Below are 110,656 nucleotides of genomic sequence, written 5' to 3'. Positions count from 1 at the left end.
TCACTGCGCAAATAAGCCTTGCCATCACATAATAACCAGCCCTCCGGCAAAACTTGCATCCCAAAAATCCCTATCGTCCCTGCAGGATAAACGGGGAGAATCGGCTCTGGTGGTAAAGAAACCGGCGTAGGATTTAAGACATGCCAAGCATCTGCTCTATAGACCAAGCTATAAATGCACCCCTTTTGAAATTCCCCTCCCGATAAAGGACTGATGCCTAATTCCGTCGCCTTGTAAACGGGCTTGGCGGATAAATCATTCAAAGCAATCGTGGTCGCCCCTACATTCTTGCTCTTCGCTTTAAAACAAAGCGATATCCCATTCTTATATTTCAAAAAACGCGATTGGCTTTGAAGTCTTATCAACGTTGTCTGCTGTTCAGCATCAACCGTAAACGTGCTTTCAATCACACCACTCGTATCCGATAAATACTCACGCACCCTTTGCATCATAAAACGAGCACTATTATTCACGCTACTAGGGCGCTGTCCCTCTGACCAATTAATCAACCCATCACAATACGCATTCTCAGAGGCTCTCAAAGACCAATCATAAATCGTCGACATCTTAAACCTCATGTCTTAATCGCAAACAGAACACTCACATTGACTGGACGCGTTTCGCCTTCTCCAGTGCTTTCCAAAATAACTTCTTGAGTCTCATCAAAGGAATAGGGGGTTGCAACGTGACTCCCTAAATTATCACGCTCTATGCCCATAAAATTTGCTAGAGCCCCTCCTCCAAACAAGCCTAGACGATAACCTAATACCTCCGTCGTATTCCCATCCCAAAAGTTTTCGTTGCTGGTAAAATGAGGCATCGAAAGGGCTTGACCTTCATGTTGGTGAGACTGGATTAAATCTGTCTGAATACTTCCAAATCGACGATTGGGGTCTCGATTACTGCCACCATCAACTCCCCGTAAAAACATTCCTCGAAAATCCGGAACATTAAATGTCGTTACACTATCTCCTTCTCCCCAAACCGTTCCTATCGTCTCAAATAAATCGCGATAGTCACGACGCAAATAAGCCTTCCCATCGCAAATTAACCAATCTTTTGGAACATCACGCATACCAAACGTGCCTATAAATCCAGTAGGATAAAGACTGCTTTCTTCTTCTCTTGGCATAGGGGTAGGATTAACAAGATGCCAATAATCTTCACAAGACACCACTGTATAAACACACCCTTCTTGGAGTTCCCCTCCCAATAAAGGACCAACCCCTAATTCTGTTGCTTTATAAACCGGCTTGCCATCTAAAGCATTAAGGAACATCGTGCTTGCCCCAACATTCCTGCCCGTTGCCATAAAGCGCAAAACAATCCCATTCTTATACTCTAAAAATTGCGATTGGCTTTGAAGACGTATCGTGCTCGTTTGTTGAACATGGTCATTGGTAACAATGCCTTCAAGCGCTCCACCCGTATCGGATAAATATTCCTTTACGCGTTGCATCATCACACGGGCGCTCTTGTTTACACTGCTAGGATGCTGTCCCTCTGACCAATCAATTGAAGCATCACAACGCGTATTATCCGCCGCTCTAAGCGACCAATCATAAATCGTTGACATCTCTCATGAATCCTAATTTCGGTAAAATGGTCCGTAAAATGCCCGCATGAATGGCGTCATCAAAAGATTATCATCTTCATCACTCTCTTCTTCTAAAGTTTCTTCTTGTGATGCTAATAATGCCCTCAAAACCTCTAACAAGTTGGCTCTATTGCCAAAGCCCCCCCTTGCTATAGGACTTGCCCTATAAGGCTGCCCTCCGTACATCTGTAACACACGGTTAACAAAATCACTTGCACGCATGCCGCTGTTGCCACCATTCAAACCAACCGCATTGCTGCCAACAATTTGCGCTGCATTGGCATGGGGATTTTGCAAAAGACGTGCGGCTCCACCTGCCCCTTGTTGATGGGCTAAATACAATTCCGCATCAGTAGGCGCTCTTCCCAATACACGGCTTAAATGATTGCGATTATCAAGGGTCAACCGCCCCATGGCATCGGCTGCCTGCATGGGGTCAAAACGGTCTTGCAAACCATATTGTTTGGCGGTGCTGTCTATAAATTGGTACAACCCACCCGCAGATGAACGTGGATTCCTTGCATTGGGATTGCCGCCACTTTCAACTTGCGCAACACGGTATAAATAGCTTTCGGGCAAACCATATCGCGCTGCTGCTTGACGGATTGCTTGATCGACTGAAGGATTATAACGAGGCATAGCTTAAATCTCTTCCCTTATTCAAATGCACTCAGTACATTCAATTCCTCTGTTAAGGCTTTCCCTCCACCTCCAAACAAAGCAGCAGATAGTTTTTTCACCCATTCTTTTGTAGCGTATCCCTTTTCTTGCGCTTTAATCATATCTTGAATGAGCTTTGCAATTTTATCATTCGGAATCTGTGTCCCCCCTGTTAACAATTTGACAACATCTTTTTCAATCCGTTGACGCTCTCTAGATGCTGCTTGTTTGAAAGGAATCCAAGAGGCTTTCACCGCTGCTCTTCCTGTTTGAAAGGCGGCATCACGGGTACTCGTTGGTATACTGACATTATGGGTAAAAGATATATCTTTATCTGCTATACGATTTGGTATTCTGTTATAAATATCTGCATAATTAGCTTCTCTATCAACAACCTTCTTAACAGCAGAAGCTTTATCTGCTCCATAAATCTTTGCAAATCGTTCATACAGATCATTCGTACCAAAAATCTCCTTTGCCTTGGAAACTTGATCTCCTGCTTGCCCCATACCTTGTAAAAGTTTTGCTCTTGATCCCTTTTTAAAGTATTCTTGTTCTCCCTCTGATAATTCATCAAAAGTTTTACTGAATTTATCCTTATTAACTGACTTTCTAAGAATTTTGGAACCTTCATCCATAGCATCTACATCTGAACTATATTGATGATATAATGCCCGTCCCTTCTTATATTCAGACGAGATATCATCCATAAGCTCTAATAACTTTTTCTGAATGCCTACTAAACTACGAACTTGGCTATTATCTCCTTGTTTCTTTTCCGTCCTTATCATTAAATCGACAACCTCCTTAGTCTTATGAAGAGCCCCCATGTTTGGTTTCTCCTTAAGGAGACTAAATTTTTGAGAAGAAAACGGACTAACGTTGTTGCCATCCGTAATAAACCGCTTTAGTCCTTCATCATAAGCTTGTTTGAAGTATGGACGCTTCATTAATTCATTAAGAGCACCATAATATTTTTCTCCTATCGGCGTTTTCTTGGCTATTTCGTAAAGAGTATGTGATTCTGCTTCTCTACTCGCGATAAGATCATCTTTTAAACCTGTGACATTTTGACGAGGAACAAAGTGTTCATCTGCTGCCTGATGAATACGCTCCCCTCCTCCCAGCGCTCTCTGCCCAGCTCTTTTAGTCAAATCAAGATAAGCTCCTTGGTTTCTTTTCGCGATATCAAAAACAAGATCTTGTAAAAAAGGACTATGATCAGCTACATAATCGGTAGAGACCGCATTCTTAAAAGATTTTCCTAGATCTTCAGAAGCTTCATTGCCTAAATGTTTACTGATTGCTCTTAACGTATCTGTTGCAACACCTTCCTTATGAGAAGGAGAAAAAAGTCTTCCTATTCCACCAACAGTAGAACCAGCCAAATGACCTAAAGCACTTCCAACGGCTGTCCCTGCCGCTCCTAAACCTGCACCAGTTGCTGTACTTGTAAGTGTATTCCCAAGCCCTTCCCCTTCTCCTGCACCGTGTAATGCACCAGATGCTGCACCTACTTTAAGTAAATGAGGCAACGTTGTTTTATGCGTGATGCCTAAAAAAGGACTTGCAAATCGACTTGGTGGTAACTGACCTGCTTTTAAGAACAATTGACCTAACTTTGACCCTGCAAGACTATTTGTGAGTCTAGGCGCTACAAAGCGTGCTCCTGAGGCTAACGCTCCTGTCCCTAAAGTTGCAAGTGAAGGAATTGCCGCCCCTAAAGCATTTCCGGCAAAAGAAGTCCAATAATGTTGATCATTCATCCTACGATAATAATCACGTATTCTATTGGCTTCTTTCTCATATTTCTCTCTGGCTTGCTTATCTCTAGAGAACCAATATTTTCCAAACCCCTTCAAAAAAGCCAATATTGCCAAATCATCATCAGAATCACGTCCTGCCGCTGTGAGCCCTGCAATCTCATCATCTAAATTAAAACTCAAACCATGCTTTAAAGAGTTCAAAAAAGCTTCACTTTGCGTGATTTCGGGATGTTCTGCTTCTTCCTCATAAGAATTATTATATAAAGGATAGTCGGCTACATAAACATCATCACCAAGTTCAAGAACTCGATCTCCTGGTCGATAACGTTTACCTGAATTGCTGGGATTAAGAGGATAATCGGCTACGTAAACATCATCACCAAGTTCAAGAATTCGATCTCCTGGTCGATAACGTTTATTGTTTATCATCTTTTTGCTCCCTTATATACTGGATGACCATTATAATTAACTATTGTTCCAGGAGGATAACGATCTAGCTCTTCTCTGCTGCTTATAATTGGCAAGCTTGCACTACCTCCTTGTGACATCGGTGAATCTACAAAATATTTTTCAGAGATTTCTTGGGGGGTATCTATAGGTTGACCTGTTAATGCATTGTACAGTTGAAGATCATTATGCCTATTGAAAAAATCAAATGCTGTTTTAATTATTTCGAAAGTATTCTCTAATTCCTTTTTATTACGCCCAACATCCAAAGAACCAAACATTGATGATAGCGCTTTACTTTCAAAATCTGATATAGCACCAGCTCCTACTGTTCCGCTAGAACTCATTGATTTTAGGTTCTCAAATACCGTCTTTAGAACACTTCCTCTAATGCCCTCCAATAATTTTTTTAATCTGTACCCTTCACCTCCTCCAACTCCTTGCGTGAGCCACCGCACAAACGCGTTAGATTTACCTTCATGAATGAGTTCAAAAGCAGCTTTCAGATCATTTAAACCAGCTCTCAACTGCTGCTTGGTGGTGAACATATTTTTTATCCTTCTACCCTCCCATTCTTTCTGTGCTTGTAGCTTCTGCTTATATTCAAGTTCCTGCATAGACCCCTTAACCGGTCTATATTCAAGTTCACCTGTCTCTGGATTGGTATACGATTGAAAGCCTTCTGGGGCCTTACCACCTGTTAGCAAAGCACTAAGCATTTGGGGGTTGCGTGCCATAACCCGCGCTTCTTCTTCACTGTACCCTTTGGACTTTAGATACTCGACGGTCTGATTAACCTGTCCTCTTTGTTTATCGCCTTCATTAAGACGCTTCACACCACTTGCAAGCGCATCCCATCCTGAACCGTCTGATGAAGATGCTGCCATACCTGCAAAAAGATCTTGAAGCTTCTGATATGCATCTGATTGAAAAAACTTATAAGTATTAGACTGTAAAAATTTCTCTGCATCTGTCGGTTCACGAGGAGGTGTTTGAGAAGCAGGCGCTAATGGCTGTGCTTGGGGGACATCAACTTTAGGTTTAAGATCTTCTGGGGCTTCCTCCAGTGCATTTAGCAAAGGTGGATGTTGATCAACTCCAAGAGGCATCTCTGCTCCAGGAGCCGTATAAGGAGGGAATTGTTTTTGTGGCAACTGTAAATAGGGGTTAGATGGTGTATGTGCTGTCTCTGGCATCATCAGACCTTCGATGGCTGATCCCCCAACAGTAAATGCAGCGGTTTTTGGGTACTTTGTTACGAATTTTCCCACGGGGCTCTTTGTTATTAATTGTCCCAACCTGTTCGCCCCTGTAACCGCTTTGGGAGCAATATATCTAAAAATATGAGGCGCAGCTCTCGCTGCCATAGAACCTGTAAATAATAATGGAAATAATAATGGAAATGCCATCACATTCTCCTACAAAACTATTCTTTAATGATTATACAGCTATTGTTTCTCATTCATGTACTTTAAAAAAGCATAGGGGGCTCCTGCTGCTAAAGCTGCTCCCATTGGACCACCTGCCATGTAACCAAAAGCCATAGGGGCTGCCTGAAGTGCCAGAGAACCTATAACTCCTGCATTTTTCCACGGGCTATTACCTTGCATCTTAGAGCCTGACATATTATTCGTTGTCGTACCGTAATTTCTTGCAAAACCATGACCGGCGTTCATAAGCATATTCAACCTATTCCAGCCGCTATTGTCTTGTTCCATCCAACGTTCACGATTGGCATCAACAACTCTCTGATTGTGGGCATCAAGTACACCTCCCCCCTGTATGGCATTGGAATAGGCATTCCCATAACCTTGTAAGAAGTTATTGGAGGCTCCCAATTGATTTTGATTGGCTTGGTCTATCATGGCATTGGCTTGCATCATATTCTGAACATCTTGATTATATTGGTTCGCTGTCGCACTTGTCGACAAAGCACCAAGTTCATTTGCCAATACCCCTGTATGTGCACCGGAGCCATAACGACCTGCACCGGCAAAAGAGCTGTTAATCGTATCTCTTACACGGTCTAAGCTATTTTGTAAGGCGGCATTAAAAGCGGGATTCTGTCCAACCATAGCACCCGAAGCCATGCTTCCAAGATTATTGGCTGCCGACGTTGGATTGTAGACCGTATTCATCAAAGAACGGTTTTGATAATGCTGAGGTATGCTGCCAAGACCACCAATTCCATAGCGCGTTTGATCACTTAATGGGGCTACACGAGGTCCCCCATAAACATTACCACCCGCCCCTATATTATATAGATTATACGCATCCCTGCCACCACGCTTAAATACATCTGCCATCCAAGAAGGAGGTGCACTTGTCTGCACCTGCTTCTGTTCTGTCGTTGCTGGTGTTTTGCTCCCCATGTTATAATTCCTTCCTATAATAAAGCATCGTTATGCCATAACCTTGTTTGTTTAATGCGCGCTTCCAACCTAAGCGTCCTAAAATCTCTATCTCGAAAGCGCCATTCTCACGCGCCCAATCCTCTACAAATGTCAAATTGTCAACTTGATCAAGAACACCCTTCCCACTACATTCACAAATCAGTGCGCGCTTCTTTCCTAAAACTGTCTGCTGTATCTGTGTTGTAACCGCCGCTAAAAAGCGCGCGTCATCGTCCAAAACAAGCCATAACTGTTTCTTGCCACTGCAAATCGCTTCAATAAGATCTTGCAACGTGATTTCATGTTTAAAACGTTCCACATATGCTCTAAAGGATGCAATGATGTCTTCCAGATAAGGCGCTATACGCTCCATATCCCAAGACGTGGTCAAATAGACTTTTGCCATTACCCTCTGCCTAAAGGACGTAAATCAACATCAAACCCCGTAATTGCCGTCCAAGGTTCATTTTTAGGAATGCGTAATTTAAAGCGGTGATAACGATTGCGCGAACGTCCGTGATAAGCACCCGTAGCATAGGAACATTCTCTCTCCTTGTGCCATGTGATCGGCGTCTGATGATTGCGAAGACGACGTTCTCCGATACTTAAAAGACCTTGCGTCGTATCAACTTCGGCAAACATTTTTGTGATAAAGTTAAAACTTCCATCCGGTGCCCCCATCTCTTGCGAAACAACCGTTGCCTCCATCGGTGCGCCCGTAAACATAACAAGACAATTGTTTTCATCAAAAGCACCAAGCATGGGTGCGCCACTTTGCCAACGGGGGCTGTCTAAAGAAGCAGGCAAGGACTCAAGATTGATCGAGATCTCATCTAACTGTTCTAAAGTATAACCTGTCGTAAATACGGGAAACAATGTGAAAGGCTTTCCCTGTATCGTCGACCATTTCTGCAAGCCCCAATCATAAACAAAGGTCGTTTGCTCGTTATTACCTCTCTTTAAAGACCAGTAAATCCGATTATCAACGGGGTCTATCACTCCTTGCATATTATCAAGAGCAAATTTATCAAAGGTTTTAAAAACCGTTCTATCAACTTTCTCAAAGCCTATTGGCAAAAGTTGACCATCAGCACTCATCTGATAAAAGCCACCATCACCAGCAAAAAAAGCATCACTGCCTCGACAAGCTATAGAAGCTGCACTGCGCGCTCCGCGCTTATCTTGGATCTTTTGAAAAGCAAATACAATTTTAGAACCCGGAACAAAAGTTCCTGCATAAATCGCAGAACGCATAAAAATGAGTGGATTGCTCGATTCCGTTGCCCCTTGAACGTATTCTCCATCTGGAAAATCTTGAAAATCACAATCTTTCTGCTTAACTGTCCAATGGGTTGCATCTTCCAAACCAGACCAATGAATGCGATTGGGATGATCTGTCAATTGCATCAAACAAACAAAAGGTCCCCAAACCTTCACCAATCCGGCTTTCGGTGGATTGCCTCCTAATTCTTCAAATCGTTCGGAACTATGGGTATGAAAGACTTGCGGTTTATCATTTTTATTGACCGCAATAACTCTCTGACCAAACAAGGCAAATGACCATTGATTATCCTCATTTGCCTGATAGGTCACACCGCTTTGGCTTATGTCTTTCCAACCCTGCGTTTGACTATCATAACTATAAAGCTTTTTGGCTCCTCCTACGATAATCTTAACCCCATTACCACTTCGAAACGCTATACACCCCAAAGGCTTTTCTCCCAAAGGAGCCGATACTACCATTGCGCTAGGCATAGGAATATAGCCTCCATCTGCCGGTAAAACATTCACAAGTGTATCCGTAAAGCTGCCATTGACGACCGAAACATCGGGGCGATAATCAGCGATTGGAAAATAAACCATTTTAGAAATCCGTTGGAATTATGCGTGTGACGTTATGACGTTTGGACGTCTCTGCACGCAATTCATGCAACTGCTCGGTAAAGTCATTATAAGCTGCCGTTGCACAATCGGGTTCTTTAAGGATATTCTTGTACAACTCATATTTTGCACGCGCCTTAATCAGATCAAACGCGTGCACAAACCATAGATGCTCTTCATCAACACGCTCTATCTCTGATAAACGCTGTGGAGAGAGTATGAGTTGAATCTGATAGGCTCTGTCCGGTGTGGGATAAAGATGCAGTTTCCTATCAAAATAACTGTAACAAACCGGTGTTCCTCGCTGCTCTGATGATAACGAAGACTCTAGAGAAAAAGGACTCCTGTGCTCTAATTCAATCTTATGATGTGGATCAGAACAAAGATAAACGCTCCTTATTTTGACAGCTGTTTCAATATGGCGGGTGTCCGTTGCATCATAAGCGCCTTGACCCGCCCGTGTTTCAAACACCACATCACGGCTTTCGTTAAAGTAAAAAGTTTCCCTCTCACAAAAACGAATAGCAGCAAAAATACTTTCTTGGATTTGTGCTACATACTCGTCCGTAATGTCATCAATCTCATCTTGGATAACAGACACCATGTGTGAAAGCGTTTTTCTATGGTGATAAACATTTTGACTAGCCGGTATTGGTCCGCCTGTCCTAACCCGAATATAATGACGCGTCATCAAAATACCTTTCTGTAAGGAATATTATTATTGACATTACACATCATGTGCATTACAGTGCACTAATGATATTCATTCATAAAACGATAGAATTTGATAATTGGCTTAAGAAACTCAAAGATAAAAAGGCTAAAGCGATTATTCTTCAACGTGTTGTACGCTTAAAACAAGGACTTTTGGGTGATGTTAAGTTCTTCAATAGCATAGGTGAAGTACGCATCCACTATGGTGCTGGTTACAGAATTTATTTTACCCAAAAAGGCTCTGATTTTATCCTTTTGTTATGTGGTGGAGATAAATCAACGCAGCAAAGGGATATCGAACAAGCGTTAAAGTTAAAAGAGGAGTACAGTGATGAAAACAACCCCATTTAAACCAGAAGAATATCTTGAAGACATTGAAGTACAACAAGCATTTCTCAATGAAGCCTTCAAAACTGGTGATGCCGCTCATATAGCGGATGCCATTGGTATCGTTGCTCGCTCTCAAAATATGCGTGCTTTAGCAAAAGAAACCAATCGCGAACGCAGTGGATTATATCGCTCCTTAAGTAAAACGGGTGACCCCAAGCTTTCTACTTTAGTCGCTGTCTTATCTGCCCTTAACCTGCAACTCTTTGTACAGTCTTCTACTTCATAAACTGAAGGAGAGTTAATAGATCTCTCCTCTCAATTTCAGTGATTGGTTACGAATTCAACGACTATACTTGCTTGACCAGCTTGGACTGTTTTATCGGCTTTGGCATAAAGCGTGACCTCTTTATCAAAGGGAACAAACTCCTTCTGATTAGAAATCGTCGCTGCTTTAATACCCGCTTGTTTGATCTCTAACTCACCAAATTCAGTCCCGCCAGCAGTGCTGCCTATTTTGACCTTTGTGTCCGAAAACGCTGTCTTAATAAACGCCTTGATTGATGTTATTAAAGCACCACGAGGGAGAGTGCCTATCTTCATTACGTTTTCTTTATCTTGGTAACTAAAATTAAGACGCAAGAAGCTTACCTGCTGCGTATGAAGGTTTCTCCCCTGTAAGGGTTCTGGTAAATAATCTGCCATATCTTGTCCCCTTAATGATTTGCCACAAATTGCACGACCACAACACACTCACCAGCATCTGTGGTTTTATCTCTTGTTGCATAAAGGGTCATTTCTTTATCCTCTGGAGCAAAAACCTTTTGGTCTGTTGGTGTAAAATCTTGTGTGGTTTGGGCTTTGATATCTTTTTCGCCAAACTCATTGCCCCCATAGCTGCTGCCAATCTTCAATTTTGCTTCGGAAAATGCCGTCTTCACAAACGTTTTAATTGAAGTAATCAAAGCGCCACGAGGCAAAATTCCGATTTTCTCTGTAAGATGCTTCTCTTTATGTGAGATATTCAAACGCAAAAAGCTTACCTGTTGGGTATGAAGATTTCTGCCCTGTAATGGAGGGGGTAATTGATCTGCCATGTCTTGTTTTCCTCCTTAATGTTTACGCTGCGGCTTCACCGCTGTAGGTAGGAATAACAATCGTTCCAAAATCTTGGGCTGTCTGTCCACTATTTGGCATTTGGAAACGAGTTTTCTTCATTCCTATCAAAGTTTTTGCTGCAACACCAAATTCACGTTCATAATCAAAATACTCTTCTTTAAGGGTGTAATTTGTTGCACTATGATTTTTCCCAAAACCTATAATTGCACTCTGCGCTCCTAAGAACACCGCACGACGCACGCTTTTGACCGCTGTATGATCTGTCGATTTTACACCATGGGTAACATGAATAGCTTCGCGTAAAACAACACCATTATACATACCAAGAGAGCCATCAAAGATTGGGTTCTTCGCACGAGAGGTTGCATAAACCGATTTTTGAATATCTAACCATTCTCCAGCAGCGGTATTGGTTCGCAATTGCATTACTTGGGTTGGGTGCAAATAGAGAACATAAACATCATCACCATTGACATGGACGGGAGAAATTTGTGGATTAGCAAGCTTTGCTTGTTTAACCGCTTCATCAATCAGCTTCAAACTAAAGCTATGTTTGGCTTTATCGGTAAGATCTTCATCCTTGGTTTTTGCATCGGGACGAATAATCCGTTCACTGCTTGGTGCCATGATTTCATTAAAGCCATAATGAACCGGTTTAATGTACACTTCTCGACCATCAACACTGATTGTACGCGCTGTATAACCACAAACCTGCAAAAAGAACATGATGCTTAAACGATTAGCATACCAGCGAACCAAACCCTCTTTGGCTTTTTTGCGTAAATTCGGGAGGATTCTCTGTTGATCAATCGAGTCATCATTGGCAACACGCGCCGCATGTAAAAGCTCATTAATCACCAACCGATCATTCATAAATTGAAGCGCTTCTTCATTGCCCTCTAAGGTTTCACCTTGCGTGACACCATCTCCAAACAGATTGACCAACAAACTAAATGTAACACTATCCCCTGCACTCTTATGGGTTTCGTTATAAAGCTGGATAATACTGTTCGAACTTTTGCCAATCAGAGGGGCTATTTTCGTCGCTTTCAAAACTTCATTGCTTAACTTCTGTGACCACAATTTCACCGATTGCGGATCATGAGTCCCTATATGTGTTGTTGCCATTTTTTGTTTCACCTTTCTTTGCTATAAAAAAACCGGCTTTAAAGCCGGTGGAAAACCCGCATCAGAGGCGGATTATGCTGTAAAATCTATTGCCTAATCGGGGTCTGCACCCATAATTTCATAAAAACGCGCTTCATTCTTCGGATTGGATATCCACACATCAAATTCCTTCTCTGACATATCGGATAGAGTTTGTTTAGTCATTGGTCCAGTACTCCCTCCTCCACCAGATGCCGTTAAGGTTCGCGCAGAATTCTGACGGCTTTGAAGCGCAGCAACTTGATCATTGGCTTGGACCGCTTGGTTTTGATAACCAAGATTTTGCGCTATCCTATAAAGCTCTTCTGCTGGATTAACCCCTTTTTGTGCACAAGTCGCTACAATTGTACGTAGTTCATCCCCTATAATCGCATCTATCGTACTTTTTTGTGCATAATTCGGATAAACAGAAGACCATGCATTCAACTGCTTTGCACGCGTCTCATAAAGAAAATTTGCTGCCGCATCAAAGTCACTGTATTTATCTTTGATAGAGGTCACAGAACTTTCTAAAAATTGATTCAAATGTCCATTAAATTCTTGGGTTTCAATGGCTTGTCTTTGCACATCTTGCTGTGCACGAATATACGCATCTTGCTCTTGAAGCTTTTTTCCCATCCAACTCATATAACCAATAATGTCTTGTGTAGGATCTGGAGGTCTGCTTTCCCCTTCAGCCATTGGCGCTTGAGATTGAGGTTCATAAAACTTAGTAAGTGCTTCACGGGCTTGGTTGGCTTGCTGTTCTGCACGCTGCTGCTCTATACTAGGAACGATTTCTGAAGGCTTTTCAACGGGCTCTGCAATCGGCTCTGGAGGTGTTGCATCATGACTCTCAACCGCCTCCACCTCATGATCAACATCAAAAGAGCTCTCATCATCATCAAAAACCGGTGCTCCAACCCTATAATCTTCATTCATACCTTCATTCATCACTTCGTTCATTTCTGCATTCATTCTCTAACCTCTCTTAAATGCTTCTTCCCCTGTACGTTGCGGCTCTCTCCCGCATAATCTGATTTTGCGCTCGTTCATTAAGAATACGCTCCCGTTCAAGCTCATGGCGTTGTTGCATCAATTCCGCTTCCAATTCCGCTCTCTTTTGACGCATGACCAATTCAATCTGCTTGCCTTGCAAATCCATCTGTTGCATCTGGCTTTTGGTCGCAATATCCTGCTGCTTTTCTTGCAACTTCATTTCTTGTTCTGGATTCATTTGCTGTTGTTGGGCTTGTTGTGCCATTTGCTGCTGTTGCATCTTCTCGCTTACACGATTGAGTAATGACGCAGGCAATGGCGAATAACGAAGTAAATCAAGCATGATATCCGGTGTAACGGCATTTTGAAGCAACGGTAACAGCTGCGTGATAATACCAAAGGTACGCTCTTTTTCGTTCGGGCTGGTGGGTGCATCATCCACCACAATATCATAATCAACACTCATCACCGCTTCACGGGTCAACGGAATATATTGCGCATTCTCCTCTCCCGATATCCGGACTAAACGACCATCAGACAAATAATTCTGTATAAGGTGCAAAATGATCTTGCCCTGCCTTTTGCGATACAAACGCAAACCATCAAACAAACAAGCAAGCAGGTTAAGACTGGATTGACGCCGTTGTGCCTCTAAAATCCCTGCTTGTGAAACTTCTCTCGTTCCAATAAACTCTGGTGAGAGACCTGTAACTTGATTAATTGCTTCTTTCGCTTCATTAAACAGTTGGAAAAAGCCGGTTGGAAATTGCGCTACGGGTTTGGGTTGTATCTTACCCCCTGCCAAAGCACCATTTTTCAAAACCGTAATACTATCTACCCTGCTCCAACTTTTTACCGCTTCTCTCTCATCTTCAAACGCTCCCCTCTCAGCCATAATCCCACCTTTGGATTGGCTATTGAGAATATGCATAACTTGACTAAAATATTTATTCGCCCAGCGTTGAGGGTCTTTTGTCGGTCTTACAACCCCATAAAATTGCCGTTCTATCTTATCAAAATACCCCGTGATACACTCCCAACCCAACTGACCCGCTGGAACCAAAGGTTGATCAGGGCATTCAAGCAGTTTTCTCCCTAAAAAGGCGCGTTTTACAACCTTTTTATTGAAAGCCGCCCCTTGGATATCGGGCATCATGCATTGGAGCTGCTTAAACTCCTCTTCGCTGTAATCACGCAATTCTCCCGTTTCCAAATCGGGTGCCTTGTAATATCGTTCGCTTTCAAACCAACGACATTCCACAAGCGTAACCATCCGTCGACCGTTTTCAACATCAATGCCCTTCTCATCATCGTAAGCTTCAAGATCATTATGATGAACGCCTTCATAAGCAGCCCCATCACGCGCCCAATCAGCACTCAGTTCACTCCAATGGACTTTTGGAAACATTTGCTTGGCTACGTCTAATGGCTTGCGGTCGACATACCACATGCGTTGTGCATCCGTTAAATTCGGTTGCACTGCCGCACTATCCCAAACCATTTTCAAAGGGTCTAAACGCGTAATGACCGGTTCACCATCAAGACTATTTTCGTAATCAAGCCGCGTATCTGTCCACCCCATACCGCAGATGACAGCATCTTGGAAAGCATCACTATCTGCATATTCAGCATGTGCCATATCGCGAAACCATTCTGCCGCTCCTGTAAGCAATTCACTTGGCAATGCCTTGCCTATTTGACGGGGAATAAATTGCACTTCGCGCTTATTATTGCGTTCTGAACCCACAACAGCATTCACAAGTGGGGCAATGCGATTAAACGTCATAACGGGGCGGCGTTGCTCTTTTAAAGCCGCTAAATCTTGATCATTCCACTGATCACCATTGTAAAATTGAAAATCCTCCCTTGCGTGTTCACGCCATTTGTTCACATGCTCCACATCTTCTTTGTACCAACTGACTAACTTGCGAAACAAACCTTCTGTTGACAGATCTGAGATGTTGCTCTCTTGCTCTAAATGCTCTTCATCATCCATCATTCTGCCATCCATGACGTGCTTTCATAGGCTTCTCTACCGCTATAAGCTGGTCTCTTCTGTCTCTGCATTGGCTGTTCATACCCCACACACATTAATCCAAAAGCATCTGCACCATGACTGGACCAATCATGTTCTGCTCCCAAGCCAATATTACGCTTCTCATCCCATTTCTCATGATACCAATTCAGTGCCTTACGCCCCGCTACTGTCGTCTCCTCATTGAACCAAACAGAGGGTAGAATACGTCGTACTGCCTCGATACGCATTTTGACAGCACCAGCCCCTTGATTTGGTATCACTTGCGTTTCAAAACCCGCATCATTTAAAGCACTCTCAAAACTCACATTGTGCACACGGTCTCTGGTCGCACCATCATGGGGGAGAACCATCAGTGCCTTCTCATAGCCATTGTGACGCAACCAACCGATATGCTCCGATAACGGCTGTCCTTGCGCTTCGTAATAATCAAGCACTCTGATCTCTCTCCCTACAAATTGCGCTATCCATATTGCTGTGGCATCTGCCTTAGCTCCCGTGCCCCCAATATCCCAAAAAGCCCGTATCTGCATTAAAGGATCACGCGCAACACGCCCTATCCGCCCCTCTTGCTCCGCTGCCAACATTTCTTTTTGATAGTAAGCGCCCTGAACCGCTGTAAGATAAGCCCCTTCCCATATATGCTTATAGGTTTCTGGACGATTTCTAAGGTCATCAAGCCGCGCTTCATTCAAGATCTTGGGAAACTTCGGATTGTCTGACCAATTAATCTCCACACGCTTAATGGATTCATTGTCTGAAAAGCGAAACCGCCTTTCAACCGGTGCATTGTCTCGCAACGGGTTCCATGTGACCCATAACTCTGCACGCCATCCCTCTCCCTCTTCACGCAACGTTGGAATGAGTGTCTGCCAAGCTGTTTCTGTTACCGGCTCTGCCTCATCAACCCAACAAAGCAAAATACGCCCCATGGATTTGATACTGGCTATATTACGGTCCAGTCCAGAAAACTGAAAAGCTATACGACCATCATTTGACTTAATCGAAGCCTCTCCAACCTTGTAATATTCGCTTAAAAAGTCATGGGCTTCAATGGCGCGCTTAATCTCCTCCAATGAACTTTCTGCTAGCGAATTTTGAAACTGACGTGCACAAAGAATAGTCCCTGATATTCCCTGCATACCAAATTGATAGCCTTTTAAAGCAGCCATCAAGGCAAATGATCTTGTTTTACCAGACCCTCGTCCACCCCAAGCCGCACGTACCAAAGCATCCCCTGCAAAAATAGGGATAAGTTTTGGTACAATCTTAATCTGTCTTGTCGTCATTCATTGTTAAAGGAGCAATTTCTACACGCCCTATGATCTTAATCGCCCCCCCATCTTCACCCGTCACTTGCAAAGGCAAGATCTTACCAAGCAACGCTAAATAAGCCGCGGGGCATCTTATTGCCTGCTTTTCGAGATAAGAGATTAACCCCTCTTTCCCATACTTATTGCCTGCCAATTCAGCGGCTTTAAGAATTGCTTCTTTCAAAAGACGTGTATTCTTATTGGGTACACCTTTGACACGCCCCATTCCTGCCTTAGGGGGTTTATATTTTTTCTTTGTTTGAGAAACCTGTTCTGTATTTTGTGATGTCATAAAATACACCCTCCAGATAATAAAAAACCCCGCAAATGCGGGGATTTTTGACTGTACATTTCCCTCTCTAGACACAATACGCCTAAGTACAGCAACGTCATTAAATACGATTTGCTACACTTTGTCAACATAAAAATAACACATATTGATAATTTCAAAGGAGATCAGTTATAAAAAGCTCGCAAAAAATAACTTTTGCTTTAGCCTTTATATATATTTTTTCTATGTCCAACAGCTAAAACTAACACAACAAGTTCCTTATCATAAAGATCGCAAAGTATTCTGTAATCTCCTACACGATATCTCCATAAACCCGATAATTGCCCTTTTAAGGGCTTACCTATTGCACGTACATCTTCAAGAGGGGCAACGTGTTGATCTAAAAAATCAACAATCCTCCGTGCTTCTTTTTTATCGCATTTTTTTAAAAAACTAAGAGCTTTTCTTTCATATCTAATCGTCCAAGCCAAGCTCTTTCCTCACCTCTTCAGAGCTATAAAAAGTAGCTTCTCCTCTTCGAACACGCTCTCTTACTTGTGAAGCTAAATAATAATCCTCAGCTTCCTCGATTCCACGTTCAATAATCTCACGTAAATAAAAAGACTTTGTACGACCTGTCTTAGTTGCTAAATTATTCAAACGTGTTTCAAGTTCGCTAGGCAATCGAATAGATATCGTCATAACGCAATCCTCATCTTTGTATTCACTGTAATACAAAGATAACGTCTTGTCCAGAAAAAGGTTTCACGTCATTCTGCAAAAGCACATAAAACAATTACCATTTACTTTTTTGATCAAAATAGTTCTGAAGCGCATTAAGAGCAATGCGCAATGAATTCACAAGATATGGTAGCATTTGATCTTCTATAACGAGATGATTTATCGCGGCATAAAGATTATACTGTCTATAGCGCTGTTGCGCTTCTTTTAGTGCCTCTTGCATGTTGATAAACTGCTCTGTTGCGAATGCTACCCACTTATCTCTTGCCTTATCATCAGATGATGACGGCATTTCGTCATAAATCGCATTAGGCAAGCCTTTTGCACATAGATAATCGTTTCTTATCTGTAAGTACTGTTGCGCGGCGTCATATTGCTCTTGTGTAAGCACACCTTGCAAACAAAGCCGCCCTATGTAAGACCCAGAAAGTGGATTTTTTGCCTCGTATAGGGTTAAACCGAAGCGTTTTGCACGCATTTCTATTGCCAATTGATCAACGGCTTCACGGGGTGCTTTTGCACGTGATCAACACACTGATTTATAATGATAATTCACTGTTTTGTATGTTGAATGAGAGTCTCGAATAACGTAGGATTCTCTCATTTCAAATCTGTGTATGTTGTATCAATCAAAACCACTCATTTGCACATAACAAGTGGGATGAGTGTGTGGATCAAATTTGTATAAGAAAGGAGTAAAAATGGTCCTTATGAACCGTCTTAATGCAAGATCTGTAGCAACATTGGGGGCTGGCAAATATAATGATGGTGCCGGCTTGCTTCTTCATAAGCGTAAAGATGGAGGTGCTCAATGGATTTATCGTTATACCCTTCACGGGCGTCGTCGCGAAATGGGATTGGGAGCGTTGCGAGATGTTTCTTTAAAAAAAGCCCGTGAATGTGCAAATCAATGGCGTTCTGTTTTACGTGAGGGGCGTGACCCCATTAAAGAACGCGATAAACAAAAGCGTGAGACAATAAGCAATCTCCATTATTTAAAAGATATTGCCGTGGATGCTTTTGAAAGCCATAAAGCTGAATTAAAAGGGGATGGGAAAGATGGAATTTGGTTTTTACCTTTACGCCTTCATATTCTCCCTAAATTAGGCTGTTTACCCGTTTCAGAAATTACGCAAACAGAGATACGCGATACCCTTGCCCCTATTTGGCATACAAAAGCTGGAGCTGCTCGGACAGCATTGATGCGTCTCAAACTTTGTCTCAAACATGCAGCTGCTTTGGGTTTGGATGTTGATTTACAAGCAACAGAAAAAGCACGCGCTCTTTTAGGAAAACAACGTCATAAGATCACTAATAGACCAGCAATGGATTGGAGAGATATACCCGCTTTTTATAAAACACTTTGCCAAATAACAGCTATAACACAACTGGCTTTGCGTTTGCTCATCTTGACAGGCGTTCGTACACATTCCTTACGTTATATTCATAAGGATCAGATTGATGGGGATATATGGACTATTCCTGCTGAGAATATGAAAGGAAGGCGTGATACAACAAAAGAATTTCGCGTACCCCTATCTTTAGAAGCTCTAAAAGTGATTGAACAAGCCAGTTGTATCTCTAAAAGTGATTTCATTCTGTCTTTTTCCGGTCGAGGTCCCCTTGCTGAGAATGTTATGTCAAAATATATGAAAAAAAATAAACTTGATGCCTGCCCGCATGGCTTTCGTTCTAGTTTACGCGATTGGCTTGCTGAAACAACCGATGCCCCCTATGAGGTTGCTGAAACCATTCTAAGTCATACGGTAGGCGGTAAAGTAGAGCGTGCCTATCGTCGTACTGACTATCTAGAACAGCGCCGTGTCTATATGGATAAATGGGCGGCTTATGTCACTGAGCAATCTTAGGATATGGGGTAATTTACCCCATCATCTGTGGATAACTTTCTCTCTCTGTTTTCTCATTCTCTCTCAATAAGACTCATAAATTATCACATCAGAAATTATATGATAATATACTGTTTTCTATAAATAAAATACCTTCAAAAATAAACCAAAATGTGCTTAATAAATAGGCATGATTTGTTTCTATTTTTTGAAAATAAAAGGATTTTAGAATGACTGAAAATGATATTCTTTTAACTGACCGTGAAAGTGCACAATTGCTTCATATGAGTGTCTCAACTTTCCGCCGTCATGTTACCAATGGCTCTCTCCCAAAACCTTTAAAATTTGGTTTTTTATCGCGTTGGTTACAATCGGATCTTCTCAATGTAATCGAACAAGCAAAACAGCAACGTCAAAGTGACGCAGCATAAAAAAAACCTTGTCACGTAAGGACGGACAAGGCTTTCTCAAATTCACAATCCTAGAGAGTGCACAACCCATCCTATGACGCAACGTTATAGGATTACTAAGTGTATTCCCTACGTTATACTGCTTCACATACAGTGTTGAGATTGTTGGTTGAGGAGACAATCCCGCACAAGCATGGGAACACATGAATGTGGGGATTGTAGTTTCCACAAATAACAATATTTAAGGATAGCATTCATATTGCTCTGGATGCTTTTTACAAAAAGGGCTGTTTAAGCGCTTTTTGACACTTCTCTGTGGAACAACAGCACCTGGTCGACAAATCGGAAGATTTTCGGCTTTATGGTTTCCACACCACCCCCCCCCACATCATATTTATAGCGGAAACCTGCTTGAAGCATGCAAGCATCAATGGTTGCCATTTGATTGAAACTACGATTTTGATTTTCTGGATCGGCATCATAAGGTGTTGGCATGCCACATTCTAATAAGGCTTTTCCTATCTCAGTAAAATCTGCTCCTGGCTTCTCCCATGCACCTATAGAAGATACGGGAGGTTTATTAAATTGGCATCCTGTTATGATAAACAAAACTACCACACCTAATAGCTTTAGAATTTGTTTCATTTTTTACTCCTTGATTTACTTAAAGGAAATTGTTCTAGATGAGATGTGCCATAAAGTATGTTGCACATAGCATTCGCATGTCCAAGACAAGTATGAACGCTATTGGGATTTGTGAACATTCTCCGCCATTCTTTCCACATGTTACTACCAGCAGGTATTGTCTCATAGGTATAGTCATTGCCGCCAATAATTCTGCTGACAAAATCGTATCTATGACCATCAAAGCCAATCGTGGTCTGCTTGCCACCACTTACATACCTTAACAGACCGGATGCAGCCAAAACATTAGCCGCTGGTCCATAGAAATTGATCGTTGTATTGCCAGCTACATCATTGATACCTTCTTGTTTGAAAGAATTCAGCGCATTAAAGCTTGTCATACTGCCACGACTATGGGCATCAAAATGCAATCCTGTATTACCATAGCGAAACATCAGATCTTTTGCTTCTTGTGTAGAATTCGTCAAACCCCAAAAGTTATTTTCCAGAAACTTCTGGTATCCTGCGACCAGAAGTTCTGAAATAGCAGAATCGGCTTGGGGGAACACAACAAAATAAAGTGGTTCATTTTTATTCTCCGCATGTTGCTCTGCATAAACAGCAGCCTCATAGGGTGGAGTAAAGATGCCATTGAGGGACACATGAACCTTGCCATCAGAGCCTTCTTGCAAATGCTGCTTTTCTTCATCCGTTAAATAATGAAACTTAGGAATTTTTTGTCCTCGAGCGTCTTTGATATACTGTCCATTTGCATCTATTTCATAGATTATATTGCCCTTTTCATCACGGTCGACCACAGCGATGGGGTGTTCTTTGATAAACATGGTTCTATAGGAGTCATCGCTGTATTTAAACCCTTCTTCCAGCAATTGTATTGCCATTTCACGGTTTTCATGGACGATTTGTTCCAGCTTGGCAACATCAAGCTGTTGTACACCCTTATGGGCGTTGGCAGTATCACGGTTAAGGGAGGCGATGGCTTGTTCCACATCTTGCCCCGTCAACGCCTTTTGCCCTGCTTCATTTGTCAGCACAATGGTGCTATCACTAATGGCGGATTTGGTATAGCCTTCCTCTGAATCTTTGGCTTTTACATGATCTAAAACATTCTTGGCAATGTTTTTCCCAACGCCGTATTTGCCTTGGTACATGGGTCCACCCGCAGAAATGCTGATCCCATCGCTGTTGGCTTGAGCACCAGCACTGTTGGTGATATCACTCGTTTTAATGGTTCCTGTGGTCAGTTTATTTTTGTTCGCCGGTGCGGTGCTACCGATAATACCTCCGGTCATGGTTGTTGCACCCGCCACTGTAATATCAAAGCCGCCATCACCGGTTTTAATGCCGGATTGTTCCACAACGCTGTGATAATCACTAGAGGTTTTATCCTTGTTAAAGGCAATATTGGTTGTCGCCACATCATCCTTTTTTCCACCATTAAAGCCAACAGAAACAGAGTTTTGCTTGCTGGAACTTTGTCCCGTATCACTGAGGCTGGTAATGGTGAAATCACCACCAACCCCCATCTCTACACGGTTTCCAGAAACTACAGCGCCTGCTAATGTAGTATTTCCCCCACTGTTGGTATGAACAGTGCCGGTGCCTATAATATGGCTGTTTTTATGATGCACTTGTTCACTGGAACCCTTTCCTTTTCCAAAAGAAGCATTGCCCATCCAGCCTGGACCGCCACTCCCGTAGCTGTAACCAACATTTGCAGAAATATTTTGCGAATGGTTTTGCGTGCTTTGCGTGTTTTGCGCACTTTCAAAGAGGATATGTTCTTTTGCATCCAAGGTGATATTTCCGCTCTGTTCATCATTGCTCAGAGGGTTTGTGCCAGCGATAAGATCAGCACCAACACCATGAATACTCCCATTGTGGGCATGCATGTTGATAGAACGCCCACCTTCTATTGTTGTGGTCACCGCGGTGGAAACTTGAGAAGAGGCTTCTGCCTTTTCAGCCTTAAAGCCTGCCGTAATGCTGGCTGAAACATCCGCCATATTACGAAGGTCACTTTTGCTTGCTCCACCCTTTATCCCATTGTAAAGACCTTTGCCTTTGTTATAGAGATCATAACCTTTTAAACCGCCAAGCAAACCATTGCCGATTTTGTGTTTTGTATCCCCATGACCAAAACGTTTTCCGGCATCCCTTATATCTTGTACAGTACCAAGAATGCCAACATTGACAGAACCTGTCACACCAGCAAAGAACTTTTCATGCTTTTCTTGTGCATGAGAGGTATCATAGCTTTCCGATAGGGTGATATTATTGCCAGCATTAATGTTGACATCACGATTTGCCGAAACATTTGCCGCTTGAAAATTCGCATCATTGCCCGCATTAAAATTCGCATCATTGCCCGCATGGAAATTGGACGGCGTATTCGTCTTTTCCCATTGATCGCCCGTATCTTTATTGCTCTCAACCCCAACACCCACAGAAGCACCACTTTTGTTCTTTTCAAACTGAATCCCAAAGCCTGTGCGTTCTTCCTTTGAATTTGCGCTATGGCTATTGTGACCAGGCAAAACATTGATATCATGGGCTGCCGAAACATTAATATTTTCTCGTGCATTAAAATCAGAGCCGACCACGTTCACATCGTCTTTTTTGGCGGTGATGGTGATATTTTTCCCATTGAACGAAGAGCCTTGATGTTCAAAACTTTCTTCATTCTCTGTCTTTCCCTCACTCCCGTAGATTGAGACAAAGCCCTTGCCTGATCCCACACCAAAACCGGTTTCATGGGTTTCTGAATGGCTCTTATGATGGTCTGTCATGCCATTAATCGTTACATTTTCTGCTGCCACATTGATATCTTCATTGGCAATCATATGAGAAGCCGTGATTGTGGCATCCCCTTGTGCGTCTAACACAATATTGCCCGTCGCCCCAAGAATGGAGGAAACCGTTGTGCTATGCGATTCAGATGTATCGGAAGATTTGCTACTCAAAAAGCCACTTTCTGACGATTGTGCTTGCTGATCATACTTTTCTTGCGCCCCTTTGATGAGAATATTGCCACCAGAGTGAATGGTAATATCGGCTTTTGCTTGGTCTTCTGGCGTTTTTGCTCCTGAAGTCTCCCCTATCTTGCCGGCTGTGAGTATCGAGGCTACAATTTCCGTGTTGTTTCCTGAATCAATGGCAACACCTTTGCCCCCCGATATGAGTGATCAACACACTGATTTATAATGATAATTCACTGTTTTGTATGTTGAATGAGAGTCTCGAATAACGTAAGATTCTCTCATTTCAAATCTGTTTATGTTGCATCAATCAAAACCACTCATTTGCACATAACAAGTGGGATGAGTGTGTGGATAAAATTTGTATAAGAAAGGATTAAAAATGGCTCTTATGAACCGTCTGAATGCAAGATCTGTCGCAACATTGGGGGCTGGCAAATATAATGATGGTGCCGGCTTGTTACTTCATAAGCGTAAAGATGGAGGTGCTCAATGGATTTTACGGTATACCCTTCACGGGCGCCGTCGTGAAATGGGATTGGGTGCTTTAAGACATGTTTCTTTAAAAAAAGCACGTGAATTGGCAAACCAATGGCGTTCTGTTTTGCATGAGGGGCGTGACCCCATTAAAGAGCGCAATAAACAAAAGCGTGAGGCAATAAGTAATCTCCATTATTTAAAAGATATTGCTTTAGACACTTTTGAAACTCGTAAAGCTGAATTAAAAGGAGAGGGTAAAAATGGAGATTGGTTTTCGCCTTTACAACTTCATATTCTCCCCAAATTAGGTTGTTTACCCGTTTCAGAAATTACGCAAACAGAGATACGCGATACCCTTGCCCCTATTTGGCATACAAAAGCTGGAGCTGCTCGGACAGCATTGATGCGTCTCAAACTTTGTCTCAAACATGCGGCTGCACTAGGTTTAGATGTTGACTTACAAGCAACCGAAAAAGCACGTGCTCTTTTAGGTAAACAACGTCATAAAATCACTAATAGACCAGCAATGGATTGGAGAGATATACCCGCTTTTTATAAAACACTTTGCCAAACAACAGCTATAACACAACTGGCTTTGCGTTTGCTCATCTTGACAGGCGTTCGTACGCATTCCTTACGTTATATTCATAAGGATCAGGTTGATGGAAATATATGGACAATCCCTGCTGAAAATATGAAAGGAAAGCGCGATGCTACAACAGAATTTCGCGTACCTTTATCAACAGAAGCAATGAAAGTGATTGAACATGCTCGCTGTCTTTCCAAAAGTGATTTTATCCTTTCTGCAACCGGTCGTGCTCCTCTTGGTGAAAGTAATATGGCAAGGTATATGCAAAAAACTGGACTAAACGCCTGCCCGCATGGCTTTCGTTCTAGTTTACGCGATTGGCTCGCTGAAACAACCGATGCCCCCTATGAGGTCGCTGAAACTATTCTAAGTCATACGGTAGGCGGTAAAGTAGAGCGTGCCTATCGTCGTACGGACTATCTAGAACAGCGCCGTGTCTATATGGATAAATGGGCGGCTTATGTCACTGGGCAATCTTAAGATATGGGGTGCATAACCCCATGATCTGTGAATAACTTTCTCTCTCTGTTTTCTCATTCTCTCTCAATAAGACGCATAAATTATCACATCAGAAATTATATGATAATATATTGTTTTCTATAAATAAAATACCTTCAAAAATAAACCAAAATGTGCTTAATAAATGGGCATGATTTGTTTCCATTTTTTGAAAATAAAAGGTTTTTAGAATGACAGAAAATGATATTCTTTTAACAGACCGTGAAAGTGCAAAATTGCTTCATATGAGTGTCTCAACATTCCGCCGTCATGTTACCAATGGCTCTCTCCCAAAACCTTTAAAATTTGGTTTTTTATCCCGTTGGTTACAATCGGATCTTTTGAATGTAATCGAACAAGCAAAACAGCAACGTTATAACGACGTGGCATAAAAAAACCTTGTCACGTAAGGACGGACAAGGCTTTCTCAAACTCATCAATCTAGAGAGTGCACAATCCGTCCTGTGACGCAACGTTATAGGATTTAAAATGATGTGTTCTTTTAAGAATGCGCGGGGCATTACACGTGCCTTGCGTGGTACTTGGCATGGGCGTTATGGACTTACTCATTGCCCCGCTCATGATGATAGGCTGTTATTCCTTAATAAATTGGCGTACCTTATAAATTACGCTCACTAACGTCCTTAAGAAGTTCTAAAACATCAAGAGAAAATTGGCTATACAATCCAAGTTTTTGATTTTCTGTATCTTGTAATCATGAGAAACTCATAAATATGCACAAAATTGTATCATATTAAGTAAAAATATTAATTTAGATCAAAATTAATATTTTATCCCATAAAATAATGTGAATTAAATTATAAGTTTTTTATATGTAAACAACAATCATGTTTTGGATATGAAAATGCAAGATAGATAGAAAATATCTATTCTAACAGTACCTATTGAAGAAATAGTCAAAATGTATTACATTAGAACTATTTTGTAACACATTAAGAGGTAATAAAATGGCTGAGACGACATTTACCTTTCGCGTTGATGATGTATTGAAAAATGAATTTTCCAAAGCAGCAAAAGCGTGTGATAGATCTGGTGCACAATTGTTGCGAGATTATATGCGCGATATCGTAAAAGAACAAAAAGAAAGAAGTGCACACGATTTATGGTTTCGGGAACAGGTTCAATTAGGGATAAATTCTGCTAATGCAGGCGATATAATATCTTCTGAGGAAATCGAAGCAGAAGCAAAGGAATGGCGCTTAAAAATACAAAGTAAACTAGATAGATCAACTTTATGAAGCTAATTTGGACACAAGTAGCACGCGTTGACCGCAAAAAGATACGTGAATACATATCACAAGATAATCCTTCTGCTGCCTTAAAGTTTGATCAACTTTTATCTGAAAAGATAGAAAAACTCGTTAAGTTTCCTACTCTTGGTCGTTTAGGACGAGTTGTAAATACACGTGAATTTATTGTACATCCAAATTATATCATGATTTATGATATTTCAGATGGCGTTGTTCGTATTTTACGTGTGCTTCATACAAAGCAAAAATTCCCTTAATCAACTGTATTTTTATTTATTTGGTAATTGAAGCAAATTATTTTTTTAAATACTGCACTCTATATCAGTAAGTAATGATAAATTATTACTTTTCTAATATTGCGAGAATATGATTGCATGATCGCTTTGCACACCATTTAGTTTCTTACTCGTAAAAGTGACGATGATGTCTCTCGTTTTATTGTCAATGATACGAGCGTGGAAAAGCTTGGGGAACTCTTAAAAGAAAATCCCCGCGGTCTCTTGATGGTGCGTGATGAATTATCCGGTTTCTTAACAGATATGGAAAGAAAGGAATATCAATCAGACCGTTCTTTCTATCTAACAGCTTTTAATGGCAATAAGTCTTACACCTATGACCGGATTGGGCGGGGAACCATTTTTATTCCCAATGCAACTGTCTCTATTATAGGGGGTATTCAACCTGCACGTATTATTCCCATTATTCAAGACATGCACCGTGGAATAAACGATGATGGTCTTATGCAACGGTTTCAAATGCTGATCTATCCCGATGAACGACAAGAGCAGTTATGGGTTGATAGACCTCCTAATCAAAAGGCATGGGAAAGTTATCAAGGTTTTTTTCGTTCTCTTTATGATAAACCATTAGGATCACCAAAATATCCGATAACTATACGCTTTTCTGCCCAAGCCCAAGAAATGTTTCGTGAATGGTGGGAAGATTTTCAGAAAAGAATAAAGAATGGTCATTTCTCATCAAGTTTAAAAGCACATCTTTTGAAAATGAATCAAACCATACCAACCCTTGCGTTGATTTTTGAACTGGTTGAGGATGGTCGTTTTGAAATCAATAGAGATGCCCTTGAAAGAGCCTTGTATTGGGAAAAATATTTATTAAGTCATGTCAAAAGGCTTTATGCGGCGGCGGATAGCTTAGCAACAGAGGGAGCAAAATTAATTGTCGAACGTTGTGATTGTTTACCCGATGTTTTTACAACAAGGGATATTTATAAACGTGATTGGAAATGTTTCAAAGATAATGAAGCCGTTAAGCAAGCTTTAGAGCTTTTATGCCGTTGTAACTATATTCGTGAAATCTCTGGAGACAAGAGCTCACAAGGCGGTCGCCCTACCATACGCTATGAATGGAATCCCTTAGTGACAAGCCATAAAACATCACACTGAGGCAATTTGGAAATCTTATAGAACATTAACAATATAACAGTGAACTCTTCAAAGCACTCCCCATTATGAGTTTTGGGGGTGCTTTTTATGCGTATTATTTTATTTTTTTAATTCAAAATAAAAATCATTATATTTCAATGCATTAATGTTTTAAAGAAACAACCTATATTAAATACAATCCGTAAATACAATCTATAATATATATAAAAAGGGGTTTTGTAGGGGTTTTGGGGGTTTTAAAAACAGACAAAACCTATCAAAATAATAATTCTGATACCTTATAAACACATAGTGCATTTGTCTTAATTAACCCGTGAAACGAATAGCAAATTTCACTATTTTGCTGATCTTACGCTGTGTCATGGGCTGTTGATAAACAACCTCTAAAAACCCCTTTTGAAAAAATATCGGCTTTTTATCAGTTTTTTCCCATTTTTATCGTTATTTGCTTTAAATGCATTTGATTGAGTTCGTTTTGATTCTTTTGATGATTATTGATCATCTCTTAAGGCAAGGGATTTTTATTATAATATGCTGCAATCTGTTAATTCTGATAATGAACATGTCACTTTACGCTCTCTGTTGGAATATTATCGCGAACAATCAAAATCACCCCGTGAATTAGGAACCATGTTTGAAAACCTTGTCATGGTTTATTTGAGTGAAGACCCTCTTCAAAAGCAAGAATACGAAAAGGTTCAAACTTATTTGGAATGGGCAAAAGAGCATGATGAAGATGGAACGGATATTGGGATTGATCTGGTGGCGACAATCCGTGATGAAGGAGGTTATGCTGCCATTCAATGTAAATGCTATAACGCCTCTCACATAATTAAAAAAGAAGATATTGATAGCTTTATCGCTGCCTCGGGCAAAAAAATCTTCACCCGTCGCATACTGGTTGATAGCACTGAAACAGATTGGAGTGACAATGTTGAACTGACTTGTGAAGGACAAGAGGTTCGTATTCAACGTATTAACCTTTTTGATTTGGAAAGCAGTCAAATCGATTGGAGCGCTTATAAAGAACAAGGACAAGCCGTCCTTAAAGAGAAACCAAAGAAAAAGCTTTTAGATCATCAGAAAGAAGCCCTTGAGAAAGTCTGTGAAGGTTTAAAAGAAGCAGACCGTGGCAAACTCATTATGGCATGTGGAACGGGAAAGACTTTCACCAGTTTGAAGATAGCAGAAACCATAGCAGGTCAAGGCAAACGTGTTTTATTTTTGGTACCCTCCCTTGCTCTTATCTCTCAAACAATTCGTGAATGGACAGAAGATACAGAAGTGCCTTTGCGTTCCTTTGCTGTGTGTTCGGATACACAAGTGGGTAAACGTCGGAAGAATAATAAAAATGATGATGATGAAGCTGGTCTCGATGCATCAGACCTTGTTTTACCGGCTACGACCGATGCCAAAGAGCTTGCGCGTAAAGCCAATAAAACTTCTCTTGATCTAATGACTGTGGTCTTTTCTACTTACCATTCAATCCAAGTGATTTCGGATGCGCAAAAAAAGTATGATTTACCCGAATTTGATCTGATCATCTGTGATGAAGCACACCGTACCACTGGAGCTGTGTTAGGAACAGACAAGCGTGAATCTGAATTTATCAAGGTTCATGATAACAGCATCATTCGGGGCAAAAAACGTCTGTACATGACGGCAACCCCTAAGATCTTTACCGACAAGTTGAAAAAGAAGGCTGACGCATCTGATGCTGTTCTGGCGTCCATGGATGATGAAGAGCTCTATGGAAAAAATCTTTACACTTATACTTTTTCAAAAGCTCTAAAAGATAAACTTTTAACACCCTATAAAGTTATCGTCTTGGCTGTTGATGAAGCAATTATTAACGCAACGATTCAGAAACGCCTTAAAGATAAAAATTCCGAACTTATTCTTGATGATACAACCAAAATCATTGGCTGCTACAAAGCACTTTCCCAAATAGAAAAGAAAGAAGAAGATGGCATAAAACCTATGCGTCGTTCTCTGGCTTTTTGTAAAAATATCAATACGTCTCAACTCGTTAGCGAACTATTCAATGACGCCATTGATGAATATCATAAATTTGTTCCAGAAAGTAAGACTTCTCTTATCTTTGATGTTAAGCACATTGATGGCTCTTTTAATGGCAAAAATCGTAATAAATTACTTGATTGGCTTAAAGAAGATACAGATGAGAATAACTGCCGTGTGTTAACCAATGTCCGCTGTCTCTCTGAAGGAGTCGATGTCCCTGCTCTTGATGCGGTTATGTTTTTACACCCGCGTAAAAGTCATGTGGATGTGATACAGGCTGTGGGGCGTGTGATGCGCCGCGCAGAAGGTAAAACAACAGGCTATATTATTTTACCCGTTGGTATTCCCTTTAATATTCCACCACAACAGGCTTTAGAAAACAATACAAAGTATGATGTCATCTGGCAAGTTCTCAATGCTTTGCGTGCTCATGATGACAACTTTAAAAACAAAATAAAAGCCTTAGAGCTAGACCAAAATGTTCGTCATGTGTTTGAGATTGTAGGAGTCACTTTTGACCCTGCTTTACAAGCAATGACCGCAGTTGTTGACGAACTCTCTTTCCATACGAAATCGGAAGGTGCTGGGCTTCATATTGGTTCAGTAGCAAGTGAAAATTCTCATAGCTATGAAGGACAAAAAGAATTCGAGTTTTATGTTGATGAATTATCGCGTGCTATTAAGCCCATCATTGTCAAAAAATGTGGGGAGCCTAATCAGTGGGGAAATTGGGCTGGCAATGTAGCTGCAATTGCACAAAATCATATTATTCGTCTTAAAAGCATACTCGCTGATAAAAAGAGTGAAGCCTTTCATGCTTTTGATGCCTTTCATAAAGAATTAAAGAACGGTTTAAATGACAGTATCGAGCAAGAGGATGCACTCGAGATGTTGGCGCAACACCTTGTGACACGACCTATTTTTGAATCCTTGTTTGATGGAAATGAGTTTGTGAGTAAAAACGCCATCTCGCAAGCGATGGAAAAGATCTTAAGAGAACTTGATAAGATTAATATCAAAGACGAAGCCAAAGATCTTGAAAAGTTTTATCAAAGTGTAAAGGATGATACAGAGGAGATTATTGAGACGCGAGCAAAACAGAATCTTATTATCAAACTTTACGAAGATTTTTTTACCAAGGCATTCAAAAAGACAACAGATAAGCTTGGGATTGTTTATACGCCTATTGAAATAGTTGATTTTATCTTACATTCCGTCAATGATGTTTTAGAGCAAGAGTTTGGACAAAGCTTAAGTTCTCGAGGCGTCTCTATTCTTGACCCTTTTACAGGTACAGGAACCTTTATTACAAGGCTTTTACAATCTGGACTGATAAAACCAGAGGATATGGAATATAAGTTCCGAAATGAAATCAAAGCCAACGAGATTGTTCTCCTAGCCTATTACATAGCAGCCATTAACATTGAATCGACTTATCATAGTCTTATGAAAGGAGATTATATACCCTTTGAAGGAATTTGTTTAACTGATACGTTTCTGATGTTAGAGGAAAAAGATTTTTTTACACGCTATATGTTTGAGAATTCAGAGCGGTGTAAAAAACAGCAGGAAGCAGATATCCAAGTTATTGTTGGCAACCCTCCTTATTCCGTAGGGCAAAAAAATGCCAATGATAACAATCCAAATGTGCGTTATGATACGCTTGATGATAGTATCTATAAACAATATATAACGAGATCATCAGAAAAAATGAATCGAAATAAGCTTTATGATAGCTATATTCGAGCAATTAGGTGGGCAAGTAATCGCTTAAGTTCACAAGGAGGTATTGTCGCTTATATTTCTGGGAATGGATGGATAGATAAAATCTCTGCGGATGGTATGCGTAGTTGTTTAGAAAATGAATATTCCTCTATTTATATCGTTAATCTTCGTGGAGATATTCGAAAAAACAGATTATCGAACAGAATGGCAAAAGAAGGACAAAACGTCTTTGGCTCTGGATGTCAAAATGGAATATCAATAACTCTTTTTGTACGTAATCCAAAAAAACAACAGCCTTGTAAGATTTTCTATCATGATATTGGGGATAACCTTTCTACAAAGGAAAAATTAAAGCAATTGCGTGAATTTAAGAGTATAAAAGGAATAACACACTCCAAACAATTTATTGAAATTACTCCTAATGAAAAGCATGACTGGATAAAACCAAGAGATGTCAATTTTTATCAATTTATGCCTATGGGAGATAGGAATACGTCGATAGATACTAAGCTTTTTGAGGAAGTGTCGCTTGGTATGAGAACAGCAAGAGATTCTTGGGTTTGTAATTTTTCAACAGATGCACTAAGTACATCTGTGCAAAAGGCAATTGATTTTTTTAATGAACAAAGGCGTCTCGTTGCTGAAAATCCGTCTATATCTATGAAAAAAATCATTGATTATGATACTACAAAAATCAGTTGGACGGATGCTCTTATCTCCAAATTAAAACGGAGCATAGAAGCAACATTTGAATCTCATCTAAAAGCTCTCATTCTTTATCGCCCGTTTATGACACTATGGCATTATACATCACCATTCTTAAATGAAGGTCTAGGACACACGCATCAATTTTTTAACTCAAATATTCTTGGCAACCTTGGAATTTGTGTTTCTGGAATAGGAAATCGATCAGGATTTTCTTGTCTTATGACAAATAAGCCAATCAGTTTTGATACATTGGAAAAAACGAGATGCTATCCACTTTTATTATATTCTGATGAAAAAAAACATCATAACCAGAGTTTATTTGCTGCAAGTGTAAAAAAGAAAGTTCGTGATGGCATTACAGATGCGGGATTAGCACATTTTAAAGCAGCTTATCCTAATGAAAAAATCTCTAAGGATGATCTATTCTATTACGTTTATGGAATTTTGCATTCGGAAGATTATCGTGCCCGTTATGCTGATAACCTCTCTAAAGAATTACCTCGTATCCCTTGTGTAAAGAGTGCTGAAGATTTTTGGAAATTTGTAACAGCAGGGCGTGAACTGGGTCATTTGCACGTGAATTATGAAGATGTAGAGCCTTATCCAGTAACCTTTAAAAAGGGTAATCCAAAATTAACTGACATCTCTAATCCCGAAAAATTCTATTATGTAACTGAAATGAAATTCGCAAAAATTAAGAATAGTAAGGAAAAGGATAAATCAACGGTTATCTATAATAGCAATATTACCATAACAGATATCCCTCTTGAAGCTTATGAGTATATCGTCAACGGCAAGCCTGCTCTTGAATGGGTTATGGGGCGTCAATGTGTTAAGACTGATAAAAAGAGCGGCATTGTCAATGATGCCAATCGCTATGCTGTTGAAACCGTTGGCAACCCTGCCTACCCTTTAGAATTATTTCAAAGGGTTATTACTGTAAGTTTAGAAACAATGAAAATCGTAAAAAACTTACCAAATCTGGTATTAAGAGAAACTGAATAACTTATAAAGCATGCTCACATAATGGTTATGATAAACGCATAAGGGGTATAGAGCTTATAACCATAATCTATACCTCTTTTGTTAAGTTTATTACATCTAATCTTTAAAAGGAGTGTTTATATGCGTTATTCTAAAAAGAAATCATTTGCACTTTTAGATACTCTCATTTGGATTGCTTTAAGATTTTTAAGAAATCCCATCTTAAATAGAGTTAGATTTTTTTACATTGCCTTTAAGAGGTTATACCGTAATCTAAAATGAGTGCTTTATTGTTTTCAAAAGCTTTGTTTAAAGAGAGTTATGTATATTCATTTTACTTATAGGTTTTGTAGGTTCTTAAACCCCCCAAAACCCCTACAAAACCCCTTTTTTATATATATTATAGATTGTATTTATGGGTTGTATTTAATATAGGTTGTTTCTTTAAAACATTAACATATTGAAATATAATAACTTTTATTTCTAATTAAAAAAATAAAATAATACGTATAAAAAACACCCCCAAAACTCATAACCTAATGATCTTGATAGCATCTCTTATAAGTTACAAGCTATCTTTTGAAAAGCTTTAAAGGATCACATGATTTTCATAAAGCACGTTGTAATCATTCTCTAAATCATAAGGTTATCATTCAAAAGAACTGATAAAATTCAATAAAAGGGATTTTTCTAATCTCTATAGTTATCAAACTCTCTTTAGATGTTTTCATAAGTGTTTTCATAACAGTCTATAAATCGCAATTATCCTATTTATCTTTTCTCTTATGAAAATGAAAAATGATGCGGTGGCTGTAAAGCATATAACGGTTATAAAGAATGCATAAAAACAGCAAGGTTTTATAATCATAATACAAATGAATGCGTTGGTTATAAAAACAGTTCCTATAAAAAGCTGTTAAGTTGCAAATGCGTTATAAACAAAATTCACAAAAAAATTTAAATTCATTTAGTGAAAAAACTGATAGGTTATAAAGATAAAAATACGCATTATGAGAGCGTTTTTAAATATTATAAATGTATAGATTCAAAACATAACGCAATCGTTTTATAAAGCCCATAATATAGCTTTAAAAGCACATAAATATAAAAGAAGCAATTCATAAGCATAAGATATTATCAATACACAACGTATTTAAAAAAATACAAAAAAATATCAAAAAAGATAAAATATTAATTGACAATAAATACGTATTTTGTTATATAAATAATTAAGTGATTAACAAACACTAAACCATAAGCGACTAGGTTGCGATAAACCTAATCCTATTATAAAAACTGACTTTCTTTTATGCTTTTGTTAGCATATATAGTGATTTTGTCGGGTGTGGTCACACCATACAATACTCTTTATGAGAAAAGTGTGACAACGGACTTATGGCCGTGTTTGTTAGCGCCCGGCGCCCTTATAGGGGTGTCAATAACAAACATATAACCATAAGGTTTTAATTATGACAAATATCTCAAAAATTACCCCCGTTAATAAGAAAAAAATATCCAAAAAGTATGAGTTTACTGGCGAAATGGATTTTGTGACTGGTCTCATATTATACCGTATACGTGCTTTAAGAGATTTTGGTGATGTCAAAGCGGGCGATCTTGGGGGGTATATTGAAAACGAAAGTAACTTATCTCACAAAGGCAATTGCTGGGTTTATGACAAAGCGCGCGTCTTTCAAAATGCAAGGGTTTCAGGCAATGCTAAAGTAAAAAGCTTTTTTGTTGATGTTTGTGGTAATGCAAGAATTTATGGTAATGCTATTTTTGAAGGCATGTTATTAAAGGACAATGCAAAGCTTTATGGAAATGCTCATGTTAGCAATGCCGTTGTAATTGAAGGTAATGCTAAAATTTATGATAACGCCCGCGTCACTGATCATGCTCATATTTGTGATGATGCCGTTATTTGTGATGATGCTCATGTCGGTGGCAATGCTAAAATAAGCGGCGCTGCTCATATTTGTGATGGCTCGCGTGTTTTTGATGATGCCGTGGTTTGTGGGGCTCTTATCTCTGGCGATTCTTATGTTCATAGCGCCGCCTCTTTAACTGCTGATGATCATATTTGGGATGAGGCATATCCAGAATTTGGAAGTGAAGATGATTATTACCGTCATGAGTATTATGCTGATTGTGAATGGTATTATGACGATGATAGCGAATATGAAAATGATGCTGCGTAAATAACGCGCGGGCGCGGCGGGGGCGCCCCTCTTTAAAAATCTCATTCTAAAATTTATCAAATATAAACTTAGGGAGTTACCTATGTCCACTATAACTGTATCTAAAAAATATGAATTGACTAATGAAAATCATACTTTTGAAGGGATTACTGTACACCGCATTCGTGCTTTAAGAGATTTTGATGATGTTAGGGCTGGTCAATTGGGCGGTTTTATTGAAAATGAAAACAACCTCTCCCATGATGGCAATTGCTGGGTCTATGATAATGCTATGGTTTTTTGCAATGCCGTCGTTTCTGAAAATGCAAAAATACATCATGATGCCATTATTGCTAGGGAAGCTAAAGTTTATGGGAATGCTGTGGTTTGTGATAAGGCATGGGTATTCGGTCATGATGCTAGCATTTATGACAATGCAAAAATTAGTAACAATGCTAGGATCTGTGGTCTAGTTTATGGCAATGCCATGGTTTGTGATAATGCTAATGTTTCTCCTAGTGCACATATTTATGATAATGCCCGTGTATATGAAAATGCTCATGTGAGTGGCTTTGTTTATGGGAATTCCCATGTTTATGGTAAATCACGCATTTATGGGGGGGCGTGTATTTATGGCAATGCCCATGTCTTTTGTAATGCTTGGATTAAGAGTTTTGCAAGTATTTTTGATGATGCAAAGGTTTCTGGCTCGGCTCGGGTGGGCTCCTTTGCAAGAATTTATGAAAATGCAAAGGTCTATGGTAAATCCAATATTGATCATGATGTACAAATCTATGGTAATGCCGTGGTTAATAGCCGTGAAAAAATTACGAATGATATTTGTGATGATAATCAGTCTAGAAAAGACGCTGCGTAAATAATGCGCGGGCGCGGCGGGGGCGCCCCCTTTAAACATTTCATTTTAAAATTTAAATCTATTTATAAAGGAATAGTGTTATGCAAAAAAAGTTTACACTCACAAATGAAACGCGTGTATTTGGTAATCATACCCTTTATCGTATCCAAGCATTAAAAGACTTTTCTGATGTTAAAGCGGGTGCCTCGGGGGGCTTTATTGAAAAGGAAGATAACCTCTCTCATGATGGCAATTGCTGGGTTTATGATGATGCTCTTGTGTTTAAAAATGGTCACGTTTATGAAAACGCAAGGGTTTTTGGCAAGGCTGTCGCTTGTGGTCATATCTATGGTCATGCCCGCGTTTATGATAATGCTATCGCTGCTGGCTATATTTATGATAATGCGCATGTTTATGGCAATGCCGTTGTTTCTGATAATTCCCGTGTCTATGGCAATGCTCATGTGTATGGCAAGGCTATTATTTATGATAATGCCTATGTTTATGACAATGCTAGGGTTTATGAAAACGCGCGTATAGCAAATGACGTGCATATTTTTGAAAATGCTCATATCCATGGCATTGCTGTTATTCGTGAAAATGTCGGCGGGTCTACTAAAATAAAAACCTATACTGAACGTCTCTCTCCTTATGGCGAGTTAGAAATTGTCTGGGTTTAATCAATAAAGCAGCGGCGGGCGTTGTGGGGGCGCTTGCTTTCAAACCAAATTTTTCCATTCCAAATTTTAGAAAACGTTTAACACATTAAATTGTGAGGGTATCTCTATGTGCAAAAAATATGAATTAACCAGTGAAATCAAAAAAATCAAACATGCTCTTACTCGAAATATTACAAGCCTTTATCGCATTAAAGCATTAAAAGATTTTGCTGATGTAAAGACGGGTGCATTGGGGGGTTTTATTGAAAAGGAAGTCAACCTATCTCATGATGGCAATTGCTGGGTTTATGATAATGCTTGTGTCTATGGTCATGCCCGTGTTTATGATGATGCAAAAATACGGCATTATTCTCAAGTCTGTGGTCTCGTTTATGGCAATGCCGAGGTCTATGGCAAGGCTTTTATCTCTCAATATGCAAAGATTTATGATCAGGCTTGTGTTTATGGGAGTGCTCATGTGTATGGCAATGTTTATGGCAATGCTCATGTGAGTGGTGCTGCCCGCGTTCTTGCTGATGCTCATATTTATGACCATGCGCATGTTTCTTATGATGCTACGGTTTTTAGTTATGCCCGCGTCTATGGTCATGCTAGGGTTTGTGGCTCTGCTTGCATTTATAGCCATGCGAAAATTTATAATTATGCTGTGATTAATGGTCGTGCAAAGATTTATGGCAAGGTCTATGGCAATGCGCGCGTGGGGGGCTCTTGTGAGATTTATGGCTCTGTTTATGGTAATGCAAAAATCTCACATTGTGCAACGATCTGGGGGCGTGCTTATGGCAATGCAACAATCAACACAAAAAGCAAAGCAAAGTTAGTTCCTAAAAATTATGAGGTTTATCAAAGCGATAATGTCGTTAAGATTATTGATAAAACAGAATAAAAATAGGTATGGGGGTGCCTTCTTTATGGCTATAAACCCATCATAAAAGAGAGAATTCATAAAAGAAAGCCGTGCCAACTGATATGACGCGGCTTTCTAATGTCTATCCTTATGAATCAACCCTAATCAAGGTAATGACACATATATACAAAACATATCTATTACAAGCGCTCTATTAGAGATATGAAAACTTATCAAAAGGAACGTAAATGATGTATATGATCTTTAATCACTCACTTGAATGAGAGAGCCTATAAGCGCTTTTTGTTACTCTCAAACGTATTAATCATAACACCCTCCTTTGTGAGGGGGGTTTTTAAAACAAAGCCCATGATCACAATGCTTCTTTTAAAACGTTTCAATATACTAAGCTCAAAATCGAGCTGAGTGAATTCAAATAACACATTATCTAAAATCAAAACCTATCAAACAAATCAAAACGTTTGGTAGCTTTATCAATTCAATCAAAAGAAAATGCATCTTAAATGAATGTCTTATAAAAACGTTCTTTTTACATTTGCAAACGCTGGTTTTTAAAACAAGCTCTCATAAGATAAATAAACAACCGCTTTTATCAAATGGAAGGTTTTAAAAATTATTATAAACATCCGTTTCAAACGTTTAAACATTCATTTAGAAAGGCTTTCATAATAAGCGTATTTTAAACAAAGCTTCTTTGCAAATTAATCGCTCTATTTGGCTAGCACAATTAAGTAAATCCTGTGCCTTATGATGTTACAACGGTTTTGAATTTTACTTGCTTATCTTTGTCTAAAATAGATGCCCTCAAATTTGAGGAGATCTCATTTGGTTTCATATTTTAAAACGATAACTTTTAAAACGTTTTTTATACCATGTCTAAGGTATATAGTATTCTACTTCTATGGCATTATGCGCCTCCATTTTTTTATGGAAGCGAATATAGTTCTGTTCTAAAAACTAGTCTGCAATCTATTCATTAAAAGGCTTTTCATTTCATAAGATATAAAATACCTCTTTATCGTTTTCTAAACTTTTAGAAAGCGTTTAAAAGCGATCTTGTCCTTAATCCTTTTATGCAATCTTTAAAATGTTCGGTATTATGATGCTGCTGTTATGACAGCTCTCTATTTTGCGCTCGCCAATTTTGGCGAACGTTAATATGCGATTAACAATCCAATCTTTAAAACAAGATGTGATCTTTAAACGTATGTTATCGATAGTTCCAAACGACTAAATTTTAAACAATGTGATTTGTGCTGTGATAAAAACGTATCATAAAATTTATGAACTGTTATGAATGATATCTGCTTTTCATTTCATTTGAATGTTTACATGCGTTATAATATTTGCACCATGATTTGCTTTTTATGGTCTATTCATACATGGCAATCTTATATAAAAAATGGTCAAATGAATCATGCATAAAAAGATGGATTCTTAAGTGGATTCATATAAAATAATTGCAATCAACATATTGACTTTATTGTGTTTTTTGATATGATACGGATTTGCACGTGATATACGACCATTGGCTTCTCTTATTTGCCCTATGATTTTAGGGCGTCCCCTCTTGTTTCTTTTCACTTATACCCTCTATTTAAAAAGGAACATCATCATTCATAACGGTATGGGGTGTATCAAGAGGTCTATAAATGCTTCTGTCATAAGCAGATGATGACTGCTCTTGATTATCATCATTTTTGGCATCTAAGAGCTTTAAGTCGCCTTTGTACGGAGGCAATATGACTTCTGTTGTATATCGTTCAATACCGTTTTTATCTTGCCATTTACGGGTTTGTAAGCGCCCCTCGATATAAACTTTGCTACCCTTCTTAAGATACTGAAGCGCTATTTTTGCCAAATGCGGATTAAAGACCACAATGGAATGCCATTCTGTTTTGTCTACTTTCTTATTGGTTGCCTTATCTGTGTAGCTTTCAGAAGTTGCCATACGAAAATTGACTATTTCTACACCAGACGGCATTTTTTTACTTTCAGGATTTGCACCTAAATGACCAATTAACATCACTTTATTAAGCATTTGCTTTGCTATCCTTTTTATGGGAAATGGTACTTAGAAACGGAAATAACTGATACATAACAATAATATAACACATTATGCTATATTATTACAAGCAAAAATAGTTTTAATAAACTGAATCTAAAGAATTAATCCTGTTTTTATTTTACTTATTTGCTTGTGTTTTGATACGTAATGTGCAATAAAAGAGGTGTTCGTAAACTTACGAATAACGATAACAGAAACACATCGCAAAACAGAAGCCGCGTTCATAAAGAGCGCGGCTTTATCATATGAACAATCATCATCAAATATTTGAAATAAACTTGTGTTTATACACAAAATATGTATTTTAGTAGTGAAAAGATTTTTTTTAAACGCTTTTGTGTTTAATTTTCAATTCTATTTTGTTTGATTCATTAGTTATAAAAGCCGTATCAATTCATTTTGATGCGGTTTTTATGTATTAATGCTTGCATTTTACACGTTTTGTGTGATACGTATTTAGTGTAAATGTATATACCTTCTGTGAAAACAAAAGCCGCGTCTTTAAAGGACACGGCTTTTTTTGTTATAAGCAGCCCCCCGCCCCGTTATTTACGCTGCTTTTTCACTAATGGCATCATTACTACAAACATCTTCACGAAATATTTTCTTTTCTTTAAGAGCGGCATTGCCATAAATTTTTACACCCTCAGCAATAATAGATCTGTTAGAAACACACGCGTCATCATAGATTTCTACTTTTTCATAAATCATAGCATTCTCATAAACACGCGCATTGCCATAAATCTTGACATCTTTATAAACAACCGCTTTTCCATAAACCCTTGCTTTATCAAAAATATGCGCACCATCATAAATACAAGCAGATCCTGATACTTTTGCATTGCCATAAACAAAGCCTTTAATCTCAGCATGGCACCCCACACTAGCACGACCATAAACCTTGCCATAAATTTTAGCAGCACCACTAACAACAGCATAATCATAAACCTCAGCATTGCCATGAATACGTGCACTTCCTGATAATTTTGCATTGCCATAAACCCGCGCCTGATGATAAACCCAAGCATTATAAGAAAGATGCGCATTGTCATAAACATGAGCATTTGCATAAACGCGGGCACTGTCATACACATGAGCATTGCCATAAACATTACCCATTATAATAGCCTTATTAAAAATCTTGGCATTTTCGTAAATATGGGCTGGACTTAAAACAAGAGCATTATCATAAACCCAGCAGTTGCCATCATGAGAGAGATTGTTTTCCTTTTCAATAAAGCCGCCCAATTGACCAGCTTTGACATCATCAAAATCTCTTAAAGCTTTAATGCGATAAAGAGTTTTATTATTAAATATACGCGTTTCATTTGTGAGTGCAAATTTCTTTTGCATAACACTATTCCTTTATAAAAAGATTTAAATTTTAAAATGAAATGTTTAAAAGGGGGCGCCCCGCCGCGCCCGCGCGTTATTTAAGCTGTTTTCCTATGAGGACGACACATAACAAAGCAAATTTCACCATAAGGAGAAAGGCGTTCTGTATAAACATTATTCATTGTGTCACCACAAATATTCTTAGTAACAATAGCCATGCCACATGCATTGGCATTTTCATAAACATGCACTTTACTTACAATTTTTGCACTATCGAAAACATGGGCATTATCATACACATGGGCATTGGCAAAAACCTTTGCTGAATCGTAGACGCGAGCATTACCATATACAAAACCACCAACACCTGCATTGCCATAAACCTGCGCATTATCATAAACACGACCAGGACTCACAACAATGGCCTGATCACCAACCCAGCAATTGCCATCATGAGAGAGATTATCTTCACTTTCAATAAAGCCGCCCAATTGACCAGCTTTAACATCACCGAAATCTCTTAACGCCTTAATGCGATAAAGTTTTTTACCTTCGCGAATGATTGTTTGATTTGTGAGTTGATATTTTGGAGATGTTTCTTGATTTTTTTCTTTAGAATGCATTTTAACACCTAGTTATTTAGAGTTTTTAATTGACAGCCCATAAGGGCGCCGGGTGCTAAAAACACGGTAACTAGTCCGTTGCTTATACTTTTCCCTCGCGAAGGGTATTGTATGGCATAAGCACACCCGACAAAATCGTTATATGCTAGCGACAGCATAAAATAAAGTCAGTATTTTAAAGAAATGGGAGAAACCTTTTCGTGGTTTACCCGCTAGTTATCGTGGTTTTTAATCACTTGCCAACCTTAATAAACGACCTTTTCTTTAAAGTCAATACGTATTTTTTATTTTTTTCACTTTTTTTCATTTTGATATCTACCCAATTGAATATCAAGCGCTTTTTCTAGTTCACTGTCTATATCATCATAAGTTTTCACTGCTTTCTCTGTACGTTTTTTGATTTTCACATTGACCTCATCTATTAAAGGTTCATAACTCAATACGCTTTTTGGTAAATCACCCCCATATATCCATGCTTTCACTTGCGCTTTGGTACTATAATCAACTTTGTTAGGCATCTCATGATCATGATACTGACCGCCTTCAAATTCTTCATATTCCCTCATACCATCTTCATATTCATAGAGATTGTAAAAATACTCTGCCACCCCTAATCCCCATGGTGCATATCCAACCGCCGTTGCAACAAATTTCTTTTGAATAGGCTGTTTACGTTTTTTTAAAAACATTTGATTTAATATCCCCTTGCTTAAATCCATAACTTTACCGATGGGTTTATTTGCCTCATATTGGACCGTGCAGTAGCGTTTTTATTTTCAATGTGGTTTTTATCATAAAAATCTAAAATCGCTCTGTACGGTACTTTTTTAGCTGTTTAAACCCATATCTATTCTCAAAACTATCAGCTCTTTTCACTAGTTTGCTGTTTTTTCAAATGCAACTAAATACGATTTCATTATGTTGCAAATGAACTGATAGGCTCTATATTTCTGATATATTTTGCCAAGCTCTCTGTTAGTGGTTTACAGCATGTGATTGTATATCTTTCTTTCATTTCTAATTCTGCGTGTCTCTTAGCTACCAATCCATATTTCGGGTGTGTAATCCAATTATCCCAAGCGCTTTGCCAATCACGTTCATGAGCATTTCGATATGGGTTGGCTTTTGAAAAGCGTATAAATTTTTTAAACTCTGATAACGCTTCATCATGCGTTAATCCTAGATCAATTGCGTATTGAAAATCGGGGTTGAAATCTTCTAACATGCTTTCAACTTCTTGTTTTTCTCTCATTTTCTTGTCTTTCTCAAAAAAGTTTGCTTGCTCTGGAAAATAAGCAGGCATTATCTTGTCAACGATTTCTGAAAGTTGTTTGCCAACCTTTTTACCTTTTCGTGAAGGCAATTTCTCAATCATTGCTTCGTTACTTTGCCATCGATTATTAGCTTCGTTTGAAATGTTGTTATTTTGCTCGTGAATGATTAGTTGTTTAGTTTCTATCGTTTTGATTTCTTCTGATTGAACATCATCACACTCGATTGGCTCGTCAACCAAATCGTTTGTTTCTAAATTTTCAAATTCAATTTCTCTTTTTGATAAAATAATATTTTTATTTTTTTTGTTATTGTTAATGTTAATGTTAATGTTATTGTTAATGGCATCATTAAGCATTGCTTGTGCATTGCTTGTAGCATGTTTAGCATCATCATCACTGTTATCTTTATTTTTATCCCATCTTGCCTTCGCTGCCTTTTGTGCTCTTTCTGAAAACTTGCTTAAATTTTCATTTGAGTTATTGAGTTCCTCTTCAACTTGTAAACTCCACAAACGACCATCTTCTGAAAAAATAATGTGTCCAGTTTCTAATAAAAGATCTAATGCTTTCTGAAATCTTTTAACTGAGCAACCAGCCAATAAAGACAATACTCGAAAATTATTCTTAAGCGGTTCTCCAGTGCGAAGCATTTGAAATCGCAACTTCACATATATAAAACCTTCAAAAGCGGGCAAATGCGCAAGATCAAGAAGCCACTTGTCTGCAAAAAGCCTCGTCCATGGCAACTTAGTTGACATGTATTGCCTCCTCTCTTTTCTTACTCCACCTCATATGCGCTGCTTTTGAAGCTCTTTCTGAAAATTTACTGATGCTATAATCAAAAGCTAATGACCTATGCCATAAGTTCCCATTCTCTAAACGCGTGATGTAACCCATGCTTATTAAAGTCTCTAATGTCTTTTGAAACGTTCTTACTGAACACCCACACCAACTTGATAAATAAGACCCATTATTGATAAGAGGCGCTTTCTTATCATTCATAAGCAACACAAGTGTTGTATAAACTGCCTTCTCTGTTGCTTTTAAACCCATAAGCTCTTTTAAAAACTGATCTGAATTAAACTTTACACACTCTACTTTGTTACTGGGCATCGCTATAAGATCTCCCTCTCTTTAATTAAATGTAAAATTGCTAAAGCATCCGCTTCATTATCATCACAAGGCGCGTGTCCTTTTGCACGCATCGCCTTAATCATTTCTTCTTTTGACGCATTCCCCTTGCCCGTCGTCGCTTTCTTAATTGTGCTAACTGGTATCCCCTCATACGGTATCTCATGATCTTCACACCACGCCGTTAATGCTGCTAATAAACCACCGTAAACATGCGCTGCATCGGTTCCAACATGACGCCTCACCTCTTCAAAATACACCGCGTCAATATCACCTGCTGTATGCTTTATCTCATTAAGCCATTGCTTAAAGCGTAAATAACGCATTCCCCCGCCTTCAAAACGACGGGGTTGCAAACTCATCGTACCACTGAATATATGACCATTTCCCCCTCGTATCGCCCACCCCATCTTCGTACCTAGATCAAAACAAAGAATCGTGTTAATCACCGCACCACTCCATACAAAACGTATTTTATAAGATTGTTTTTTTCTGAAAATGAAGGAAAGAAGGGTGTATAGAATATGGAAATACCACTTGATATACTCAGTAGTATCATCTCTGCTCTCATTGGTAGTACGATCTCGTTTTTGCTGTCATGGTGTGTGAGAAACGCAGACCTAAAAAGAGCAGAGAAAACTCGACGAGAAGATTTATGCAATGTAGAAAAACAGTTTAACCATTTAGAAGACCAAAATAAATCATTGCAAAAGCAAGCTACATTAGCAGAAAAACACGTCAATTTTTTACTAAAAACAAAAGAAGAGCTGGATTTAGGACCATCGCTACTTTTTAAGCCTAATAGCCCCACTCCAGATGAAGATGACCCTAATAATGGCCCCATCAGTATAATAGTACGTATCATAAATCCTACCGAACGAATAATTCAAATGGATAATATCTGGATAGATAAAAAGTGCCCTTTCGAATTTTATAAGATAAAGTGTTGTCCTCCTAGACTTAGTCAAACGATAGAAATTTATCCAACATCATCAAAGCACATTAATCTTATAAATCCTAAAACTAAACCACAAATACTATTTAATGGATACACTGTTGCTCCATTTAACATCGACCCAAGAGAAGAAATTAAATGGGAGATTTTTATCCTGCCCCAAAATTTAGATAAAGCAGCTTCTCCACTCTTCATTTTAGAACACACCTCATCAAATCATCCCCAAAAAACAATGAAGTCTATTTTTTGGACACATTTCGTCGGTTGTTTTTCAGGCTAAGCTCATCCTCTAAATCCCATATTATTTTGTTTTTTTCGTCTATCTCATCTCTCAATTCTTGTGTCAGTTTAAACCAGTAATAAACTTGATAGAGCAGATAAAAATTAGTAGCCATAAAAATAGCTGTAGGTATCATTGCCATCTCTCTCTCCTCACTTACTTTTCTTCTTATTTTTATGAGACTTTTCTTTTACAGATTCACCACGCTGCTTAAGCTCTTGTGTAAGTTTTTCTATTTCTTCACCACGTGATTTAGCTTCTGCTTCAAGGGTATCTATAATTTCGTTTTTTCGTTGTAATTTTTTTCTGTACTCGTCTCTAGTTTCTTTAAGTCTCTTAATTTCCTCTTCATATTTTTCTACATTCTCATCATATCCACTAATGATCTCTCTAATTTCTTCGCGTTCTTTTTCTAAAGCCCTAGCTGCAAATTCTTCATCTTCAATCTCCTTTTTAAGCGCCTTAACCTTTTCGCTATAATTCAAAGCACAAAGCAACGACATCCCACTAAAAAGCAAAGAACCAAGCGTCACACATACAACTATCAATACCACTTCACTTAATCCCATTTTGATCTCCTTAAGGCTGCAAAGTCTCGCCGGTGTGATCAACAACGCGGCTCTTGCAAATTTTCGACAATGGGGGGCGTTGCTCTTGCATTAATGACTGCAAACGCTCGGGATAAAAAAAATCTTCTGGACGTAAATCTATCCCATGTTCACGCGCATAATTTAATAATTTTTGTTGGTGCTTTGCTGGTATAAAATCATGCCATCTAGAAACAGACGACGCATCTCTTTGCACTATAGCTGCTACAATTTTTAAACCGCCTAAATATTTTATAATTAATCTCGCAGGCATATGTAATCTCCATAACAGCGTAACAAATAATTGCGTTTTATGCACAAGTCAACAAAATTATGCGTTTTTATCATTTTTACACATTTGCATAAAAATATATTTTCAAGGATTATACAAACTATGGAACAAGATATTCAGTCCAAACTTAAGCTATGGATTAAAGAGCGTCTTAAAGAACGAGGACACGGCGCACAAACATTATTAGCATTACATTTAGAGCTACACCCGTCAGCAGTGAATCGCATGCTTAATACCTATCAGAATGGGAAAACGCGAGATATAACAATAGATGAACTAGTGAAGATTTCTGAATTTTTTAATGAACCTCCACCCAGTTTTTATAAAGAAGTAGACTTGGATTTTATGAAAATATGTGCATCGCTTGATCCAGTCGACAAAGAAGCGGTGCTTGATTTTCTTGAATTATTAAAAAAATTAAAAACAAAATAAGTAAGAATTAACTGCTCTTTCTCATTAAATAATGAGAAAACAGATTCTATTTTTTTATCTATATCGCTCATAAACATCTCCTAAATTGTGGATAGCGCATAAATTAATTATATATTTTAAGATTTATTTTTGCGTTTTATGCAAAATTTTAGTTGACTTGTGCATAAAATACAATTATCACAGCACCATACCCTGAAAAAAAAAACCTATGTCAAGGCGTTTTTTTCAAAATGTATTTAAATATTTTGATAATGGAGGTAGTTGTGAACAAACCAGTGCTTATAAATTCTGATGAAATTTTACTAGTTTCCTGCGATGATGATCAAAACATTGCAGAGTCTGGACCGCTTGATGCGAGCCAAATTCTAAGCATTGTTGATGGGGTAGATGATGTTATACAAATCTTTCGTATAAATCCTTCTGAAAAGAGTTGTGAAGACATTTCTGAAGAGATTGCAGAAGCATATGTAGAAAAAAATATCGAACATCTCGATGAGAATAGTAATGTTCATGACTTTGTTCGCGAAAGTGTTTCTTACAATGACCTTTTAGATGATTTAGCAAAAGAAAAATATAATGATGAGGTCTATGGTACCTATGAAGAACAGAACCGTTATCCTTGAGATGTGCTTTAAAAACTATGAAGGGCGTTTTTAAGAGCGCCCCCTCTTTCCTCTTATTAAATATCGGACGGAGTAAACTTATGGATAATCCTATTGCTATTACAAATAACACGGTTAACGGAGAAGACGTTCAAACAGTCAATGCTCGTGATTTGCACGCATTCTTAGAAGCAAAACGAGACTTTTCCAATTGGATTAAGGACCGTATTAGCAGATACAATTTTATAGAAGGACAAGACTTTGTAAAAACACAAGATTTGCGGTCACCAAATTTGGCGAGCGCAAAATCTAGATCTGTTATTGCAATTAATTATCATCTCACCTTGGAAATGGCAAAAGAACTTTCCATGGTAGAGCGTAATGAAAAAGGAAAACAAGCTCGTTTATACTTTATCGAGTGCGAGCGGCGTGCAAAGCAGGCACTAACACTACAACAAATCGACTATTCAAGTCCAAAAGCTATGATGGGCTTTTTGAATTACCTACAAAGTCAAATAGATCAACAAGATACTATCATTGAATATTTAAAACCAAAAGCAATGGCTTTGGAAAGCTTGCAACGCGCTGATGGGCTCTTCGGTCTTACTGAAGCTGCTAAAATTCTCGAAATTCAACCAAAACAGTTCATTCAGTTCCTACAGAAAAAAGGATGGGTGTATCGACGCACTTTCGGGGCGCATTTATTGCCTTATCAAGATAAAATCCAAAAAGGTCTTATGGATTGCTCAACACACACTGTTCAAACCGAAAATGGAACAGAAAAAGTCATTCCTTCAGCAAAAATCACAACAAAAGGTATGGGGCTGCTGTCTCAAGAATTTAAACGACAAAACATGCATTAAAGGCAATAAACCATGGAAAAGAAGTACGAACTTACTGATGAGAAAGCTGAGTTTAAAGGGGTAACTCTTCACCGTATCCGAGCTTTAAGAGACTTTGGAGTTATTAAAAAAGGTAATTTAGGCGGCTTTATAGAACATGAAAACAACCTATCGCATCATGGTAATTGCTGGGTAGGTGGTAATGCATTCGTCTTATCTTGTGCTTGCGTTTACGATAATGCTCAAGTTTATGATGATGCTGAAGTTTATGGTAGTGCACGAATTAAACATAATGCACATGTTTACGGTTTTGCCGAAATTTATGGAATGGCAACGGTTTCCGGTAATGCACGTATTTATGGTGACGCAAAAATTTATCGTGATGCGGATATTGATGGCGATAATATCATGTCCACTGGAGAAAAAGCATGGTGAAAAAATACGAACTGACTGATGAGACAATCGAAGTTAATAGACATACTCTACACCGCATACGTGCCTTAAAAGATTTTGGATATGTCAAAAAAGGTGACCTTGGCGGTTTTATACAAAAAGAGAGCAACTTAAGCCATAAGGGAGACTGTTGGATTTTTGGCAATGCACAAGTTTATGATAATGCCAAAGTTTATGGTGATGCGCGGATTTATGGGAATGCACTCGTTTCTGAAAATGCACAAGTTTCCGATTATGCCGAAGTTAGTGGTTCTTCTGTTAGAGATAATGCCAAAATTTATGGCTATGCACGGATTTATGAAAATTCTGTTATAGGGGGGAGTGTACACGTTTACGGAAATGCTAAAATTTATAATCAAGCATATATTTGCTGTCGTGTAGACATTGCTGGAGATTGTAAAATTAGTGGATCCACCGTGATCTTAGATCGTGAGAAGCAATAAACCATGGAAAAAAAATACGAACTTACTGATGAGACAACTTGGATATACGGAAATAAGTTAACTTATCGCATTCGTGCATTGAGAGATTTTGGAGATGTAAAGGCTGGTGATTTAGGTGGTTTTGTAGAGCACGAAAGAAACCTCTCGCATAATGGAAATTGTTGGGTTCGTGGTTTGTCCGCTGTTTATGATGATGCTGTAGTTTGTGATAATGCGATAGTTGATGTTGCCTCGCAAGTTAGTAAAAATGCCAAGGTTTTTGGTAATGCGCAGGTTACCAATGGTGCTAAAGTTTCCGATAATGCACGTATCTACGACAACGCATGTGTTTCCGGTACAGTGATTTATGAAAATGCGCAGATTTATGGAAATGCAAAAGCTTGCTGCGGTGCATCTATCTACGGAAATACAAAAATTTACGACAAGGTATTGGTCTGTGGTTATGTAAATGTTTATGGAGACTTTGAACTTTCTGGACTAGCCATGATTGGCGATAACCGCAAACCTTCAACAGAGGATTACAATCCTTTCTAACAACCAAACCAAACAACTTTTAACACAAGCGTGATTCACGCCACGGGGGAATTGCGCGCAAATCAAGGAAACAATAATGACAAATTCTCCTTTAACAACAATGGCTAGCAAATATGGATTTTCTCATGATCAATTCCGTAAAACAATTATCAAAACTTGTATCAATCATAACTTCTCTGATGAAGAATTCGCTGCTTTTATATCGGTGGCAAATACTTATGGGCTTAACCCATTAACAAAAGAAATCTATGCGCTCCCTAAAAGAGGTGGCGGCATTATCCCTGTTGTCTCTATTGATGGCTGGATTAAGATCATTAAATCTAATCCTCAATTTGATGGTATGACCTTTCAAGATCAACTCGATAAAAACGGTAATATCATTGCCATTAAATGCGCTATTCGTCTCAAAGGTATTCAAGACCCTATCGAAGTCACCGAATATTTAAATGAATGCAAACAAAAAAGTGACACTTGGCAAAAATACCCCGCTCGTATGTTACGTCATAAAGCAACTATACAATGCGCTCGCTACGCTTTTGGCTTTTCTGGCATTTATGAAGAAGATGAAGCAGCGCGTATTAATGAAGCAAGCCGGAATACACAAGTACAATTTGTTTCTCATGCCATGCTCGAACAAATCAAACTGTTAATTAAAGAAACACAAACCAATGAAAATATTCTTCTCTCTTACGCAAATATCGAAAACCTAACAGATCTGTCTTGTGAAAAAGCACAAGAGATTTTAGAGCTATTGGAAAAAAAGCAAAATATTCAAAAAGAAAGAGCTCTACAATCTCACCCGCAACAAGAGCAAATAGACGCGCCTATACAAGATGCCGAATATATTCATATCCAAGATATCGAATATGCACCCACTCAACAACAAACGGCGGTGTGAGATGGAACAAAGAACAGCACAATGGTTTCAAGCACGGTTAGGCAAAGTCACCGCTTCAAACGTTTATAACGTCATTAGTAAAACAGCAAAGGGAACTCCTACAAGCAAATATGAAGATTACAAAATCAAACTTATGACAGAGCGTTTAACGGGTGAAATAAGCCAATCTTATCCAACGCCGGCTATGCAATGGGGCATTGAACATGAAGAAGATGCTCTAAAAGAATATGCATTCATTTATGATACAGAAATCACTCAATGTGGTTTTATCCAACACCCCACAATCAAAATGGCGGGGGCTAGCCCTGATGGGCTTATTGGTGAAAACGGTTTAATCGAAATCAAATGTCCACAATCAATCAACCATTTACGCTTTTGTATAGATGATGAAATTAAACCAGAATATCATGCGCAAATGCAATTCCAAATGGCTTGTACAGAGCGAAAATGGTGTGATTTTATCAGTTATGACCCGCGTTTTGTGGGGGATTCATCTCACTTGCGTATGAAAATCAAACGCATCTACCGTGATGACAAACAAATTGAACAGATTAATCAAGCCGTCGAAGCTTTTTTAGCAGAAATAGAACAAGAGATACAAAGAATCTCAATAAAAGCCGCTTGAAACTATGGGGGTGCTTATCCTCACCAACGCCTCCTAGCACCCCCACCCTTTCCTAACAATTTTTAATCAATTCGTGACTCACCACACGAGTGAATTGCGTCTCAATGTAAGGAGAAGAGATATGGCGCCTCGTAAAGCTATCATAACGCAAGCAGACATTGCACGCGCTTTAAAAGAAGCAAAAAAGCAAGGCTGCGAACTCATAGAAATCAAACCTACCGGTGAACTGCTTATCTATCTTAAAGCAGATATTCCAAGACTAAATTCCGTTAGCCACCCAGACACACTTTTAGATTTGTCAAAGAATGAATATTACGAAATCGCACTCTCTAAGATGTAAAATTGATCATGCCAAAACCACGCCCCCCCTATCTTCTAAAAGAAGTCACACGCCATAACAAAATCATATGGTATGTACGTATTGGTCATGGAAAACGTATTCGAATACGCGGAACCTATGGAACGCAAGAGTTTGTTGATAACTACAAAAGCGCACTTGCCGAATTACAAGGCATAATCCCTCCAAAACCTAAAACCGGAAAACTGATTGAAGGGTCATTTGCATGGCTGCTTAAACAATATTTTAATAGCGTCAATTGGCATAGCCTTGCTAAAGCTACGAAAAGACAAAAAGAACTCATTCTTATGAAGGTATGCGATAGCATAGGAAATATTCCATACAAAGCAATTGAAAAAAAACATATTATAGCCGGTGTTGAACGGCGTAAAGAAACACCATCAGCTGCTCAAAATTTTTTGAAAGCTCTTAATGGGCTTTTTAATTGGGCAATTGACCAAGGACTTTTGGAAAATAATCCAACAATAGGAGTAAAAAGACCAGCTCTTAGCAATAAAGACGGATTCGCTGTTTGGACAGAAGATGATGTTGAGAAATATTACCAACGCTGGTCACATGGTACCCATGAACGGGTTTGGATTGATGTTCTTTTGTATACGGGCTTACGCCGTGGTGATGCCGTTCGCATTGGTTGGAAAGATGTTAATGATAATATCATTCATCTGAAAACAGAAAAGAGCCAATTTAAAACAGATGTTTTTCTACCCATTTTGCCTGAATTAACAGAAACCCTTAAAATTGGTCCTATTGGAAATGAAACATTCATTTGCGGGAAAAATGGAAATAAGCTCGTAAAAGAAAGTTTTGGCAACCTGTTTCGTGAAGCATGTAATACAGCAGGTATTAAAAAATCAGCCCATGGATTGAGAAAATTAGCAGCCACACGCGCAGCTAACTCTGGTGCAACAGTTTCACAATTGAAAGCAATTTTTGGCTGGACAGAAGATAAAATGGCATCTCTTTATACAAAGAGCGCAGATCGTAAAAGATTAGCTCTTGAAGCTATAAAAAAGCTCCAAAAAAGTTAGGGATAGAAGCAAAAAAAACTTAAAAAAAACAATACCTACAATATTCCCTTATATTTTGTTAATATGTTAATTTTATTAAAATCGATTAGAACGGCCCGGGGAGCCACTTCTTTTTTTATCCCGTATAGTTTATCGTTTTTGCTAACACTTTTTAAACATGAGAGATTTGTTAATAAAAGTGAGGAAAGAGGATTTTTGCAATAAAGTAGAAATGCAATGTCCTACGGGATGTATTTTTTGCAATGAACGCGAAAATGATTGATTCATTTTAAAGGGAAAGAGATTGCACAAGTTTTTTTCTTATTAGTTAATTTGAAATAATTACTTCTTTCACGAGAGAAAATTATTAAACACCACCAGTAATGAAAAAGATTTCGCATAAACTTTGTTTTCCAATCCAAAAATGATTTTTACTCAATAAAACAATTAAACTCAAAAATCTACTCTTGAAACAATCATTTTGAAAAACGGGAAAACATAATCAAAATCATCTATATTATCTCCCTACACCTCATACTTCCTCCCTACCTTGAAAGCAGAAACTCCCAACCGAAAAGTCTGTAATAAAGTCCAGTTTCTTACTCTCATGGGTTTCTCCTACTTAATCACTTCATAAATTCTAAAAACAGCCTTGCCGTGAATATTTCTTATACTGTCATAAAAACACTAAGCGCGTAAAAGTGTTATGGGCTTTATATAACGTCCCTAAACGAGAGTGTTTTACAGCACAAACAATATAGCAATCTAAGTTGATGAGAATCCTGTGAAAACCTTCAACAAATCATAGGTGTTTTCTTCATTGTCTCCATTGTATTGTGCATCTACACCATATTTAAAGAGACATCCCTTAAATCCCCCAAGCCTTTTTACCATGGCTTCCATAAATGGTTAAAATAAAATCCATTGATGAGCAACATCTTTGACCTACAATAAAAGCCATACCTTCATGCTATTTTCTAACACTCAATATTAAAAATATTCCTTTTTTGCAATAGGTTATAAGAATCATTTTATTGATTTCTTAAATGTTTTATCCATACAGCAATCTCGTTTGTAACATGCAAACAAATAGTTTTAAGAGATCAATATAAACAGATTCAAAATGAGAGAATTTTACAATAGAAGTAGATTATTTAATATATAAAACAATCAGTTATTATGAGATAATAAAATTGTTAAATTAAAAGTTATCATGAACGATAAAATGCATCTTTTATATCAATAAAATTGATCTTTATCCCTATTTTTAAAAATGGGAATAAAGCAAATGAATAATCATCTCTACAATAAAACTTTTTTTCAAAAGATTTTTAAATCAGTCCAAACATCCAAAGGTTCCCATTTCTAAAAAATGAAAACCTTTGAAGACCTCTCTTGTTTTAGCAAGAATGTTGTATGTCTCTTTTTAATTGAAAAAAAATCGATAAAAGTAAAAAACTCTCAAGACATAATCTCTTTTCAAGATTTTATTTAAGCCGCTTTCTTGACTGACTTGCGAAAACGAAAAGCCTTTGCACGCTTTGCCGCTGCTTTTGCCTTTTTATGCCTCTCATTTGGAGAGGAAGAATTCTTCCGCTGTAACTGTGCAGCATCATCTTTTCGACCTAAAAACCGTCTCTGACGTTTAGATTTTTTTAAACGGCGTTCTTTATTGTTTTCTTTTTCTCCACTTTGGAGCCCATTGAGCTTTTCTGGAAATGCTGCAAATTGTTCTGGAACAGAGTCAGACACCAATTTCATACGAATCAAGCGCTCTATGGCACGCAACCGTGTCCTTTCAATTTTTTCATCAAAAAGCGTAAGTGCTTCACCCGATTCACCATTGCGTCCTGTCCGACCAATACGATGCACATAACTTTCAGCTTCATCTGGTAAATCATAATTAATAACGTGGCTTATTCTTGGTATATCAATACCGCGTGCCGCAATATCTGTTGCAACAAGGATCTGGACCGATCTTTCCCGAAAAGCTTTTAAAGCAGATTGGCGAGCACCTTGTGATTTATTCCCATGAATTGTTGCAACTAAATAGCCGTTCTTTGCTAAATGACGTGTGACAGCATCAGCCCCATGTTTCGTTCGAGTAAAAACAATAACCGAATTAAAAGCTGGATTTGTCAAAAGTTTACTTAAAACATTCTTTTTTTCACTGGTAGGAACACAATATAATTTCTGGGTAATCTCTAAAGCTGTAGTACCTTGAGGAGCAACTTCAATCTTAACTGGATCATTGAGTAAACACTTTGCAAGCGCAGCAATTTCTTTCGGCATTGTCGCAGAAAAAAGGGCTGTCTGACGCTCTTGATGCAAAAGCTTTGCAATTTGCTTAACGTCATGAATAAACCCCATATCCAACATACGATCTGCTTCATCCAAAATCAAAAAACGAGATTGAGAAAGATCAACACATTTTTCACGAACAAGATCTCTCAAACGCCCTGGAGTGGCTATCAAAACATCCACACCTGCTTCCATACGTTTAATTTGTTTTAAACGTGATACTCCCCCAAAAATAAGACACGTCGAAAGATGCGCTCCCTTCGCCACAGTGCGAATTGCTTCGTCAATCTGAACAGCAAGTTCACGGGTTGGCGCTAAAATCAAAGCACGTGCAGTTTTAGGACAGCGTTTGTCACCCAAAGTTAAAATTTGACTTAAAATAGGCAAACCAAATGCCAAGGTTTTTCCAGAACCTGTCTGTGCAATCCCTAAAATATCGTGTCCTTTCAACATCATTGGAATAGCTTGTTCTTGTATAGGTTTAGGTTTACTCATCCCAGAAATGCGTAAATTCTTAATCAAAAGAGCAGGCAAACCTAACTTTGTAAAAACATCTTCTTTTTTTATAGGCAAAATAAAAACTTCCCTCAGCTGAACAACTTTCACTCAATCACCAGCTGAACTCTCCACTCAAGAATCCGCGCAAGAGAAATCCTTGATATTTTAAACGAAGCAACACTTAAAAAGCGACCTGCGCAACCCATGAGCACCTTGGAATCAAGGCAAAGGCATATAATTTTCCCAAAAGCTAATACACTAACTTAAATACCTTCATCTTTATTATCCTTGGATTATGATAAAAAAGCAAGGACTTTACGAAATACATTTATCGCGACAAAAAATATTTAAATCATTTATTTCTTGATGATTGTCTCCATCGGTAAATGTACCTTAATAAAATCAGGATAAATCTCGAGAAAAACTGGATTTTGTAAAGTTTTTTGACCGCCATAAATTAAATACCATTGGGTTTTATCAAAAATCGCCAAAGTTTTATATTGAATAATGCGATCCTTCATCTCAAGGACCGTTGGAATTAGAGCATATAAATTACCGTTATCTGTTTGAAAATACTCAATATTTTCTTTATCTAAACAATAAGCACCAGAAGGCAAGTTTTCAAATTGCTTCTGCAGCTGTTGAAGAAAATTACCCCGTAAAGCATCCTCAGTTGTATTTAATCGACGTGCCATCTCTTTATAAAGTCGCTCCGGCATATAATGAGATATAAGCGAAAAATCGCCACTTTTTATAGCAGCATTAACATCAACAACTATTCCTGAAAGTTCAGTTTTTTGGAGTGCTGTTGGCTGAGATGCTAAACTCTGTTGATGAACAATCAAGAAGAAAAACAGACTCAGTACAAAATAAAAAATAGATTTCATTTTTACACTTCTTGTTTTAGTAAAATTTCAATTTTTCAAATAACAAAATCAAATAATGTTTGATCATCCGTAATATCACGATAGCGCCAACCTAACGCTTGAAATTTTTCTTCTAAGAGACGAAAATTGTCGTATTTTTTTGTTTCAATCGCAACCAATACAGAACCAAAATTTCTCGCTGATTTTTTAAAATATTCAAAGCGCACAATATCATCATCCGGTGATAATGTGGAAAGAAAATGACGCAATGCACCAGGATGCTGCGGAAAACTAAAAATAAAATATTTTCTCAAGCCTTGGAAACGTAAAGAACGCTCTTTAATCTCTGGCAAACGCTCAAAATCAAAATTACCTCCTGAAATAACGAGAATAATTTTTTTACCGCTCAACTCTTGAGATGGAATACTGTTAAGCGCATCAATCGATAAAGCACCAGCTGGTTCAAGAACCACACCTTCTACATTAAGCATTTCAACCATCGTAGAACAAACGCGATTTTCAGGAACCGTAATGACAGAATCAGGAGAAAAATGCTTTAAAATTGTATAGTTTAGTGCACCAATTTCAGCCACCGCAGCCCCATCTACAAAAGTATCAATATTTTCTAGTTTGACCCTTTTTCCACTCTCCAAACAAGCAAGCAAGCTTGCAGCTCTTTGGGGCTCAACAAAACGAAGCTTTGTATTCCAACCATATTCCCGTAAGAACTTGCTTATCCCACTTGCCAAACCACCTCCCCCTACCGGCACAATCATTAAATCTGGTTCACTTTCTCCATTGAGTTTTTTCCATTGCAAAGCAGCTTCACAGAGCACAGTTGCTTGCCCCGTAATAATGCGAATATCATCAAACGGAGGAGCCATCACACCACCGTTCTCGACGACAAAAGATTGCGCAGCTTCATAACATTGATCAAATGTTTCACCAACCAAACGAATATCAATAAACTCTTCACCAAAAATACGTGTCTTCTCAATTTTCTGTTGTGGCGTTGTCATAGGCATAAAAATCACGCCTTTACGTTTAAAATAACGACAAACAAAAGAAACCCCTTGTGCGTGATTCCCTGCTGAAGCACACACAAATGCAGAATCTGACGATATACTGCTCAACATTTCTGAAACAAAATTGAAAGCACCACGAATCTTATAAGACCGCACCGGTGTTAAATCTTCACGCTTCAAATAAATTTCTGCATCATATTTTTGGCTTAGAAAATCATTTCTTTGAAGGGGGGTTTCAGCAAACACGTGATGTAATCCCACCATAGCTTTTGTGACATCTTGAATAAATTTACTCATAACACTGATCATTTCATGCTTTATTTATATTATACAGGCTTCTTCTAGCGATAAAAAAAAATATTGTCAGTCAAAATTTCACGAAAAAAAAGTGAAAATTTTTTCTTTTGTCATTAATTCTTGATTCAATAAAAGATATAGCTTATGAGAGAACTCTCGTCGCGGACGTGATGAAAACGGTAAACATAGCAGACTTAAAATCTGCCGGTCGAAGACCTTGCGGGTTCAAGTCCCGCCGTCCGCACCACGGTATGTGGATTTCCCCTTATTTTTCAGTAATTTATTAGAAATTAGAAAAAATTAAACCACCTTCTAAACCACCTTTTAAAACCCTATCATAACGCTATCAGATGGTATTGAGATAGTACTAAAATACGAATCATTGCTGCTTTTTTGAAGCATATTTTGGAACTAAATCACCATACCATGTTTTGCTTCGACTCCCCAATTCCCCTCCCCGCCATAAAAGACGAGGAAATAGAATCAATTCTACAAACTAAGCTGCTTTTACGACAGATCTTGCTAAAACCTGCTTTACTTCTTTAATGAGGGCTTTATATTTTCTGTTCTCTTCATCCACTCTAAAAGCATCAATAAGACGAACATGAATAGGACCTAAAAGATACAAAGCTTTTTCACCAGCACTCATACCCTCCCAATGGCTTGGCAAATCAAAGCGCGTATCATGGTCATAATCAACAGATTGGCTTTTTAACTTTTTCTCACACTCAATAAAGTAACGACGAGCCAGTCTACCTTTCTCATTGCGTTCAACCATTGAGAGCTCTTTGGCCATATCTAAGGTAAGGTGATATTCTTTGCTGATAACATTTTTACGTTTCCCAATTTTGGGAAGCGTTAAAATATAGTCCTTTCCTTCTTCAAATGCATACTGATTAATGCGGTTCGTAATCCAAGTCGCAAAACGTTTTCCTATTGCCAAAAACGTATGCAATTCGCGCGCGTTTACTGTCTGAACAGTTTCCTGATCAATGATTTGTTCTTTAATTTCTATAAGTGTGTTCATAACGAACTCCTATCGATTAGAGATTTTTCATTGACATCCAACAAAGGATGCCGGGTGCTGAAAAACACGGTCGATAGTCCGTCGTCACGCTTTCCCTATAAAAGGTATTGTATAGCATAACCACACCCGACAAAGTCATTATATGCGTGTAGCATACAATGAGTCAAAGCCTTTAATGTGCGGAGAAAAGATTGTTTCGGCAATCTATCCGCTATCGATTCAAGGTGTTTTTCAGGCACCTGATTCGACAATAGACACATTGTTATAAGCCTGTCAAGTCGCTCCTGTTATAAATGCAGCCCACTGTTCCATAAGGGGCAGCCCACTGTTCCATAAGGGTATGTCATTGTTCCCAAAAATCTGTTCGCATATAAGCTATTACTATCCCATACAGTATTTTGATTGTTGATGATCAATGGCAAAACGGAGTGTTGATATTGAGAAGTTTTATTATACCGTCGTTTTTACAAAACGAGCTGTTTAAGCGTTTCTCAACACTTCTTTGAGTCTTGATAGAACTATTAAGAGAATATACCGGAATCCTATCATCTTTACAATTTTCACACCATTTCCCATCTTTAATTTTATAGTGAAATCCTGATTGGATCATACAAGCATGAATCATCGACCATTCATGAATGCCTAATTTGCTATTGTCTATACCGCTACTATAAGGAGATAGCGCACCACACTCTAATAGTGCGTTTCCTACCTCAGTAGAGTTTACACCTGGCTTTTCCCATATAACAAAGGATGTTGAAGGAGGCTTTGAGTTACATCCAGCCATATTTAATAAAGCTATGCAGCTTAATAATTTTAAAGTTTGTTTCATTTTTCCCCTTTTTTAATAGATTTATTGACTATGAGAAGGCTTTAAAGCCTGTTGATGTTTCTTATCTCCATTTTTTAAATTTGTCACTGAACTTCCAGCAAATAGAACACCCTTTTTTCAAAAGGGTGAGATTTCAAATCCAACCCTTCCAAATTCTTGAAAGTCTTCAATATTTTGATGTACAAGCTTTATAACTGTAGCGTGGCTATTCCCCACACCCTCTGTAATTTTTAAAGAGATCTTAACGGCAATACCATCATTACCGATTGTCACTAAATTATTCATGATCAAGCTATTATCAATAATTTTCTGTCATTTTTGTTAACCTGTCTCTACGAGCAGTTCGTTACTTTGGACTTCTTCAAGACAATTCTACAGAATCTCTTTCAGTTTTTTTAGCTTCAATATAACGATCAATTTCAACAAGATCCCATTTTAGGTATCGTCCTTCTTGTATAGGCTTAGGAAAAGCTCCGATTTTTACAAGCTCTCTAATATATGTCATTGACATTCCGAGATAAATTGAGAGATCTTGTATATTGACAAGCCGTTGCAAACGCATCGACAGTAAAGCTTGTTCGAATAAGCTTACTTTTTCTATTGAGGCAGTTAATTTTTCTTCGTTCATTTAAAACTTTCCTTATTATCTAAGTGTTGAGAATAATTATAAATAGGCGGGGGTGCTGGGAGGAGAGAGCACCCCCATAACTTCATGCAGCTTTTGTCGAGATCTTTTCCATCTCTTGCTCTATTTCCTCTAAAAAGACTTCAACCGCTTGATTGATCTGTTCAATTTGTTCTTCATCACGGTAGATGCGTTTGATTTTCATGCGCAAGTGAAGTGATTTGCCTACAAAATGCGGATTATAGCTAATGAAATCACACCATTTTCGTCCAGTGCAAGCCATTTGGAACTGCATTTGCGCACTATATTCGGGCTTTATATTGTCATCTATAAAAAAGCGCAGGTGAGTATTTGTTTGCGGGCATTTGACTTCAACTAAACCGTCATCACCAATAAAACCATCAGGGCTTGCACCAGCCATTTTGATTGTGGGATGTTCGATAAATCCGCATCTTGTGACAATCGTGTCATAAATGAATTCATATTCTTTTAGGGCATCTTCTTCATGTTCAATGCCCCATTGCATAGCAGGTGTCGTATAAAACTGGTTTACTTTCTCTGCTAATCGCTCTGTCATAAGTTGGATTTTATAGTTCTCATATTTGCTTGTAGGGGTTCCCCTCGCTGTTTTACTGAGTACATTATAAACGTTTGATGCGGTGACTTTGCCTAGACGGGCTTGAAACCATTCTTCTGTTCTTTGTTTCATTTCACACCGCCGTTTGTTGTTGTGTTGGTGCATATTCAATATCTTGTATAGGTGCGTCTATCTTCTTTTGTTGTGGAAGAGATTGTTCTTTTGGAGCCTTTTGCTTGTTTTGTTTATCTTTCAAAAGATGCAAAACGATTTGGGCTTGTCCCTCAGACATATCCGTAAGATTTTTGACTTTAACATAATCAAGTACCTTTGCTTCTTCTGATTGGGTTTGCACTATGAGTCTTCTGATTTCATTGATTTGCTGCGGAAATGCCTTTTTGATAGGAGCGTTTCCATCTGTATCATCATCTTCACTCACAATATTAAGAAGCATACCTAAGAGATATCTACGTGCGTAAGTGATTGTAGAACCAACTGCTTGTATGTTATTTTTACTCCCTGTAGTGTCAAAAGGAAATGTTCCTTGTGTTGATATTTCATTGCCTGATATATGCTTTAAAGTCATTTCTACAGTTATGCCATTTGAATTCTGCTCTTTGATACGAGAAAACAAGGAAAAGCGATATTTTGAAAGACTATCCTTTATGGCATCAAGATATTTATCAAGCGTAGCATATTGGCTATTTGTATGGGTGTTTGTAGCATTTTTATGTATTTTTTGATATTCCATTTGCATAATAGAAAGATCACGGACAAAATTCTTGCGCTCTTGTCGTTCTATCTCCTTTTCTCGTAACTCGAGAAGGCTCTTGAGACGGTCCAGATCGACATCATTTTCTAAAGCTCTTTCTAAAATAAGTTCCATAGCTGTAGATTTGACTTCACAATTGTTTGTTTTGTTTACTTCTGTTAAGTTCGTGTTTTGTTCATTCATTTTGCTTTCCTCCATTGCGCGCAATTCCCCCGTGGCGTGAATCACGCTTGTGTTAAAAGTTGTTTGGTTTGGTTGTTAGATTTTTATATCTTGAGGAATTCTCGTGTTTCCGTTAATATTAGCTAATCCACAAACCTCGGCATTTTGAGAAATCTTAACTTCGTCATAAATACGAGCATTCTCATAAACTTTTGCATCTCCAAAAATCTCAACATTTCCCACGAAACAGCCCGATATAATAGCATTATCATAAATTTTTACATTGTTATAAATGCGAGCAGGACCCATAATATAGGTATTTCCAAAAACCTCTACATTGTCATAAACACGTGCATTGCCATAAACCTTAGCATTCTCATAAATCTTGGCATTGCCGTAAACATATCCAGTTGCACAGGGTATATATGAACCACCTACCCAACAATTGCCCTCATGGCTAAGATTTCCTTCATTTTCAATAAAACCACCTAGATCTCCTTTTTTAACATCTCCAAAGTCTCTCAATGCTCTAATTCGGTGAAGAGTTTTTCCATCAACTTCGATTGTCTCATCAGTCAGTTCGTATTTTTTCACCATGCTTTTTCTCCAGTGGACATGATATTATCGCCATCAATATCCGCATCACGATAAATTTTTGCGTTACCATAAATACGTGCATTACCGGAAACCGTTGCCATTCCATAAACTTCGGCAAAACCGTAAACATGTGCATTATGTTTAATTCGTGCACTACCATAAACTTCAGCATCATCATAAACTTGAGCATTATCGTAAACGCAAGCACAAGATAAGACGAATGCATTACCACCTACCCAGCAATTACCATGATGCGATAGGTTGTTTTCATTTTCTATAAAGCCGCCTAAATTACCTTTTTTAATAACTCCAAAGTCTCTTAAAGCGCGGATACGGTGAAGAGTTACCCCTTTAAACTCAGCTTTCTCATCAGTAAGTTCGTATTTCTTTTCCATGATTTATCCCCCTACCTTAAAATAGCGTCACTTCCATAAAATGCTGTATCTCCGGCTACTATGGCATTACCACGAACTTTTGCGTTATTATAAACTTCGGCATCATCATAAACCTTGGCATTTTCAGAGATATATGCATTTTGATAAACACAAGCATTGCCTCCAACCCAGCAATTATCATCATGGCTAAGATTCCATTCACTCTCGACAAAGCCTCCAAGGTCGCCTTCTTTGACATCATCAAAATCTTTTAAGGCGCGTATGCGATAAAGCGTTGTTCCATCAACTTTGATTGTTTCATCAGTGAGTTTATATTTCTTTTTTATCATAATGCCCTCCTCTTAATGCATGCTTTGTCTTTTAAGCTCTTGAGACAACAGCCCCATGCCTTTTGCTGTGATTTTTGCGCAAGGAATGACTTTTTCTATTCCACTGGCGGTTTGAAGTGTGATGGTTGGACAATCCATCAGTTGCTTTTGGATTTTGTCTTGATAAGGGAGTAAATTTCCCCCTGCTGCACGTCTGTAAATCCAACCTTTTTGCTGTAAAAATTGAATGAATTGTTTTGGTTGCATCTCGAGTATTTTCGCGGCTTCAGTAAGACCAAAGAGCCCATCATGGCGCTGTAAACTTTCAAGTGCCATGGCTTTTGGTGTTAAATCTTCAATAATGCTGTCTTTTTGATCTATTTGCCCTTGGAGGTAATTCAAAAAGCCAATCATAGCTTTTGGACTTGAATAGTCGATTTGTGGTGTTACTGCTTGCTTTTCCAATTCTTGCCAACGGTCTATAATCCTAGCACGTAATGCCATGTTGTAACCCGAAACTAAGATGAGGCATTCACGTTTGGGGAGATGGTAGCAGTTTTGGGGCTTGCCTTGTTTGTCTAAATAGGTGGATCCAAATTTGGATTGACCCTCTTCAGGGTATAATTCCCCTAACATTTGCCTAATATCACGCATAATGTGTGCATGTTGCTTACCACATAGTTCAGCAATTTCACGACTGGACATAGTTTGAACAGTTTTGTTATTAAAATTGCTTTTGGCCGTTGTGACAAAATTATGCATAATGGACTCCTTTAAGAAGCTTGTATTTTTTTTCATATGTTCTAATAAAATTCTGCATCATCACTTCCTAAATTAATAAAAACACAAGTCTTGGTATAATATTCTGCCATAGTTTCTATGGCGCTCTGCTTGAGCGATTTTCTTTGCTGCGTGAATTTTGAAGTGATGATTATCAGTTTTATCTGTTTCTATTTCAGATTTTGGACAAATCTTTTTTTTGTTCCATTCTTGTTTTGTAAAAACAAAATCCACACCTTCTTTTAGATCAAGCTTTTCAACACAATCATTAAACCAAGTATTAAAATCTTGTTTTAAATTTAAGTACCTATGCATGACATGGGCATTGACCATTTGGACATAACCAATACTATTGTCTGCCTCGTTTTCAGGTATGAGATATCCTTCACTATCATTATCATGTGTGTTCATAAGTTTACTCTAATCAATTATTGATGGGAAAAGGGGGCGCTTTTTCAAACGCCCTTAAGAGTTTTTAAAGCACATCACAAGGACGCAAACGGTGCTGTTGTTCGTAAGTACCGTACATTTCATCTTCATATTCACACCGTTTGATATCATCTAAAAAAACACCGTATGCAGAACTATGTAGAACAAAATCATGGGTGATACCTCCTTCAAAACACTCTTCTTCATACTTTTTAAGGTATAATTCAGCAGCATCTTCAGAGATATCTTCGCACCGGTTATTTGTTGGTTCGATACGGAAAATTTCCACCGCATTATCGACGTGGTCGATAAATTTGATCACTTCCTTTTCTTCGAAAAAAGGTCCATATTTAGCGAGATTTTGATCTTCATCTTCGCAGATGACTAAGAGAATTTCATTAGAATTTATAAGAATTGGCTTTTCCATAATTTCTCCTCCCTAACGCCCCTTGGCAATTGCTTGTGTTAATTTATATAATACTTATACGCAAACGTATAAATTAAATCAAGAAAAAAATTACAAATATTTCACTTTTTTTGCATTTCTGTATAAATATCGTCTTTAGAATGATAGAATCAAAAGCTTTATAGGGATTATTTCATAAGTGGACGATAAGATTTACGTGGTAGTATTGCAACTATTTCTCCAACCCATTTTATCTTAGCATTTTTAATAGGGTCTGCATTCCATGATTTAAGTACAATGCCCTCTAGAGAACGAGTAATTTGTTTGATGAATCGCCTATTATCTTCTGTTAGAACAACAACTTCATCACCATAATAATCGCTTACTGGCTTTGTTTGCAGATGTTTAACTACAATTAAATCACCATCTTTATACACAGGATACATGGAATCTCCACGAACCATGAAACCTAATGCTTCAAAAGGTAAATCAAATGGTATTTCAACTGTCTCAAGCCCATCTTCTGGAATTTGTTCAACATCTGTATCAATCTCTAGTCCTGCTCCTACATACCCCATAATAGGAACGAGTGTAGTAATTTGGTTATAGCCCTTTAAGCTTTTATATAGTTCTAGAATTGCATCTCTATGTGAACCTCTAGGATCTGACTCGCTCCCCAACCATCTTGATATGGTTGCTTGGGTTACATTTAATCTCTCTGCAAGATCTTGTTGGCTGAGACCAAATTCAGATTGCAATACTTGCAATGTAGCAATGATGTTTTTTGTCATAATTAATCACTTATGATTTTTAAATTTAAAAAAATCTATTGTTTTTTTAAATAAATTGTATACAATTGCGTATATGGTTAAAAATAATGGATTCAATTCAAATGGGCACAGAGGAAAAATTAAAGATTAAATCTATCCGAAAGTGTTTATCTCTAACACAAAAGGAATTAGCAGACCTTTTAGGCGTTAAGCAAGCTTCTGTTTGTCGTTGGGAACAAGGCAAAGGATTATCATTAAAAAGTTATCTGAAACTACAACAATTAAAGAACAGTTCTATGCCTGCTTTTACTATTGCTTCTACAGACAACAACAAACACCCACAGCATAATTCACAGGCTTAAAGAAGAAAGATCAGAGATGATAGATGTCCCGCATATCACTATAAGTAAAGTCAAGTTGATTAATCTTGTTAATAAGATTGGACGTGAAGACATATATTATGGTGTTCGCTCGCCTAATCAGACATGTGAAAGTTGCATAGATCCCTCATCAACAGGTTATCTTGTCTATATACTGCAAAATATTTTTGCGCGTGATGATAGAAATTATTTTCCGTTATTGCCATACGATGATTTTAATCAATGGTTTTCATCTGCCTTTACGCAAGCTTTTACAACTTGGTTTGATAATTATTTTTCTCAAGATTTGTCATCTTTTCATCGCCTAAATGAGCTACTTTTGTTTACAGCTTTAGTCGAAAGTAATCTTGGCTTCTTAAGGGATGACCTCATCAAAAAAAGAGAAGAAGAAATCAAATTAATAAATGATGCGTGTAGTGTGCGTCTGAATTGAGTTAATCCACTTTTTTAAACTTATGATTACGCGCTCTGTCACAGCACGCATATAAATACGTAGAGCCTAAGGGGGGGATTATGATCAATAACACGCGAACCATTCTCTGTCTTGATCTAGGTATCAAGACTGGCTGGGCTATTTGTGGTGCTGATGGTCACATCGTCAGTGGTGTCATGAATTTCCAGCCACGTCGTTTTGAAGGCGGTGGTATGCGTTACTTACGCTTTAAGAGATGTCTATCAGAAATAAAGCAGGCAGTAGGCGGCATTGATGCCGTGTATTTTGAAGAAGTACGCCGGCATATCGGTACTGATGCAGCCCATGTGTATGGCGGTTTGTTAGCAACCTTAACGGCGTGGTGTGAACATCATCAGATACCGTATGAAGGCATTCCTGTTAGCACAATTAAGAAAGCAACGACAGGAAAAGGAAACGCCTCAAAAGTAGAAATGATTAAGGCGATGTATGCAAAAGGGCACGCGCCTGAAGATGATAATGAAGCAGATGCTTTAGCAATTTTATATTTAAAGAAAGAAGGGGGCACACATGTCTAATGGTATGCCATGGATAAGATTCCATTTGTATGACTGGATAAGTGGTACAGATGGAATGACATTGGAGCAAAGGGGGGCTTATATGACGCTTCTCGTTCGCATGTATGATAAAAAAGCACCAATTAAAACAGACTTTCAAACGCTTGCACGCGCTTGCAATTGTTCGCAGAAAAAATTTGCAACGATTGTCGAATATCTCATGAGAAATGATAAACTTATTGAGATAGATGGCGGATTGTGGAATACGCGTGTTGAAGAAGAGCTTAATAACTTCAGTGAAGAGCTAGATAATTTTACCTCTAATAATAATGAAGAAAAGGAGGTAAAATATGTCAACTAAATTGGCTTGGACGAGACTTAATACAGACCAGTGGCTATTTAAACTCTCTGATTTACCACCTATGGAAGTCAATGTTTATGTGAAGTTACGGATAAGAATGTTACACACGCGTGAGCCTCTTTTGAATGATGCAGGAATATTATCTCATTTTACTTGTTGTTCAGTAAAAAGATTTGAAAAGGCGTTAAATTACTTATTTAGATCTGGGCACATCATTTCTTTAGAAGATGGTCGTTTGTGGAGTTCAGATGTTGAGGAAGAACTCAATAACTCAAATGAAAATATAAATAAATTTTCAGAGAGAGCAAAGAAGGCAGCACAGGCAAAATGGGAAAAACATCATAAAGCAAAAACAATGAGTGATGCTAAAAATGCTAAGCATGATGCTAACGGTATGCTTAAGGATGCTAAGCATGATGCTTGTGGGGATTTTAGCAATGCACAAGCAATGCTTAATGATGCCATTAACAATAACAATAACATATATAATAAAAAAACTAATACTATCGTATTAGCAAAAAAAGAAATTGGTTCTGAAAATTTAGAAACAACTGATTTGGTTCACGAACCAATCGAGGTTGATGCTGTTGAAAGCCAATCAGAACAAATCGAAACATCATCAGAAAACCAACCACCCATTCACGAGCAGACAAGCGTTCCCAAAAAAGCCAAGCGGTCAAAAGCTAATCGAGAGTGTTTTTTGCCTGATGATTTCGAACCTAATTTGCAATACGCAATCGACAAAGGATTAACGCATGATGAGGCGTTATTAGAATTCGAAAGATTTAAACTTCATTGGCAAAATAATCCAAATCGAAATGCTAAAAAAAGTGATTGGCAAAAGGCATGGTACAAGTGGATTACACACCAAGAATATGGATTGCTAGCCAAGAAACGAGAAAAATTAGAAAGGGAAAAACGCTATGCGAATGAACGCTATAAGCAACCAGCAAACAACTTCTCCAGCAACCTCGCAGAAAGCTTCAGTGACCTCAAAGCAGCAATCTATGCTGGCGATACTTACGGATCAGAATGCAGCAGAAATACAGAGACTATCAGTTCATTTGAAAGAACTTGCAAAGAGGGTGGACCGGAGTTGGTATCCTCGGATCTCTATGAGAGGAAAGCCGTTGACGCAGGAGGAAGAAGTGCAAACTTTGCAAGATTGTAACCGCTTACAAACACTGCTTTCACGGCAAGTTACAGTTGAACATATCGGGGCGGCAGCTTATTTGCTTTCTGGTCTCAAAATACCGGCAAATACAGACTCTGATGTTATCGCTTTGAACTATAGCATAGCGTTAGCAGACGCTTCAGAGCACGCTCTTAAACGAGCTGTTAAGGACGTTATACGTGGAGAAGCAAAGGGGTTATCAAAAACCTTTATGCCAACAGGGGCAGAGCTTGCAGATTATTGCAGAAATTTGAAAGCAGATCTTTTGTCAGAAGCATCAGTTGTAAAATTGTATTTAACGTCACCTAATAGAACAGCAAAATAGTGAAAAGTGCTGATGGTTTTGAGATTAGATATATGGGTTTAAACAGCTAAAAAAGTACCGTACAAAGCGATTTAAAGATTTTATGATGAAAACCACATCCGCAATACAAAACGCCTTGTACGGTCAAGTTTGAGATAAATAAACCCATAGGTAAAGTTAGGATTAAAACATGCCCATTTTAAAACATTTATCCTTAATAAACCGTAAAAAGCCCATGCAAAAAAAGTTTATCGCAACGGCTGTTGGGTATGTTCCTTGGGGAGACGGAGCAGCAGAGTATTTTTACAACCTCTACGAATATGAAGACGGCATAAGAGAGTGTGAAAAGTTTGACGGTGGTCAGTATTACACCATACCAGAAAAGGCAGATTTTAGCACCAAAGCGCAAGTAAAAGCATGGGTTTATGGTGGCAATTTGCCAAAAAGCGTTCTTAATTACGAACCTCTCATAGATGACATCAACAGAGAGATTAAAAAACTATCGAAAACCGCAGGAAATGAAAATGTTTACAGATAAGCAACTAAGAGCCTTGTTTGGCATTATAGTTTTTATATTTTTATGCTTTTTAGATATCAAAAAAAATCCCTATTTTATTCAAAGTATTTTGATATTTGCCTCTTTTGGTTTGATAATAATAACAAATATTTTTGTAATTTTATGCAATTCTCATATTCCTTTTGAATTGCAAAATAATCCAAAATATAAACATGATGATACAACGGGTTGGGTGATCCTAACACGTGATTTACAACAATATATGCACCGAATTTTAAATCTAATAATTTTAGCACTTGTCGTTTTAATTTTTCCAAATAGTTATGAAGAGGCTGTTTCTTTGCCTGTCACTTCTAAGCACGTGGAACACCAGTTTTCTTTTTCATTGGATACCGTATTTGGGTATTTAGACATTGTGCTTTGGTACTACTTTTTATGCTGTGTATTGTTTCTTATGTTTCGTACACGCAGTTTAATAAATATATCCATCTACATACTACAGTCTTGTACTAAAAAGCCATAGCAAAATTTCCAATTTATAAGACTTTTTAGGTTAATCGGTGCTGTATCTTCTTAACACTCTATTAATGAAATCAACTAAAGAAATCACAAACATATTGAAAGGGGTGTAGCAATGACTCATATCTGCTCACCATTGAGATATCCAGGCGGTAAAGCCATACTTTATGGAAAAATCAAAGAAATTTTTGAAAAAAATGGATTAAATGGATGTTCCTATAGGGAACCTTTTGCTGGTGGATGTGGGCTTGCGCTCAAGCTTCTTTTGAATAATGACGTTAAAGATATTCATATTAACGATATTGATCCATTCATTTGGAGCTTTTGGCATTGTGTCTTACACAAAACAGAAGAATTAATAGAAAAAATTAACACAACGGCCGTTAGCTTAGAAGAATGGTATAAACAAAAAGAAATTTCTTCTGAACAAGCAGATGTACTTAGCCTAGGATTTGCTGCACTCTTTTTAAATCGTACAAATCGATCTGGAATTATTAAAAATTCTGGTCCAATTGGAGGCAAAGGACAAAATGGCAATTATAAAATAAATTGCCGATTTAACAAAAAAAACATCATTGAACGCATTCTTCGCATAAGTACGCACAAAGATAGGATACATTTAACATGGTTAGATGCACGAGAGTTTTTGCTACGTTATGGGACAGATAAAGATGAAAATATTTTCTTTTATATGGACCCTCCTTATTTTAAAAAAGGACGAGGATTATATGCTTCATTTTATCAAGCTAACGATCATCAGGTATTAGAAAATACCCTTTCCCAACATGTGAATGCGCCCTGGTTGATCACCTATGATAATGTAGAAGAAATTAAATCTTTGTACAGAAAATATCCCTTAGTAGAATTCAACATACAGTATTCTCTACAGGAGAAAAGGCAAGCTACTGAACTGATGATTTTTTCGCCTAAAATCAAAATGCCTCAATTCTTAGAAAAGAACACAATATCACTTCTCAAAGCAGCTTGATTGCGTGAATAGGAGCTTTAATCAAATGCTTACACCATTTGGCAAAACCTTACGTAAAATTCGTATAGATCATGCAGAGCGTCTATTAGATATGGCTGAGAAATTAGGTATATCTGTAGCGTTTTTATCTTCTGTCGAGATTGGCAAAAAATCTGTGCCCGTTGGTATGGAAGAAAAGGTCATAGAATTATACGATTTAGATCAAGATATGGCTTCTCTCTTAAAACAAGAAGCTGATATTTATCGCAAGAATTTTACAATAAACTCTTCTGATCCACTTAACCATGAAATGCCTAACCCGTTTGTTAGAAATTTTAAGTGCCTTTCACAAAAAGATCTAACAGAATTCAAGGAATTCATGAAGAAAATAGAAAAGAAACAGCAAAATAAATTACCTTGATCTCCTTATCGTATAGGTATGCCGTAAAACATAATGTTATATGTTAATAATTAATAATATCATTTTGAAATAATTGAAAAAATAATAAAATTATACTAGTTTTTTTACATATTTAAACACAAACTTAAGGTAACAAAAAACATGTTGAATAAAGTGATCTTAATGGGCTATTTAGGGGCAGATCCCGAAAGCAAAACGATGACTTCTGGAGCTGAAATAGTCAATTTTAGGTTGGCTACTTCTGAAAGCTATACGGATAAAAACACGCACCAAAAAGTAGAGAAAACTGAATGGCACTCCGTAGTGGTTTTTAATCCGCATTTGGCAAAAATAGCACTTCAATATCTAAACAAAGGTTCAAAGGTTTATGTAGAAGGCAAATTACAAACCCGTAAATGGCAAGATAAAAATGGTCATGACCGTTACACAACAGAAATTATTTTGCCTCAATATAAAGGCGAGTTGTATTTGCTTGATGCAAAGAAAGAGCAATCTACCCCCTCACCCATTACTTCTCAAAATTATGCTATCGCCTCTGGTACTCAAGATTATAGCGCATCTCTTAATGATAGCGTCCCATTCTGATTGAAAAAATATGACAAAAAGAAAAAAACATGCAAAACGTGGGCGTCCACGGATTAAGGGATGTATCAGAGAACCCAACGGTCGTATCTCACGGACAAAAATGCCTCATGACCCCATTGATAAATTAGCAATAGAAATGCGTGCCAAACGCTTCTGTTTAACCATAGAAGAAGCAAAAAATCCGCTTTCCGCTACCTATATCGGACGGCTTTATCTGCAAGGTGTGATTAACCAAGATCAGTATGATGCAGCACAAAAATACCTTGAAGTGAGAAATAATTACCTCTGTGCAAAAGCCTTACCAAATGCAATTTATGATGATTTTACTCCTTCATCAAATGAAGAGGCACAACAACGATGGATTGAAAGAGCAACTCATTGTTATGAAGAAATGAAAGGGGTTATCAAAGAAGCACAATGTTTTTACCATCAATATAATCTTCATGCCGCATTACAATATCTTGTTAGTGAAGATCAATCACTATCTCATCTTGTAGGTTCGCTGTATGTTGCTCTTAATGCGCTCCATAAACATTTTACGCAAAACCAATAAGTTTCAAGCGGCATCTTGGATACTAATGGTAACTTCTTTGCCAAGAGTAATAAGAGTGGATTCTAAAGAGTCTAATTTTGTTGCGTGGTTTAAATCCAATAATCGGTCAATTTGTATTGGATTGAGTTTTAAAAGACGCGTAAGATCAGCTTTGCGTAAATTCTTTTCAACCATAGCGTTGTGTATTGCAATTTTTAAAATAACTAATGAAGATACTTCAACAAAAGGATAGGCAGCATCACGAGCTCCAAAAGGGACAACTTCTCGATCTTGGAAACGCCCCATAATAACTGTTAAAAGGGCATTTTTAGCGTGTTCCAAAGCCTCTTTTTCGTCGTTACCATAGGTAATAAATTCTTGAAAGTCTTTGGAAACGACAAGAAGAGTATCATTGTCATCTTTGATAAATTTAAGTGCATATTTCATTTACATCTCCATATTCAGACTTACCTTAGGTCAAGATCTTTAAGAATCTTTTGAACTAATCCCGTTCCTAATTCTTTCCGCGTACCATGCATAGGTAAAACGGATTTTTTAGAACCACGTTTTACAAGCAAATGGCCACCTTTCCCTGAGGTAAAACTGCAACCATGTTTCGTAAGATATCTTTTTAATTCTTGACTGTTCATAAATATAATATAACATCTAAAATGTTTAAATACAACATAAATGTTGTTATTTGTATAAAATTAAAGATTGGCTTTTAAAATACTAAGTTTTGATCAAAAAAATTAAAAATATATAATATCGTGATTTTTCTATTGACAATACGTGAAAAATCGTATTTAGTGGCAGTACGGCACTAGTCGTATTGTATCTAAAGTTCAAAAATATCCCCTAAAATTTGATAAAATATTAAGCTTTCAAGAGGGCTTAAAGTACTGTTTTTATTGATAAAACAGACTAATCTATTTTGCACATATCAAACGCCATTCAGTAACCAATGATGTCATTAATTCATTGCCTCAAAAGGAGCGAAGATGAAAGCAATCATCACCAAGCCAATGTGTGTTGTTGGCGATAATAAAAGCACTGTTCGTTTTGAAACTTCAACTCCCAATAATCCATTTGTTGAGATTTCTAATCAAGTCTACGCACGTCTCAAGCGTGCAAATGCTGCTAAACCCTTTGTTGATGTCAAAACAAAAATAAAACCCAACAAGACAATTGAACAGATTAAGCAGGTAGAAAAAGAACCCAACCAAACATCATCTGAAACAGTAACAGAGGAACCCTCATTCGAAAAACCAAAAGCACCTAAAGCTTCCAAGCCATCAACATCTACCCCCCAAAAGGCTTAAAAGTTGAAATTAATTATCCACCAAAAATGGTATCTTCAACAGGTGAAGGATACCTTCACAAGCCTTCAAGCCCCTCGCCTTAATTGGGCTCTGCGTAATGCTCTAAACACTGCAGCAAAACAAGTTGAACGCTTTACTGAAAAGCAAGTTACCGACATCTCATCAGCCCAAATAAAGCGTATAAGAAGAGGTGTTTATATTAAAGAAAAGGCGACAGCAAGATTTCTTGAGACAGATATCATTGGTTCTGGAACACCGATACCTCTTAAATTTTTTAAGGCAAAAGAAACAAAACGCGGCGTAACTTACACACTGTTTAAAAAGAAAGAAATCTTGCCCCATGGTTTTATCATGGGAGGCAGTTTTCCAAAACGTGTTGAATTAAAAATGGGAGGGAATGTGTTTCAAAGAGATGATGGAGACCAATTCCCTATTGCAAAACAGGAAGGACCATCAATTGCTAAAGTGATGTCCAAGCCAGAGATTGCAAGTGCTATTGCACAATATGCCAATGAAAGATTAACCAAAAATATACAGAGACAACTTGCTCGTCAAGAATACGCTGCTAATAAAAAAGGCTAGATCATGTTCTCAAGCTTTATCTCTATATTCCATATCTTTATGCGTTTAAGCATTCCCTATTCTTATTGCAATTTTAAAAAAAGATCATCATTTATGCTTTGTTTTTTCCATAAAAAAGTAAATAAAATCAATGTAAAAGGTACTTCCCAGCGGGTTGGCTTCGTTGCGGGGCAGGCTAGCGCGAACTATCGCTAGCGACAGAATTTTCAAATCAACTGTACATTGTACACACAACACATTGATAAATAACGAATTTAATGTGTATTTATATACACACTGTACAATAGCGTATTATTTTTAGAAAAAAGTTTTTATCACTTGACAAGGCAGTGATGTTATGTCTATTGCCGAATCAGGTGCCTAAGAAACACCTCAAAACAACAAGCGGATTGGTTGCCGAAATAATCAGTCTTCCGCACATTGTAAAGGCTTTGACTCATTATGCGCGTATAGCGTATACTGGTCTTGTCGGGTGTGGTTATGCCATAAAATACCCTTTCGGGGGAAAAGCATAACGACGGGCTTGTTGCCGTGTTTCTTAGCACCCGGCGCTCTTTTGGAGTGTCATTAAGAAACATCTATCAACAAGGAGTTCACATGAACACTCTTATTCCGATATCGGAACAAACTATTGATCAGGAAACTGTCCAAACCGTTAATGCTCGTGATTTGCATGCGTTTTTAGAAGTAAAAACCAGCTTTAAAGACTGGATTATCAGACGTATTCAAGACTGTAAATTTAAAGAAGGATATGACTTTTGCTCTTTTTTGAGCGAAAGTTCAGGTGGGCGTCCTTCTAAAGAATACCACATTACCTTAGACATGGCTAAACATCTTTCCATGATCGAACGTAATGATAAAGGGCATGAAGCACGTCAATACTTTATCAAATGTGAACGGCTTTTGAAACAAGTAGCAACACCACAAGTAGATCTTGCCAATGCATTGGAAAATCCTCTTACGATTAAACAGCTCCTTTTAGAGAGTATCAATCAATTAGAAGACTTAAGAAATGAGGTGAGTACACTCAAGCCAAAAGCAGAAGCTTTGGAAGGCTTAAAACGTTCTGATGGTTTGTTTGGTTTAATCGAAGCAGCGAAGATGTTAGAGGTGCGACCAAAGGATTTAAACGATTACTTGCGCAAACATGACTGGATCTATCGACGAGCTCCAGGAGCACCTTTGTTACCTTACCAAGATAAAATCAAGAAAGGATTCATGGATTGTCCTGCTATCACTATCCAAAGACCAGATGGTACAGAAAAGGTACTCCCTTCGACAAAAATCACATCCAGAGGTTTGGCATGTTTGAGAGAGCAAATCCATGGAGGTGTGCAATGAAGATAGATACCAACTTCTTATGTGATTTATGGATGGCATTATCTCAATTTTCTAGACATGAGAATATGAATGACAAAGATTGTACTGCTCTGGTTGATACTATGAGTGTCATAGAAAAAGCTTTAATTTCAAAACTTCAAGATGAGATGCCAAGTATACTCAAAATCTTAACAGTTCTCACAGATTTTGGCGATTCAGAATTACCACATAGCATGGATTCTTTGTTGCGCGCTTATGAACCAAATTTCGAGAGCCCCATTAAAAAGGTTGCTTAAGTAAAATATATACCTCCTCCTCGTTCTCAAAAATGGGGAGGGTTGTTAATTGACATTACAGATTAAGCTGTGAATGAGAACCAAGACGCACTAAAACGAGCCTCTCTTGACCAATCAAGCGATAGATCAAAACCAAATCAGGTCGAATATGACAATCCCGATAATCTTTCCAATTTCCAGTTAAAGCATGGTCATGATATCGAAGCTCTAAAGGTTGATCATTTGCTAATGCTGCGATGACTTTGCGTAAATCAGTATCTAAAAGATGCCGATATCGTCCTTTCATCTCACGCTTGAAATCACGTTTGAAGATAGTCGTACGTTCAATCGTCCGCATAGAGATCATCAAATAATTCGTCTACGGAATGAAACTTTTTTAAGTTGCCTTCATCAAGTTCAGCAAAAGCCGCTATGGTTTCTGCATTGGGTTGAAACAAAAAAGAAGGAATAGCTTTATCTTGCGCAATACGTGTCATCAACACTCTCACGACATCACTTACTGACAAACCAGAGGCTTGAATAACTTGATTAGCAACATTTTGAATTTCTTCCGGTACACGTGCTTGAACCATGCGACTGGTAGCCATAATGATTTCTCCTCTCTCAACTCAACTGTATTTCAATGTAATACAATTGGAGTTTAATTTCAACTGTAAAGCATTATTTTTAAAGTGGAGAGATCGTTTGACTTAACAACCGCTTGCTTTTTTTAAGACTTCACCCATACGTGTGCGCCAATCTTTTCCTTGTTTTTTAAAAGAGGCAATAACGTTTGGGTCGAGGCGGAGAGTAACCGCTTGTTTAGGAGATTCAACGGGGGGACGCCCACGTTTACGGCGCTCTTCTGTTACATACTTAAAAAAGGAGGCTGGTAAAACGTCTTTAGCTGGCTTTAAGCGTGCAAGTTCTTCATCTGTCAATGGTGGAGAATCCACAGCATCCCAATCTTCTTTTGCGTAATCACATCCTGCTTCAAAGTTTTTTTTGATAGTCATTGAAAATCTCTCTTTCTTTTTTATTAGCTCGACGAAAACTGATAATGGATATCGCTTCATTGCCAAGCTTTGCAAAAACAATAACTGTTGTGCCATCCGCAAAATGTCCAATAGCCTTCATGCGGTTTGAATGGGTCGCATCAATAAGGGCATGCTCCCAATCAAAGTAAATAACATCAGCAAAATCAAGCTTATGTTTAATAATGTTCAAAGCTCTTTTTGGTTCATCCCACACTATCTTCATATATTTTATGTACACGAAAAATAAAACCTTGTCAATAATTAAAGTGTACAATAATTCGTATAAACCATTCAAAATGGAGCCACTATGAATAAGAAAACGCGTAAGGGTTTATCGCTCCGTGCATTTGCCAAAAAGATGCGTGTTTCTCCTAATGCGGTGGTTTCTCGATTTAAGACAGGTAAATTTGATAAGGCTCTTTTTGAAGATGGTTCCGTCAATGAAGCGCTTGCAACAGCTATCTGGAATGAGAATCCAACAAAACGCCCTGCTCCATTTTTAGCACCGGATGGTCAACCGCGGACAAAGATCAAACAAACCTCTACAGAGGCGGCCAATGAATACAAGATTAAACTGGAGCGAATGCAAGTTGCTCTTGAAAGCGAAAAGATTGCCCTTGAACGCTTACGCGAAACAACTGTTGATCGTGAAGAAGTCAAGAGAGCTGCCCGTGAGTTTGGAAGAGCACACCGTGACGCCATGTTGAATTTTCCTCATCGATTTGGTGCAAGCATTGCCGCACAAGTTGGATGTGATGCTGCAAGCCTAATCGGTGCCATTGATTATTACATACGAAAGGCTTTGCTTGAAGCTGTTCATATTCCAGTTCCTTATCATGATCCTCAACCTCCAGAATGAGAGCGTTTTGGGGCGAGCAAAGAATGAATAATGGATGAGAATGCTGTTACAGAATTTTTCGCCCATGCCAATGATGCAAGACAACCGGACCCACCATATACGGTTTCCCAATGGGCAGACAAGAATAGATACCTTAGCACGGTAGCCAGTGCTGAACCTGGATTGTGGAGAACAAAACGCACCCCCTATTTGCGCGAAATCATGGATAATCTTTCCTCTTACGTGCCGATTGAAACAACCATTGTCATGAAAGGAGCGCAGGTTGGCATGTCAGAGGCAGGATTGAATTTCTGCGGTTATGCTATTCATTATAGTCCAGGACCTGCCCTTTATGTCATGCCGACCGTTGAGACAGCCAAAAAGCTTTCAAAGACGCGTCTTGATCCCATGATTATGGCAAGTCCAGTTTTAAGTGAACGCATAGCCCCAGCGCGAGCACGTGACAGCGGGAATACCATGTTTTCGAAAGAGTTTGATGGTGGAGCACTGATGCTTACAGGAGCAAACAGTGCAGCTGGTCTGCGTTCTATGCCTATTCGTTATCTGATTTTGGATGAGGTTGATGGTTATCCTCTCAGTGTCGATAACGAAGGTGATCCAGTGATGATTGCGGAAAAGCGCACATCAACCTTTGTACAACGAAAGATCTTTAAATTGTCCACTCCCACCCATCGTGACACAAGCCGTATTGCCAAGGATTTTGTGCTAGGAGACCAGCGATATTATAACGTGCCTTGTGATGAATGTGGTACACTCCAGCCGATTGTTTGGTCACAAATCAAATGGCCAAAAGGGGCTCCCGAAAAAGCTGTTTTTGTTTGTGCGCATTGTGGTCATGAACATGCCGAACACCGAAAAACAGATCTCATGTGTGAAGAAAGAGGTGCATGCTGGGTCCCAACCAGTGAGTCAAGCAGACTGAATTTGCGTTCTTATCATATTTCAGCACTCTATTCACCTTGGCTTACATGGGGGGAATGTGCAAGAGAGTTTTTAAATGCCAAAGATGATCCAGCTCTTCTACAGCCTTTTGTCAATACAGTTCTTGGAGAGCCATGGGAGGACAGAACAGGCGAAGTTGTTGATCCAGACAGCCTCTATGCAAAACGCGAAGATTATCCCCTTGCACCAGAACAAGCCGTCGTGTTGACAGCAGGCATTGATGTGCAAAATGACCGTTTAGAGCTTGAAGTGGTGGGATGGGGGCGTAGTGAAGAAAGTTGGCATATTGATTACCAAGTTATCCTTGGTGACCCCTCTTCTTTTGAAGTGTGGGACCAATTGGATGAATATCTTGCAAAGCGCTGGCCGCATCCAGGCTATAAAGACGGTATTAGGATAACAGCGGCTTGCATTGATACCGGTGGTGGACACACACAGGCAGTTTATAACTATGTGCGTCCGCGTGAGGGGCGGCGCATCTGGGGCATTAAGGGACAAGCTGGCTGGCGTGCGGTATGGCCACGCCGACCAAGCAAAAACAATAAAGGGCAGATTAATCTTTATATTGTTGGGGTTGACGCCGCGAAAGATATCATTACAGCACGGTTTAAAAAATCGGGTCCCGAAGCAACGGGGGCTGGCGCAACACACTTTCACAAAAGCCTTGACCAGGAATATTTTGCCCAGCTAACCGCTGAAAGAAAAGTCATCAAATATTTTAAAGGCTTCAAGCGTATTGAATGGCAAAAAAGTGAAAAGGCAAGAAACGAAGCCTTGGATTGTAGAGTCTATGCTTATGCGGCTTTGCAAGGGCTGATTTCGGCAGGAATAAACCTTAATCGAGAAGTCGATATCTTAGAAGAGCGTTTGGAAAAACTTAAAATTGCTGAAAGCTCTTTGGAAGAAAAAACATCTAGGATTTCTTCATTCACTTCTCCAAGAAGATCTCAGATAGCACAACCTCAAAGGAAACAATCCAGAACGGTGATGAATCCTTATATGCAAGGGGATTGGAGGTAATTTGTGGATGAAACTTTAGAACCAATGAACAGCAAATTTTCGAGACTGGAAAGTTTAAAAAGGCGGCGAGAGCAAATTGAAGAGGCTCTTTATTCGGGTGCGCAATCGGTACGCCATGGCGATAAGCAAGTAAGCAACCGCTCTGTTGAGGAATTGCGCAGAGCTCTTGAAATGATCAATACGCAAATAGCGGACCTTGAAGGGCGTAAAGGTTCACGCGTGTTCTATTTTAACATATCACGAGGCTATTAATGGCTGGCTTTCTCAATAAACTCACGGGCTTTTTTACAATTTCTCGTCAACACAATCCCCATTTTGAAGCTGCAAGCAAAAGCCGTCGCATGGGTGGTTTTGATCCCGCAAAAAAACATATCAATAAAGCCATTGAAGAATGCGGTGATACTATTGTTGCCCGTTCAAGATGGCTTTATGACAATGAAGCTCTTTACGGTTCTGCAACGGAAGAATGGGTCTCTGCGGCTGTTAGTGATGGGATTAAGCCTTATCCTCGCATTGAAGGTTTTCAAGAAGAGAAGAAAAAGCTTTTAGACTTATGGTGGCAATGGGTTGATGAAGCCGATTATGATGAAGATGCCAGCTTTTATGGGCTGCAAGCAACCATTGCCCGAGAGGTCTTTTTAACCGGAGAATGCTTTGTAAGATTGCATTATGTTGACCTTTATGGGCGCTCTGGTGTGCCTCTTCAGTTGCAAGTTTATCCCACTGAAATGCTGGACCTTACTTACAATGGACCTGCTGAGATTGAAGGCAATTACATTCGTATGGGAATTGAGTTTAATGCAAGTGGTAAGCGCGTTGCTTATCATTTCTGGGAACATCATCCCTATGATGATTGCCCTGCAAACAGAGCTTTTAAGAGCCAAGAGCGCATACGTGTGCCTGCTGAAATGGTCCTTCATATCAAAGAACGCCGGATTGCCGGACAATTGCGCGGTTCTCCCAAAATAACGCGCTCTATGACAAAAATCTTTCAACTCGAATCCTATGATGATGCAGAACTTGATCGAAAAAGGACGGCGGCTCTTTTCGCAGCGTTTGTCAAGGACAATTCCCCAAACGTCGCAAAATTATCCGATAATCGTGATAAAAACGACGTTGAAGAAGAATACGAAGCACCTGCCATTGCACCCGGTGCATCTCTTTATTTAGGAGAGAATAAAGATGTTACATTCTCTAATCCTGTTGAGGTTGGAGGTTCTTATGAGGCTTTTCAGTATCGTAATATTTTAAAAATTTGCTCGGCTCTCAATATGCCTTATGCCGTTGTGACAGGAGACGTTACGCGCGGTAATTTTTCCAATGTGCGAACTTCTATCATTCAGTTTAGACGGCATGTCAAACAATGGCGTGAACATATCATTGCCTTTCAGTTTAACCGCATTATTTGGGAACGTTTTGTTGAAATGGCCGTACTTTCTGGACGCATTCACTTACCCGGATGGGAAGAAAATCCCTTGCCATGGCTTCAATGTGAAAGCTTTGCACCCCCGCTTGAAATGATTGATCCAAACAAGGATATTTCGGCAGAAAAAGAAGAAATTCGTGCTGGCTTGAAAACACGACGCATGGCACTAGCCGAACGCGGCTTTGATATCGACAGCATTCATGCCGAACTTGAGGAAGAACACACAGATGCTCGTGCACGCGGCTTATCTTTTGACACGGATATGGCAGCACCTTCTAGTGAAAATCAAGCGATTGGTGATGAAGATTCAGAGACTTCTGAGACTTATGAAAGCAACCAAGGCAGCGAGGCACACAAAAATGGTGAGTAATATTGACATGCCGTTTTTGGCATCACGGCTTTTTGGGGTTCCACACATGCTTGCCTCCACAAAGCTTGACATTATCCTTAATGCTCTTGCTCCACGGCTTTTTGCAGGTGAAAAGTTTCCCATTGAAGCTTATTCGCAAGGGAATACAAAAGCTTTAAGACCACCAGAAACCTATGTAGTACAAAACAATATTGCCATCATACCGGTTCATGGCACACTTGTACGCCGTGGCGCATGGCTTGGAGCTTTATCGGGCTTGACTTCTTATGAAGGTTTAAGAGCTTCTTTTCGTGAAGCCATTGCACAGCCTGATGTGAAGGCTGTCTTACTTGATATTGACAGTGGTGGTGGAGAAGCCGGTGGCATCTTTGATTTGGTTGAAGAGTTTCAAACCCTTTCAAAACAATATGCCAAGCCCATTTGGGCGCATGCCAATGAATTTGCTTGCTCGGCGGCTTATGCCATTGCTTGTGCGGCTTCTCAAATATGGATTGCACGCACGGGTGTTGTTGGCTCCATTGGAGTTGTTTGCGCCCATCTTGACCAATCCCGTGCAGATGAGAAACAGGGACTTAAATGGACCTTTGTTTTTGAAGGTGATCACAAAACGCATGGCAATTCTCACGAACCACTCGCCGATACAGCACAGATAAAAATGCAAGCCGATTGCGCCCTGCTCTACGAAATGTTTGTCGATTTGGTTGCAAAAAACAGACCTCTGAGTGCAGACGCAATTCGTGACACAAAAGCAGAAACTTTTATAGGCACCCAAGCTTTAGAGCTTGGATTAGCAGATGCGCAGGGCACTCTTGCGCAAGCTTTGGAAGCCTTAACGGATTCCATATCACAACCCCCAACAGCAACAAAAAAAGGACAAAACACATGGCACGCACCCTATACCGCGCCGAAGAAGATGATGATGAAAAAATTATCGACGTCATTAATGAGGACGAAGAGGACGAAAACGAGAGCGACATTGACGAAGACACTCAAGACTTCGACGACGAAGAGGAAAACGAAGACGAAGATGAGGACGAAGATAAGCAAGAAAGCGTAAAAGCTGCTCTTGAAAAGGAAAGAAAACGTGGCGAGGCACTAACAAACCTTGAAAGGCAAGCAAAGCGCTTAGGCGTTTCTTTTGATGCAGCAAAAGCCATTAAAAGCGGCATGAGTGTTGAGAAAGCAAAAAATGTTGTTTTAACCGCAGCTGTCTCGAAAAGTTCCTCTTTAAAACTATCAACCACAGCTCCCCATAGGGATGGGACGAGCAAGGAAAAAATTTATGCAAAATGGGAAACAGCTTGGAGGGCAATAAAATGAGTCAAGTTTTTTATGAAGACATCCGCAATGGCGCTTATCTTGGACCCTACGATACGGATATGTCAAACGAAGAAGTGGTTTTTGCATCAGGAGCATTCATTGAAGCAGGAACTATCATGGGGAAAATTACCGCGTCAGAAAAATATACCCCCTTAATCCAGCAGCATCAGATGGCAGTCAAATCCCTGCGGGGATTTCTTTTGCCACTGTTGATGCAACAGAGGCAGATCAACGTGCCGTGATGACAGCACGCTTATGCACTGTAAAGGCTTCTGAACTACTATGGCCAGATGCCATTACAGATGAACAAAAAAGTGCTGCCATTCAGTCTCTTGAAGACCATAACAATATTTTATTGCGATAGGAGAATGCGCACATGGATATGAATTTTTTTAAACATGATGCTTTCTCAGCCACCACCATGATGAAAGCGATTGAAAACTATGAGTTTCAACCGGGGCTTATTAGTTCTCTTAATCTTTTTGAGGAAGTGGAAACAAGCACCACAGTGGTTGGTATTGAAAGACGTGACAATACATTGTCCTTGATTCAAACCAGTGAACGTGGCGCCCCCTTGGCAGAAGGTGATAGAGATGGACGTAATCTTCGGTTTTTCAAAACAACACGGATTGCCAAAAGTGACACGGTGAAATCAGAGGAAATCCAAAACCGACGTGAATTTGGGACAGAAGATCAACTCGAGACAGCAATGAAATATATTGCCAGAAAACAAAAGAAACTGATTTCTGAAATCGAATTGACATGGGAAAACATGCAACTTGGCGCTGTTCAAGGGGTGGTTCTTGATGCCGATGGCTCTGTCATTGTCGATTGGTACAAGGAATGGGAAATCGCACCACCAAAGCCAATTGATTTTAAACTCAATGTTGAGACAACCAATGTTGCGGACCATGTTGATCAAGTCATTATGAAAATGATTGAAGCTTCAAAGGGAGCGTTTTCTGATCGTTCACGCATTATTGGGCTTTGTGGAAATGAATTTTTCTCCAAATTGAAAAACCATAAAACAATTCGTGAAACCTATCTCAACACAGCTCTTGCACAAACTTTAAATAGTGCTGGAGGTGTTGCAACACCAAGTTCGATTGGCTCTGGGAGCTTTGGCAGTTTTGACTTTGCGGGCGTTACTTTCATTAATTACCGGAGTATTCACAACTATAATGTGAGTGCGAAGGCTGGGACAAAGCGCGCCATAGGCATTAAGCCTGATGAATGTCAATTCTTGCCTGCCAATGCGCCGGGAGTGTTTCAAAAAACCTTTGCACCAGGAGAAAGTTTGGATTTTGCCAACACGGTTGGAAAACCTCTCTACACCATGCTGATCGTTGATCACGACCGTAATGCATGGGTAAAACCAGAGGTCTATAGCTATCCGCTTTACATCTGCACACGCCCTGAAATGCTCTTTAAAGCGGTTAGTGGAGGAAAATAACATGCGATGGCACGGGTTGCTTCATAAAATGATTCAAGATGTGCGCAACACCTTTGGGCAACCCGTCATCTACACGCGAAAGGATAATCAACAATCGTTTCAAATTACAGCGATTTACACCATTAAACATTCGGAATCGGAGGCTGGTGGCAGAATCCCCACCACAATCGCAAAAAAGGAACTTGACCTTTGTATCAATGATATCGGGGGAATACCACCAAAACCTCAAGATAGTATTGTGATCATCTCACCTGAAAACAATAAATCCCCCTCTTCTCAAGAGCACTTCGTGGTCACAGATGTCCAAGCCTCTGAATCCGGCATGTACAAGCTTATCTTACGAGAACAGAAACAATAAGGCACCTTTGTCTAGCAAGCTGTTTTGATTATTGTTATAAAAATATTACGTTCCCACTTGACAATGTGGCGACAATATGAATAATCGAATCAGGTGCCTCAAAAACACCTTAAAATACCAAGCGGATTGATTGCCGAAATAATCAATCTTCTGAACATTAAAGATTTTGACTCATTATATGTGGTAGCATATAAAGATCTTGTCGGGTGTGGTTGTGCTATAAAATACCTTCGCAGGGAAAGCATAACGACGGACTTGGTACCGTGTTTTTGAGCACCCGGCACTCTTTTAGAGTGTCAATCAAAAACGTCTATTACCAAGGAGTTCATTATGAACACACTTATAGAAATTAAAGAAAGCACTGCTAATAGTGCTACCACTCAGACTATGTCTAGTCGCGAAATTGCTGAGTTGTGCGGTAAAAGACATGACCATGTCATGCGTGACATTAAACAAATGTTAGGAGAATTAAACTCTGAAAGTACTGCCCCCAAATTTGGGGTGAGTGATTTTTCAGGATTATACAAAGACTCAACAGGGCGTACACTTCCTTGTTACAACCTTCCAAAGCGTGAATGTCTAATTCTTGTTTCTGGTTATAACACTACTTTACGAGCAAAGATTATTGACCGTTGGCAAGAATTGGAAAAGCAAGTAGCAACACCACAAGTTGATTATTCCAAACCCGAAGCATTACTTGGTGTTTTAAATCACTTACAAAATCAAATCGAGCAGAAGGATAACACCATTGCCGAATTGGCTCCAAAAGCAGAGGCTTTGGAAGGTTTAAAACGTTCTGATGGTTTGTTTGGTCTTATCGAAGCTGCGAAGATGTTAGAGGTGCGACCAAAGGATTTAACGGATTACTTGCGTAAACATGATTGGGTCTATCGACGGGCTCCAGGGGCGCCTTTGTTGCCTTATCAGGACAAGATCAAGAAAGGCTTTATGGACTGTCCTGCTATCACCATTCAAAGACCGGATGGTACAGAAAAGGTACTCCCTTCAACGAAAATCACATCCAGAGGATTGGCATGTTTGAGAGAGCAAATCCATGGAGGTGTACAATGAAGATAGATACCAACTTCTTGTGCGATTTATGGATGGCATTATCTCAATTTTCTAGACATGGAAATATGAATGATAAAGATTGTACAGCTCTGGTTGATACTATGAGTGTCATAGAAAAAGCTTTAATTTCAAAACTCCAAGATGAGATGCCAAGTATACTTAAAATCTTAACAGTTCTCACAGATTTTGGCGATTCAGAATTACCGCATAGCATGGATTCTTTATTGTGCGCTTATGAACCAAATCTCGATAGCCCCATTAAAAAGGTTGCTTAATTAAAAAACATGACTCATCTCCCCCACTTCAAAGGTGGGGAGGTGGTTAAATTGTACATTCAAATTTATTAATTTTGGCAAATTCATCTGCTTTTTCGGCTTGTAAAATATGAACATCATAAGCAGCTTGCATATTAAGCCAAAATTCAGCTGTCGTATCAAAAAAAGAAGCCAGTCTGAGAGCCGTATCAGGAGTTATTGGACTATTTTCCGCAACAATACGTTCTATCCTCGTGCGTGGAACATTCAATGCTTTTGCAAGGGCATAAGCAGAAAGAGCATATTCTTTTAAATATTCCTCCCGTAAAATTTCTCCAGGATGTATTGCAATATAATTTTTCATCTCGACCTCCTATAGATCAATGATAATCTACAATTTCAACTTCATAGGCACCATTAGTACGCCATTCAAAACAAAGACGAAACTGGTTATTAATACGAATAGAATATTGACCTTTACGCTCTCCTTTCAATGCTTCTAAATGATTTCCTGGAGGACTGCGCAAATCTTTAAGATCAACTGCTTTATCGAGCATAAACAATTTTCTTTGTGCTATGCGTACCAATGTTGCAGGAAAACCTTTGGGCGTCTTGCCTTCTAAAAGATCTTTACACCGCTTATCCACAAAAGATTCAATCACCAAATCACCTCTATTCGTTCTTTTATGTATCGTAACATGATACTAGTTTAAAGAAAAGGATAAATATTGAATGACAGAAACATTTATGCATCCCCGTGAGACGATAAGAGAAACATTTGTTGCATTGATAAAGGCAGCAAAAACAGTGGCTGGTGACAATGTTTTCAATATGCGTGACTTCAACTTATTTATTGAGACAATGCCAGCTATTAATATCTCAACGCAAAGTGAAACCATTGAAGATGGACATGATTTTGGCTTAAGGCGGCGTGTTTTAACGGTGGATGTTGAATGCTATGCAACATGTGAAGATGGCGCACGCTTTGTTGACCAATTAGCATGGGAAGTTGAAGAAATTTTCTATGCCAATCCCAATCTTAACAACACTGTTGAGACATGCCGCCTGCAAAATATTGCTTTTGCCTTTGGTGATAATGGTGCCCTAGCGCTCCACGGTGCAATTTTAACCTTTGACGTGACTTACGTAACCAATATCCCCTACCCTGATGAAGGAAATGCAACCGTAGGAGTTGTTGAACCCCTTGTCGGTTTTAAACCCGAAACAGGTATGGGAAACAAAGACAAATACCATAAAATTAAAGGTGACCATGTTAGAGCGACGCGATAAAGAGATCACCGATTTAAAAAGACGCGTAGCCAATATGGTTGTGGTAGGGAAAATTAGCCATGTTGACCATAAAAACGCACGCTATCGAGTAAAAAGTGGAAATCTTATCAGTGATTGGATTCCAGATACCCAAGCCCGCGCCGGTAAAACACGCTCTTATGAAGGGCGCGATGTTGGAGAACAAGTCATTGTTGTTTCATCATCAGGCGATTTATCACAAGGGGTCATTGTAGGCTCTATTCATACCGATGTGAACCAAGTAGCCGATAAAGGTAATATTCATAAAACACTTTATCCTGATGGCACCAGCCTTGAATATGATGATGAACAAAACACCTATGCCCTTAATATAAAATCGGGAGGAAAGTTTATCCTAACCATCTCTGATGGCGTATCACTCAAAGGAGAAGCTGGTAAGCTAGAGCTTAGTGCACCAGAAGGCATCAAAATCACTTCAGAAAGTGATCTGAGTTTAAAAGCAAAGGGCAACATTTCTGTAAAAGCAGAGGGGAACATTTCACTCCATTCACAAAATGGAGTTTCTCTTCATTCAGACAATGAGGTTTCCATCAATTCAAGGGAATTAAAGCATAACAGCACCAATGTCGGAGCAACCCATGTTCATGGAGGTGTTTTCCCTGGTGGTTCCATGACAGGAGGTCCGAATTGAACAGTGGAATGGACCGTACAACAGGAAAGCCATTGGTTGGCATAGAACATTTGCGGCAGTCGATTATTGATATCTTGTCAACACGCATTGGCACGCGTGTGATGCGACGTGATTATGGTTCACGTATTGCAGAACTCATTGATGCACCGGTTAACAGCAGCTTTTCCGTTGCTCTTTATGCCGCCATTGCTGAGGCTTTAGACAAATGGAAACCACGTTTTAAGCTCCAAAAGATTGATTTTAAAATGCTTGGAACCGGACAAGTTTCTCTGTCCTTTGAGGGCATGTATTTGCCATCAGGAAAGCCCATTACCATGGAAGGATTATTGATACAATGAGTAGAGCGCTTGCAAAACCGGAAATTATTACAGAACTTTCTTTTGAGGAAATCCGCGCTGCTGTTCTTACCCATTTAAAAGAGCTTTTACCCGAATATACATTTTTGGAAAGTGATCCAGCTGTAAAAGTCATAGAGGCTTTTAGCTATCGAGAACTGCTTTTAAGACAGCGTATCAATGAGGCGGCACGCAATAATATTCTTGATTTTGCCACCGGTGAATCCCTTGATGCTTTGGGAAACTGGCATGGTATTGCCCGCTTAGAGGGTGAGAGTGATGAGAGGTATCGTGAACGCATACAGCTTCATGCCCGTGGGGGAAATGGAAGTGGAACAGAACCCTATTACAAGCTTATCGCCTTAACAGCCGATAGTCGTGTGAAAGATGCCATTATTTACCGCAAAGGCAAAGATCCAACCATCTATGTTGCTATTTTTGGCAACAATGAAGAAGGAACAGCCTCTGAAGATCTCTTACAAACAGTTTCACAAGCTCTTCACAGAAAAAATATCATCATGACCAATGATACCATCATTGTGCATGCTGCTGTCAAAAAAGTGCTGGACTTAGAAGCCGATGTTTGGCTGCTTCCAGAAGCATCTTTGAAAATTCTCACGACAATGGAGGCAAATTTACGCACGGCTTGGAAACAAGAACAAGCCATTGGTCGCGAATTAAGCCTCTCGTGGTGGGTTTCAAAACTAATGATTCCTGGTGTCCAGAAAGTGATTGCCATGACACCAACAAAGGACAGTGTGGTTTGTGATGAAGAAATCTTATCGATTGGCAAAATCACCTTAAACTTTAAAGGACGGACGCGCTAATGGTTGGCTCGCTTCTCCCCTCACATGCAACAGAATTTGAGAAACGCCTTGCCGATGCTTGCGACTTTCATCAAGATGTTGATGGAGCTGTTTTAGGGATTTCACGTGCAAAACTGATCACACGCCCTCCCCGCTTTTTGCCATGGTTGATTGAAGAATATGGACTTGGTGAACTCACACCTTATGTTCCAAACCTCTATGATTTGATTGACCAAGGGCTTGCATGGCAGCGCTTGCGTGGCTCTGTTGCAGCCATTGAATTGGGACTTAAATGGTTAGAGCTTTCTGCACGCTTTACACCCGCATGGTCAGGGCGTGCATGGTGGAATTCCTTTCAACTTGATTTTGATCAATTGCCTGAACAAAGCAGCCTTGAAGCCATTGAAGCCATTGTCGACCTTTCCAAAAGTTTGCGCTCTGATTTTCGCCGTAGCACCTATGGTTATGATGTGGAAGCCACAGAAGGCGATATGTCACACCTTGATGACAGCATGCTGGATTTTGAAAGTGGCGTGCGCTTAACAGCTCGTGACACTCTGTTTTCCTTTGGACGCACAACACAAATCAAACACACACTCACACTCACAAAAGAAGAAGGCAAACGCATTGGCAACTGGATTGATGATGTGGATGAGGAGTTAAGCTGGAACCAAATCGATTACCCTTGGGAGTTGGCAAATTTCCCCTGGTGTTCGGTCAAAAAACACGAACGCGATATACTCATGGCAAAGTGGTTCCAAAACCGTCCCCTTTATTTGGCTTTAAGAGATCTCGATAACACTCTGATTGGCTATCGCAGATGCTATGCTGTACAGCCTGTCGAACAAGCGGTCGAGGGTGTTTACAGCCATTGTGGCAACAGATTTAATCCTTCCCCAACTGGCACCATGCTGTTTCTTGCAGCCCGCACAGATTTTGAGGATGTTGAGAACAAACAAGCTGCCTCTGTTTCCCTCCTCGTTCATGGCTCTCTCGTAGAACAAACACCTCCTGGTAAACTTTGGTTAGGGGCTGATGAACTGCGTGGTGGAATGGAGATCCTTAAAACACCTATCAACATTCCTTTGCGTGCTGATGTTCGCGAACAATTCAAGATTTTATTGAGGTTTTAACATGAAACATGAAAGCGGACTACCCTTTGCAATTGATCGCTCTCGCGGCAAAGATGAACAACAAAGCGTTGTGTTTTATGGACAGCGCCCTTTTCTTCAAGCGGGTGAACTCAATGAAGTTCAAACCATCATAAGGGGGCGCCATGACCGTTTGGGGCGCCTTGTGGCACAAGAAGGAGACCGCGTTGAACGAGCAGATGCCTTTGTCAATAAAGACACAAAAACCGTTACCTTAACAGAGGGCAAGATTTATATCGCAGGCGATATCTTTCCCGTCTCAAATGCTGTTCTCACGAATATTTCCATGATGGGGCGCGTGGAAATCGGTGTAAAGTTGCAAAAGAAATGGGTGACCTATGAGGATGATCCAGAACTCTTAGGACAAGTTCCAGGCTCCTTGGCAGAAGGAGAAGGAGGTGCGGCACGCGAGGTCGCAAAACTTGTCTGGGCTCTCAAAGATGATGACCAGCAAGGCACGTTTTTCCCCGTTTACATTTTGCAAGATGGCGTTTTGATTGATCAAAAATCCCCCTCACTGCTTGAACCCGCTATGCAAGCCATTGCGACGTATGATCGCGCCCATGGACACTATATCGTGGGGGGATGCCGTGTCACAGCTTTGGGGCAAGAGGGACAAAAGCAAGTGTTCAGTATTCAAGAGGGAGAAGCCAATATCAATGGTTTCAAACGCAAGCGCTTGGCCGCTTTGCGCTATGAAGAACTCGAGGACTTTTCGACAAGTGCCGTTCCTAGTGAAACTCATATTTTTGCACCTCCAAAGGGCAAAACAAGCTTTACCTTTAAAACCTATTACGCTCCCATTGCTGCTGTTCATTCCCTTTTGTTGACGAAAGAAAAAACCGTGACAATCACCCGCGGTGCAGTTGCCTCCGGGCGTGATGGGGTGGCGGACAAAAGCATCACCGCTTTTCTTAAAATTGTGCAAGGGAACAAAGAATTTAAAGAGGGCAAGGACTTTAAAAAAACCGGAGACACCATTGATTGGGCGCCCATGGGCGATGAACCACTCCCTGGCAGTAGTTATAAAGTAACCTATCGATATCGCGCGAGCATAAAAGCCGATAAAGTAACAGCGCAGGAAATCACCGTCTCAGGAGGGGCTGAGGGAGGTGATATCATTGTAAGCTACACTTATAAACTCCCCCGCATTGACCGTATTGGTCTCAACACAGGAGGCAATGTCGTCTATATCAAAGGCGTCTCGGCAGACCAACCCATGGCTCCCAGTGTCCCGGATGATGTGCTCTCTCTTGCCACCATTACCAATAACTGGCTTGATATACCGCATGTGAAAAATGATGGCACACGTGTTGCGCCTTATGATGAGATGTGGCGCTATTTTCAACGGGTGCTCTCCCTTGACCGCCTGATGCAATTAGAGCGTATTAAAAGTAATGTTGACTCTAAAGAGCCTGTTGCCAAAAAAGGCATGTTTGCCGACCCTTTTCTCGATGACTCTTATCGCGATGAAGGTTTTGAACAAACGGGTGCTGTCGGCAACGGTATTTTACAGCTTGCTATTGATCCAACTTTTTACACCGCCCCCCTAAATGCCCCTGTCACGCTTGACTGGACCAATGAAGTGATCATTGCGCAAGAATTGACAACCGCTTGTGAAAAGATCAATCCTTATCAAAATTTTGCGCCTCTCCCTGGTACAGTCACCCTTACCCCCGCGACAGACTTTTGGCATGTTGAGCGCACTGATTGGCTCTCTGGTGTGACCAATCAACTCAATATGGGGCAGAACCGTGGAAGAAGCATCGTTAAGACAGAAATCCGTGATGATTTGGTGAATACAACAAGGGAGCAAATCGACTTTTTAAGACAAATTAAGCTGAATTTTAAGATTGAAGGCTTTGGCAGTGGAGAAATCTTGGACAGTCTTACCTTTGATGGTGTGGATGTCTTACCACACAGCCGCCTTGTTGCCGATAGCAAAGGCACCCTTGAAGGCATCTTTAGCATTCCTGCGAATATTACGGCTGGTACAAAGAATGTGATTGCACGAGGCAGAGGGGGCACCGTTGCAACAGGGCTTTTTACCGGTCAAGGGGTGATTGATGTAAAGGTGATGCGGCGCACCACAACGGTGAAAATCTGGACACAAGTCGACCCGCAAGCCCAAGTCTTTACCCCCGATGAAACACGGCAAATCACTGGCATTGATTTCCATCTTTGTAAAATTGGCAATCAAGCCCATGATCTGGTGATTGATTTGGTCACTACCGAAAACGGTTATCCTACCGCCGATATTCAAGCCCAAACCTCCTATTCCATGAAGGGCGCCAAAACCGGCTGGGCTGGCGCACGCTATGATGTACCCTTAACCGTTCCTGATGACCGTCTCACCGCCTTTGTCATTAAAACAGATGATGCGGATCATTCCGTATCACTGGCTAAACTTGGGGATTTTGATAAAGACAGCCAAAGATATGTCTCAAGCCACCCCTATGTGACGGGGCCGCGCTTTTCTTCTGTCAATGCACAAAGCTGGAGCGCCCATCAAGATGAAGCATTAGCCTTTCGGGTGTTGGCTGCACGCTACAGGCAAACAGAAAAGAGGGTTGATTTAGGCACCTTTGATCTTGTGGATTGTTCTGATTTGCAAGTGCGTGCAGCTGTCGAATTGCCTTCAAGCGATTGCTCTGTCATCTTTGAAATTGAACGCAACAACGGCACGGTTTACCAACTGCTACCCTTTCAATTGCTAAGCCTTAGCGAATATATCAGTGAAAAGGTCAAGCTTCGCGCCATTCTTAAAGGCACAGAGAAGCTTTCTCCGGTGTTATTTGCCCCGGTTCAGTTGATTGCAGGAAAGATTCATAAAACAGCAACTTATATCACACGGGCTTTTTCCTTTGGGGAAAAGGCAAGGTTGACCAGCTATATCAAAACCTTCTTGCCGGGCGGTTCCTCTTTCACCCTCGAGATGCAACTGGATGATGGGGCGTTTGTCCCTTTGAAACTCGATGAAACAGAACAGTTATCGGAGCCTCTCTGGACAGAGCGCAAATTTATCAGTGGTGACAAAACAGCACGACAAGCACGCCTTAAAATCACGCTTACCGGTGGGCCTGCGGCGCGTTCCATGGTGTGTGATTTTGGCGCCGGTATATTATGAGGGGAGAATAAGAGATGACTAAAACCAAAAAACTCGACATGGAATTGCCACAAGAAGGGCGTTTTATCAGTTCTGAATTCCCAATCTTGCGCGAAAACCTCAATAAACTTGATCAAGCGCTTGTGGTTGTTGAGGAAAAGGTAGACGAAAAAGCGCCTTTGCACCACACGCATACCATAAGTGAAATCACAGATCTAGAAAGTGTCCTCAATGGCAAGATGGCAGCGGATAAAACCTTCACTTTTGCCGATTTAAGCGATATCGAGGGCGCCAAAGATGCCGCCAACAATTATGTGCTCTACAAATCAAGTAACAATAATTTTACTTTTGGCAGTGCTGTCTCACTGTTAGGTGCGCACCAACATAAAACCGAAGATATCGTGGGGCTTGATGATTTTAGAGCCAAGATCAATCAAGATCTCACAAGCTACGGTCGCCTTACAAGCCCCAATGAATGGCAAAGTTATAATAAATTTACCAGCAAAGTCACAATGAGTGGTGGCTTAGAACTTTTGGGTAATTCGCCGTTTAGCCTTATTCATAATGGTGAAACGGTGACAAGTTTAAGCACAAATGGAAGCACATTAAAAGGACCTTTGAGGGTCGATGGTGATCTTGTTTATACGAAAGCGCAAGTAGATGCTTTATTAGATTCTTTAATCAAAAAACGTAAAGAAGAATACGTTGAAATTACCATGCTGCAGAGTGGCAATATTCCCTGGCCTGACGGTGTCTCAGATGATACGGAAATTGAAATTACGGCTTGGGGAGCTGGCGGTAGCGGTGGTCAACGTGGAGGTGGTGGTGGCGGTGAATGTGTTACTCTAAAAATTCAAAAACGCCAATTGCAGAATAATGACGTGATAACGATAGGAAAAGGCGGATATGGAGATGGTGCTAATGGTGGCAATACATTAGTGGGGTCTGTTCTTACAGCTCGCGGGGGCAAGGGAAATAACGGTTATATTGGTGGGAATAGTGGCGGTGGTGTTTCAGGTGGTAGTGGCTCTATGTCCAACAACGAGAGTGGTTTTTCAGGAAAAAGCCATGCATGGCATGGAGGAGGAGGCGGTGGCGGTGGTACCAATAATGGTCGTGGTGGCAATGGGGGGGATAGTAGCTATGGTGGTGCAGGTGGAGGTGGTAGTGGAGGTGATGGTCGTGTACCTAATAATGGAGGGAATGGTGGAAAAAGCCAGTATGGTGGCAATGGAGGAAACGGCGCTGAATTAGGCAAAGGCGGTGGCGGTGGCGGCGGGTATCGAGATGGCGAGGATGGAACAGCAAGTGGTGCTGGACGGGGTGGAGATGGTGCAGTTAAATTAAAGGTTTTTGTATAAGTTTTTAAAGCTTTTTATTGATCTTTCAAAGCCCTTTTAAAGGTTTTTTTTGACTGACAGTGTCAGACTTATGAAAGGGAGCTCTTGTTGTTATGGTCTCTCCATTGATTTGGAGAGCAAAATGGTAACAAAAGTAAATAGTCTATCCGCGCTATAGCAAAATCATTCTTTATTTTTAGAAGAAACCCCGAAATCACGGCGTGCCACCTCTTCTATTCCAAAAGTTTTGTAAAGAGATTAACGGCTCTTGGCAAGCCGCTCTAATAACCTATCGCTATGAGAAAACATAGCGGGGACACCACAGAAATTATCCTAAAAACTCAAAAACAAGGAGAACGGAACAAAAAATAGAGGCTGGGCTGGTTGTCCAGCCAACGGGAGAAGTTTAGCGACAAACCCGTTCGATGTAACACAACTTAACATCGCAGCCACTTCTTCTCACTTGGAAACAGTGAGAAGATGGCTAATATAGATGGAAGAGTGTTAAAAAATGATGGATACACTTTGTAAAGAAAAATTAAAATCTGTTGATCCTATCTCACCAGCTGCTGCTTATATTGGAGGCAAAAGAAGATTAGCCAAAACCATTATCAAAATTATCGAAGACATCCCTCATAGCATTTATGCCGAACCTTTCGTTGGAATGGGTGGAATATTCTTTAGGAGAAAATTGATACCCCCTACTGAAATTATTAATGACCGTTTAGGAGATGTGGTGAATTTTTTTCGGGTGTTACAACGCCATTATCACCCGTTTATAGAGTTTTTGGAGTTTCAAATAAGCAGCCGTGAGGAATTTCAACGATTACGGTCACAAAATCCAGAAACGCTTACGGATTTAGAACGGGCTTCAAGGTTTTTATATTTACAGCGGTTAAGCTTTAGTGGTCAGGTCGCCAATCGTACGTTTGGAGTTGAAACAGACCGTGGTGCCCGGTTTAATGCTTTGAAACTTGAGGACTTATTAAAGCTTATTTATCGCCGTTTAGCGGGTGTTACCATTGAACATTTAGACTGGACTGATTTTATTGTGCGTTATGATCGTCCAAACACCTTGTTTTACCTCGACCCGCCTTATTGGGGTGTTGAGGATTATTACGGAAAAGATTTGTTTAAGCGGGAGGATTATCAGAGGATGGCTATACTGCTCGCACAATTAAAAGGGAAGTTTCTTTTGTCTCTCAATGATGTGCCAGAAGTTCGAAAAACCTTCAGTCAATTTACCTTAAAAAAAATAAACACGTTTTATTCGTGTAACGCCTCAAATAATGCAATTCCCGCTAAAGAGCTTATCATCACCAATTGTGAGTTCTAAAACGAAAAATAATATATATTAAAGGGTCTTTAAATGACCTTTGAAGACCCTTAAGCGAATTTCTGAAAATCTAGTATCAAAATTTGATCTTCTCCCCCCACCTTAAATAAAAAAACTTAAGAGATAGGGCTTTTTTAGCACATGCAATGTAAGCTATTTGTTGACATTTATAGTCTTTCACGCTATATAAAGGAATGATTAAAACGTTTAAAAGCAAAACATTGGCAGAATTATTCAAAACGGGAAATTCATCCAAGATTGATAAGAGACTTGTAAAACGTATCATGGTTCGCCTTGATCGTTTAGATTTTTCTGAAAAACCAGAAGATATGAATCTTCCAGGATTTAACTTTCATTCTTTGATTGGATATTCACCCACTCGTTACACTGTCCACGTTAACGGACCATGGTGTATTACTTTTGAATTTGACTCATGTAATGCTTACCGTGTTGATCTTGAACAATATCACTAAGGATACAGTTATGAATGACATTCCTGCACAAAGAGATAAAAACCGCTGCCCTACTCATCCAGGAAAAGTTTTAGCAGATATTATTCCTGAGACAGGCAAAACAAAATTAGAAATTGCACAGATGCTCGGTATATCACGCCAACATCTTTATGATATCCTGAAGGCAAAAAAGCCTGTTTCTCCTGCTATTTCTGCTTGCCTTGGAAAAATGTTTGGTGATGGAGCTGCCATATGGTTACGTATGCAAGCCAATTATGATGCTTGGCATGCAGAACGGGAAACAGATGTTAGCAAAGTTCCAACACTAACAGCTAGAGAAATGAATGCGCAAATGGAACATAGCCATTCGTAACCTTCTCCCCGCCCTAAAGACGGGGAGATGAGTCATGTTTTTTACTTAAGCAACTTTTTTAATGGGGCTCTCGAAATTTGGTTCGTAAGCGCGCAATAAAGAATCCATGCTATGCGGTAATTCTGAATCTCCGAAATCTGTTAGAACTGTTAAGATTTTAAGCATACTTGGCATCTCATCTTGTAGTTTTAAAATCAAAGCTTTTTCTATGACACTCATAGTATCAACCAGAGCTGTACAATCTTTATCATTCATATTTCCATGTCTAGAAAATTGAGATAATGCCATCCATAAATCGCACAAGAAGTTGGTATCTATCTTCATTGTACACCTCCATGGATTTGCTCTCTCAAACATGCCAATCCTCTGGATGTGATTTTCGTTGAAGGGAGTACCTTTTCTGTACCATCCGGTCTTTGAATGGTGATAGCAGGGCAATCCATGAAGCCTTTTTTGATTTTATCCTGATAAGGTAACAAAGGCGCCCCTGGAGCACGACGATAGACCCAATCATGTTTACGCAAGTAATCGGTTAAGTCCTTTGGTCGCACCTCCAACATCTTCGCTGCTTCGATAAGACCAAACAAACCATCAGAACGTTTTAAGCCTTCTAAAGCCTCTGCTTTTGGAGTCAATTCAGCAATGGTGTTATCCTTCTTCTCGATTTGTCTTTGTAGATGATTTAAGACACCAAGTAATGCTTCGGGTTTGGAGTAATCAACTTGTGGAGCGACTATCTGTGGTGTTGCTACTTGTTTTAACCGTCTTTCACATTCGATAAAGTATAAACGAGCTTCTCTACCTTTCTTATTATTTTCAAGCATAGAAAGCTCTTTAGCTACGCTTAAGGTAAGGTGATAGTCTTTACGATTGTGACCACCCCTGCCTTTGCTTCCCAAAATAGGGAAGCAAACAAAGTCTTGATTTTCTACTAAATTATATTTGTTGATACGTTCAGTAATCCAATCCGCAAACTTTTTACCTACTTCCAAAAATGTATGTAATTCACGTGCATTAACGGTCTGAACGATATCACCATCAATCGTAGCTTTGTGTATGTCGATTAAATATTGCGCCATGATTTGGCTCCTGTGTAATTAAACGTTTTTCATTGACACTCCAGAAGAGTGCCGGGTGCTGAAAAACACGGTACACAGTCCGTCGTTATGCTTTCCCCATAAGGGTATTGTATAGCGCAACTACACCCGACAAATCTATTATACGCATGTAGCATATAATGAGTCAAAGTCTTTAATGTGCGGAAAATAAACTATGTCGGTAGTTTGTCCGCTGTGTATTTAAGGCGTTTTTCAGGCACCTGATTTGAAAATACACATTGCAGAAATAATGTCAAGATATTTTCGATAATTTTTTATCGTAATGCCAGTTTAACAAACACAGCAATCATCCCCTTCGTTTTTCCATTCATTTCATTAACCAATATTTTAAAGGAGTATAAAATGGCAACAGGTTTTTTACACGGTGTTGAAGTCGTTGAGGTTGACGACGGCACCCGCCCCCTTCGTGCGGTTCAGTCTGCCGTTATCGGAATTGTTGGCACAGCACCCGATGCTGATGAACAAGCATTCCCCCTCAACACACCGGTTTTGGTCGCAGGCTCTCTTTCACAAGCCGCAAAACTCGATAAAACGGGTAAGCGTCAAGGTACATTACCCAATGCCCTTGATCTCATTTTTAAACAAGTAGGAGCAATTGTCGTTGTCATCCGTGTGCAAGAAGGTGACAACGAAAATGCAACACTCACCAATATTCTAGGTGGTGTAAACGCAAATGGTGCTTATGAAGGCGTTCATGCTTTCATTGGAGCACAATCCATTGTAGGACAAACACCACGTATTCTGATTGCTCCAGGCTTTACACATCAACGCCCTTCCAGTGTGAATACTGAAAATGATGAAACTGATGCGACTGCCAACCCCGTCGCAGCAGAACTGATTGGCATTGCAGAGCGTTTGCGCGCTATTGTGGTGCTTGATGCTCCAAACACAACAGATGAAGCAGCCCTTAGCACAGCAAAGGATTTTGATTCAAAACGCGCTATTCTCATTGACCCGTTTGTAAAGATAAATCGTGATGGCAAAATCATAGAACAGCCCGCGAGTGCAGTGGTTGCTGGTGTCATTGCCAAAAATGATTTTACTCATGGCTTTTGGCATTCCCCTTCTAATAAAGTGATCAATGGAATTGTGGGAACTGCGCGCCCCATTGATTTTTCCATTGGTGACAGATCAAGCCGTGCCAACCTTCTCAATGAACAAAACATCACAACCATTATTCGCGAAAATGGCTATCGTCTCTGGGGCAATCGCACACTCTCAAGCGATACAAAATTTGCTTTTTTATCCGTGGTGCGCACCGCAGATATGATCAATGATGCTATTTTGCGCGGACACCTATGGGCTGTCGACCGCAATATCAAAAAAACGTACATGCATGATGTGAGTGAAAGCGTCAATGCTTATTTGCGTGATTTGAAAGCACAAGGCGCTATTCTTGGTGGGCGCTGTACGCCTGATCTAGAGCTTAATACAGCAAGCGCCATTGAAAGCGGCAGAGTCTATTTCAATGTGGAATTTACCCCGACAACACCCGCAGAACACATCACGTTCCGTTCACAAATCATCAATGATTACCTAGAGGAGATCTTTTAATGACAGTCCCCGTATTACCAAGAGTTTTGAAATATTTTAACATTTTTGTCGACGGCATTCCCTATCAAGCAAAATGTGAAAGTGTCACCCTACCGAATTTGAGTTTGGTCGTTGAGAGTTATCGCGGCGGTGGCATGGATAGCTCCATTGAGGTTGATCTTGGTCTTGAAACCCTCACGCTTAGCATGACCATTTCTGATTGCTCTCCAGAATTAATGGCACTGTTGGGACGCACAGATGTCGACATCTCATTGCGCAGTTCAATGCAAGCACAAGGCACACCCGCAGAAGGTGTTGTCATGACCATGAGAGGACTTTGCAAAGGCTTTGAAATGGCAGAATGGCAACCGGGAGGCAAAGCAACTTCTACAGCAACATTCACATTGCAATATTTCAAATATGTCCAGAAAGACGTTGAAATCGTTGAGATAGACGTTCTCAACCTCATCAGAAAATTCAATGGCGTCAATCAACTCGCAGGCCACAGAGAAAACATAGGATTATAAAATGACTATACAACAAAGTGTTACCCATCAATTGCTTATCCCTATTACCTTTGAAGGAAAAGAGCACACCACAATTACCTTACAGCGCCCCAAAACAAAAGATTTGCAAGCCATTGATAAAAAAGAAGGTGTAGAGCAAACAATCGCTATGATCGCACGCCTTTCTGGATGGCCGCATGAAGCTATCAGTGAACTTGATATCAATGATTTGTCAAGCATTGGAGAGATCTTGGAGTCTTTTATCAAACGGCGGGATACCTTGACTGGGAAACCGCCGCAAAACTCATAGCCGATATCGCCATTGTGTTCCATTGGTCCCTTTCAGAGATGATGGAAATGGAACCACAAGAACTCATATTCTGGCGAAAACAAGCAGCAGAAAGGTATAAGACAAAATGAGTGAAAAAGTTGCCGACGCAAAGGTGAGATTGTCTCTTGAAGACGAACTCACCGCGCCTCTTAAACGTGTACAAAAGCAATTCGATACGTTGTCAAAAAAATTATCCCATAGTTTGGGTATTCCGCGCTTTTCTGCTGCTGTAAAAAACATGACAAAAAGTCTTCATGGTGTTCAAAGTGCTCTTGGTACAGCGGCAAGCCGTGCTTCGGTCTTTACCGGTGTCTTAGGGCTTGCTGGTGGGGGGCTTGTGGCAAGTGTAACCGCCCTCACCATGAAAACCATGCATCTGGGGGATAGTCTTTACCATGCCTCACACCATTTAGGTATGAGTGTTGCATCACTTCAATTATGGGGGGATGCAGCCGATAATTCAGGCACTTCTGCCGAGCTTTTTCAACAATCCTTAGCGGTTTTAAATAGGCGTTCGGCACAAGCATATGCCGGACAAAAAAGAGGCATGATGGGCTTTGAAGCGCTTGGTATTTCTGTCAAAAATGCTTCTGGCAAACTCAAATCAAATTCTCTCTTACTAGAAGAAATTACCGACAAGATGAGTAAGATGAAAAATCAAGCACAAAGACAGCACATTGCTGCCTTACTGTTTGGTGGAGATGGTAAAGAGATGGCATCCATGCTCTCACAAGGCATGGCACCCATTAAAGAGCTGTTTGCAAAGGCGAGAAAAGGAAAATGGCTGATAGGTGCCGATGTTGCACGCTATGCCGCAGATTTAAGTGATAAGCTTGGTGCCTTTAAGAAAAAAATAGGTGGTATCGCGAGCTTTATTGGCGCACGCTTTATGCCCGTGATCAATGATATGGTTGACGGTTTTTCAAAGTTGATTGATGAAAACCGTGACCTCATTCAAACAACCGTTGCGAGCTGGGCTAAAACCTTAAGAAAAGTCTTCCAAGATTTGCTTAATCCTACCTCAGATTTAAGAAAGGGCATCAGTGATCTTACAGAGAGGATTAAAGGCTGGTTCCAATGGCTAGAACCTCTGATTGGTGAAATAACTCTTTTCAAGGTGGGACTTGTCGCTCTTGGTTCCTTCATTTTTGGTCCACTCATTACCGCATTAGCAGCCGTGGGAGCCGCATTTGTTAGCCTTGGCTATGCTATGATGACCACCCCTATCGGTTGGCTCATTGGCGGTATTGCAACACTTGCTGTACTCTATAAATATTGGGATAAACTCAATGGCTGGATAGCAGCATCTTTAGCTGTAGTTGGAACAATTCTTATCGGATCATTCATTGCAGCAATGGTCCCGGCTGCTTCCGCAGTTGCGGGTCTTGCGGTATCTCTTGTAACTTCACTTATTCCAGCAATAACCGCCGTTGGTTCTGCTTTTATATCGCTTGGTGTTGCTATCATGACCACACCTATTGGCTGGATAATGGCTGGCATTGCAGCCCTTATTGGAATTGGATATCTGCTTTATAAAAATTGGGACACAGTCATAAGCTTTATAAGCAAGTTATGGGATTCTTTTGCGAGCTTATGTAGTAATGTTTTTAATAACCTCTTGGCGCTCTTTAAAAACTTTTCACCACTCTCTTGGATTTCGAAAAAAATCAATGAACTCATTGAATGGCTGTTCGGTGTCGATTTAATGGAAGCAGGCTCCAATCTGATTGGGGGATTATGGGATGGCATAAAAAGCAAATGGAATGCTCTGTCTGACTGGTTTAGCAACCAGACCCAAAAATTAACCAGTTGGATACCTGGCTTTGGAGGAAAAAAATCAGAATTTAAGGCTACAATCGACAAAACTTCAACGAAGACCATTAAAACCTTTACCAATCAAACCAAAGCCCCTGTCAAAAGAATGCTTGATACAGCCGTGGTTACAAATACCCCCCCTGAAAAACGCAAGAGTGGTTTTAATACAGGGGGCGTTGAAACAAGGCATATGGAAGCTCCAAATGCAAAAGTGGGTTCCCTCAAAGCTCCCAAGCCCATTACCGTTCATAAGCCGATAGAAATCGATGCCCGCGTGATGATTTCAAATTTAAATATTTCCGTCCCCAATGGTCTTAAAGATGAAATCCGCGCCGCCGTTAACCAAGCCCTTGAACGCTATGCCAAACAGCAACGCTTGGCTATAGCCTCTAGCCTTTCGGATTAAACATCATGATGTTAGCTTTGGGTAGTTTTATCTTTTCCATTGAAACGGCCGCTTATCAAACCCTTGACATGTCTTATGGTGTTCCATGGGTCGAGCAAGGGCGTTTGGGGCGCAAAGCAGCACTTCAATTGCCTGCCGTTGCAAATGCGGAATTTTCTTTAACCGGTGTGATCTATCCAGATTTTAAAGGCGGTTATAGACAACTGGAATATTTGCGACAAATGGCACATAATGGTCCTCATATTCTTGTGACGGGTCAGGGAAAAATTTTAGGAAAGTTTGTCATTCTTTCTGTAGAAGAAAAGCAAAGCATTTTTCACCAAAATGGGACCCCAAAAAAACAAGAATTTACAATAAAATTGAGAGAATATGGTGAAGAGCTATGAGTGATCTTTACGTGACAAAAGAAGGCGATATGGTTGATGCCATTTGCTGGAGATATTATGCCAAGGGTCAACAAGCTCTTGCTGTTGAACACGTTTATGCAGCAAATTTTGGTCTTGCAGACTATGGACCGATTTTAAAAGCAGGCATCACAATCGTTTTGCCAATCCTCCCCTATCCCAAAGCCACACCGGTGATTAGAATTTGGGGCAGCCAATCATGAAACCTTTTTGCACAGTAATGGCAAATGGAGAAGATATTACACGCATACTTATGGACTATGTTTTGTCGATTGAAATTACGGATGAAGCAGAAGATAAAAGCGACCGCATCACCATAGAACTTGATGACCGCGCGCGTGAGAGCGACAATGGCTTTCTTGATATTCCTCTCATCGGAACAATCATTTCTGTCACACTTGGCTATGAAGGCGGTAAAAATCGGGATATGGGAGCCTATCTGATTGATGAAATCTCTGTAAGCAGCCCCCCACAAAGCTTAAGCGTGACAGGACGCGCCGCCTCCATGAACACGTCTTATAGAACACCCAAAAGCCAATCCTATCACCAGCAAACCCTTGGCAATATCATTCAAGAGATAGCACAGCGCAATGGCTATACCCCCAAAGTTGATCCTGCTCTTGCAAAAATTGTTGTGCGTCACATTGATCAAACTTCTGAGAGCGATATGGCTTTTGCCACACGCCTTGCAGAAGACTATGATGCGGTAGCAAAACCCGTTGATGGCAAGCTTGTTTTGGCTAAACGGGGTGAAGGCAAAGCCATCACTGGTGAAACACTGCCCGTCGTTGTCATCCATGAAAAACAATGTACCTCTTGGGATTTTAAATACAGTGCACGCGATGAAGCAGGTGCCGCCAATGGCTTAGCAACAGATGCAGGAGATGACCAAAAAGCCGCCGCTGATGCACGAGAACCAGAAGAAGTTGATGACAGCGAAGATGTGATCCATATGGATAAAAGTGACGCCCCCAATTTGCCTAAAGCAGAGACGGAAGCCAAAACACCTGAAAATCAAGAGCAAGAAGAAGAGAAAAAGGGCGGTGTACTTGCCACCTATCATGATATCCGCACTGGTGAAAAAAAGGAAGTCAAGGTTGGTCAAGCACCGTTTCATGAACTCAAATACACCTACCACAATCAATCAGAAGCTGTTGCGGCTATTGCTGCTTATCGCAACAAATCATCACGTGGGAAATCTTCTTTCTCATGTGATATTGGTGGTGATCCCTTTGTGCAAGCAGAAGCAAAGCTTGTTCATGAGCCCCCTTTCCGCCCCTATATTCCAGCAGAATGGCGCATCAAAAGCGTCAAACACAAGCTTGATAAAACAGGTGGTTACACCACAAAAATAGATTGTGAACTTTTTGATGAAACCCAAGAAGACGCTGCAAAAAACGTAGCCAATACCACACCAGATAAAGATGATACCCTTGATCCAAACGCCCCACCTAACGCATGTGATGAAGGCGAAGGCGTTATCCATATGGACGAGGAAGATAGATAAGCCAAATTAGCAAAAATGTAAAAAATCTCGAAAGCCGCTTGACAATATGGCGAAAATATGAATAATCGAATCAGGTGCCTAAGAAACACTTTAAATACACAGCGGATAGATTGCCGATACAATCTTTTCTCCGCCGATTAAAAACTTTGACTCGTTATATGTTACACGCATATAATGGTTTTGTCGGGTGTGGCTGTGCCATAAAATACCCTTTTGGGAAAAGCGTGACGACGGACTATGCACCGTGTTTCTTAGCACCCGGCACTCTTTTTGAGTGTCATTAAGAAACGTCTAACTGCATAGGAGTTCACATGAACACTCTTATAGAAATTAAAGAACAAGTTATTGATCAAGAAACTGTTCAAACTGTTAACGCACGTGATTTGCATGCATTTTTAGAGATTAATTCTAAATTTGCAGATTGGATTATTCGTCGTATTAAAGAATGTAATTTTCGAGAAAATCGTGACTTCATTTTTACCCTTCTCAAAAATGAGAAACGTAAAAATATTATCAGTAAAGAATATTACTTAACCTTAGACATGGCTAAACACCTTTCGATGATCGAGCGTAATGATAAAGGACATGAAGCACGTCAATACTTTATCAAATGTGAACAGCTTTTGAAAAAAGTAGCAACACCACAAATCGATTACTCAACTCCCCAAGCCTTACTGGGTGTCTTGAATCACTTACAAAGCCAAATCGAGCAAAAAGACCATGTTATTGCAGAACTAACTCCAAAAGCAGAAGCTTTAGAAGGTTTAAAACGTTCTGATGGTTTGTTTGGTTTAATCGAAGCAGCAAAAATGTTAGAGGTGCGACCAAAGGATTTAACAGATTACTTGCGTAAAAATGATTGGGTCTATCGACGGGCTCCAGGGGCGCCTCTATTACCTTATCAGGATAAAATCAAGAAAGGATTCATGGATTGTCCTGCTATCACCATTCAAAGACCGGATGGTACAGAAAAGGTACTCCCTTCAACGAAAATCACATCCAGAGGATTGGCATGTTTGAGAGAACAAATCCATGGAGGTGTACAATGAAGATAGATACCAACTTCTTGTGCGATTTGTGGTTGGCACTGTTTAAATTTTCCAATCATCGAGGCATTGGAGATGAAAATTGTAATGCCATAGTTGAAGTTATGGAATTGATAGAAAAAGTTTTAGTTTTAAAACTTCAAAATGAACTACCCAATATTACAAAGATTTTAGCAATTCTTACAGATTTTGGAGCTTCAGAGTTACCGCATAGCATGGATTCTTTATTGCGCACTTATAATCCAGATTTAGATAACCCCATTAAAAAGGTTGCTTAAGTAAATATATACTCCCTCCTCGTTCTCAAAAATGGGGAGGGGATTAAGAGGCTTCTTCTAAAGCTGTTTGCTCTTTACTATTCTTTTGGATAGGCGTTAAACTCATTTGTAAATCTAATGCACTTAACACACTAAGAAAAGTAGAAAGGCGTGGATCACCTTTATCGCTTAAAGAACGATAAAGAGACTCGCGATTTAGTCCTGTCTCTTGAGAAACAGTTGTCATTCCTTGTTTACGCGCAATAATACCTAATACATGTGCAATATAGCCACTATTTTTGGTTTCTAAAGCATCATCTAATAAGATCTTAAAGTCTTCAGGTGTATTAAAATATTCACTTACATCAAATTTAGTAATTTCCATGTTTCATTTCCTTTACTAATTGAAGGGCTTTTTCGATATCTTTTTGTTGTGTGGATTTATCACCAGCATTTAATAACAAAATGATTTGTTTCCCTTGTTTTACAAAATAAATCCTATAGCCTGGTCCATAATTTATTTTTAGTTCACCAATGCCACGGAAATATTTCACGTCTCCTAGAAGCCCATATTCAAGGCGGAAAATACGTGCAGCAATTTTCTTTTGCACTTGTTTGTCTTTTAACGAGTCTAACCACTCTGTAAAATAGTGTGTTTTTTTAACAATAAACATTTGTAGTTTATATGCTACATAATAGATAATGTCAAATACATTCTTTTGTTCCAATGAACAAGCTACATAGGTTTTAACAAGCCATCCTTTCAAATGGGAAAAATATCAATTTTTTAATCCAGCTCTGCTTTTTGCGGAGCTTTTTTTATGGAGAAGCATATGCGAAAAATATCATCAGAAGGACTAGCACTGATTAAACAATGGGAAGGTTTGCGTCTCAATGCCTATAAAGACGCCATTGGGGTGTGGACAATCGGTTATGGACATACAAACAGTGCTGGAAAGCCTTTTATTTACGAAGGCATGACAATCACTGAAAAGCAAGCAGAAGAACTTCTTTGCCAAGACTTAAGACAATTTGAGAATGCTGTTGAACGCGCTGTTACGGTTTCATTAACAGATGAACAATTCGCGGCGTTAGTGTCGTTTTGCTATAATGTAGGAACAACAGCGTTTTGCAATTCGACCCTATTAAAAAAACTCAATAACGGTGAATATGAAGCAATTCCAACCGAATTACAGAAATGGACCAAAGCGGGTGGTAAACGTTTGCAAGGTCTTGTACACCGACGTGCAGCAGAAGCAGGATTATGGGCGAAAGGTGCTTATGTTTCCTCGAATTACCAAACCGTAGAAACGCAAGCGCAAACCGGGATTTTCAAAGCCGAAGCCCTTGCTCCAGTCATTGGTTCTTTTTCTGGGCTTGGAGGCTTATTAGCAGGCAATGGTCCAGTGCAATGGGCGCTCGCCACTATCATGGTTTTAGCTGCAGGTGTTGGTCTTTTCTTTGTTGCTAAACGTTTTCAGGAACACCGCCTATGATCTTATGGATGAAAAGAAATCTGCTATTAACAGGCGCGGCTCTAGCCGCTTTTTTTATAGCTTTAGCCAAAGCTTTCACCCTTGGGAAAAAGGCAGAACAGCAAAAGCAAACAGAAAAAACCTTAAAGGCAGCAACAACACGGCTGGAGGTGGAAAATGAAGTTAATCAGAAAAGTGATGCTGATGTGCGTGCTGCTCTCTCTCGCTGGTTGCGTAACAAATAAGTATGTCTCTTGTGTTGGTTGGTTACCAATTTATTTAGAGAGAAAAGATGTCAACGTCATCAGTTCGAGCTTAGCAAGAGAGATCTTAAAGCATAACAAGCAGGGCGAACGTGTATGTGGGTGGAAACATGGCTAGGAAAAGAACACAAGACGATATAGAGCTTACAGAAGGAGAAAAAGAAATCCTTCAAGAAATCATCATGACCTACAAAAGTATAAAAGTGATGTCACGTTATACGAAATGGATTGTACTCATTATACTCTTATTAGCACTTGATTTTTCACGTCTTATAGATGCTGTAGAAAATATTTTTACACAAAAACCAAATATCCGACTCTAAATACACTCTGAAATGTGCAAAACTGTTTAGCAAATGAATTATCAATTTCGCGCGTCTAATGGATCCATAGACAATATCTTTGCACATCTCAAACAGTGGTTTTCAAAAAATTAACAATTTGCTCTATAATAACAAATTATTAATTTAGGTGCGTTTAATAGGCATATTTCTTAGTATTATTAGCTAAAAAAGTGGAAATAATTATGAGAAGTGTTTCAGTTCAAAAACAAGAAAAAAATAAAACTGAAAAGTTTTCTATGAAAGAAAATCTTGCTGGAAGGGTTTGTCGTTTTCCTAAACCATCCACTGAAATGGAAGCTTTGCAGCCTGTTTTTGAAGCGGTAAGCAACGCTATTCATGCGCTTGAAGATTCTAAGCAAGAGGATTACAGAAGCGCAGGTAATATAGATATAAAAATCAACGATATAGAGGATAATGAATCACTTGAAATTATAATTAAAGACAATGGTATAGGGTTGGATGATGAGCACTTTCAAGCTTTTCGTACTGTGGATACTAATTTTAAATTTAAAAAAGGAGGAAAAGGGGTTGGACGGCTGCTATGGTTGGATGCCTTTCATGAAATACGGGTTAACAGTGTATTCTTCGAAAAAGATCAGCTTTACCAAAGAAGCTTTAAGTTTTGTTTAGATGAAGAAAACCAAATTATTGATCATTCAAAAATACCTCTTATTAATCAAGAGATAACGGGAACAGAAATTATTTTTACTGGTTTAAGAGATTCTGCGTATCAAAAACACTTTCCACGTGAAACTGAAGCAATTATCGATCATATTGGGGCACATTTTTTTTCAGATTTAATTTTAGAACAACTTCCTAAAATAACTTTTTGTGATGATCAGATGTCTGTTGATTTAGCACAGAAAGTTAAAAAATATTTAGTAGAAAATAGAGGAGATACTACACTTGAAACCGCAGATTTTGGTTTATTAAAAATTCGTAATTTTATTTGCATGGCAGATGCTAACCGTAACTTTAAAGGGAAGAACCACTATCTGCATCTTTTCGCACATGACCGTACTGTTACTACTGAAAGTATAGATAACCTTATTGGTTTCGGAAAATTTGGAGATCAGGGGTTGGTGTATCATGGTTGTATAAGTGGTCAGTATTTAGATGATAGAGTTAATCAAGAAAGAACGCATTTTTCCTTTAAGGATAAAATATTGAAAGATATTTTACGTTCCGTTGCTAATAATATTGTAAATAGCGTTCTTGCTCCAGAAAATAAAGACTACGAAGAAAAACGTTTAAATAAATTAAAAGAATTTTGTAGAACACACCCTTCGTATTGTTTTGATAGTTATGAAAAATTATTAGAAAAACTTCCCAAATCTGCAAAGGATACAGAAGACTTTGTTAAGACACTGGCTATTCATAAGCTTAGGAGAGAAAAAAAGCAAAATTTGAGAATTGAAAAAATATACCGTGAAATTACTGAAGGGAATACCAATACATATAGCTTTTCCGAGAAAGTTTCTGAACTTGCAAAAGAAGTTAAAGATGAAGAAACAAGACAATTAGCAGAGTATGTTATCCGTCGTAAAGTTATACTTGATATTTTAGGAGAATTAGTAATAGAGGTTAAGAAAAATGTTAACGGTCAAGACGTACCGCATTTAGAGAAAACGTTGCATGAACTTATTTGTCCAATGCGTGTTAGGGGGGATGATCCTAAATCTCAAGAAAATTTAACGCATGATTTATGGATTATTGATGAGCGATTAACATTTACAAGATACTTCGCTTCGGATATGCCTATCAAAAAAATCGCAAAGAATAGTACAGAAAAAGGTCGTCCTGATTTATTATGTTATGATCAATTATATGCTTTAGGACTTGAAGGTCGTCTTGATGCAGATCTGGATAAGTTAATGTTGGTGGAGTTTAAAAGACCAGGTCAGAAAAAATATAAAGCGGGTTACTCCCCCATGAATCAAATAAACAAATACCTCAATGAACTTAAAGGAAAAAGTATAAAGACATTGGATAATAAAAAAATAAATATTTCAGAGCAGTGTGTTTTTTATTGTTATATTATTGCTGATATAGAAGGTGAACTTAAAACGCAAACGTCAACATGGCAGAAAACAGCTAATGGGCGAGGGAGAACTAATCCTCTACAAGGTGATTTTCGAGGATCCGTTGAAATAATAGAGTGGAGTGATTTAGTGGCGGATGCAAAATTAAGGAATGAAGCATTTATTTCTACATTAAAGATTTAAAACAATAGTTTTCAAAAACTTGAAAAATTATCATAAACGCAGTTCAGAATGTGAACCAAGCCGTAAAAGTTCTAAAGTTTCATCATCAGGCTTTCGATAGATCAAAACGAGATCTGGTTTAATATGGCAATCACGACAGTTTCGCCATTGCCCTGTTAGTGCGTGATCTCTCCACTGCATTTTTAAGGGTTCGTTTTCCGCTAATGCTTTGATCACAACCAGCAAATCTGTCTCTAATGTATCAGCATATCGCCCTTTACTTTCACGTTTCAGATCACGCCGAAAAGATTTAGTATAAATAATTTCCGGCATCGCTAGCCAAAGTCACTTTTCAGACTTACATACTTCGGCTTTATCATCACGAATCATGGCGCGCAAACCATCCAATGACGTACGTTCAACACGTCCCATTTCAGCATCCTCAATAGCCTGCAATGTTTCCGGATTAGGTTGAAATAGATCAAGTGGCAATGCTCTATCTCTAGCAATACGGGTCATAAACATACGGACCGCATCTGATACAGTTAAGCCCGCGGATTTAATAACTGCGCTTGCAACTTCCTGAACTTCATCAGGGATGCGTGCTTGAATTTTACCCATTTGCCTCAATCTCCTATTTATTTGTATTACAGTGTACTACATTTAAGACTCATGTCAAGAGATTTATCCAATAATCCCCTCCCCGCTTTTAAAACGGGGAGATGGCCATGCTTTTAAACTTAAGCAGCTTTCGTAACAGATCTTGCTAAAACCCGCTTAGCTTCTTTAATGAGGGCTTTATATTTTCTATTCTCTTCATCTACTCTGAAAGCATCAATAAGACGCATATGGATTGGACCTAAAAGATACAAAGCTTTTTCACCAGCACTCATACCCTCTCAATAGCTTGGCAAGTCAAAGCGTGTATCATTATCATAATCAATAGATTGGCTTTTTAACTTTTTCTCACACTCAATAAAGTAACGACGAGCCTGCCTACCTTTCTCATTGCGTTCAACCATTGAGAGTTCTTTGGCCATGTCTAGAGTAAGGTGATATTCTTTGCTGATAACATTTTTACGTTTCCCAATTTTGGGAAGCGTTAAAATATAGTCCTTTCCCTCTTCAAATGCATACTGATTAATGCGGTTCGTAATCCAAGTAGCAAAACGTTTTCCTATTGCCAAAAACGTATGCAATTCGCGTGCGTTTACTGTCTGAACAGTTTCCTGATCAATGATTTGTTCTTTAATTTCTATAAGTGTGTTCATAACGAACTCCTATGTGT

Annotated in this window: 135 protein-coding genes, 1 tRNA gene and 4 pseudogenes (1 of these 140 running past the window's edge); 79 read left to right on the top strand and 61 right to left on the bottom strand. The window is 39.3% G+C overall.

Annotated elements, in window-relative coordinates; genetic code table 11:
• The 9 genes in view from D1093_RS03475 to D1093_RS03435 are tightly spaced (at most 39 nt apart) and all read right to left on the bottom strand, a layout consistent with a single transcriptional unit that may run on beyond the window.
• On the bottom strand, window positions 1-566 hold the 5' portion of the coding sequence (locus D1093_RS03475; protein WP_120100696.1) for a tail fiber protein. The gene continues 448 nt to the left of window position 1, outside the view; 566 of the gene's 1,014 nt are visible here — the first part of the coding sequence; its start codon is at window positions 564-566; the stop codon falls past the left edge of the window.
• Window positions 567-574: 8 nt separating this feature from the next.
• Window positions 575-1,576 (bottom strand): phage tail protein, encoded by a 1,002-nt coding sequence (locus D1093_RS03470; protein ID WP_120100694.1) that lies wholly within the window; start codon window positions 1,574-1,576, stop codon window positions 575-577.
• A gap of 12 nt (window positions 1,577-1,588) precedes the next feature.
• The gene (locus D1093_RS03465) at window positions 1,589-2,236 is read right to left on the bottom strand and encodes a transglycosylase SLT domain-containing protein (protein ID WP_120100692.1); all 648 of its coding nucleotides are present in this window, start codon (window positions 2,234-2,236) and stop codon (window positions 1,589-1,591) included.
• A 17-nt stretch (window positions 2,237-2,253) separates the two neighbouring features.
• Window positions 2,254-4,452: a hypothetical protein gene (locus tag D1093_RS03460; protein WP_120100691.1), complete on the bottom strand. Its 2,199-nt coding sequence runs from the start codon at window positions 4,450-4,452 to the stop codon at window positions 2,254-2,256.
• Window positions 4,449-5,879, bottom strand: coding sequence for a hypothetical protein (locus D1093_RS03455; protein WP_120100689.1), 1,431 nt, complete (start codon window positions 5,877-5,879; stop codon window positions 4,449-4,451). Before D1093_RS03455 ends, D1093_RS03460 begins: the two co-directional genes overlap by 4 nt.
• Before the next feature lie 39 nt (window positions 5,880-5,918).
• Window positions 5,919-6,842, bottom strand: coding sequence for a hypothetical protein (locus D1093_RS03450; RefSeq protein ID WP_120100687.1), 924 nt, complete (start codon window positions 6,840-6,842; stop codon window positions 5,919-5,921).
• 1 nt (window position 6,843) lies between these two features.
• Window positions 6,844-7,269 carry a hypothetical protein gene (locus D1093_RS03445; RefSeq protein ID WP_120100686.1) on the bottom strand — a complete coding sequence of 142 codons (426 nt, stop codon included), beginning with the start codon at window positions 7,267-7,269 and terminating at the stop codon, window positions 6,844-6,846.
• Window positions 7,269-8,726, bottom strand: a complete 1,458-nt coding sequence (locus D1093_RS03440) for a hypothetical protein (protein WP_120100684.1) — start codon at window positions 8,724-8,726, stop codon at window positions 7,269-7,271. Before D1093_RS03440 ends, D1093_RS03445 begins: the two co-directional genes overlap by 1 nt.
• A gap of 1 nt (window position 8,727) precedes the next feature.
• A complete protein-coding gene (locus D1093_RS03435; RefSeq protein ID WP_012232363.1) occupies window positions 8,728-9,435 on the bottom strand; it encodes a phage adaptor protein in 708 nt (235 codons plus the stop codon).
• Between the two features lie 65 nt (window positions 9,436-9,500).
• Between D1093_RS03435 and D1093_RS03430 the strand changes: the two genes are divergently transcribed.
• The gene (locus tag D1093_RS03430; RefSeq protein ID WP_012232364.1) at window positions 9,501-9,809 is read left to right on the top strand and encodes a type II toxin-antitoxin system RelE/ParE family toxin; all 309 of its coding nucleotides are present in this window, start codon (window positions 9,501-9,503) and stop codon (window positions 9,807-9,809) included.
• The gene (locus D1093_RS03425) at window positions 9,790-10,074 is read left to right on the top strand and encodes an addiction module antidote protein (protein ID WP_012232365.1); all 285 of its coding nucleotides are present in this window, start codon (window positions 9,790-9,792) and stop codon (window positions 10,072-10,074) included. The genes D1093_RS03430 and D1093_RS03425 overlap by 20 nt, the downstream gene beginning before the upstream one ends.
• Window positions 10,075-10,109: 35 nt before the next feature.
• Here D1093_RS03425 and D1093_RS03420 read toward each other — a convergent pair whose 3' ends face one another.
• The 10 genes from D1093_RS03420 to D1093_RS03375 form a co-directional block, all read right to left on the bottom strand.
• Window positions 10,110-10,490 carry a hypothetical protein gene (locus tag D1093_RS03420; RefSeq protein ID WP_120100682.1) on the bottom strand — a complete coding sequence of 127 codons (381 nt, stop codon included), beginning with the start codon at window positions 10,488-10,490 and terminating at the stop codon, window positions 10,110-10,112.
• Between the two features lie 11 nt (window positions 10,491-10,501).
• Complete coding sequence (locus D1093_RS03415; protein ID WP_120100681.1) at window positions 10,502-10,882, bottom strand: hypothetical protein; 381 nt, start codon at window positions 10,880-10,882, stop codon at window positions 10,502-10,504.
• A 22-nt stretch (window positions 10,883-10,904) separates the two neighbouring features.
• Window positions 10,905-12,032 (bottom strand): N4-gp56 family major capsid protein, encoded by a 1,128-nt coding sequence (locus D1093_RS03410; RefSeq protein ID WP_120100679.1) that lies wholly within the window; start codon window positions 12,030-12,032, stop codon window positions 10,905-10,907.
• A 93-nt stretch (window positions 12,033-12,125) separates the two neighbouring features.
• Entirely contained in the window at window positions 12,126-13,016 is an 891-nt protein-coding gene (locus D1093_RS03405) for a hypothetical protein (protein WP_120102306.1), read from the bottom strand.
• 25 nt (window positions 13,017-13,041) lie between these two features.
• A complete protein-coding gene (locus tag D1093_RS03400) occupies window positions 13,042-15,060 on the bottom strand; it encodes a portal protein (protein WP_120100677.1) in 2,019 nt (672 codons plus the stop codon).
• Window positions 15,045-16,373: a PBSX family phage terminase large subunit gene (locus D1093_RS03395; protein ID WP_120100676.1), complete on the bottom strand. Its 1,329-nt coding sequence runs from the start codon at window positions 16,371-16,373 to the stop codon at window positions 15,045-15,047. Before D1093_RS03395 ends, D1093_RS03400 begins: the two co-directional genes overlap by 16 nt.
• Window positions 16,354-16,689 (bottom strand): hypothetical protein, encoded by a 336-nt coding sequence (locus tag D1093_RS03390; protein ID WP_120100674.1) that lies wholly within the window; start codon window positions 16,687-16,689, stop codon window positions 16,354-16,356. The genes D1093_RS03395 and D1093_RS03390 overlap by 20 nt, the downstream gene beginning before the upstream one ends.
• A 200-nt stretch (window positions 16,690-16,889) precedes the next feature.
• Complete coding sequence (locus D1093_RS03385; RefSeq protein WP_120100673.1) at window positions 16,890-17,159, bottom strand: type II toxin-antitoxin system RelE family toxin; 270 nt, start codon at window positions 17,157-17,159, stop codon at window positions 16,890-16,892.
• Window positions 17,143-17,370, bottom strand: a complete 228-nt coding sequence (relB, locus tag D1093_RS03380; RefSeq protein WP_120100671.1) for a type II toxin-antitoxin system RelB family antitoxin — start codon at window positions 17,368-17,370, stop codon at window positions 17,143-17,145. Before relB ends, D1093_RS03385 begins: the two co-directional genes overlap by 17 nt.
• 94 nt (window positions 17,371-17,464) lie before the next feature.
• Window positions 17,465-17,899 carry a hypothetical protein gene (locus tag D1093_RS03375; protein WP_120101671.1) on the bottom strand — a complete coding sequence of 145 codons (435 nt, stop codon included), beginning with the start codon at window positions 17,897-17,899 and terminating at the stop codon, window positions 17,465-17,467.
• A gap of 211 nt (window positions 17,900-18,110) precedes the next feature.
• Between D1093_RS03375 and D1093_RS03370 the strand changes: the two genes are divergently transcribed.
• Both D1093_RS03370 and D1093_RS03365 read left to right on the top strand, forming a co-directional pair.
• On the top strand, window positions 18,111-19,277 hold the full coding sequence (locus D1093_RS03370) for a tyrosine-type recombinase/integrase (protein WP_120101673.1): 1,167 nt from the start codon (window positions 18,111-18,113) through the stop codon (window positions 19,275-19,277).
• A gap of 209 nt (window positions 19,278-19,486) precedes the next feature.
• Complete coding sequence (locus tag D1093_RS03365) at window positions 19,487-19,687, top strand: helix-turn-helix transcriptional regulator (protein ID WP_120100668.1); 201 nt, start codon at window positions 19,487-19,489, stop codon at window positions 19,685-19,687.
• Between the two features lie 220 nt (window positions 19,688-19,907).
• Here D1093_RS03365 and D1093_RS03360 read toward each other — a convergent pair.
• Together D1093_RS03360 and D1093_RS03355 are read right to left on the bottom strand one after the other, a co-directional pair.
• Window positions 19,908-20,311, bottom strand: a pseudogene (locus D1093_RS03360) (hypothetical protein).
• Window positions 20,308-23,274 (bottom strand): hemagglutinin repeat-containing protein, encoded by a 2,967-nt coding sequence (locus D1093_RS03355; RefSeq protein WP_244614022.1) that lies wholly within the window; start codon window positions 23,272-23,274, stop codon window positions 20,308-20,310. The pseudogene D1093_RS03360 and the gene D1093_RS03355 overlap by 4 nt, the downstream one beginning before the upstream one ends.
• A 79-nt stretch (window positions 23,275-23,353) precedes the next feature.
• Here D1093_RS03355 and D1093_RS10170 point away from each other — a divergent pair, with 79 nt between their 5' ends.
• The 11 genes and pseudogenes from D1093_RS10170 (at window position 23,354) to D1093_RS03305 (ending at window position 37,574) form a co-directional block, all read left to right on the top strand.
• Window positions 23,354-23,515, top strand: coding sequence for a hypothetical protein (locus tag D1093_RS10170; protein WP_244614021.1), 162 nt, complete (start codon window positions 23,354-23,356; stop codon window positions 23,513-23,515).
• A gap of 156 nt (window positions 23,516-23,671) precedes the next feature.
• Window positions 23,672-24,838, top strand: coding sequence for a tyrosine-type recombinase/integrase (locus tag D1093_RS03350; protein ID WP_120100666.1), 1,167 nt, complete (start codon window positions 23,672-23,674; stop codon window positions 24,836-24,838).
• 209 nt (window positions 24,839-25,047) lie between these two features.
• Entirely contained in the window at window positions 25,048-25,248 is a 201-nt protein-coding gene (locus D1093_RS03345; RefSeq protein ID WP_007347430.1) for a helix-turn-helix transcriptional regulator, read from the top strand.
• Window positions 25,249-25,824: 576 nt separating this feature from the next.
• Complete coding sequence (locus D1093_RS03340; protein ID WP_012231079.1) at window positions 25,825-26,115, top strand: CopG family ribbon-helix-helix protein; 291 nt, start codon at window positions 25,825-25,827, stop codon at window positions 26,113-26,115.
• A complete protein-coding gene (locus D1093_RS03335) occupies window positions 26,112-26,384 on the top strand; it encodes a type II toxin-antitoxin system RelE/ParE family toxin (protein WP_120100665.1) in 273 nt (90 codons plus the stop codon). The genes D1093_RS03340 and D1093_RS03335 overlap by 4 nt, the downstream gene beginning before the upstream one ends.
• 174 nt (window positions 26,385-26,558) lie before the next feature.
• A pseudogene (locus D1093_RS03330) lies at window positions 26,559-27,533 on the top strand (DUF3987 domain-containing protein); the annotation flags it as partial.
• A gap of 531 nt (window positions 27,534-28,064) precedes the next feature.
• Window positions 28,065-32,993 carry a DEAD/DEAH box helicase gene (locus D1093_RS03325; RefSeq protein WP_120100663.1) on the top strand — a complete coding sequence of 1,643 codons (4,929 nt, stop codon included), beginning with the start codon at window positions 28,065-28,067 and terminating at the stop codon, window positions 32,991-32,993.
• 1,448 nt (window positions 32,994-34,441) lie between these two features.
• Window positions 34,442-35,173 (top strand): LbetaH domain-containing protein, encoded by a 732-nt coding sequence (locus D1093_RS03320; RefSeq protein WP_120100662.1) that lies wholly within the window; start codon window positions 34,442-34,444, stop codon window positions 35,171-35,173.
• Between the two features lie 82 nt (window positions 35,174-35,255).
• Window positions 35,256-36,029, top strand: coding sequence for a hypothetical protein (locus tag D1093_RS03315; protein ID WP_120100661.1), 774 nt, complete (start codon window positions 35,256-35,258; stop codon window positions 36,027-36,029).
• 80 nt (window positions 36,030-36,109) lie between these two features.
• Window positions 36,110-36,688: a hypothetical protein gene (locus D1093_RS03310; RefSeq protein WP_120100660.1), complete on the top strand. Its 579-nt coding sequence runs from the start codon at window positions 36,110-36,112 to the stop codon at window positions 36,686-36,688.
• Between the two features lie 106 nt (window positions 36,689-36,794).
• On the top strand, window positions 36,795-37,574 hold the full coding sequence (locus tag D1093_RS03305; protein WP_120100658.1) for a hypothetical protein: 780 nt from the start codon (window positions 36,795-36,797) through the stop codon (window positions 37,572-37,574).
• 1,579 nt (window positions 37,575-39,153) lie between these two features.
• On the opposite strand, the gene ssb (D1093_RS03295) is transcribed toward D1093_RS03305, so the two are convergent.
• The 7 genes from ssb (D1093_RS03295) to D1093_RS03265 form a co-directional block, all read right to left on the bottom strand.
• Complete coding sequence (gene ssb / locus D1093_RS03295) at window positions 39,154-39,597, bottom strand: single-stranded DNA-binding protein (RefSeq protein ID WP_120100657.1); 444 nt, start codon at window positions 39,595-39,597, stop codon at window positions 39,154-39,156.
• Between the two features lie 576 nt (window positions 39,598-40,173).
• Window positions 40,174-40,977, bottom strand: a complete 804-nt coding sequence (locus tag D1093_RS03290; RefSeq protein WP_120100655.1) for an LbetaH domain-containing protein — start codon at window positions 40,975-40,977, stop codon at window positions 40,174-40,176.
• A gap of 80 nt (window positions 40,978-41,057) precedes the next feature.
• Window positions 41,058-41,582 (bottom strand): hypothetical protein, encoded by a 525-nt coding sequence (locus tag D1093_RS03285; protein WP_120100654.1) that lies wholly within the window; start codon window positions 41,580-41,582, stop codon window positions 41,058-41,060.
• A 293-nt stretch (window positions 41,583-41,875) separates the two neighbouring features.
• Window positions 41,876-42,271 carry a hypothetical protein gene (locus tag D1093_RS03280; RefSeq protein WP_120100652.1) on the bottom strand — a complete coding sequence of 132 codons (396 nt, stop codon included), beginning with the start codon at window positions 42,269-42,271 and terminating at the stop codon, window positions 41,876-41,878.
• Between the two features lie 227 nt (window positions 42,272-42,498).
• Window positions 42,499-43,614, bottom strand: a complete 1,116-nt coding sequence (locus D1093_RS03275; RefSeq protein WP_120100651.1) for a DUF1376 domain-containing protein — start codon at window positions 43,612-43,614, stop codon at window positions 42,499-42,501.
• Entirely contained in the window at window positions 43,604-43,969 is a 366-nt protein-coding gene (locus tag D1093_RS03270; RefSeq protein ID WP_120100649.1) for a DUF1376 domain-containing protein, read from the bottom strand. The genes D1093_RS03275 and D1093_RS03270 overlap by 11 nt, the downstream gene beginning before the upstream one ends.
• Before the next feature lie 2 nt (window positions 43,970-43,971).
• Window positions 43,972-44,436 (bottom strand): crossover junction endodeoxyribonuclease RuvC, encoded by a 465-nt coding sequence (locus D1093_RS03265; protein ID WP_120100648.1) that lies wholly within the window; start codon window positions 44,434-44,436, stop codon window positions 43,972-43,974.
• Between the two features lie 75 nt (window positions 44,437-44,511).
• Here D1093_RS03265 and D1093_RS03260 point away from each other — a divergent pair, with 75 nt between their 5' ends.
• The gene (locus D1093_RS03260; RefSeq protein WP_012232381.1) at window positions 44,512-45,222 is read left to right on the top strand and encodes a hypothetical protein; all 711 of its coding nucleotides are present in this window, start codon (window positions 44,512-44,514) and stop codon (window positions 45,220-45,222) included.
• A 152-nt stretch (window positions 45,223-45,374) separates the two neighbouring features.
• Here D1093_RS03260 and D1093_RS03255 read toward each other — a convergent pair whose 3' ends face one another.
• Together D1093_RS03255 and D1093_RS03250 are read right to left on the bottom strand one after the other, a co-directional pair.
• Window positions 45,375-45,791: a hypothetical protein gene (locus tag D1093_RS03255; protein WP_120100645.1), complete on the bottom strand. Its 417-nt coding sequence runs from the start codon at window positions 45,789-45,791 to the stop codon at window positions 45,375-45,377.
• Window positions 45,792-45,801: 10 nt separating this feature from the next.
• Window positions 45,802-46,083, bottom strand: coding sequence for a hypothetical protein (locus D1093_RS03250; protein WP_120100643.1), 282 nt, complete (start codon window positions 46,081-46,083; stop codon window positions 45,802-45,804).
• Between the two features lie 120 nt (window positions 46,084-46,203).
• On the opposite strand from D1093_RS03250, the gene D1093_RS03245 reads away from it, so the two are divergent.
• The 10 genes from D1093_RS03245 (at window position 46,204) to D1093_RS03200 (ending at window position 52,316) form a co-directional block, all read left to right on the top strand.
• The gene (locus tag D1093_RS03245) at window positions 46,204-46,533 is read left to right on the top strand and encodes a helix-turn-helix transcriptional regulator (protein WP_012232384.1); all 330 of its coding nucleotides are present in this window, start codon (window positions 46,204-46,206) and stop codon (window positions 46,531-46,533) included.
• A 263-nt stretch (window positions 46,534-46,796) separates the two neighbouring features.
• Window positions 46,797-47,156 carry a hypothetical protein gene (locus tag D1093_RS03240; protein WP_120102304.1) on the top strand — a complete coding sequence of 120 codons (360 nt, stop codon included), beginning with the start codon at window positions 46,797-46,799 and terminating at the stop codon, window positions 47,154-47,156.
• Between the two features lie 80 nt (window positions 47,157-47,236).
• The gene (locus D1093_RS03235) at window positions 47,237-47,998 is read left to right on the top strand and encodes an antA/AntB antirepressor family protein (protein ID WP_120100641.1); all 762 of its coding nucleotides are present in this window, start codon (window positions 47,237-47,239) and stop codon (window positions 47,996-47,998) included.
• A gap of 12 nt (window positions 47,999-48,010) precedes the next feature.
• Window positions 48,011-48,412 (top strand): hypothetical protein, encoded by a 402-nt coding sequence (locus tag D1093_RS03230; RefSeq protein WP_120100640.1) that lies wholly within the window; start codon window positions 48,011-48,013, stop codon window positions 48,410-48,412.
• Entirely contained in the window at window positions 48,406-48,873 is a 468-nt protein-coding gene (locus D1093_RS03225; protein ID WP_120100638.1) for an LbetaH domain-containing protein, read from the top strand. Before D1093_RS03230 ends, D1093_RS03225 begins: the two co-directional genes overlap by 7 nt.
• 3 nt (window positions 48,874-48,876) lie before the next feature.
• Window positions 48,877-49,407, top strand: coding sequence for a hypothetical protein (locus D1093_RS03220; RefSeq protein ID WP_012231604.1), 531 nt, complete (start codon window positions 48,877-48,879; stop codon window positions 49,405-49,407).
• Between the two features lie 76 nt (window positions 49,408-49,483).
• Window positions 49,484-50,305 (top strand): phage recombination protein Bet, encoded by an 822-nt coding sequence (bet, locus tag D1093_RS03215; protein WP_120100636.1) that lies wholly within the window; start codon window positions 49,484-49,486, stop codon window positions 50,303-50,305.
• Between the two features lies 1 nt (window position 50,306).
• Entirely contained in the window at window positions 50,307-50,930 is a 624-nt protein-coding gene (locus D1093_RS03210; RefSeq protein WP_120100635.1) for a lambda exonuclease family protein, read from the top strand.
• A gap of 121 nt (window positions 50,931-51,051) precedes the next feature.
• Complete coding sequence (locus D1093_RS03205; protein ID WP_120100633.1) at window positions 51,052-51,270, top strand: hypothetical protein; 219 nt, start codon at window positions 51,052-51,054, stop codon at window positions 51,268-51,270.
• An 8-nt stretch (window positions 51,271-51,278) separates the two neighbouring features.
• Window positions 51,279-52,316 (top strand): tyrosine-type recombinase/integrase, encoded by a 1,038-nt coding sequence (locus D1093_RS03200; protein ID WP_120100632.1) that lies wholly within the window; start codon window positions 51,279-51,281, stop codon window positions 52,314-52,316.
• Window positions 52,317-53,786: 1,470 nt separating this feature from the next.
• Here the strand turns inward: D1093_RS03200 and D1093_RS03195 are convergent.
• The 3 genes from D1093_RS03195 to ilvA form a co-directional block, all read right to left on the bottom strand.
• Window positions 53,787-55,169, bottom strand: coding sequence for a DEAD/DEAH box helicase (locus tag D1093_RS03195; protein WP_244614020.1), 1,383 nt, complete (start codon window positions 55,167-55,169; stop codon window positions 53,787-53,789).
• A gap of 281 nt (window positions 55,170-55,450) precedes the next feature.
• A complete protein-coding gene (locus tag D1093_RS03190) occupies window positions 55,451-55,981 on the bottom strand; it encodes a hypothetical protein (RefSeq protein ID WP_120100628.1) in 531 nt (176 codons plus the stop codon).
• 35 nt (window positions 55,982-56,016) lie between these two features.
• The gene (gene ilvA / locus D1093_RS03185) at window positions 56,017-57,294 is read right to left on the bottom strand and encodes a threonine ammonia-lyase IlvA (RefSeq protein ID WP_120100627.1); all 1,278 of its coding nucleotides are present in this window, start codon (window positions 57,292-57,294) and stop codon (window positions 56,017-56,019) included.
• 149 nt (window positions 57,295-57,443) lie between these two features.
• Here ilvA and D1093_RS03180 point away from each other — a divergent pair.
• Window positions 57,444-57,529 (top strand) — tRNA-Leu (locus tag D1093_RS03180).
• A 249-nt stretch (window positions 57,530-57,778) separates the two neighbouring features.
• Here D1093_RS03180 and D1093_RS03175 read toward each other — a convergent pair.
• The 13 genes from D1093_RS03175 to D1093_RS03115 all read right to left on the bottom strand — a co-directional run bounded on the left by D1093_RS03175 (window position 57,779) and on the right by D1093_RS03115 (window position 64,983).
• Window positions 57,779-58,309: an antA/AntB antirepressor family protein gene (locus tag D1093_RS03175; RefSeq protein WP_120100625.1), complete on the bottom strand. Its 531-nt coding sequence runs from the start codon at window positions 58,307-58,309 to the stop codon at window positions 57,779-57,781.
• A gap of 412 nt (window positions 58,310-58,721) precedes the next feature.
• Entirely contained in the window at window positions 58,722-59,141 is a 420-nt protein-coding gene (locus tag D1093_RS03165; protein WP_120100623.1) for a hypothetical protein, read from the bottom strand.
• A 117-nt stretch (window positions 59,142-59,258) separates the two neighbouring features.
• Complete coding sequence (locus tag D1093_RS09905) at window positions 59,259-59,426, bottom strand: hypothetical protein (RefSeq protein WP_167309078.1); 168 nt, start codon at window positions 59,424-59,426, stop codon at window positions 59,259-59,261.
• Window positions 59,427-59,502: 76 nt separating this feature from the next.
• On the bottom strand, window positions 59,503-59,769 hold the full coding sequence (locus D1093_RS03160; protein WP_019221612.1) for a helix-turn-helix transcriptional regulator: 267 nt from the start codon (window positions 59,767-59,769) through the stop codon (window positions 59,503-59,505).
• Window positions 59,770-59,851: 82 nt separating this feature from the next.
• Complete coding sequence (locus tag D1093_RS03155) at window positions 59,852-60,475, bottom strand: lambda exonuclease family protein (protein ID WP_120100621.1); 624 nt, start codon at window positions 60,473-60,475, stop codon at window positions 59,852-59,854.
• Window position 60,476: 1 nt separating this feature from the next.
• Entirely contained in the window at window positions 60,477-61,298 is an 822-nt protein-coding gene (locus tag D1093_RS03150) for an ERF family protein (RefSeq protein ID WP_120102330.1), read from the bottom strand.
• 75 nt (window positions 61,299-61,373) lie between these two features.
• Window positions 61,374-61,874, bottom strand: coding sequence for an LbetaH domain-containing protein (locus tag D1093_RS03145; protein ID WP_120100911.1), 501 nt, complete (start codon window positions 61,872-61,874; stop codon window positions 61,374-61,376).
• Window positions 61,868-62,269 carry a hypothetical protein gene (locus D1093_RS03140; protein WP_120100910.1) on the bottom strand — a complete coding sequence of 134 codons (402 nt, stop codon included), beginning with the start codon at window positions 62,267-62,269 and terminating at the stop codon, window positions 61,868-61,870. The genes D1093_RS03145 and D1093_RS03140 overlap by 7 nt, the downstream gene beginning before the upstream one ends.
• 11 nt (window positions 62,270-62,280) lie before the next feature.
• Entirely contained in the window at window positions 62,281-62,598 is a 318-nt protein-coding gene (locus D1093_RS03135; RefSeq protein ID WP_120100908.1) for a hypothetical protein, read from the bottom strand.
• A 12-nt stretch (window positions 62,599-62,610) separates the two neighbouring features.
• Complete coding sequence (locus tag D1093_RS03130; protein ID WP_120100906.1) at window positions 62,611-63,339, bottom strand: Rha family transcriptional regulator; 729 nt, start codon at window positions 63,337-63,339, stop codon at window positions 62,611-62,613.
• A gap of 72 nt (window positions 63,340-63,411) precedes the next feature.
• Window positions 63,412-63,768, bottom strand: a complete 357-nt coding sequence (locus D1093_RS03125) for an antA/AntB antirepressor family protein (RefSeq protein WP_120100905.1) — start codon at window positions 63,766-63,768, stop codon at window positions 63,412-63,414.
• A gap of 64 nt (window positions 63,769-63,832) precedes the next feature.
• Window positions 63,833-64,213 (bottom strand): hypothetical protein, encoded by a 381-nt coding sequence (locus D1093_RS03120; RefSeq protein WP_120100904.1) that lies wholly within the window; start codon window positions 64,211-64,213, stop codon window positions 63,833-63,835.
• A gap of 167 nt (window positions 64,214-64,380) precedes the next feature.
• Window positions 64,381-64,983 carry a S24 family peptidase gene (locus D1093_RS03115; protein ID WP_120100902.1) on the bottom strand — a complete coding sequence of 201 codons (603 nt, stop codon included), beginning with the start codon at window positions 64,981-64,983 and terminating at the stop codon, window positions 64,381-64,383.
• A 101-nt stretch (window positions 64,984-65,084) separates the two neighbouring features.
• On the opposite strand from D1093_RS03115, the gene D1093_RS03110 reads away from it, so the two are divergent.
• From D1093_RS03110 to D1093_RS03055, 12 genes are all read left to right on the top strand, one after another.
• Window positions 65,085-65,324, top strand: a complete 240-nt coding sequence (locus D1093_RS03110; RefSeq protein ID WP_120100901.1) for a helix-turn-helix transcriptional regulator — start codon at window positions 65,085-65,087, stop codon at window positions 65,322-65,324.
• Between the two features lie 16 nt (window positions 65,325-65,340).
• Window positions 65,341-65,775, top strand: a complete 435-nt coding sequence (locus tag D1093_RS03105) for a hypothetical protein (RefSeq protein WP_120100899.1) — start codon at window positions 65,341-65,343, stop codon at window positions 65,773-65,775.
• Window positions 65,776-65,855: 80 nt separating this feature from the next.
• Window positions 65,856-66,332 (top strand): crossover junction endodeoxyribonuclease RuvC, encoded by a 477-nt coding sequence (locus D1093_RS03100; RefSeq protein ID WP_120100898.1) that lies wholly within the window; start codon window positions 65,856-65,858, stop codon window positions 66,330-66,332.
• Entirely contained in the window at window positions 66,325-66,672 is a 348-nt protein-coding gene (locus D1093_RS03095) for a YdaU family protein (protein ID WP_012231588.1), read from the top strand. The genes D1093_RS03100 and D1093_RS03095 overlap by 8 nt, the downstream gene beginning before the upstream one ends.
• On the top strand, window positions 66,662-67,843 hold the full coding sequence (locus D1093_RS03090) for a DUF1376 domain-containing protein (RefSeq protein WP_150222265.1): 1,182 nt from the start codon (window positions 66,662-66,664) through the stop codon (window positions 67,841-67,843). Before D1093_RS03095 ends, D1093_RS03090 begins: the two co-directional genes overlap by 11 nt.
• Window positions 67,821-68,171 carry a hypothetical protein gene (locus D1093_RS03085; RefSeq protein WP_244614019.1) on the top strand — a complete coding sequence of 117 codons (351 nt, stop codon included), beginning with the start codon at window positions 67,821-67,823 and terminating at the stop codon, window positions 68,169-68,171. The genes D1093_RS03090 and D1093_RS03085 overlap by 23 nt, the downstream gene beginning before the upstream one ends.
• 169 nt (window positions 68,172-68,340) lie before the next feature.
• Window positions 68,341-68,688: a hypothetical protein gene (locus tag D1093_RS03080; RefSeq protein ID WP_120100893.1), complete on the top strand. Its 348-nt coding sequence runs from the start codon at window positions 68,341-68,343 to the stop codon at window positions 68,686-68,688.
• Window positions 68,675-69,190, top strand: a complete 516-nt coding sequence (locus D1093_RS03075; protein WP_120102329.1) for a hypothetical protein — start codon at window positions 68,675-68,677, stop codon at window positions 69,188-69,190. The genes D1093_RS03080 and D1093_RS03075 overlap by 14 nt, the downstream gene beginning before the upstream one ends.
• Window positions 69,191-69,301: 111 nt before the next feature.
• Window positions 69,302-70,174, top strand: a complete 873-nt coding sequence (locus D1093_RS03070) for a DNA adenine methylase (RefSeq protein WP_120100616.1) — start codon at window positions 69,302-69,304, stop codon at window positions 70,172-70,174.
• A gap of 25 nt (window positions 70,175-70,199) precedes the next feature.
• Complete coding sequence (locus D1093_RS03065) at window positions 70,200-70,574, top strand: helix-turn-helix domain-containing protein (protein ID WP_120100614.1); 375 nt, start codon at window positions 70,200-70,202, stop codon at window positions 70,572-70,574.
• A gap of 141 nt (window positions 70,575-70,715) precedes the next feature.
• Complete coding sequence (ssb, locus tag D1093_RS03060) at window positions 70,716-71,159, top strand: single-stranded DNA-binding protein (protein WP_120100612.1); 444 nt, start codon at window positions 70,716-70,718, stop codon at window positions 71,157-71,159.
• 10 nt (window positions 71,160-71,169) lie between these two features.
• Window positions 71,170-71,712 carry a hypothetical protein gene (locus tag D1093_RS03055; RefSeq protein WP_120100610.1) on the top strand — a complete coding sequence of 181 codons (543 nt, stop codon included), beginning with the start codon at window positions 71,170-71,172 and terminating at the stop codon, window positions 71,710-71,712.
• A 3-nt stretch (window positions 71,713-71,715) separates the two neighbouring features.
• Here D1093_RS03055 and D1093_RS03050 read toward each other — a convergent pair whose 3' ends face one another.
• Window positions 71,716-72,138, bottom strand: coding sequence for a hypothetical protein (locus D1093_RS03050; protein ID WP_012231075.1), 423 nt, complete (start codon window positions 72,136-72,138; stop codon window positions 71,716-71,718).
• A 20-nt stretch (window positions 72,139-72,158) separates the two neighbouring features.
• Window positions 72,159-72,341 carry a type II toxin-antitoxin system HicA family toxin gene (locus D1093_RS03045; RefSeq protein ID WP_038473319.1) on the bottom strand — a complete coding sequence of 61 codons (183 nt, stop codon included), beginning with the start codon at window positions 72,339-72,341 and terminating at the stop codon, window positions 72,159-72,161.
• Window positions 72,342-72,692: 351 nt separating this feature from the next.
• Between D1093_RS03045 and D1093_RS03040 the strand changes: the two genes are divergently transcribed.
• From D1093_RS03040 to D1093_RS03020, 5 genes are all read left to right on the top strand, one after another.
• Window positions 72,693-73,013, top strand: a complete 321-nt coding sequence (locus D1093_RS03040; RefSeq protein WP_120100609.1) for a hypothetical protein — start codon at window positions 72,693-72,695, stop codon at window positions 73,011-73,013.
• Window positions 73,014-73,016: 3 nt separating this feature from the next.
• Entirely contained in the window at window positions 73,017-73,595 is a 579-nt protein-coding gene (locus D1093_RS03035) for a hypothetical protein (RefSeq protein WP_120100607.1), read from the top strand.
• Between the two features lie 356 nt (window positions 73,596-73,951).
• A complete protein-coding gene (locus tag D1093_RS09900) occupies window positions 73,952-74,110 on the top strand; it encodes a hypothetical protein (RefSeq protein ID WP_167309083.1) in 159 nt (52 codons plus the stop codon).
• Window positions 74,111-74,192: 82 nt separating this feature from the next.
• Window positions 74,193-74,936, top strand: coding sequence for an antA/AntB antirepressor family protein (locus D1093_RS03025; RefSeq protein ID WP_120100602.1), 744 nt, complete (start codon window positions 74,193-74,195; stop codon window positions 74,934-74,936).
• Window positions 74,933-75,211 carry a hypothetical protein gene (locus D1093_RS03020; RefSeq protein ID WP_120100601.1) on the top strand — a complete coding sequence of 93 codons (279 nt, stop codon included), beginning with the start codon at window positions 74,933-74,935 and terminating at the stop codon, window positions 75,209-75,211. The genes D1093_RS03025 and D1093_RS03020 overlap by 4 nt, the downstream gene beginning before the upstream one ends.
• Window positions 75,212-75,266: 55 nt before the next feature.
• Here D1093_RS03020 and D1093_RS03015 read toward each other — a convergent pair whose 3' ends face one another.
• From D1093_RS03015 to D1093_RS03000, 4 genes are all read right to left on the bottom strand, one after another.
• A complete protein-coding gene (locus tag D1093_RS03015) occupies window positions 75,267-75,548 on the bottom strand; it encodes a type II toxin-antitoxin system YafQ family toxin (RefSeq protein ID WP_120100599.1) in 282 nt (93 codons plus the stop codon).
• Window positions 75,535-75,798 carry a type II toxin-antitoxin system RelB/DinJ family antitoxin gene (locus tag D1093_RS03010; protein ID WP_100129267.1) on the bottom strand — a complete coding sequence of 88 codons (264 nt, stop codon included), beginning with the start codon at window positions 75,796-75,798 and terminating at the stop codon, window positions 75,535-75,537. Before D1093_RS03010 ends, D1093_RS03015 begins: the two co-directional genes overlap by 14 nt.
• A 102-nt stretch (window positions 75,799-75,900) precedes the next feature.
• A complete protein-coding gene (locus D1093_RS03005) occupies window positions 75,901-76,206 on the bottom strand; it encodes a BrnA antitoxin family protein (protein WP_120100597.1) in 306 nt (101 codons plus the stop codon).
• On the bottom strand, window positions 76,184-76,450 hold the full coding sequence (locus D1093_RS03000) for a BrnT family toxin (protein ID WP_120100595.1): 267 nt from the start codon (window positions 76,448-76,450) through the stop codon (window positions 76,184-76,186). The genes D1093_RS03005 and D1093_RS03000 overlap by 23 nt, the downstream gene beginning before the upstream one ends.
• Before the next feature lie 84 nt (window positions 76,451-76,534).
• Between D1093_RS03000 and D1093_RS02995 the strand changes: the two genes are divergently transcribed.
• From D1093_RS02995 to D1093_RS02940, 11 genes and pseudogenes are all read left to right on the top strand, one after another.
• Window positions 76,535-77,086, top strand: coding sequence for a hypothetical protein (locus D1093_RS02995; protein ID WP_120100594.1), 552 nt, complete (start codon window positions 76,535-76,537; stop codon window positions 77,084-77,086).
• Window positions 77,087-77,116: 30 nt separating this feature from the next.
• Window positions 77,117-79,048, top strand: a complete 1,932-nt coding sequence (locus D1093_RS02990) for a phage terminase large subunit family protein (RefSeq protein WP_120100592.1) — start codon at window positions 77,117-77,119, stop codon at window positions 79,046-79,048.
• 3 nt (window positions 79,049-79,051) lie between these two features.
• On the top strand, window positions 79,052-79,300 hold the full coding sequence (locus D1093_RS02985) for a phage head-tail joining protein (protein ID WP_120100590.1): 249 nt from the start codon (window positions 79,052-79,054) through the stop codon (window positions 79,298-79,300).
• The gene (locus D1093_RS02980; RefSeq protein ID WP_120100588.1) at window positions 79,300-80,844 is read left to right on the top strand and encodes a phage portal protein; all 1,545 of its coding nucleotides are present in this window, start codon (window positions 79,300-79,302) and stop codon (window positions 80,842-80,844) included. Before D1093_RS02985 ends, D1093_RS02980 begins: the two co-directional genes overlap by 1 nt.
• Window positions 80,834-81,901, top strand: coding sequence for a S49 family peptidase (locus D1093_RS02975; RefSeq protein ID WP_120100587.1), 1,068 nt, complete (start codon window positions 80,834-80,836; stop codon window positions 81,899-81,901). The genes D1093_RS02980 and D1093_RS02975 overlap by 11 nt, the downstream gene beginning before the upstream one ends.
• Complete coding sequence (locus D1093_RS02970; protein ID WP_244614042.1) at window positions 81,784-82,164, top strand: hypothetical protein; 381 nt, start codon at window positions 81,784-81,786, stop codon at window positions 82,162-82,164. Before D1093_RS02975 ends, D1093_RS02970 begins: the two co-directional genes overlap by 118 nt.
• A pseudogene (locus D1093_RS02965) lies at window positions 82,161-82,528 on the top strand (head decoration protein). The gene D1093_RS02970 and the pseudogene D1093_RS02965 overlap by 4 nt, the downstream one beginning before the upstream one ends.
• Window positions 82,529-82,540: 12 nt before the next feature.
• Entirely contained in the window at window positions 82,541-83,617 is a 1,077-nt protein-coding gene (locus D1093_RS02960) for a major capsid protein (RefSeq protein ID WP_120100585.1), read from the top strand.
• Window position 83,618: 1 nt separating this feature from the next.
• On the top strand, window positions 83,619-83,975 hold the full coding sequence (locus D1093_RS02955; RefSeq protein WP_120100584.1) for a head-tail joining protein: 357 nt from the start codon (window positions 83,619-83,621) through the stop codon (window positions 83,973-83,975).
• Window positions 83,976-84,305: 330 nt separating this feature from the next.
• Window positions 84,306-85,046 (top strand): phage regulatory protein/antirepressor Ant, encoded by a 741-nt coding sequence (locus tag D1093_RS02945; RefSeq protein ID WP_120100582.1) that lies wholly within the window; start codon window positions 84,306-84,308, stop codon window positions 85,044-85,046.
• Window positions 85,043-85,321 carry a hypothetical protein gene (locus D1093_RS02940; protein WP_120100581.1) on the top strand — a complete coding sequence of 93 codons (279 nt, stop codon included), beginning with the start codon at window positions 85,043-85,045 and terminating at the stop codon, window positions 85,319-85,321. The genes D1093_RS02945 and D1093_RS02940 overlap by 4 nt, the downstream gene beginning before the upstream one ends.
• A gap of 46 nt (window positions 85,322-85,367) precedes the next feature.
• Here D1093_RS02940 and D1093_RS02935 read toward each other — a convergent pair whose 3' ends face one another.
• On the bottom strand, window positions 85,368-85,664 hold the full coding sequence (locus D1093_RS02935) for a HigA family addiction module antitoxin (protein WP_120100579.1): 297 nt from the start codon (window positions 85,662-85,664) through the stop codon (window positions 85,368-85,370).
• A 16-nt stretch (window positions 85,665-85,680) separates the two neighbouring features.
• A complete protein-coding gene (locus D1093_RS02930; protein ID WP_174767392.1) occupies window positions 85,681-85,962 on the bottom strand; it encodes a type II toxin-antitoxin system RelE/ParE family toxin in 282 nt (93 codons plus the stop codon).
• Window positions 85,963-86,047: 85 nt separating this feature from the next.
• On the opposite strand from D1093_RS02930, the gene D1093_RS02925 reads away from it, so the two are divergent.
• The 10 genes from D1093_RS02925 (at window position 86,048) to D1093_RS02880 (ending at window position 96,159) form a co-directional block, all read left to right on the top strand.
• The gene (locus D1093_RS02925; protein WP_120102300.1) at window positions 86,048-86,590 is read left to right on the top strand and encodes a hypothetical protein; all 543 of its coding nucleotides are present in this window, start codon (window positions 86,048-86,050) and stop codon (window positions 86,588-86,590) included.
• Entirely contained in the window at window positions 86,571-87,260 is a 690-nt protein-coding gene (locus D1093_RS02920) for a phage baseplate assembly protein V (protein WP_120100576.1), read from the top strand. The genes D1093_RS02925 and D1093_RS02920 overlap by 20 nt, the downstream gene beginning before the upstream one ends.
• Entirely contained in the window at window positions 87,257-87,598 is a 342-nt protein-coding gene (locus tag D1093_RS02915; RefSeq protein WP_120100574.1) for a GPW/gp25 family protein, read from the top strand. Before D1093_RS02920 ends, D1093_RS02915 begins: the two co-directional genes overlap by 4 nt.
• Window positions 87,595-88,422 carry a baseplate J/gp47 family protein gene (locus D1093_RS02910; RefSeq protein ID WP_120100572.1) on the top strand — a complete coding sequence of 276 codons (828 nt, stop codon included), beginning with the start codon at window positions 87,595-87,597 and terminating at the stop codon, window positions 88,420-88,422. Before D1093_RS02915 ends, D1093_RS02910 begins: the two co-directional genes overlap by 4 nt.
• The gene (locus tag D1093_RS02905) at window positions 88,422-89,534 is read left to right on the top strand and encodes a phage tail protein (protein ID WP_120100570.1); all 1,113 of its coding nucleotides are present in this window, start codon (window positions 88,422-88,424) and stop codon (window positions 89,532-89,534) included. Before D1093_RS02910 ends, D1093_RS02905 begins: the two co-directional genes overlap by 1 nt.
• A 1-nt stretch (window position 89,535) precedes the next feature.
• A complete protein-coding gene (locus D1093_RS02900; protein ID WP_120100568.1) occupies window positions 89,536-92,679 on the top strand; it encodes a DUF4815 domain-containing protein in 3,144 nt (1,047 codons plus the stop codon).
• A 14-nt stretch (window positions 92,680-92,693) separates the two neighbouring features.
• Entirely contained in the window at window positions 92,694-94,019 is a 1,326-nt protein-coding gene (locus D1093_RS02895; RefSeq protein ID WP_120100567.1) for a Bgr_08870 family protein, read from the top strand.
• 493 nt (window positions 94,020-94,512) lie between these two features.
• Window positions 94,513-95,334, top strand: a complete 822-nt coding sequence (locus tag D1093_RS02890) for a DNA adenine methylase (protein ID WP_120102298.1) — start codon at window positions 94,513-94,515, stop codon at window positions 95,332-95,334.
• A 194-nt stretch (window positions 95,335-95,528) separates the two neighbouring features.
• A complete protein-coding gene (locus tag D1093_RS02885; RefSeq protein ID WP_120100565.1) occupies window positions 95,529-95,807 on the top strand; it encodes a type II toxin-antitoxin system RelE/ParE family toxin in 279 nt (92 codons plus the stop codon).
• A gap of 10 nt (window positions 95,808-95,817) precedes the next feature.
• Entirely contained in the window at window positions 95,818-96,159 is a 342-nt protein-coding gene (locus D1093_RS02880) for a HigA family addiction module antitoxin (RefSeq protein WP_120100564.1), read from the top strand.
• A 45-nt stretch (window positions 96,160-96,204) separates the two neighbouring features.
• On the opposite strand, the gene D1093_RS02875 is transcribed toward D1093_RS02880, so the two are convergent.
• Complete coding sequence (locus tag D1093_RS02875; protein WP_120100562.1) at window positions 96,205-96,483, bottom strand: hypothetical protein; 279 nt, start codon at window positions 96,481-96,483, stop codon at window positions 96,205-96,207.
• Window positions 96,480-97,238 (bottom strand): antA/AntB antirepressor family protein, encoded by a 759-nt coding sequence (locus D1093_RS02870; RefSeq protein WP_120100560.1) that lies wholly within the window; start codon window positions 97,236-97,238, stop codon window positions 96,480-96,482. The genes D1093_RS02875 and D1093_RS02870 overlap by 4 nt, the downstream gene beginning before the upstream one ends.
• A gap of 381 nt (window positions 97,239-97,619) precedes the next feature.
• Between D1093_RS02870 and D1093_RS02860 the strand changes: the two genes are divergently transcribed.
• The 10 genes from D1093_RS02860 to D1093_RS02815 all read left to right on the top strand — a co-directional run bounded on the left by D1093_RS02860 (window position 97,620) and on the right by D1093_RS02815 (window position 105,103).
• A complete protein-coding gene (locus D1093_RS02860) occupies window positions 97,620-98,831 on the top strand; it encodes a phage tail sheath subtilisin-like domain-containing protein (protein WP_120100558.1) in 1,212 nt (403 codons plus the stop codon).
• Window positions 98,831-99,337 carry a phage major tail tube protein gene (locus D1093_RS02855; RefSeq protein ID WP_120100557.1) on the top strand — a complete coding sequence of 169 codons (507 nt, stop codon included), beginning with the start codon at window positions 98,831-98,833 and terminating at the stop codon, window positions 99,335-99,337. The genes D1093_RS02860 and D1093_RS02855 overlap by 1 nt, the downstream gene beginning before the upstream one ends.
• 1 nt (window position 99,338) lies before the next feature.
• Window positions 99,339-99,626: a phage tail assembly protein gene (locus tag D1093_RS02850; protein WP_120100555.1), complete on the top strand. Its 288-nt coding sequence runs from the start codon at window positions 99,339-99,341 to the stop codon at window positions 99,624-99,626.
• 38 nt (window positions 99,627-99,664) lie between these two features.
• Window positions 99,665-99,736: a GpE family phage tail protein gene (locus D1093_RS10165; RefSeq protein WP_081485993.1), complete on the top strand. Its 72-nt coding sequence runs from the start codon at window positions 99,665-99,667 to the stop codon at window positions 99,734-99,736.
• Entirely contained in the window at window positions 99,733-101,868 is a 2,136-nt protein-coding gene (locus D1093_RS02840) for a phage tail tape measure protein (RefSeq protein ID WP_120100552.1), read from the top strand. The genes D1093_RS10165 and D1093_RS02840 overlap by 4 nt, the downstream gene beginning before the upstream one ends.
• A 5-nt stretch (window positions 101,869-101,873) precedes the next feature.
• Complete coding sequence (locus D1093_RS02835; RefSeq protein WP_120100550.1) at window positions 101,874-102,254, top strand: phage tail protein; 381 nt, start codon at window positions 101,874-101,876, stop codon at window positions 102,252-102,254.
• Entirely contained in the window at window positions 102,251-102,475 is a 225-nt protein-coding gene (locus D1093_RS02830; protein WP_120100548.1) for a tail protein X, read from the top strand. The genes D1093_RS02835 and D1093_RS02830 overlap by 4 nt, the downstream gene beginning before the upstream one ends.
• Window positions 102,472-103,779 carry a contractile injection system protein, VgrG/Pvc8 family gene (locus D1093_RS02825; RefSeq protein WP_120100547.1) on the top strand — a complete coding sequence of 436 codons (1,308 nt, stop codon included), beginning with the start codon at window positions 102,472-102,474 and terminating at the stop codon, window positions 103,777-103,779. Before D1093_RS02830 ends, D1093_RS02825 begins: the two co-directional genes overlap by 4 nt.
• A 311-nt stretch (window positions 103,780-104,090) precedes the next feature.
• Complete coding sequence (locus D1093_RS02820) at window positions 104,091-104,828, top strand: antA/AntB antirepressor family protein (protein WP_120100545.1); 738 nt, start codon at window positions 104,091-104,093, stop codon at window positions 104,826-104,828.
• Window positions 104,825-105,103, top strand: coding sequence for a hypothetical protein (locus tag D1093_RS02815; protein ID WP_120100543.1), 279 nt, complete (start codon window positions 104,825-104,827; stop codon window positions 105,101-105,103). Before D1093_RS02820 ends, D1093_RS02815 begins: the two co-directional genes overlap by 4 nt.
• Before the next feature lie 43 nt (window positions 105,104-105,146).
• On the opposite strand, the gene D1093_RS02810 is transcribed toward D1093_RS02815, so the two are convergent.
• Both D1093_RS02810 and D1093_RS02805 read right to left on the bottom strand, forming a co-directional pair.
• Entirely contained in the window at window positions 105,147-105,467 is a 321-nt protein-coding gene (locus tag D1093_RS02810) for an addiction module antidote protein (RefSeq protein WP_012231054.1), read from the bottom strand.
• A complete protein-coding gene (locus tag D1093_RS02805) occupies window positions 105,454-105,756 on the bottom strand; it encodes a type II toxin-antitoxin system RelE/ParE family toxin (RefSeq protein WP_006589072.1) in 303 nt (100 codons plus the stop codon). The genes D1093_RS02810 and D1093_RS02805 overlap by 14 nt, the downstream gene beginning before the upstream one ends.
• 159 nt (window positions 105,757-105,915) lie before the next feature.
• On the opposite strand from D1093_RS02805, the gene D1093_RS02800 reads away from it, so the two are divergent.
• The 4 genes from D1093_RS02800 (at window position 105,916) to D1093_RS02780 (ending at window position 109,389) form a co-directional block, all read left to right on the top strand.
• Window positions 105,916-106,578: a lysozyme gene (locus D1093_RS02800; protein WP_120102296.1), complete on the top strand. Its 663-nt coding sequence runs from the start codon at window positions 105,916-105,918 to the stop codon at window positions 106,576-106,578.
• Window positions 106,575-106,802, top strand: a complete 228-nt coding sequence (locus tag D1093_RS02795; protein ID WP_120100541.1) for a hypothetical protein — start codon at window positions 106,575-106,577, stop codon at window positions 106,800-106,802. Before D1093_RS02800 ends, D1093_RS02795 begins: the two co-directional genes overlap by 4 nt.
• Window positions 106,803-106,930: 128 nt before the next feature.
• Complete coding sequence (locus D1093_RS02785) at window positions 106,931-107,143, top strand: hypothetical protein (RefSeq protein ID WP_012230750.1); 213 nt, start codon at window positions 106,931-106,933, stop codon at window positions 107,141-107,143.
• A gap of 203 nt (window positions 107,144-107,346) precedes the next feature.
• Window positions 107,347-109,389, top strand: coding sequence for an ATP-binding protein (locus D1093_RS02780; RefSeq protein ID WP_120100538.1), 2,043 nt, complete (start codon window positions 107,347-107,349; stop codon window positions 109,387-109,389).
• 30 nt (window positions 109,390-109,419) lie between these two features.
• On the opposite strand, the gene D1093_RS02775 is transcribed toward D1093_RS02780, so the two are convergent.
• The 3 genes and pseudogenes from D1093_RS02775 to D1093_RS02765 form a co-directional block, all read right to left on the bottom strand.
• A complete protein-coding gene (locus tag D1093_RS02775; protein ID WP_120100537.1) occupies window positions 109,420-109,701 on the bottom strand; it encodes a type II toxin-antitoxin system YafQ family toxin in 282 nt (93 codons plus the stop codon).
• A gap of 12 nt (window positions 109,702-109,713) precedes the next feature.
• Window positions 109,714-109,989, bottom strand: a complete 276-nt coding sequence (locus D1093_RS02770) for a type II toxin-antitoxin system RelB/DinJ family antitoxin (protein WP_120100535.1) — start codon at window positions 109,987-109,989, stop codon at window positions 109,714-109,716.
• A 119-nt stretch (window positions 109,990-110,108) separates the two neighbouring features.
• A pseudogene (locus D1093_RS02765) lies at window positions 110,109-110,639 on the bottom strand (antA/AntB antirepressor family protein).
• Window positions 110,640-110,656 lie beyond the last annotated feature (17 nt).

Source organism: Bartonella kosoyi (assembly GCF_003606325.2).
Classification (GTDB): Bacteria; Pseudomonadota; Alphaproteobacteria; order Rhizobiales; family Rhizobiaceae; genus Bartonella; species Bartonella kosoyi.
Note: the sequence above shows the minus strand (reverse complement) of the source record. Positions and strands in the feature narration are given on the sequence as shown.

What these genes read in the sequence shown, in the direction of transcription:
- D1093_RS03470 (WP_120100694.1), bottom strand. Translation starts at nt 1,576, where the DNA reads ATGTCAACGATTTATGATTGGTCGCTTAGAGCGGCGGATAATACGCGT.
- D1093_RS03465 (WP_120100692.1), bottom strand. Translation starts at nt 2,236, where the DNA reads ATGCCTCGTTATAATCCTTCAGTCGATCAAGCAATCCGTCAAGCAGCA.
- D1093_RS03460 (WP_120100691.1), bottom strand. Translation starts at nt 4,452, where the DNA reads ATGATAAACAATAAACGTTATCGACCAGGAGATCGAATTCTTGAACTT.
- D1093_RS03455 (WP_120100689.1), bottom strand. Translation starts at nt 5,879, where the DNA reads ATGGCATTTCCATTATTATTTCCATTATTATTTACAGGTTCTATGGCA.
- D1093_RS03450 (WP_120100687.1), bottom strand. Translation starts at nt 6,842, where the DNA reads ATGGGGAGCAAAACACCAGCAACGACAGAACAGAAGCAGGTGCAGACA.
- D1093_RS03445 (WP_120100686.1), bottom strand. Translation starts at nt 7,269, where the DNA reads ATGGCAAAAGTCTATTTGACCACGTCTTGGGATATGGAGCGTATAGCG.
- D1093_RS03440 (WP_120100684.1), bottom strand. Translation starts at nt 8,726, where the DNA reads ATGGTTTATTTTCCAATCGCTGATTATCGCCCCGATGTTTCGGTCGTC.
- D1093_RS03435 (WP_012232363.1), bottom strand. Translation starts at nt 9,435, where the DNA reads ATGACGCGTCATTATATTCGGGTTAGGACAGGCGGACCAATACCGGCT.
- D1093_RS03430 (WP_012232364.1), top strand. Translation starts at nt 9,501, where the DNA reads ATGATATTCATTCATAAAACGATAGAATTTGATAATTGGCTTAAGAAA.
- D1093_RS03425 (WP_012232365.1), top strand. Translation starts at nt 9,790, where the DNA reads ATGAAAACAACCCCATTTAAACCAGAAGAATATCTTGAAGACATTGAA.
- D1093_RS03420 (WP_120100682.1), bottom strand. Translation starts at nt 10,490, where the DNA reads ATGGCAGATTATTTACCAGAACCCTTACAGGGGAGAAACCTTCATACG.
- D1093_RS03415 (WP_120100681.1), bottom strand. Translation starts at nt 10,882, where the DNA reads ATGGCAGATCAATTACCCCCTCCATTACAGGGCAGAAATCTTCATACC.
- D1093_RS03410 (WP_120100679.1), bottom strand. Translation starts at nt 12,032, where the DNA reads ATGGCAACAACACATATAGGGACTCATGATCCGCAATCGGTGAAATTG.
- D1093_RS03405 (WP_120102306.1), bottom strand. Translation starts at nt 13,016, where the DNA reads ATGAACGAAGTGATGAATGAAGGTATGAATGAAGATTATAGGGTTGGA.
- D1093_RS03400 (WP_120100677.1), bottom strand. Translation starts at nt 15,060, where the DNA reads ATGGATGGCAGAATGATGGATGATGAAGAGCATTTAGAGCAAGAGAGC.
- D1093_RS03395 (WP_120100676.1), bottom strand. Translation starts at nt 16,373, where the DNA reads ATGACGACAAGACAGATTAAGATTGTACCAAAACTTATCCCTATTTTT.
- D1093_RS03390 (WP_120100674.1), bottom strand. Translation starts at nt 16,689, where the DNA reads ATGACATCACAAAATACAGAACAGGTTTCTCAAACAAAGAAAAAATAT.
- relB (WP_120100671.1), bottom strand. Translation starts at nt 17,370, where the DNA reads ATGACGATATCTATTCGATTGCCTAGCGAACTTGAAACACGTTTGAAT.
- D1093_RS03370 (WP_120101673.1), top strand. Translation starts at nt 18,111, where the DNA reads ATGGTCCTTATGAACCGTCTTAATGCAAGATCTGTAGCAACATTGGGG.
- D1093_RS03365 (WP_120100668.1), top strand. Translation starts at nt 19,487, where the DNA reads ATGACTGAAAATGATATTCTTTTAACTGACCGTGAAAGTGCACAATTG.
- D1093_RS10170 (WP_244614021.1), top strand. Translation starts at nt 23,354, where the DNA reads ATGGTAATATCGGCTTTTGCTTGGTCTTCTGGCGTTTTTGCTCCTGAA.
- D1093_RS03350 (WP_120100666.1), top strand. Translation starts at nt 23,672, where the DNA reads ATGGCTCTTATGAACCGTCTGAATGCAAGATCTGTCGCAACATTGGGG.
- D1093_RS03345 (WP_007347430.1), top strand. Translation starts at nt 25,048, where the DNA reads ATGACAGAAAATGATATTCTTTTAACAGACCGTGAAAGTGCAAAATTG.
- D1093_RS03340 (WP_012231079.1), top strand. Translation starts at nt 25,825, where the DNA reads ATGGCTGAGACGACATTTACCTTTCGCGTTGATGATGTATTGAAAAAT.
- D1093_RS03335 (WP_120100665.1), top strand. Translation starts at nt 26,112, where the DNA reads ATGAAGCTAATTTGGACACAAGTAGCACGCGTTGACCGCAAAAAGATA.
- D1093_RS03325 (WP_120100663.1), top strand. Translation starts at nt 28,065, where the DNA reads ATGCTGCAATCTGTTAATTCTGATAATGAACATGTCACTTTACGCTCT.
- D1093_RS03320 (WP_120100662.1), top strand. Translation starts at nt 34,442, where the DNA reads ATGACAAATATCTCAAAAATTACCCCCGTTAATAAGAAAAAAATATCC.
- D1093_RS03315 (WP_120100661.1), top strand. Translation starts at nt 35,256, where the DNA reads ATGTCCACTATAACTGTATCTAAAAAATATGAATTGACTAATGAAAAT.
- D1093_RS03310 (WP_120100660.1), top strand. Translation starts at nt 36,110, where the DNA reads ATGCAAAAAAAGTTTACACTCACAAATGAAACGCGTGTATTTGGTAAT.
- D1093_RS03305 (WP_120100658.1), top strand. Translation starts at nt 36,795, where the DNA reads ATGTGCAAAAAATATGAATTAACCAGTGAAATCAAAAAAATCAAACAT.
- ssb (WP_120100657.1), bottom strand. Translation starts at nt 39,597, where the DNA reads ATGCTTAATAAAGTGATGTTAATTGGTCATTTAGGTGCAAATCCTGAA.
- D1093_RS03290 (WP_120100655.1), bottom strand. Translation starts at nt 40,977, where the DNA reads ATGCAAAAGAAATTTGCACTCACAAATGAAACGCGTATATTTAATAAT.
- D1093_RS03285 (WP_120100654.1), bottom strand. Translation starts at nt 41,582, where the DNA reads ATGCATTCTAAAGAAAAAAATCAAGAAACATCTCCAAAATATCAACTC.
- D1093_RS03280 (WP_120100652.1), bottom strand. Translation starts at nt 42,271, where the DNA reads ATGTTTTTAAAAAAACGTAAACAGCCTATTCAAAAGAAATTTGTTGCA.
- D1093_RS03275 (WP_120100651.1), bottom strand. Translation starts at nt 43,614, where the DNA reads ATGTCAACTAAGTTGCCATGGACGAGGCTTTTTGCAGACAAGTGGCTT.
- D1093_RS03270 (WP_120100649.1), bottom strand. Translation starts at nt 43,969, where the DNA reads ATGCCCAGTAACAAAGTAGAGTGTGTAAAGTTTAATTCAGATCAGTTT.
- D1093_RS03260 (WP_012232381.1), top strand. Translation starts at nt 44,512, where the DNA reads ATGGAAATACCACTTGATATACTCAGTAGTATCATCTCTGCTCTCATT.
- D1093_RS03255 (WP_120100645.1), bottom strand. Translation starts at nt 45,791, where the DNA reads ATGGGATTAAGTGAAGTGGTATTGATAGTTGTATGTGTGACGCTTGGT.
- D1093_RS03250 (WP_120100643.1), bottom strand. Translation starts at nt 46,083, where the DNA reads ATGCCTGCGAGATTAATTATAAAATATTTAGGCGGTTTAAAAATTGTA.
- D1093_RS03245 (WP_012232384.1), top strand. Translation starts at nt 46,204, where the DNA reads ATGGAACAAGATATTCAGTCCAAACTTAAGCTATGGATTAAAGAGCGT.
- D1093_RS03235 (WP_120100641.1), top strand. Translation starts at nt 47,237, where the DNA reads ATGGATAATCCTATTGCTATTACAAATAACACGGTTAACGGAGAAGAC.
- D1093_RS03230 (WP_120100640.1), top strand. Translation starts at nt 48,011, where the DNA reads ATGGAAAAGAAGTACGAACTTACTGATGAGAAAGCTGAGTTTAAAGGG.
- D1093_RS03225 (WP_120100638.1), top strand. Translation starts at nt 48,406, where the DNA reads ATGGTGAAAAAATACGAACTGACTGATGAGACAATCGAAGTTAATAGA.
- D1093_RS03220 (WP_012231604.1), top strand. Translation starts at nt 48,877, where the DNA reads ATGGAAAAAAAATACGAACTTACTGATGAGACAACTTGGATATACGGA.
- bet (WP_120100636.1), top strand. Translation starts at nt 49,484, where the DNA reads ATGACAAATTCTCCTTTAACAACAATGGCTAGCAAATATGGATTTTCT.
- D1093_RS03210 (WP_120100635.1), top strand. Translation starts at nt 50,307, where the DNA reads ATGGAACAAAGAACAGCACAATGGTTTCAAGCACGGTTAGGCAAAGTC.
- D1093_RS03205 (WP_120100633.1), top strand. Translation starts at nt 51,052, where the DNA reads ATGGCGCCTCGTAAAGCTATCATAACGCAAGCAGACATTGCACGCGCT.
- D1093_RS03200 (WP_120100632.1), top strand. Translation starts at nt 51,279, where the DNA reads ATGCCAAAACCACGCCCCCCCTATCTTCTAAAAGAAGTCACACGCCAT.
- D1093_RS03190 (WP_120100628.1), bottom strand. Translation starts at nt 55,981, where the DNA reads ATGAAATCTATTTTTTATTTTGTACTGAGTCTGTTTTTCTTCTTGATT.
- ilvA (WP_120100627.1), bottom strand. Translation starts at nt 57,294, where the DNA reads ATGATCAGTGTTATGAGTAAATTTATTCAAGATGTCACAAAAGCTATG.
- D1093_RS03175 (WP_120100625.1), bottom strand. Translation starts at nt 58,309, where the DNA reads ATGAACACACTTATAGAAATTAAAGAACAAATCATTGATCAGGAAACT.
- D1093_RS03165 (WP_120100623.1), bottom strand. Translation starts at nt 59,141, where the DNA reads ATGAAACAAACTTTAAAATTATTAAGCTGCATAGCTTTATTAAATATG.
- D1093_RS09905 (WP_167309078.1), bottom strand. Translation starts at nt 59,426, where the DNA reads ATGAATAATTTAGTGACAATCGGTAATGATGGTATTGCCGTTAAGATC.
- D1093_RS03160 (WP_019221612.1), bottom strand. Translation starts at nt 59,769, where the DNA reads ATGAACGAAGAAAAATTAACTGCCTCAATAGAAAAAGTAAGCTTATTC.
- D1093_RS03155 (WP_120100621.1), bottom strand. Translation starts at nt 60,475, where the DNA reads ATGAAACAAAGAACAGAAGAATGGTTTCAAGCCCGTCTAGGCAAAGTC.
- D1093_RS03150 (WP_120102330.1), bottom strand. Translation starts at nt 61,298, where the DNA reads ATGAATGAACAAAACACGAACTTAACAGAAGTAAACAAAACAAACAAT.
- D1093_RS03145 (WP_120100911.1), bottom strand. Translation starts at nt 61,874, where the DNA reads ATGGTGAAAAAATACGAACTGACTGATGAGACAATCGAAGTTGATGGA.
- D1093_RS03140 (WP_120100910.1), bottom strand. Translation starts at nt 62,269, where the DNA reads ATGGAAAAGAAATACGAACTTACTGATGAGAAAGCTGAGTTTAAAGGG.
- D1093_RS03135 (WP_120100908.1), bottom strand. Translation starts at nt 62,598, where the DNA reads ATGATAAAAAAGAAATATAAACTCACTGATGAAACAATCAAAGTTGAT.
- D1093_RS03130 (WP_120100906.1), bottom strand. Translation starts at nt 63,339, where the DNA reads ATGCATAATTTTGTCACAACGGCCAAAAGCAATTTTAATAACAAAACT.
- D1093_RS03125 (WP_120100905.1), bottom strand. Translation starts at nt 63,768, where the DNA reads ATGAACACACATGATAATGATAGTGAAGGATATCTCATACCTGAAAAC.
- D1093_RS03120 (WP_120100904.1), bottom strand. Translation starts at nt 64,213, where the DNA reads ATGGAAAAGCCAATTCTTATAAATTCTAATGAAATTCTCTTAGTCATC.
- D1093_RS03115 (WP_120100902.1), bottom strand. Translation starts at nt 64,983, where the DNA reads ATGACAAAAAACATCATTGCTACATTGCAAGTATTGCAATCTGAATTT.
- D1093_RS03110 (WP_120100901.1), top strand. Translation starts at nt 65,085, where the DNA reads ATGGGCACAGAGGAAAAATTAAAGATTAAATCTATCCGAAAGTGTTTA.
- D1093_RS03105 (WP_120100899.1), top strand. Translation starts at nt 65,341, where the DNA reads ATGATAGATGTCCCGCATATCACTATAAGTAAAGTCAAGTTGATTAAT.
- D1093_RS03100 (WP_120100898.1), top strand. Translation starts at nt 65,856, where the DNA reads ATGATCAATAACACGCGAACCATTCTCTGTCTTGATCTAGGTATCAAG.
- D1093_RS03095 (WP_012231588.1), top strand. Translation starts at nt 66,325, where the DNA reads ATGTCTAATGGTATGCCATGGATAAGATTCCATTTGTATGACTGGATA.
- D1093_RS03090 (WP_150222265.1), top strand. Translation starts at nt 66,662, where the DNA reads ATGTCAACTAAATTGGCTTGGACGAGACTTAATACAGACCAGTGGCTA.
- D1093_RS03080 (WP_120100893.1), top strand. Translation starts at nt 68,341, where the DNA reads ATGCCCATTTTAAAACATTTATCCTTAATAAACCGTAAAAAGCCCATG.
- D1093_RS03075 (WP_120102329.1), top strand. Translation starts at nt 68,675, where the DNA reads ATGTTTACAGATAAGCAACTAAGAGCCTTGTTTGGCATTATAGTTTTT.
- D1093_RS03070 (WP_120100616.1), top strand. Translation starts at nt 69,302, where the DNA reads ATGACTCATATCTGCTCACCATTGAGATATCCAGGCGGTAAAGCCATA.
- D1093_RS03065 (WP_120100614.1), top strand. Translation starts at nt 70,200, where the DNA reads ATGCTTACACCATTTGGCAAAACCTTACGTAAAATTCGTATAGATCAT.
- ssb (WP_120100612.1), top strand. Translation starts at nt 70,716, where the DNA reads ATGTTGAATAAAGTGATCTTAATGGGCTATTTAGGGGCAGATCCCGAA.
- D1093_RS03055 (WP_120100610.1), top strand. Translation starts at nt 71,170, where the DNA reads ATGACAAAAAGAAAAAAACATGCAAAACGTGGGCGTCCACGGATTAAG.
- D1093_RS03050 (WP_012231075.1), bottom strand. Translation starts at nt 72,138, where the DNA reads ATGAAATATGCACTTAAATTTATCAAAGATGACAATGATACTCTTCTT.
- D1093_RS03045 (WP_038473319.1), bottom strand. Translation starts at nt 72,341, where the DNA reads ATGAACAGTCAAGAATTAAAAAGATATCTTACGAAACATGGTTGCAGT.
- D1093_RS03040 (WP_120100609.1), top strand. Translation starts at nt 72,693, where the DNA reads ATGAAAGCAATCATCACCAAGCCAATGTGTGTTGTTGGCGATAATAAA.
- D1093_RS03025 (WP_120100602.1), top strand. Translation starts at nt 74,193, where the DNA reads ATGAACACTCTTATTCCGATATCGGAACAAACTATTGATCAGGAAACT.
- D1093_RS03020 (WP_120100601.1), top strand. Translation starts at nt 74,933, where the DNA reads ATGAAGATAGATACCAACTTCTTATGTGATTTATGGATGGCATTATCT.
- D1093_RS03015 (WP_120100599.1), bottom strand. Translation starts at nt 75,548, where the DNA reads ATGCGGACGATTGAACGTACGACTATCTTCAAACGTGATTTCAAGCGT.
- D1093_RS03010 (WP_100129267.1), bottom strand. Translation starts at nt 75,798, where the DNA reads ATGGCTACCAGTCGCATGGTTCAAGCACGTGTACCGGAAGAAATTCAA.
- D1093_RS03005 (WP_120100597.1), bottom strand. Translation starts at nt 76,206, where the DNA reads ATGACTATCAAAAAAAACTTTGAAGCAGGATGTGATTACGCAAAAGAA.
- D1093_RS03000 (WP_120100595.1), bottom strand. Translation starts at nt 76,450, where the DNA reads ATGAAGATAGTGTGGGATGAACCAAAAAGAGCTTTGAACATTATTAAA.
- D1093_RS02995 (WP_120100594.1), top strand. Translation starts at nt 76,535, where the DNA reads ATGAATAAGAAAACGCGTAAGGGTTTATCGCTCCGTGCATTTGCCAAA.
- D1093_RS02990 (WP_120100592.1), top strand. Translation starts at nt 77,117, where the DNA reads ATGGATGAGAATGCTGTTACAGAATTTTTCGCCCATGCCAATGATGCA.
- D1093_RS02980 (WP_120100588.1), top strand. Translation starts at nt 79,300, where the DNA reads ATGGCTGGCTTTCTCAATAAACTCACGGGCTTTTTTACAATTTCTCGT.
- D1093_RS02975 (WP_120100587.1), top strand. Translation starts at nt 80,834, where the DNA reads ATGGTGAGTAATATTGACATGCCGTTTTTGGCATCACGGCTTTTTGGG.
- D1093_RS02960 (WP_120100585.1), top strand. Translation starts at nt 82,541, where the DNA reads ATGGATATGAATTTTTTTAAACATGATGCTTTCTCAGCCACCACCATG.
- D1093_RS02955 (WP_120100584.1), top strand. Translation starts at nt 83,619, where the DNA reads ATGCGATGGCACGGGTTGCTTCATAAAATGATTCAAGATGTGCGCAAC.
- D1093_RS02945 (WP_120100582.1), top strand. Translation starts at nt 84,306, where the DNA reads ATGAACACACTTATAGAAATTAAAGAAAGCACTGCTAATAGTGCTACC.
- D1093_RS02940 (WP_120100581.1), top strand. Translation starts at nt 85,043, where the DNA reads ATGAAGATAGATACCAACTTCTTGTGCGATTTATGGATGGCATTATCT.
- D1093_RS02935 (WP_120100579.1), bottom strand. Translation starts at nt 85,664, where the DNA reads ATGAAAAATTATATTGCAATACATCCTGGAGAAATTTTACGGGAGGAA.
- D1093_RS02925 (WP_120102300.1), top strand. Translation starts at nt 86,048, where the DNA reads ATGCATCCCCGTGAGACGATAAGAGAAACATTTGTTGCATTGATAAAG.
- D1093_RS02920 (WP_120100576.1), top strand. Translation starts at nt 86,571, where the DNA reads ATGTTAGAGCGACGCGATAAAGAGATCACCGATTTAAAAAGACGCGTA.
- D1093_RS02910 (WP_120100572.1), top strand. Translation starts at nt 87,595, where the DNA reads ATGAGTAGAGCGCTTGCAAAACCGGAAATTATTACAGAACTTTCTTTT.
- D1093_RS02905 (WP_120100570.1), top strand. Translation starts at nt 88,422, where the DNA reads ATGGTTGGCTCGCTTCTCCCCTCACATGCAACAGAATTTGAGAAACGC.
- D1093_RS02900 (WP_120100568.1), top strand. Translation starts at nt 89,536, where the DNA reads ATGAAACATGAAAGCGGACTACCCTTTGCAATTGATCGCTCTCGCGGC.
- D1093_RS02895 (WP_120100567.1), top strand. Translation starts at nt 92,694, where the DNA reads ATGACTAAAACCAAAAAACTCGACATGGAATTGCCACAAGAAGGGCGT.
- D1093_RS02890 (WP_120102298.1), top strand. Translation starts at nt 94,513, where the DNA reads ATGGATACACTTTGTAAAGAAAAATTAAAATCTGTTGATCCTATCTCA.
- D1093_RS02885 (WP_120100565.1), top strand. Translation starts at nt 95,529, where the DNA reads ATGATTAAAACGTTTAAAAGCAAAACATTGGCAGAATTATTCAAAACG.
- D1093_RS02880 (WP_120100564.1), top strand. Translation starts at nt 95,818, where the DNA reads ATGAATGACATTCCTGCACAAAGAGATAAAAACCGCTGCCCTACTCAT.
- D1093_RS02875 (WP_120100562.1), bottom strand. Translation starts at nt 96,483, where the DNA reads ATGAAGATAGATACCAACTTCTTGTGCGATTTATGGATGGCATTATCT.
- D1093_RS02870 (WP_120100560.1), bottom strand. Translation starts at nt 97,238, where the DNA reads ATGGCGCAATATTTAATCGACATACACAAAGCTACGATTGATGGTGAT.
- D1093_RS02860 (WP_120100558.1), top strand. Translation starts at nt 97,620, where the DNA reads ATGGCAACAGGTTTTTTACACGGTGTTGAAGTCGTTGAGGTTGACGAC.
- D1093_RS02855 (WP_120100557.1), top strand. Translation starts at nt 98,831, where the DNA reads ATGACAGTCCCCGTATTACCAAGAGTTTTGAAATATTTTAACATTTTT.
- D1093_RS02850 (WP_120100555.1), top strand. Translation starts at nt 99,339, where the DNA reads ATGACTATACAACAAAGTGTTACCCATCAATTGCTTATCCCTATTACC.
- D1093_RS02840 (WP_120100552.1), top strand. Translation starts at nt 99,733, where the DNA reads ATGAGTGAAAAAGTTGCCGACGCAAAGGTGAGATTGTCTCTTGAAGAC.
- D1093_RS02835 (WP_120100550.1), top strand. Translation starts at nt 101,874, where the DNA reads ATGATGTTAGCTTTGGGTAGTTTTATCTTTTCCATTGAAACGGCCGCT.
- D1093_RS02830 (WP_120100548.1), top strand. Translation starts at nt 102,251, where the DNA reads ATGAGTGATCTTTACGTGACAAAAGAAGGCGATATGGTTGATGCCATT.
- D1093_RS02825 (WP_120100547.1), top strand. Translation starts at nt 102,472, where the DNA reads ATGAAACCTTTTTGCACAGTAATGGCAAATGGAGAAGATATTACACGC.
- D1093_RS02820 (WP_120100545.1), top strand. Translation starts at nt 104,091, where the DNA reads ATGAACACTCTTATAGAAATTAAAGAACAAGTTATTGATCAAGAAACT.
- D1093_RS02815 (WP_120100543.1), top strand. Translation starts at nt 104,825, where the DNA reads ATGAAGATAGATACCAACTTCTTGTGCGATTTGTGGTTGGCACTGTTT.
- D1093_RS02810 (WP_012231054.1), bottom strand. Translation starts at nt 105,467, where the DNA reads ATGGAAATTACTAAATTTGATGTAAGTGAATATTTTAATACACCTGAA.
- D1093_RS02805 (WP_006589072.1), bottom strand. Translation starts at nt 105,756, where the DNA reads ATGTTTATTGTTAAAAAAACACACTATTTTACAGAGTGGTTAGACTCG.
- D1093_RS02800 (WP_120102296.1), top strand. Translation starts at nt 105,916, where the DNA reads ATGCGAAAAATATCATCAGAAGGACTAGCACTGATTAAACAATGGGAA.
- D1093_RS02795 (WP_120100541.1), top strand. Translation starts at nt 106,575, where the DNA reads ATGATCTTATGGATGAAAAGAAATCTGCTATTAACAGGCGCGGCTCTA.
- D1093_RS02785 (WP_012230750.1), top strand. Translation starts at nt 106,931, where the DNA reads ATGGCTAGGAAAAGAACACAAGACGATATAGAGCTTACAGAAGGAGAA.
- D1093_RS02780 (WP_120100538.1), top strand. Translation starts at nt 107,347, where the DNA reads ATGAGAAGTGTTTCAGTTCAAAAACAAGAAAAAAATAAAACTGAAAAG.
- D1093_RS02775 (WP_120100537.1), bottom strand. Translation starts at nt 109,701, where the DNA reads ATGCCGGAAATTATTTATACTAAATCTTTTCGGCGTGATCTGAAACGT.
- D1093_RS02770 (WP_120100535.1), bottom strand. Translation starts at nt 109,989, where the DNA reads ATGGGTAAAATTCAAGCACGCATCCCTGATGAAGTTCAGGAAGTTGCA.